This window comes from Anaerocolumna xylanovorans DSM 12503, from assembly GCF_900143645.1.
In the GTDB taxonomy this organism is placed as follows: Bacteria; Bacillota; Clostridia; order Lachnospirales; family Lachnospiraceae; genus Anaerocolumna; species Anaerocolumna xylanovorans.
In genome coordinates, this window is the sequence record NZ_FRFD01000006.1 from 57,672 (window position 1) to 173,014 (window position 115,343).

General features: G+C 40.9%; 94 protein-coding genes, 1 tRNA gene, 1 riboswitch and 1 other annotated feature (2 of these 97 cut by a window edge). Of the genes, 59 read left to right on the top strand and 36 right to left on the bottom strand.

What is annotated here, in order from left to right:
- The 3 genes from BUF11_RS10785 to BUF11_RS10795 all read left to right on the top strand — a co-directional run.
- Positions 1 to 1,805, top strand: partial view of a methyl-accepting chemotaxis protein gene (locus tag BUF11_RS10785; RefSeq protein ID WP_073588864.1) — the 3' portion only. 310 nt of this gene lie to the left of the window's left edge; only the last 1,805 of its 2,115 coding nucleotides appear in the window; the start codon falls outside the window, past its left edge; it ends in the stop codon at positions 1,803 to 1,805.
- An 82-nt stretch (positions 1,806 to 1,887) separates the two neighbouring features.
- Positions 1,888 to 2,712, top strand: a complete 825-nt coding sequence (locus BUF11_RS10790; RefSeq protein WP_084558601.1) for an acyltransferase domain-containing protein — start codon at positions 1,888 to 1,890, stop codon at positions 2,710 to 2,712.
- Between the two features lie 72 nt (positions 2,713 to 2,784).
- Positions 2,785 to 3,046: a binding site (T-box leader), on the top strand.
- Between the two features lie 71 nt (positions 3,047 to 3,117).
- Positions 3,118 to 5,487 (top strand): valine--tRNA ligase, encoded by a 2,370-nt coding sequence (locus BUF11_RS10795; protein ID WP_073588865.1) that lies wholly within the window; start codon positions 3,118 to 3,120, stop codon positions 5,485 to 5,487.
- A gap of 78 nt (positions 5,488 to 5,565) precedes the next feature.
- On the opposite strand, the gene BUF11_RS10800 is transcribed toward BUF11_RS10795, so the two are convergent.
- The 10 genes from BUF11_RS10800 to BUF11_RS10845 all read right to left on the bottom strand — a co-directional run bounded on the left by BUF11_RS10800 (position 5,566) and on the right by BUF11_RS10845 (position 16,573).
- Positions 5,566 to 7,038, bottom strand: a complete 1,473-nt coding sequence (locus BUF11_RS10800; RefSeq protein ID WP_073588866.1) for a DHA2 family efflux MFS transporter permease subunit — start codon at positions 7,036 to 7,038, stop codon at positions 5,566 to 5,568.
- A gap of 256 nt (positions 7,039 to 7,294) precedes the next feature.
- Positions 7,295 to 7,822, bottom strand: a complete 528-nt coding sequence (locus tag BUF11_RS10805; RefSeq protein WP_073588867.1) for a GNAT family N-acetyltransferase — start codon at positions 7,820 to 7,822, stop codon at positions 7,295 to 7,297.
- Positions 7,823 to 7,903: 81 nt separating this feature from the next.
- Positions 7,904 to 9,556 (bottom strand): WG repeat-containing protein, encoded by a 1,653-nt coding sequence (locus BUF11_RS10810; RefSeq protein ID WP_073588868.1) that lies wholly within the window; start codon positions 9,554 to 9,556, stop codon positions 7,904 to 7,906.
- 278 nt (positions 9,557 to 9,834) lie between these two features.
- A complete protein-coding gene (locus BUF11_RS10815) occupies positions 9,835 to 10,329 on the bottom strand; it encodes a hypothetical protein (protein WP_073588869.1) in 495 nt (164 codons plus the stop codon).
- A gap of 140 nt (positions 10,330 to 10,469) precedes the next feature.
- Positions 10,470 to 12,092 carry a tetratricopeptide repeat protein gene (locus BUF11_RS10820; RefSeq protein WP_073588870.1) on the bottom strand — a complete coding sequence of 541 codons (1,623 nt, stop codon included), beginning with the start codon at positions 12,090 to 12,092 and terminating at the stop codon, positions 10,470 to 10,472.
- A gap of 220 nt (positions 12,093 to 12,312) precedes the next feature.
- The gene (locus BUF11_RS10825; RefSeq protein WP_073588871.1) at positions 12,313 to 12,849 is read right to left on the bottom strand and encodes a flavin reductase family protein; all 537 of its coding nucleotides are present in this window, start codon (positions 12,847 to 12,849) and stop codon (positions 12,313 to 12,315) included.
- Positions 12,850 to 12,973: 124 nt separating this feature from the next.
- Positions 12,974 to 13,792 (bottom strand): ABC transporter permease, encoded by an 819-nt coding sequence (locus BUF11_RS10830; protein WP_073588872.1) that lies wholly within the window; start codon positions 13,790 to 13,792, stop codon positions 12,974 to 12,976.
- Positions 13,789 to 14,736 carry an ABC transporter ATP-binding protein gene (locus BUF11_RS10835; RefSeq protein ID WP_073588873.1) on the bottom strand — a complete coding sequence of 316 codons (948 nt, stop codon included), beginning with the start codon at positions 14,734 to 14,736 and terminating at the stop codon, positions 13,789 to 13,791. Before BUF11_RS10835 ends, BUF11_RS10830 begins: the two co-directional genes overlap by 4 nt.
- Positions 14,737 to 14,847: 111 nt before the next feature.
- Positions 14,848 to 15,906, bottom strand: a complete 1,059-nt coding sequence (locus BUF11_RS10840) for a HAMP domain-containing sensor histidine kinase (RefSeq protein ID WP_073588874.1) — start codon at positions 15,904 to 15,906, stop codon at positions 14,848 to 14,850.
- The gene (locus BUF11_RS10845) at positions 15,893 to 16,573 is read right to left on the bottom strand and encodes a response regulator transcription factor (RefSeq protein ID WP_073588875.1); all 681 of its coding nucleotides are present in this window, start codon (positions 16,571 to 16,573) and stop codon (positions 15,893 to 15,895) included. Before BUF11_RS10845 ends, BUF11_RS10840 begins: the two co-directional genes overlap by 14 nt.
- 474 nt (positions 16,574 to 17,047) lie before the next feature.
- Here BUF11_RS10845 and BUF11_RS10850 point away from each other — a divergent pair, with 474 nt between their 5' ends.
- Together BUF11_RS10850 and BUF11_RS10855 are read left to right on the top strand one after the other, a co-directional pair.
- Positions 17,048 to 17,245, top strand: coding sequence for a hypothetical protein (locus BUF11_RS10850; RefSeq protein ID WP_073588876.1), 198 nt, complete (start codon positions 17,048 to 17,050; stop codon positions 17,243 to 17,245).
- Positions 17,246 to 17,346: 101 nt separating this feature from the next.
- Complete coding sequence (locus BUF11_RS10855) at positions 17,347 to 18,585, top strand: Ig-like domain-containing protein (RefSeq protein WP_073588877.1); 1,239 nt, start codon at positions 17,347 to 17,349, stop codon at positions 18,583 to 18,585.
- Between the two features lie 232 nt (positions 18,586 to 18,817).
- Here the strand turns inward: BUF11_RS10855 and BUF11_RS10860 are convergent.
- Positions 18,818 to 18,888 (bottom strand) — tRNA-Gly (locus BUF11_RS10860).
- Between the two features lie 217 nt (positions 18,889 to 19,105).
- On the opposite strand from BUF11_RS10860, the gene BUF11_RS10865 reads away from it, so the two are divergent.
- Positions 19,106 to 19,690, top strand: coding sequence for an ECF transporter S component (locus BUF11_RS10865; RefSeq protein ID WP_073588878.1), 585 nt, complete (start codon positions 19,106 to 19,108; stop codon positions 19,688 to 19,690).
- 115 nt (positions 19,691 to 19,805) lie between these two features.
- On the opposite strand, the gene BUF11_RS10870 is transcribed toward BUF11_RS10865, so the two are convergent.
- The 3 genes from BUF11_RS10870 to BUF11_RS10880 form a co-directional block, all read right to left on the bottom strand.
- The gene (locus BUF11_RS10870; protein ID WP_073588879.1) at positions 19,806 to 21,065 is read right to left on the bottom strand and encodes an MFS transporter; all 1,260 of its coding nucleotides are present in this window, start codon (positions 21,063 to 21,065) and stop codon (positions 19,806 to 19,808) included.
- Positions 21,066 to 21,167: 102 nt separating this feature from the next.
- Positions 21,168 to 21,653 (bottom strand): methylated-DNA--[protein]-cysteine S-methyltransferase, encoded by a 486-nt coding sequence (locus BUF11_RS10875; protein ID WP_073588880.1) that lies wholly within the window; start codon positions 21,651 to 21,653, stop codon positions 21,168 to 21,170.
- 34 nt (positions 21,654 to 21,687) lie between these two features.
- Positions 21,688 to 22,518 carry a Cof-type HAD-IIB family hydrolase gene (locus BUF11_RS10880; RefSeq protein WP_073588881.1) on the bottom strand — a complete coding sequence of 277 codons (831 nt, stop codon included), beginning with the start codon at positions 22,516 to 22,518 and terminating at the stop codon, positions 21,688 to 21,690.
- A gap of 246 nt (positions 22,519 to 22,764) precedes the next feature.
- Between BUF11_RS10880 and BUF11_RS10885 the strand changes: the two genes are divergently transcribed.
- The 5 genes from BUF11_RS10885 to BUF11_RS10905 are packed head-to-tail and all read left to right on the top strand — an operon-like array spanning position 22,765 to position 26,443.
- Positions 22,765 to 23,280 carry an STM3941 family protein gene (locus BUF11_RS10885; protein WP_073588882.1) on the top strand — a complete coding sequence of 172 codons (516 nt, stop codon included), beginning with the start codon at positions 22,765 to 22,767 and terminating at the stop codon, positions 23,278 to 23,280.
- 34 nt (positions 23,281 to 23,314) lie between these two features.
- Positions 23,315 to 23,965: an HAD family hydrolase gene (locus tag BUF11_RS10890; RefSeq protein ID WP_073589088.1), complete on the top strand. Its 651-nt coding sequence runs from the start codon at positions 23,315 to 23,317 to the stop codon at positions 23,963 to 23,965.
- A gap of 40 nt (positions 23,966 to 24,005) precedes the next feature.
- Complete coding sequence (locus tag BUF11_RS10895; protein WP_073589089.1) at positions 24,006 to 24,761, top strand: exodeoxyribonuclease III; 756 nt, start codon at positions 24,006 to 24,008, stop codon at positions 24,759 to 24,761.
- Between the two features lie 57 nt (positions 24,762 to 24,818).
- Positions 24,819 to 25,391 carry a cyclase family protein gene (locus BUF11_RS10900; RefSeq protein ID WP_073588883.1) on the top strand — a complete coding sequence of 191 codons (573 nt, stop codon included), beginning with the start codon at positions 24,819 to 24,821 and terminating at the stop codon, positions 25,389 to 25,391.
- Between the two features lie 23 nt (positions 25,392 to 25,414).
- Positions 25,415 to 26,443, top strand: coding sequence for a M42 family metallopeptidase (locus BUF11_RS10905; RefSeq protein WP_073588884.1), 1,029 nt, complete (start codon positions 25,415 to 25,417; stop codon positions 26,441 to 26,443).
- Between the two features lie 4 nt (positions 26,444 to 26,447).
- On the opposite strand, the gene BUF11_RS10910 is transcribed toward BUF11_RS10905, so the two are convergent.
- Both BUF11_RS10910 and BUF11_RS10915 read right to left on the bottom strand, forming a co-directional pair.
- Positions 26,448 to 28,163: a S8 family peptidase gene (locus BUF11_RS10910; protein WP_073588885.1), complete on the bottom strand. Its 1,716-nt coding sequence runs from the start codon at positions 28,161 to 28,163 to the stop codon at positions 26,448 to 26,450.
- A gap of 72 nt (positions 28,164 to 28,235) precedes the next feature.
- A complete protein-coding gene (locus BUF11_RS10915; protein WP_073588886.1) occupies positions 28,236 to 29,093 on the bottom strand; it encodes a YitT family protein in 858 nt (285 codons plus the stop codon).
- A gap of 147 nt (positions 29,094 to 29,240) precedes the next feature.
- Between BUF11_RS10915 and BUF11_RS10920 the strand changes: the two genes are divergently transcribed.
- The 10 genes from BUF11_RS10920 to BUF11_RS10965 all read left to right on the top strand — a co-directional run bounded on the left by BUF11_RS10920 (position 29,241) and on the right by BUF11_RS10965 (position 41,786).
- A complete protein-coding gene (locus tag BUF11_RS10920; RefSeq protein WP_073588887.1) occupies positions 29,241 to 29,924 on the top strand; it encodes a response regulator transcription factor in 684 nt (227 codons plus the stop codon).
- 99 nt (positions 29,925 to 30,023) lie between these two features.
- Positions 30,024 to 30,950, top strand: a complete 927-nt coding sequence (locus BUF11_RS10925; protein WP_073589090.1) for an ABC transporter ATP-binding protein — start codon at positions 30,024 to 30,026, stop codon at positions 30,948 to 30,950.
- Entirely contained in the window at positions 30,943 to 31,740 is a 798-nt protein-coding gene (locus BUF11_RS10930) for an ABC transporter permease (protein ID WP_073588888.1), read from the top strand. Before BUF11_RS10925 ends, BUF11_RS10930 begins: the two co-directional genes overlap by 8 nt.
- Before the next feature lie 20 nt (positions 31,741 to 31,760).
- Positions 31,761 to 32,663 carry a sensor histidine kinase gene (locus BUF11_RS10935; RefSeq protein WP_073588889.1) on the top strand — a complete coding sequence of 301 codons (903 nt, stop codon included), beginning with the start codon at positions 31,761 to 31,763 and terminating at the stop codon, positions 32,661 to 32,663.
- 96 nt (positions 32,664 to 32,759) lie between these two features.
- Complete coding sequence (gene clpB / locus BUF11_RS10940; protein ID WP_073588890.1) at positions 32,760 to 35,348, top strand: ATP-dependent chaperone ClpB; 2,589 nt, start codon at positions 32,760 to 32,762, stop codon at positions 35,346 to 35,348.
- A 104-nt stretch (positions 35,349 to 35,452) separates the two neighbouring features.
- The gene (locus BUF11_RS10945) at positions 35,453 to 36,433 is read left to right on the top strand and encodes a DHH family phosphoesterase (protein ID WP_073588891.1); all 981 of its coding nucleotides are present in this window, start codon (positions 35,453 to 35,455) and stop codon (positions 36,431 to 36,433) included.
- Positions 36,434 to 36,746: 313 nt separating this feature from the next.
- Positions 36,747 to 38,339 (top strand): DEAD/DEAH box helicase, encoded by a 1,593-nt coding sequence (locus BUF11_RS10950; protein ID WP_073588892.1) that lies wholly within the window; start codon positions 36,747 to 36,749, stop codon positions 38,337 to 38,339.
- A gap of 196 nt (positions 38,340 to 38,535) precedes the next feature.
- On the top strand, positions 38,536 to 39,708 hold the full coding sequence (locus tag BUF11_RS10955) for an AGE family epimerase/isomerase (RefSeq protein WP_073588893.1): 1,173 nt from the start codon (positions 38,536 to 38,538) through the stop codon (positions 39,706 to 39,708).
- A 94-nt stretch (positions 39,709 to 39,802) separates the two neighbouring features.
- Positions 39,803 to 40,969 carry a glycoside hydrolase family 130 protein gene (locus BUF11_RS10960; protein WP_175562052.1) on the top strand — a complete coding sequence of 389 codons (1,167 nt, stop codon included), beginning with the start codon at positions 39,803 to 39,805 and terminating at the stop codon, positions 40,967 to 40,969.
- A 118-nt stretch (positions 40,970 to 41,087) separates the two neighbouring features.
- The gene (locus tag BUF11_RS10965; protein ID WP_073588895.1) at positions 41,088 to 41,786 is read left to right on the top strand and encodes a helix-turn-helix domain-containing protein; all 699 of its coding nucleotides are present in this window, start codon (positions 41,088 to 41,090) and stop codon (positions 41,784 to 41,786) included.
- A gap of 133 nt (positions 41,787 to 41,919) precedes the next feature.
- On the opposite strand, the gene BUF11_RS10970 is transcribed toward BUF11_RS10965, so the two are convergent.
- From BUF11_RS10970 to trhA, 3 genes are all read right to left on the bottom strand, one after another.
- Entirely contained in the window at positions 41,920 to 42,465 is a 546-nt protein-coding gene (locus BUF11_RS10970; RefSeq protein ID WP_073588896.1) for an NADH peroxidase, read from the bottom strand.
- A gap of 198 nt (positions 42,466 to 42,663) precedes the next feature.
- The gene (locus BUF11_RS10975; RefSeq protein ID WP_073588897.1) at positions 42,664 to 43,059 is read right to left on the bottom strand and encodes a Fur family transcriptional regulator; all 396 of its coding nucleotides are present in this window, start codon (positions 43,057 to 43,059) and stop codon (positions 42,664 to 42,666) included.
- A gap of 63 nt (positions 43,060 to 43,122) precedes the next feature.
- Positions 43,123 to 43,794 carry a PAQR family membrane homeostasis protein TrhA gene (gene trhA, locus BUF11_RS10980; RefSeq protein WP_073588898.1) on the bottom strand — a complete coding sequence of 224 codons (672 nt, stop codon included), beginning with the start codon at positions 43,792 to 43,794 and terminating at the stop codon, positions 43,123 to 43,125.
- Positions 43,795 to 43,946: 152 nt separating this feature from the next.
- On the opposite strand from trhA, the gene BUF11_RS10985 reads away from it, so the two are divergent.
- A complete protein-coding gene (locus tag BUF11_RS10985) occupies positions 43,947 to 44,153 on the top strand; it encodes a DUF951 domain-containing protein (protein ID WP_073588899.1) in 207 nt (68 codons plus the stop codon).
- An 89-nt stretch (positions 44,154 to 44,242) separates the two neighbouring features.
- Here BUF11_RS10985 and BUF11_RS10990 read toward each other — a convergent pair whose 3' ends face one another.
- Complete coding sequence (locus tag BUF11_RS10990) at positions 44,243 to 45,121, bottom strand: ROK family protein (RefSeq protein ID WP_073588900.1); 879 nt, start codon at positions 45,119 to 45,121, stop codon at positions 44,243 to 44,245.
- A gap of 141 nt (positions 45,122 to 45,262) precedes the next feature.
- Positions 45,263 to 47,254, bottom strand: a complete 1,992-nt coding sequence (locus BUF11_RS10995) for a methyl-accepting chemotaxis protein (RefSeq protein ID WP_073588901.1) — start codon at positions 47,252 to 47,254, stop codon at positions 45,263 to 45,265.
- A 211-nt stretch (positions 47,255 to 47,465) separates the two neighbouring features.
- Here BUF11_RS10995 and BUF11_RS11000 point away from each other — a divergent pair, with 211 nt between their 5' ends.
- The 7 genes from BUF11_RS11000 to BUF11_RS11030 all read left to right on the top strand — a co-directional run bounded on the left by BUF11_RS11000 (position 47,466) and on the right by BUF11_RS11030 (position 53,730).
- A complete protein-coding gene (locus tag BUF11_RS11000; protein WP_073589091.1) occupies positions 47,466 to 48,518 on the top strand; it encodes an NAD(P)H-dependent flavin oxidoreductase in 1,053 nt (350 codons plus the stop codon).
- A 169-nt stretch (positions 48,519 to 48,687) separates the two neighbouring features.
- Complete coding sequence (locus BUF11_RS11005; protein WP_073588902.1) at positions 48,688 to 50,220, top strand: hypothetical protein; 1,533 nt, start codon at positions 48,688 to 48,690, stop codon at positions 50,218 to 50,220.
- 213 nt (positions 50,221 to 50,433) lie between these two features.
- Complete coding sequence (gene rpsF / locus BUF11_RS11010) at positions 50,434 to 50,721, top strand: 30S ribosomal protein S6 (RefSeq protein WP_073588903.1); 288 nt, start codon at positions 50,434 to 50,436, stop codon at positions 50,719 to 50,721.
- Positions 50,722 to 50,742: 21 nt separating this feature from the next.
- On the top strand, positions 50,743 to 51,180 hold the full coding sequence (locus BUF11_RS11015) for a single-stranded DNA-binding protein (RefSeq protein ID WP_073588904.1): 438 nt from the start codon (positions 50,743 to 50,745) through the stop codon (positions 51,178 to 51,180).
- Positions 51,181 to 51,234: 54 nt separating this feature from the next.
- Positions 51,235 to 51,522, top strand: a complete 288-nt coding sequence (gene rpsR / locus BUF11_RS11020; RefSeq protein WP_073588905.1) for a 30S ribosomal protein S18 — start codon at positions 51,235 to 51,237, stop codon at positions 51,520 to 51,522.
- A gap of 182 nt (positions 51,523 to 51,704) precedes the next feature.
- A complete protein-coding gene (locus BUF11_RS11025; protein WP_073588906.1) occupies positions 51,705 to 52,451 on the top strand; it encodes a copper homeostasis protein CutC in 747 nt (248 codons plus the stop codon).
- A 37-nt stretch (positions 52,452 to 52,488) separates the two neighbouring features.
- Positions 52,489 to 53,730: a M28 family metallopeptidase gene (locus BUF11_RS11030; protein WP_073588907.1), complete on the top strand. Its 1,242-nt coding sequence runs from the start codon at positions 52,489 to 52,491 to the stop codon at positions 53,728 to 53,730.
- Positions 53,731 to 53,827: 97 nt separating this feature from the next.
- On the opposite strand, the gene BUF11_RS11035 is transcribed toward BUF11_RS11030, so the two are convergent.
- Both BUF11_RS11035 and BUF11_RS11040 read right to left on the bottom strand, forming a co-directional pair.
- Positions 53,828 to 54,859: a LacI family DNA-binding transcriptional regulator gene (locus BUF11_RS11035; RefSeq protein ID WP_073588908.1), complete on the bottom strand. Its 1,032-nt coding sequence runs from the start codon at positions 54,857 to 54,859 to the stop codon at positions 53,828 to 53,830.
- A 146-nt stretch (positions 54,860 to 55,005) separates the two neighbouring features.
- Positions 55,006 to 56,064 carry a carbohydrate-binding family 9-like protein gene (locus BUF11_RS11040; RefSeq protein ID WP_073588909.1) on the bottom strand — a complete coding sequence of 353 codons (1,059 nt, stop codon included), beginning with the start codon at positions 56,062 to 56,064 and terminating at the stop codon, positions 55,006 to 55,008.
- Between the two features lie 741 nt (positions 56,065 to 56,805).
- Between BUF11_RS11040 and BUF11_RS11045 the strand changes: the two genes are divergently transcribed.
- The 8 genes from BUF11_RS11045 (at position 56,806) to BUF11_RS11080 (ending at position 70,218) form a co-directional block, all read left to right on the top strand.
- A complete protein-coding gene (locus tag BUF11_RS11045) occupies positions 56,806 to 57,735 on the top strand; it encodes an ABC transporter permease (RefSeq protein ID WP_073588910.1) in 930 nt (309 codons plus the stop codon).
- Positions 57,736 to 57,748: 13 nt separating this feature from the next.
- Entirely contained in the window at positions 57,749 to 58,684 is a 936-nt protein-coding gene (locus BUF11_RS11050) for a carbohydrate ABC transporter permease (RefSeq protein WP_073588911.1), read from the top strand.
- Between the two features lie 84 nt (positions 58,685 to 58,768).
- Positions 58,769 to 60,403: an extracellular solute-binding protein gene (locus tag BUF11_RS11055; protein ID WP_073588912.1), complete on the top strand. Its 1,635-nt coding sequence runs from the start codon at positions 58,769 to 58,771 to the stop codon at positions 60,401 to 60,403.
- A 135-nt stretch (positions 60,404 to 60,538) separates the two neighbouring features.
- Positions 60,539 to 61,828, top strand: a complete 1,290-nt coding sequence (locus BUF11_RS11060) for an alpha-L-fucosidase (RefSeq protein WP_073588913.1) — start codon at positions 60,539 to 60,541, stop codon at positions 61,826 to 61,828.
- Positions 61,829 to 61,899: 71 nt separating this feature from the next.
- Positions 61,900 to 63,351, top strand: coding sequence for an alpha-L-fucosidase (locus BUF11_RS11065; RefSeq protein WP_242952361.1), 1,452 nt, complete (start codon positions 61,900 to 61,902; stop codon positions 63,349 to 63,351).
- A gap of 50 nt (positions 63,352 to 63,401) precedes the next feature.
- On the top strand, positions 63,402 to 65,945 hold the full coding sequence (locus tag BUF11_RS11070) for a transglutaminase domain-containing protein (protein WP_073588914.1): 2,544 nt from the start codon (positions 63,402 to 63,404) through the stop codon (positions 65,943 to 65,945).
- 22 nt (positions 65,946 to 65,967) lie between these two features.
- Positions 65,968 to 66,957 (top strand): glycoside hydrolase family 130 protein, encoded by a 990-nt coding sequence (locus BUF11_RS11075; protein ID WP_073588915.1) that lies wholly within the window; start codon positions 65,968 to 65,970, stop codon positions 66,955 to 66,957.
- A gap of 153 nt (positions 66,958 to 67,110) precedes the next feature.
- Entirely contained in the window at positions 67,111 to 70,218 is a 3,108-nt protein-coding gene (locus BUF11_RS11080; RefSeq protein WP_073588916.1) for an alpha-mannosidase, read from the top strand.
- Positions 70,219 to 70,365: 147 nt separating this feature from the next.
- On the opposite strand, the gene BUF11_RS11085 is transcribed toward BUF11_RS11080, so the two are convergent.
- The gene (locus BUF11_RS11085; protein ID WP_073588917.1) at positions 70,366 to 71,415 is read right to left on the bottom strand and encodes a LacI family DNA-binding transcriptional regulator; all 1,050 of its coding nucleotides are present in this window, start codon (positions 71,413 to 71,415) and stop codon (positions 70,366 to 70,368) included.
- Between the two features lie 411 nt (positions 71,416 to 71,826).
- Here BUF11_RS11085 and BUF11_RS11090 point away from each other — a divergent pair, with 411 nt between their 5' ends.
- From BUF11_RS11090 to BUF11_RS11100, 3 genes are all read left to right on the top strand, one after another.
- Positions 71,827 to 74,142 (top strand): glycoside hydrolase family 3 N-terminal domain-containing protein, encoded by a 2,316-nt coding sequence (locus tag BUF11_RS11090; protein WP_073588918.1) that lies wholly within the window; start codon positions 71,827 to 71,829, stop codon positions 74,140 to 74,142.
- Between the two features lie 43 nt (positions 74,143 to 74,185).
- Complete coding sequence (locus BUF11_RS11095) at positions 74,186 to 76,006, top strand: glycoside hydrolase family 20 zincin-like fold domain-containing protein (RefSeq protein ID WP_073588919.1); 1,821 nt, start codon at positions 74,186 to 74,188, stop codon at positions 76,004 to 76,006.
- Between the two features lie 80 nt (positions 76,007 to 76,086).
- A complete protein-coding gene (locus tag BUF11_RS11100; RefSeq protein ID WP_073588920.1) occupies positions 76,087 to 77,142 on the top strand; it encodes a glycoside hydrolase family 18 protein in 1,056 nt (351 codons plus the stop codon).
- 75 nt (positions 77,143 to 77,217) lie between these two features.
- Here the strand turns inward: BUF11_RS11100 and BUF11_RS11105 are convergent, their stop codons facing one another.
- Positions 77,218 to 79,932: a tetratricopeptide repeat protein gene (locus tag BUF11_RS11105; RefSeq protein ID WP_073588921.1), complete on the bottom strand. Its 2,715-nt coding sequence runs from the start codon at positions 79,930 to 79,932 to the stop codon at positions 77,218 to 77,220.
- 200 nt (positions 79,933 to 80,132) lie between these two features.
- On the opposite strand from BUF11_RS11105, the gene BUF11_RS11110 reads away from it, so the two are divergent.
- The 3 genes from BUF11_RS11110 to BUF11_RS11120 all read left to right on the top strand — a co-directional run bounded on the left by BUF11_RS11110 (position 80,133) and on the right by BUF11_RS11120 (position 84,514).
- Positions 80,133 to 83,246, top strand: a complete 3,114-nt coding sequence (locus BUF11_RS11110; RefSeq protein WP_073588922.1) for a hypothetical protein — start codon at positions 80,133 to 80,135, stop codon at positions 83,244 to 83,246.
- Positions 83,247 to 83,497: 251 nt separating this feature from the next.
- Positions 83,498 to 84,301: a potassium channel family protein gene (locus BUF11_RS11115; RefSeq protein ID WP_175562040.1), complete on the top strand. Its 804-nt coding sequence runs from the start codon at positions 83,498 to 83,500 to the stop codon at positions 84,299 to 84,301.
- 30 nt (positions 84,302 to 84,331) lie between these two features.
- A complete protein-coding gene (locus tag BUF11_RS11120) occupies positions 84,332 to 84,514 on the top strand; it encodes an NUDIX hydrolase (protein ID WP_073588923.1) in 183 nt (60 codons plus the stop codon).
- A gap of 73 nt (positions 84,515 to 84,587) precedes the next feature.
- On the opposite strand, the gene BUF11_RS11125 is transcribed toward BUF11_RS11120, so the two are convergent.
- The 7 genes from BUF11_RS11125 to BUF11_RS11155 form a co-directional block, all read right to left on the bottom strand.
- Positions 84,588 to 86,885, bottom strand: a complete 2,298-nt coding sequence (locus BUF11_RS11125; RefSeq protein WP_073588924.1) for a glycoside hydrolase family 65 protein — start codon at positions 86,883 to 86,885, stop codon at positions 84,588 to 84,590.
- The gene (gene pgmB, locus BUF11_RS11130) at positions 86,869 to 87,546 is read right to left on the bottom strand and encodes a beta-phosphoglucomutase (protein WP_073588925.1); all 678 of its coding nucleotides are present in this window, start codon (positions 87,544 to 87,546) and stop codon (positions 86,869 to 86,871) included. The genes BUF11_RS11125 and pgmB (BUF11_RS11130) overlap by 17 nt, the downstream gene beginning before the upstream one ends.
- A 7-nt stretch (positions 87,547 to 87,553) precedes the next feature.
- Entirely contained in the window at positions 87,554 to 88,393 is an 840-nt protein-coding gene (locus BUF11_RS11135; RefSeq protein ID WP_073588926.1) for a carbohydrate ABC transporter permease, read from the bottom strand.
- Positions 88,394 to 88,409: 16 nt separating this feature from the next.
- Entirely contained in the window at positions 88,410 to 89,291 is an 882-nt protein-coding gene (locus tag BUF11_RS11140; RefSeq protein ID WP_073588927.1) for a carbohydrate ABC transporter permease, read from the bottom strand.
- Between the two features lie 147 nt (positions 89,292 to 89,438).
- On the bottom strand, positions 89,439 to 90,776 hold the full coding sequence (locus tag BUF11_RS11145) for an extracellular solute-binding protein (protein WP_073588928.1): 1,338 nt from the start codon (positions 90,774 to 90,776) through the stop codon (positions 89,439 to 89,441).
- The gene (locus tag BUF11_RS11150; RefSeq protein WP_073588929.1) at positions 90,773 to 92,545 is read right to left on the bottom strand and encodes a glycoside hydrolase family 13 protein; all 1,773 of its coding nucleotides are present in this window, start codon (positions 92,543 to 92,545) and stop codon (positions 90,773 to 90,775) included. The genes BUF11_RS11145 and BUF11_RS11150 overlap by 4 nt, the downstream gene beginning before the upstream one ends.
- Entirely contained in the window at positions 92,520 to 93,572 is a 1,053-nt protein-coding gene (locus tag BUF11_RS11155; protein WP_073588930.1) for a LacI family DNA-binding transcriptional regulator, read from the bottom strand. Before BUF11_RS11155 ends, BUF11_RS11150 begins: the two co-directional genes overlap by 26 nt.
- A 289-nt stretch (positions 93,573 to 93,861) precedes the next feature.
- On the opposite strand from BUF11_RS11155, the gene BUF11_RS11160 reads away from it, so the two are divergent.
- From BUF11_RS11160 to gdhA, 5 genes are all read left to right on the top strand, one after another.
- Positions 93,862 to 95,247 (top strand): extracellular solute-binding protein, encoded by a 1,386-nt coding sequence (locus tag BUF11_RS11160; protein ID WP_073588931.1) that lies wholly within the window; start codon positions 93,862 to 93,864, stop codon positions 95,245 to 95,247.
- An 87-nt stretch (positions 95,248 to 95,334) separates the two neighbouring features.
- Positions 95,335 to 96,213: a phosphate ABC transporter permease subunit PstC gene (gene pstC / locus BUF11_RS11165; protein ID WP_073588932.1), complete on the top strand. Its 879-nt coding sequence runs from the start codon at positions 95,335 to 95,337 to the stop codon at positions 96,211 to 96,213.
- On the top strand, positions 96,206 to 97,087 hold the full coding sequence (gene pstA, locus BUF11_RS11170; RefSeq protein WP_073588933.1) for a phosphate ABC transporter permease PstA: 882 nt from the start codon (positions 96,206 to 96,208) through the stop codon (positions 97,085 to 97,087). The genes pstC and pstA overlap by 8 nt, the downstream gene beginning before the upstream one ends.
- The gene (pstB, locus tag BUF11_RS11175; RefSeq protein ID WP_073588934.1) at positions 97,087 to 97,836 is read left to right on the top strand and encodes a phosphate ABC transporter ATP-binding protein PstB; all 750 of its coding nucleotides are present in this window, start codon (positions 97,087 to 97,089) and stop codon (positions 97,834 to 97,836) included. Before pstA ends, pstB begins: the two co-directional genes overlap by 1 nt.
- Before the next feature lie 277 nt (positions 97,837 to 98,113).
- The gene (gene gdhA, locus BUF11_RS11180) at positions 98,114 to 99,448 is read left to right on the top strand and encodes an NADP-specific glutamate dehydrogenase (protein ID WP_073588935.1); all 1,335 of its coding nucleotides are present in this window, start codon (positions 98,114 to 98,116) and stop codon (positions 99,446 to 99,448) included.
- Positions 99,449 to 99,665: 217 nt separating this feature from the next.
- Here gdhA and BUF11_RS11185 read toward each other — a convergent pair whose 3' ends face one another.
- Positions 99,666 to 99,998, bottom strand: a complete 333-nt coding sequence (locus tag BUF11_RS11185) for a HEAT repeat domain-containing protein (RefSeq protein ID WP_073588936.1) — start codon at positions 99,996 to 99,998, stop codon at positions 99,666 to 99,668.
- A 426-nt stretch (positions 99,999 to 100,424) separates the two neighbouring features.
- A riboswitch (cyclic di-GMP riboswitch) is annotated at positions 100,425 to 100,532 on the top strand.
- Positions 100,533 to 100,776: 244 nt separating this feature from the next.
- On the opposite strand from BUF11_RS11185, the gene BUF11_RS11190 reads away from it, so the two are divergent.
- Entirely contained in the window at positions 100,777 to 101,163 is a 387-nt protein-coding gene (locus tag BUF11_RS11190) for a SpoIIAA family protein (RefSeq protein WP_073588937.1), read from the top strand.
- 9 nt (positions 101,164 to 101,172) lie between these two features.
- Here the strand turns inward: BUF11_RS11190 and BUF11_RS11195 are convergent, their stop codons facing one another.
- Both BUF11_RS11195 and BUF11_RS11200 read right to left on the bottom strand, forming a co-directional pair.
- On the bottom strand, positions 101,173 to 102,045 hold the full coding sequence (locus tag BUF11_RS11195; protein WP_073588938.1) for an RsiV family protein: 873 nt from the start codon (positions 102,043 to 102,045) through the stop codon (positions 101,173 to 101,175).
- Positions 102,042 to 102,545, bottom strand: a complete 504-nt coding sequence (locus BUF11_RS11200) for a sigma-70 family RNA polymerase sigma factor (RefSeq protein ID WP_084558605.1) — start codon at positions 102,543 to 102,545, stop codon at positions 102,042 to 102,044. Before BUF11_RS11200 ends, BUF11_RS11195 begins: the two co-directional genes overlap by 4 nt.
- 208 nt (positions 102,546 to 102,753) lie before the next feature.
- Between BUF11_RS11200 and ahpC the strand changes: the two genes are divergently transcribed.
- From ahpC to pgmB (BUF11_RS11240), 8 genes are all read left to right on the top strand, one after another.
- Positions 102,754 to 103,317 (top strand): alkyl hydroperoxide reductase subunit C, encoded by a 564-nt coding sequence (ahpC, locus tag BUF11_RS11205; RefSeq protein ID WP_073588939.1) that lies wholly within the window; start codon positions 102,754 to 102,756, stop codon positions 103,315 to 103,317.
- A gap of 12 nt (positions 103,318 to 103,329) precedes the next feature.
- A complete protein-coding gene (gene ahpF / locus BUF11_RS11210; RefSeq protein ID WP_207665481.1) occupies positions 103,330 to 104,856 on the top strand; it encodes an alkyl hydroperoxide reductase subunit F in 1,527 nt (508 codons plus the stop codon).
- 214 nt (positions 104,857 to 105,070) lie between these two features.
- Positions 105,071 to 106,045 (top strand): LacI family DNA-binding transcriptional regulator, encoded by a 975-nt coding sequence (locus BUF11_RS11215; protein ID WP_073588941.1) that lies wholly within the window; start codon positions 105,071 to 105,073, stop codon positions 106,043 to 106,045.
- Positions 106,046 to 106,282: 237 nt separating this feature from the next.
- The gene (locus BUF11_RS11220) at positions 106,283 to 107,602 is read left to right on the top strand and encodes a sugar ABC transporter substrate-binding protein (protein ID WP_073588942.1); all 1,320 of its coding nucleotides are present in this window, start codon (positions 106,283 to 106,285) and stop codon (positions 107,600 to 107,602) included.
- Between the two features lie 102 nt (positions 107,603 to 107,704).
- Positions 107,705 to 108,580 (top strand): carbohydrate ABC transporter permease, encoded by an 876-nt coding sequence (locus BUF11_RS11225; protein WP_073588943.1) that lies wholly within the window; start codon positions 107,705 to 107,707, stop codon positions 108,578 to 108,580.
- Positions 108,580 to 109,419 carry a carbohydrate ABC transporter permease gene (locus BUF11_RS11230; protein WP_073588944.1) on the top strand — a complete coding sequence of 280 codons (840 nt, stop codon included), beginning with the start codon at positions 108,580 to 108,582 and terminating at the stop codon, positions 109,417 to 109,419. The genes BUF11_RS11225 and BUF11_RS11230 overlap by 1 nt, the downstream gene beginning before the upstream one ends.
- A gap of 27 nt (positions 109,420 to 109,446) precedes the next feature.
- Positions 109,447 to 111,765, top strand: a complete 2,319-nt coding sequence (locus tag BUF11_RS11235; protein WP_073588945.1) for a glycoside hydrolase family 65 protein — start codon at positions 109,447 to 109,449, stop codon at positions 111,763 to 111,765.
- Between the two features lie 25 nt (positions 111,766 to 111,790).
- A complete protein-coding gene (gene pgmB / locus BUF11_RS11240) occupies positions 111,791 to 112,441 on the top strand; it encodes a beta-phosphoglucomutase (protein WP_073588946.1) in 651 nt (216 codons plus the stop codon).
- Between the two features lie 117 nt (positions 112,442 to 112,558).
- Here the strand turns inward: pgmB (BUF11_RS11240) and BUF11_RS11245 are convergent, their stop codons facing one another.
- Positions 112,559 to 113,575 carry a LacI family DNA-binding transcriptional regulator gene (locus tag BUF11_RS11245; protein ID WP_073588947.1) on the bottom strand — a complete coding sequence of 339 codons (1,017 nt, stop codon included), beginning with the start codon at positions 113,573 to 113,575 and terminating at the stop codon, positions 112,559 to 112,561.
- A 329-nt stretch (positions 113,576 to 113,904) separates the two neighbouring features.
- On the opposite strand from BUF11_RS11245, the gene BUF11_RS11250 reads away from it, so the two are divergent.
- Together BUF11_RS11250 and BUF11_RS11255 are read left to right on the top strand one after the other, a co-directional pair.
- Positions 113,905 to 114,891: a DUF1861 family protein gene (locus BUF11_RS11250; RefSeq protein WP_073588948.1), complete on the top strand. Its 987-nt coding sequence runs from the start codon at positions 113,905 to 113,907 to the stop codon at positions 114,889 to 114,891.
- Positions 114,888 to 115,343 carry the 5' portion of an ABC transporter permease gene (locus tag BUF11_RS11255; protein ID WP_073588949.1) on the top strand. Its footprint extends 501 nt past the window's final position, so the window shows 456 of its 957 coding nt (coding positions 1-456); the start codon lies at positions 114,888 to 114,890; its stop codon lies beyond the right edge, outside the window. The genes BUF11_RS11250 and BUF11_RS11255 overlap by 4 nt, the downstream gene beginning before the upstream one ends.

Below are 115,343 nucleotides of genomic sequence, written 5' to 3' on the forward strand. Positions count from 1 at the left end.
TCAATACTCTTTCCCAGACCATTAAATCCATGGCAGGTGCAAATAAAGATATTCTTGGCTTGTACATAAATTTTGAGGAATCCTTCACCGGAGGTTATTATGATGTAGCCTACAGCCGGGACATAGAAACACAGGCAGTAGAGATGAGTACTAATGAATATGGAATTAATGATTATGTTGAAACCAATGAAGATATGAAGTGGTATTATGAACCCGTAAAAGCCGGAAAAGGTATGTGGATTGACCCTTATACGGACTCTTATTCCTTACAGCATATGATATCCTATACAATGCCCATATATCTTGATAAACAATTAGTCGGGGTTGCCGGTATTGATATTGCTTTTGATGATCTGCAGTCCATTATCCTCGGAACAGATGTTTATGATACAGGATATTCCTTTTTGCTAAACAGCTCCCACAACTATATTGTAGATCCTAAGCAAGAGTCTGGAACCGCCTTTAATGCAGTAGTATATGGAACGGGCACTTCTGCGGTACAGGAGGCAGATAAAAAGGGACTTTTCTCTGAAAAGATTCTTTTTAATGGAAAGCAATCCTGGGCTGGCTTTTATAAGCTGGATAACGGGATGATTCTTGGTGTATCTGCTCCGGAAAAAGAGGTGTTGGCGAATTTATATAATGTTGCGGCTACCATTGGGATTGTCGCACTGATCGCAATTATTCTCGCAGGCATTGCGGGCTATTTCTTAAGTAAAAGGATTGCTGACAGGGTTTCGGCAGTATCAAAAGTACTAAGGCATATAGCGCAGTTGGATTTGTCTGCGGAGATACCTGCAAAATTATTGAAATCCGAGGATGAGGTCGGTGAGCTTACCAGATCCGCAGATGTTACACAGAAGTTTTTGAGGGGAATTGTTAAAAGAATTCTCAATGAGACCGGCATCGTGGATGAGACAGCCGAGAGTACGGAACGGGATATGATCGGCTTAAACAATGAGATTGAAAGCATATCTGCCACCACAGAGGAGCTATCTGCCGGTATGGAAGAAACAGCTGCCATTACCCAGAATATGCTGGATTCTACCGGTGATGTTATGCGTTCAACAGAGACCATGGCCGAGAAAGCGAAGGATGGTGCCACGAAAGCAGAGGAAATCAGCACCAGGGCAACAAAGTTAAAGGAAGATGCCAAGGAATCCTATCAGAAAGCAAAGCTTACCAGTTCAGAGGTAAATGGTGCCATGCAGCAGGCAATAGAACAGTCAAAGGCAGTAGAGAAGATACATGCGTTAGCAAATGCTGTACTGGAGATATCGTCTCAGACCAATCTATTGTCACTTAATGCAGCAATCGAAGCAGCCAGAGCAGGTGAAGCCGGACGTGGCTTTGCGGTAGTAGCTTCCGAAATAAAAAACCTGGCCGCTGACACTGAGCGGATTGTAACAGAGATACAAAGCTATACTTCATTGACGGTCGCTTCAGTAGAGGATCTTATTAAGGCTGCTGAGAGAATCCTTGCATTTCTTCATACACAGGTTATCCCGGACTACAATTTGATGGTTACAACGGGTGAACAATATTATGAAGATGCCGGATATATAAATAATATGGTAAATGAGTTCAGGTCTATTTCCGAAGAGCTTACGGATACGATGCATAATTCTGTAAATGCATTAAAAGAGATAGCCGGAGCGAACAATGAATCAGCGAAGGGAACCTTAAATATAGCTGAAAGTATAGGTTCTGCCGCTGTCAGCGCCAGTGATGTGTTAAAGCTATCCTCTGAAACGAAGGAAAGTTCCAGAAAGTTAAAGCAAATTGTTGATAAGTTCCAAATGTAACAGCTCTGTAATCTGGATGGTTGCAGTACTTTTAAGGACATGCTATACTTAATAGTACAATAATGGAAACAGGAGACAGAGTATGATTTTATTAAAAGATATATGTGACGGTATTAAGATGCCGGAGGAAGTTACAAACATCGTATTGGAGCTTGAGAAAGAGCTGGATATGAAAGCCCTTGAGCCTTCCGTCTGCAAACTTTACCGCCGTTCTTTATGGCAGGAAGGCTTAGGAGAACTGCGGAAGGTCTTTGGTGAGGATAAGAATAATTATAAAATGCTTACCTGCATGCTTGTTATGGGTCTTGATACTTATAAAAAATATAAAGAGAAGGGCATCAGCGATAAGGTTTTTTATGATACCTTTGCCTGCTTTTCCAGATTTGTAAAAGAGCATATGGCAAGCTACGGTTCCTATGGCTTTGACAGAGAGTGGTGGACACCAAGACAGCTCTCCATGGAGGAATTCCGTCTTGGCGAATTGGAATTTGAAGTGGAGAAGTGGGAAGGTGAGGACGTAATCAGTGTGCATATTCCTTCCGATGCCTCAATCACAAGAGAGAATTGTGTGGCTTCTTATACCTGGTCAAAGGAATTCTTTAAAGAATACTATCCTGGTTTTGCTTATAAATATTATATCTGTGACTCCTGGATGCTATCCCCAGGCTTAAAAGATGTATTACCGGCTGATTCCAGAATCCTAAGCTTCCAGAAGGACTTTACCATTACGGAATGGGATAAGGAGAATCCCTCCTATCTGGAATGGGTATATAAGAATTCGAATCTGACATTGGAGGAATTGCCGGAGAATACCTCTTTACAGAGAAATATTAAAAAACACTTAAAAGAAGGCGGAAAAATCGGAACTGCCTTTGGATATATCAAAGCGGATACAGAGATAAAATAAATGTTGTAAAAAATGATTATTTACCCTTGACACCCCGATATAAAATGTTAAAATGATATCCAACAAACACAGACAAAAGCGTTGACGAGGAGGAGTACATGTTATTCCGGATGAACAGAGAGAAGATGGCTGGTGAAAATCTTCGTGATGGGAGCATGGAAGTAGCCTTTGAGCTTTGGACCGAACAAAGATAATATCTTTTAAGTAGACTCCAACGGAAGTTTCCACCGTTATCAGGGAAAGCGATATCGGAATTTATGTATTCCCGTATTGTATTAAGTGCAGAATTCTATTCTGAAATTAGGTGGTACCACGGACACGTTTCGCCCTAAGCAATTTACTGATCAAGTTGCTTAGGGCGTTTTTTGTCTGTTTTGTAAGTGATATTACAGGAGGTATCCGAGAATGGATAAGAAGTATGATTTTACGGAAGCAGAAAAGAAAATGCAGGAGTTGTGGGAAAAGGAGGGAATATATACCTATCAGAACGGAAGGGATAAGAAAGTATTTTCCATAGATACACCGCCGCCTACAGTAAGCGGCAGCCTTCACATCGGTCATGTATTTTCCTACACCCAGGCAGAAATTATTGCCCGGTACAAAAGGATGCAGGGCTTTGATGTATTCTATCCCTTTGGCTTTGACGATAATGGACTTCCTACGGAACGGCTGGTAGAAAGAGAAGGAAATATCAGGGCAGGGGAAGTAAACCCTGGTGAATTCTATAAGAAGTGCCTGGATACGGTAAAGAATTATGAAGAGGAATTTATAGACATGTGGAAAAGCCTGGGCTTTAGCGTGGACTGGAACCTTACCTATCAGACTATATCAGAAAAGTCCAGAAGAATATCCCAGCGCTCCTTTTTGGAGCTTGCAAAGAAAGGAAAAGCTTACCGGAAGGAGTCACCGGTACTCTGGTGTACGGAATGCCGGACCTCCATTGCCCAGGCAGAGTTAGATTCAAAAGATACGGAGTCGGTATTTTACTATCTCTCCTTTGGGGCAGAGCCTGTTCCTCTTATTATTGCTACCACCAGGCCGGAGCTTCTGTACGGCTGTGTATGCATCTTTGTAAACCCATCGGATGAAAGGTACCGGGATTATATCGGACTTAGCGTAAAGGTACCCCTGTATGACTTTGAGATTCCTGTTATGGCGGATGAAGGAGTATCAATGGAGAAAGGAACCGGAGCGGTAATGTGTGCGACCTTTGGTGATGCCACGGATGTGGAATGGTATCAGAAATATCAGCTTCCCTATAAAAAGGTTGTTACAGAGGAAGGAAGAATAAGTGCAGATGTTCCTTTTATCGGAGGAATGGGAATTAAGGGGGCAAGGAAAGAGATTATAATGAGGCTAAAAGAAAAGGGCCTGGTAATAAAAGAAGAACCAATTATCCATACCGTTGGAATCCATGAGCGGTGCAAAACAGAAATCGAGATTGTGCCTTCAGCCCAATGGTATATTGATATCACCACAGAAAAGGAAAAGTTTTTAAAGGCAGCCGATGAAATAAATTGGTATCCCCAGTATATGAAGAACCGCTACCGGATATGGGTAGAGAATTTAAAATGGGATTGGTGCATTTCAAGACAGAGATATTTTGGTGTACCTTTTCCCGTATGGTACTGTAAGAAATGCCATAAGCCCATACTGGCAGAGGAGTGGCAGCTGCCGGTCAATCCACTGGAGGATAAACCGCCTCATCCCTGTGACTGCGGCTGCGGGGATTTCAGTGAAGTCATTCCGGAAACAGCAGTATTTGATACCTGGGCTACCTCTTCTGTTACGCCTTTTATCAATTCAGGCTTTGGGGAGAGGGAAGATACTCACAGCGAAATCTTCCCCATGGGTATGCGAAGCCAGGCACATGAGATTATCAGAACCTGGGCTTTTTACACCATTGTAAAAAGCATTTACCATACCGGGCAAATACCCTGGAAGGATATTATGGTAAGCGGCTTCGTTCTGGCAAAGCCCGGTGAAAAGCTTAGTAAATCCCAGAATAACGCGTCTCTTTCACCGGCCTTTTTAATCCGGAAACATTCGGCAGATGCCATCCGCTACTGGGCAGCCAATGCAAAGCTGGGTACGGACACCTTTTTTACGGAGGAGGAGCTAAAGATATCCAAACGCTTTCTTACCAAGCTCTATAATGCGGCTAATTTCTGTATCATGCATTTGGAGGATTACAAGAAAGAAGGAACTGCTTTCCTGCCTGTTGACAGGTGGATTCTGCAGAGAGTGAGTGAAGCTGCAAGGCAGGCGCAGGAGCTTCTGGAACACTATGAGATAGGGCAGGCAAGGCATGTAATAGACGAACTCTTCTGGAGGGATTTTTGCGATGATTATATTGAGATTGTAAAGGAGCGCCTATACCAGCCGCAAAAGCATGGAGAGAGGGAGCGGCAATCCGGCCAGTATGCGCTCTATCACAGCCTCCTTGGCATATTAAAGCTTTATGCCATTTATACACCGCATATGACGGAATATATCTATCAGCAGTTCTTTTGTTCCTTTGAGCCGGAGATGTCTCTTCATCAGACTTTATGGAATACAGAAGCAGAGGATAGGGATATCCTGGAATTCGGACAGCGCCTCCAGACGGTAATTGGAGAAGTAAGAAGGAGAAAGGCAGAAAAGCAGCTTTCCATGAAGGAGGAGGTTGAGGAGCTGATCATTACTGCTCCTCCCCATATGGCAAGGTATTTTGAAAGCTCCGAAAAGGATATAAAGGCCTGTACCGGAGCTAAGAAAATTATTGTAAGAAGCTGATAGAGTCTTAAAAAATCAGAGGCTGTTTCGTTCAGGGCATAATATTTACCAGGTCACGAAACAGCCTTCTAGAAAATATCAGATAGTTTCTTCCTGTATATCTAACCCTTCCGTCTTCTTTGAATCATCAGGGCAGGAAGGCAGAGCGTTATGCTTTCGCATCACTGTGAGAGATAAGCAGAATCCGGTCAGTATAAATAAGAGCATAACAAACAGTGCGGATGTAAAGCCTGTTGCCGCTGCAGTTTCTGCTAAAATTCCTTTTTTCAAGGCATTTGCCTGGGAGGTAGACATAATGCTTAGAAACAGGGAAGAGCCTATTGCTGCTGCAATCTGCTGGAGAGTATTTAAGATTGCCACACCGTGAGGATAAGAGGTCTTTTGCAGGTTACTAAGGGCATTGGTCTGGGAGGGGGAGAGGGTGCTGCCAATTCCGATGCAGACGGCAATATAAAGGAGGATAATCATAATGAGTGCAGTCCCAGCCGTTACTCTCGATAAAAAGAAAAGGGCTGTAAGAATAATGAAAAAACCTGCGGGTATCAGATTTTTAGCTCCGATTTTATCATACAGCCGCCCGCTTAGAAGAGACATACCGCCATTTATCAAGGTTGCAGGGAGAATAGCAAGAGCGGATAGGAAAACAGTTGTTTTCAATGCTCCCTGCAGATACATGGGAAGCATGATATTCATAGTGAATACTGTCATCATGGATATCATGACAAGGACTGCCCCTATGGAAAAGGCGGAATTTTTAAAGGTACGGATTTCAAGCATGGGTTCTTTTAAGGTCAACTGACGCTTTCCAAACAGAAGAAGTGCCAGAATACCTGCAAGAAAGGCAGAAACAGCCACTGTAAGATTTTCCTTACTGCTAAAGGCATTTAATCCGTATATAATGCCGCCGACACCAATGGTTGAAAGCAGGATGGAGAGGATATCAATCCTTGGCTTTGTCAGAGTTGTTACGTCTGCCAGATAAACAAGGCCAAGCACCATTAGAAGAAGGATTATGGGAATCAGCATAAGGAATAGAACATGCCAGTGAAAATAGTTTAATACCAAGCCTGAAACGGTAGGTCCCAGTGCCGGACCCAGTTGAATGGCGCAGGAGCATATGCCCATAGCAGTGCCGTGTTTTTTTCGGGGTGTAATCAGCAGAACAATTGTCATCATAATGGACACCATCATACCGGTGCCAAAGGCCTGAATCATTCTGGAAAACAGCAGCAGGAGGAAGGAATCAGAGCAGGCTGCCAGAGTAGTTCCCATGAGGAGTACAGCCATGGCGCCAAGATAAAGCTTCTTGATTTCAAAGGTCTGGATCAGGAAGGCTGTAATGGGAACCATGACAGCTACAATAATCATATATGCCGTTACAATCCATTGTATGGTACCCCCTGTGACATGCATCTCCTCCATTAAGGTATTTAAAGATACATTTAGAATCGTTTCGTTGAATAGTCCCACAAAGGCACTAAATACCAGGATACTTTGTATCGCTGCAGGATTTAGCTGCTTGCTGGGAGCCTTAGCTTTTTTACTGGTCATATGGCTTCATATTCTCCTTGTCATAAATTTGCGCAAAAAAAACGAGCGGGTTTGAGATAACTGGACTTACGTTATCAAACCGCTCGTTATGTTTTTCATTTTACAATATATTAGAGAAATTTTGCAAGTACTTTTTATATTTTTTAGATGGCAGGAAACAATGTCCTTTATTGGTTTCTTAAATCTATTTCTTTGTCATTCATAATGTTAATTACGATTGTAATAAACAGAGCTATGAATATAGCTATAACAAAGTTTACAATAGGCACTCTAACTGGCAGTCATACGGCTCCTTTTCCACATGGCATTGGTTGTATTCGAAAGCTTCAACGCAGCCCATTGCACGATAGAATGCCTGGCTTTCTACCGCAGAATGAGCCGAGATATATAATTTTTTCGCGCCATGTTCCTTTGCCCAAACCTTTGCCAGTTGAAATAATTCCTTCCCAATCCCTCTTCCGCGCATATCTTCAGAAATGTGGATGCTGGATAAGTCAAGGTATTCTTTGTTTTTTCCAAATAAAGCAGGCTCTACAGAAACAAAGCCTTTTAACGTTCCGTCTGAAAATGCTCCCAATACAAAACCGCCTGTAGTTATGGTATTTTTTAAACAGGCAATCAATTCATTATATTCGTCTTCCGTCCAGTCATCCGTAAAGGGAGCATCTTTAATACACCACTTACCATCAATTTTACGCCAGCATTGGGTTACAGACTGACGGCGTATGAAATGTGAAAAAAGTTCTCTATCAATTTCATTTGCTTTTAATTCTATGTATTTCATATTAATCCCCTTCGTGAATATCAAAATGTAAACATTTTATATACAATTATATTATTTTAAAATAAAGAACCTTTCAGGAACTTATTGATGGAAGGATTTCCAGAAAGCACCGTCCTTATCAATCAAATTCGTGATATCGGAAAATGGAATTTCAAATTGCGGAAAGCCTGCGGCATAGGGAGCAATGGCACCGGAATCAAAATAAACCGTTAGTGTATCATTACTAAGGTCAAAGAACTGGCTCTCTGTAACATAGGTGCTGTCAGAGGTAAAATAGAAACTGCCATCTGCCGTCTCCTGTGCTTTCATTTTTTTACGCACAATATTATCCAGAGCCTTGACATAATTACTGTCCTTCTTGAAGAGGTCCTTAAACTGATAGAATGTGCCGGTTTTGGTGTCTATAAAGTAGTAAAGGCGGATGGGGGTACCATGAGCGGCTCCAAAGGGAAAGTCATATCCGGTCCTGCAGATGACTAAGAGGTCCTTGAGCTGATCTACTGAGAAGTTGTCATCAACCATCAGTGCATCCTTTTCCGTAAGCTTCATCCGGTCAGCAGTAAACAGGCCTTCCAGCTTATCGTTAATTTTCTTTTGAGTACTTAAGTCACTTAAGCCTTCCAGTTTTGGATAATAGATTGCGACATATTTGTTCGGTTTAACCTTTACGGAGTGGACGGTGATGCCGGAAGAAAGTGCCGTTGCCTCCGCACCTTTCCAAATAAGGGTTCCGTCCATCTTAAGATAGTAAAGAGTATTATCAATATTTGCCTGAACTACATTACCCAGAACAGTCAGCGTTCCGCGGCCTTCCTGTTTTGGAAAGGAGGAGACTTTATTTCCCTTTGTATCGATCAGATAGGTGTATTTACTGTCAGTGCAGGAAGCATATTGATTCGTATAAACACTAAGATCGTAATATTTATAGGAGGTCAGCTGTTTTCCGTTCTTATCAAAGAGGGCAGAGGGCATAACACCGGTAAGATAACCTTCCCCGTCAGGAAGCTTCTTTTTGACGCCGAATAACCCATTTCCAAGGTATGTAGCATCACTGTAACTTGCTTTTAGTATGGTCTTTCCGTTAAGATCCTTGACACCCTCAAGAAAAGTCTTGGAATCGGTATAAGTAATATAACCATCACCGGTTACACCATAATAATTTTTGATATTTAAGGGATAGGTTTTTAGAATCTTCCCTTCGCTGTTGATGCGGTAGAATTTACCTGATTTTGATACGATTGCGGTATGATCCTTACCAAAGTCGCTGGCAAAATTATAGCTGGCTTTAATGACAATCTTACCCTTGTTATTGATATATCCGTTTTTGTAGGTCTTGGTATCGGTGAAAGAAGCCAGACCATTATGAAAATCATTGACATAATTCGAGGTTTTTAAGATGACTTTTCCCTTTGTGTTGATTGCAAGATAGGTTCCATCCTGATATACAACGGCCAGACCATCCGAGAAATTTCCTGCCCAGGTATAGGAAGGTTTTATCACGATAGAGCCTGTCTGGTCAACAAAGCCATAAAGGTCGTTGCCATTTGTTATGGCATGCATTGGATACAGATTGGAGTTTTTCTCCGATAAAGTGTTATTTGCGGCGGCGAGAGAGCTCTCCGGATTAGCGGTGGATGCATTCGCTTCTTTTATACTGCCTGTATTGCAAAATACAACAGACAAACATACAATTCCTAATAAGGCGGCCTTTCTAAGGCCAATTTCCAATTTCACTTTTATTTCCTCCCAATTCACTTTTTCTTATCTTATGAAGATCTTCCCTGTTAACAAGTCTATTATATCTCTTCTGCAAAGAAATGCACGTTACGTTTGTATGAAAGTTATTAAATGTTGTTTACGGAAAATGAACAAAAAAGGGTCTGTCTGCAGAGGGATTTTTAAGAAGAAATATAGAAAGCCTTTGTTTTGGTGGACTTGCTGTGTTTGATTTTGTAATGTATTTATTAAGTGGTTCCCGTAAGGAGTATAAAAGTGCAATACGGTGCGGGGAGTCATTTTATTCGAGTGGCATACAGTTCGGCATTGATATGCCAGATTCCGTCTTTTTCCACATGTACGTTTTGCCAATGAAAGGATATATCCGTAATTTCTGAAAAAACCCATTTTTCATTTTGATTGTTAATATTGGTAAGGACAATCTTCTCTCCCTCCCGCCTGGCTTCAAGGCGGGTAATATACCCTGTACATCCGTAAGAGACATCCCATCTTGTTGTCCGGGGATTATAAATTCGAAGTGTAGTGCCATATTCACCATCCGGTTGTGGATTTGCTTCTCTCGTAAATCTGGAAGGACAGATAAAAACATCCTGAATTGCCCGACCTTCCAGTACCCGGGAAAATATCCATTCTCCCTGTACTTTTCTCTTTTGATTGTTATCAACCCATTCAAAATCCCATTCACCTATCAGCATACCAAAAAGATCGTCCTCTGCTGGAATGTCTTCATTTCTATTATTGCTTATTAATGCATTCGTAAAACCGCTCATTTTTTCCTCCGTTCTATTGCTTATATATAAGTATATTATAGTCCGGTACTGCGACAGCTATATGTCATGATTTAATAAAAGTCACGGCAGTTTAAATTAGTTCTTAGCAACACAAGCTTGGGGAACTTGGGCTTTATCATTTACAGCTCTTCAATCAGGCTTTTTAACTGTTTGCTCTCTTCAAAGCCAGGGTCTGAAAGAAGTGACTTTTCAATGTACTCCATGGCTTTCTTAAACTCTTGCAGATTGTAGTGACATAGCGCTATTTCATAATTTACCCCGGCATCTTCGCCGTAAAATTCCAAGGAAGATTTAAAAAGCCTGATAGCATCCTCATCATAGCCAAAATAGGCTAATAAGGAACCTAAACAATAAAGTAAATTTCCCTCTTCCCCGATAGGGAAATAATACTCCCATACCTTATATATTACGGAAATCAGCTCTTCCGCCGGAAAATCCTCCTCGTCAGCTATTCTTTCAAGCAACGTATTATAGAATTCAATAAAGGTTCTTGCATCCCAAACAGTATATCTTAGAAAGGTCAGCAATTCTTTGGTGGTGAGAGACTTATGAAGAGGTACAACTGCCTTTTTTATGGTGTAAAAATCATCAGGACCTATGCTTTCGATAATCTCGCGAAAGGCCATTTCAGTTTCTGAAAATTCATGTGAATGCTGACTTAGCAAAAACAAAGAAGTAGTTACATTTTCATGTTCATATATACTGTGAATTGCTTTTCCACCAAGGCTCTTAAAATATAATTCCAGAGCGTGAAAATTAACCGTCAGGGATATGGAGCCATGCTTTGATAAATAAGGATGATAATTTTTGTGCATTGACTCTGCATTTCGATATCCTTTATCGGAGGAAATCAGAACGATATCATCGCCAAACAGGTTTTTTAGTCTATTGATACACTGCAAAGCAATTACCGGCAGGGAAAAGGCGGTATCCTCCAAACAATCTTTGTAGTATAGGAGAATATCATTCATAGTATTGTCTTCGTAATAACGGCTGTCCTGTAGTGGTCTGTCTGTATAGTAATAATCCAAGCCTGCCAGAATGGATTTATCCTCTGAATCAGGCTGTCCGCTTCCAGAAGTAACCGTAATCAGGCCTTCAAAAAGCGTTCCTTTGTTTACATAGAAGGTATCTTGCGGAAGAGTGTCAAAAGTATAATTGGCGAATAAAATCAGAGGGTTTCTAAGGTTGCCGGCCCTTAGAACTTCACCGCTGTTTCTTAGCTGTAACTCTTCATCCTTTGTCATGTCAAAGGATGCACAGTCAAGTACCCCATTTTCAAAATAAGGCCTAAGATAACTATGGTTTAGCCAGTATTCTACGTTTCTTTCGGCAAGATCTGTTATGATATATTTGAACCTTAACCCCTTTAGGGATGAATTTTCAAGCATATATAGAAATCTCTTAAGAAAGGTATAGGTAAACCGGCCGACTCCGGCGGCAAGCTCCATTATATAGATGGTAGTACTTTTATCAAAATCTGCATTGGCAGAGATATCTCTGCAATAACCAAATACGGTTTTGGCATACAGGTTTGCAATGTAAGGGTTTGTAGTTATATATTGAGGTACAATTCCTTTACTCCAGGCTTTTGGACCTTGGCTTGCATAGAAGTCGGTCTGAAGCTTCCATACGAGGGATTGGGATAGAGGTTTTTGGCTTTCCAGTATGTTTGCAGAATTCTCTGAAGTTTCTGGTTTTCTGCCTCTTTTTATCATATATTTTCTTGCCTTTTCTGCCAAGATAATTCCCCTTTCAGTATCAGATATTGCTTCCCGGATAAAACATGCAGGAGAGCAGACAGATAGCATAACACGTGCTATTGCAGTAGCATTATACAACAGTCATAAGGAAAAAACCATCATAGAAATAAAAGTGAGCATAAAAATAGGGCTGTTTGATTTTAGACAGCCCTGCATACTGCAAAAAGGATTCTCTTAACGGTACATAAACACAAATTATTTATTCGATGATATAGGCACTGACAATCTCTCCGCAAAAAATGGTATGATAATCCTTGTTGGCACCATGGTAGAAGCTGTCAACCTCCTGGGGATAAAAAGCCTTTCTGTTTTCTTCTGTGATCTTTTCCTCATCCTGTTTTTGTTTGTATACTACCTTGCACTCAAGTGTCAGTGGTAATTCCTTAATAGCGGGAACGGACACTTTATCAGGTGTTTCCAGTGTCAGATTAAGTTCTTTGATTTTATCAGTGTCACGGCCGGATTTTGTTCCGCAAAAACCTAATATCTTTTTGTCAAAGGCTCCATATGGTATATTTATTGTGAATTCAGAATTTTCTTCAAGCTGATGTTTTGTAAAGCGGTTTTCTCTGACAAAAACGGTAAATATCGGTTTTGACCATTCAATTCCCAGTGTACCCCAGGAAATAGTCATAGAATTCACTTTATCATCTGTTTTTGTAGTCAGTAAAACACCTGTTTCCACCGCTTTCATAATTTCACTGGCATAATCGAATACTTTAATTTCCTTCTTCATAGTACTGTCCTCCTTGAAATTTCGCTACCTATATGATAAGTTAATGAAAATTTAACAACAAGTATGCACTTTTTAGTAAGATACTATCCAAAAGGAAAGTATTAATTTGTAATTATTATATTGACTATCGGTTTTTCTCGCTCCGTGCAAAGAAGAAGGTGCCGATAACCAGAAAAACAATCGTAAGAGAAATAATTATAAACAGACTAACCAAAGGGTTGAACAACACTACATTAGCATATTCTGAAGTTCCGGAATAAACCACGGCGCGGGTAAGATCAAGGCAATAGGTCATTGGCATTATGCGGGATAATAAATATAAAATACCTGAGGAATTATTTATTGGAATAATTGCACCTGAAAGAAACATTTGCGGCATCGTGATAAGCATAACTGCCATGTTTGCCATTTTGTTGCTTTTTATAAGTCCAATGACTATCATGGCCAATGCACCAGCAGATAAACACATTAGCGGAGCTAACAAAAATATTAATAAATATTGCCCGATTGTCAGGGAAATACCCATAAAGAGCCCTATTATTATTGTTCCCAGCATTCCAACAATTGCACCAAAAGAGGAGCCAAGAATCTTTCCTATAACAATAGAATAGCGGGATATGGGTGAAATCATCATTTCCTGGGTGAAATCGGTCACATGGTCTTCAACTAAGGATGAAACACCAGAAGCTGTCGTCATAAACAACATATTAACAAGCATACCAATTAACATGTATTGATTATAATCAAAACCAAGCCCTCCGGCCATGTTCTGAGAAAGGCTCCCCCCAAGCATGCCCATCATAATTAATGGCATACCAAGGCTCATAATAAGCATACCCGGTGATTTGAAAAACAAGGTGATATCACGTGCCAATATTGTGATTACTACGTTCACTTCTCTTAAAGGTTTTGGAACCGGCTTTTTTAATGTTATTTCATTCATACTGTTTCTCCTCCTGTTCTTAATAAATATTCTATATAAGCATCTTCAAGTGTTGGTTCCTGCATTTTAAGAAGTGTTAGTTTTGTTTTTAATTTTGCTATAATCTCTTGTGCCGTTATATCCTGATAAGGTACTATGACATGATCTTCGACGCGATGATTCATTCCCATAGCAGTTAATTCATTTGTAAGAGCCAAGCGGTTATCAGAATCTAAAATAACCTCTTGTTTCAGTAAGTTTTGCTTCATTAAATCAGGAGTCCCATTGAAGGCTATTAGTCCTTGATTAATAATGCAAACTCTGTCCACATGCTCAGCTTCATCAATATAGTGGGTCGTTAAAAATACGGTAGTTCCATTCTCACGTCTGACAGTATTAAGATAGTCCCATAACCCGCGTCTGCTTACGGCATCTAAGCCCTGTGTCGGTTCGTCAAGAAACAAAATTTTGGGTGTATGGATCAGGCTGCGGATAATTTCAAATTTACGCTGCATTCCACCTGAAAGCTTTTTAATGGGCTTGAATAAAGCATCTTGTATGCCAATGATTTCGGCAAGCTCTAAAACTCGCTTGCGATATTCTTTTGGCATCATTTTAAAAGTTGGGCGATAGGTATACATGCCATATAGACAGGCATGAAACCGGATGTTTTCTTCTGCTGAAAGTTGTGGGTCAAGGCTCGGCTGCTGAAAAATAATACCCACGTTCTCTCGCACATGCTTAGCTTCCTTATCAATATCTGAACCGGCGATAGTCACATTCCCGGATGTTTTGGACAGTGTGGTGGTCAGTATTGAAATTGTGGTTGTTTTACCTGCACCGTTTGGCCCCAGGAAAGCAAAAAATTCACCTTCTTTTACATCAAAGTTGATTCCCTTAACGGATGGTGTTTTGGCTCTATCGTATTGTTTTACTAAATTTTCTACATGAATCATTTTTTCCATACTTATTTTCTCCTTTAACAAATTAACCTCTGTTTAATCAACAACCATATCATATAGCTGTTAATTAAACAGAGGTTAAACACAAGTTAAACGGAATGTAAACACAGTGAATTATTTGGGTAACTTTATACTAAATATAGTTCCGGCCCCGACTTCGCTTTCAACATGGATTGTTCCTTTATGAAGCTCTACAATCTTTTTTACAAGGGATAAGCCAAGACCGTTTCCGCCCAAATTTCGGTCCCGGGCTTTATCAACCTTATAGAAACGCTCAAAGATATGGAGTTTATCTTCGTCTGAAATTCCAATTCCATTATCAGCAATACGACAGACCACCTCGTAATCTCCATTGGAGGTTGTAATAGTAATAGTGCCTCCATTGGGAGTAAACTTTATAGCATTGTGAAGTAAATTTATCCATACCTGTGCCATTAAATTTTTATCTCCAAACACATAGACTGCCTCAAGTTCTAATGAGATGTCCAGGTTCTTTTCAGACCATTGCGGTTCGAGCATTAAGAGAGAGTTTTGTATTTGCTTGTCCAGCCTAAACTTAGAAAAGGAGAGCGGTGTTGCATTTGCGTCCAGGGAAGACAATTTAAGCAAATTGTCACTTAGCTTTGAAAGGCGTTTACTTTCAGCCTCTATTATGTCGATATAATGCACCCTCTCTTCGGCGATGATAGAGTTATTGCGAAGCAATTCAGCGAACCCGGAGATCGATGTGAGAGGTGATTGTATTTCATGAGAAACATTGGCAATAAAGTCTTGCCGCAAATTTTCCATTGTTCCAAGTCCATGAGCCATTTTATTGATAGTTTCGGCAAGCTCTGAAAAGGGGTCATGCTTTTCTACTTTCATTACTACGGAAAAATCACCTTGAGTAATCCGCTTCATGGCATCGAGAGCTTCTTCTATTATTTGATCACGTCCAAAGTGTTTGAATTTTTTGCTGTTGGCATCAACAATAATTTTTACACCGGCTGCAAAAATGTACAGACCTAAGATACCAGTTAGAATATAAGTCCATGGTTTGGCTGGTGTTCCGGTATACCTATAGATAAAGTTTGTTAACAGATAAGAAAGCCAAAAACAAAAACTGAATGCAATCATAGAAATAAGTATGCTGCCAGCAATACGAAATCCTTGGTTCTTTTTATGTTGGCTCATGGAGCACCTCCAAGCGATAACCTAATCCCCTAATGGTCGATATCTTAAATTTGTATTTTTCACTGGGAAATCGTTCACGCAGGCGGTTAATATGAACATCCAGTGTCCGCTCGTTACCTTCAAAATCATAACCCCAAATGTCTTCAATAAGCTGGTCTCTTGTAAGTGTTTTTCCAGCCATAGACCCAAGCTTATACAAAAGTTCAAACTCTTTCATAGGGATGTCACTCTGCTCTCCGTTACAGGTTATCGCGTGGCTGGATTTATCAAGGATAAGAGTACCAATTTCTACAACGTAAACTATTTTGTAGCGTCTTAGTAATGCCTTAACACGTACAATAAGTTCAATTCCCTCAAATGGTTTTGTTAAATAATCATCTGCCCCCGATTCAAAGCCCTTCACTTTTTGACTTAAATCCCCTTTAGCGGTAAGCATCAAAATCGGTAAATCCTGATAATATTTACGGGCAAGGCGGCAAAATTCATAGCCATCCATTTCAGGCATCATTATATCAAGTACACATAAGTCTATTTTGTTTTCTTTCAACTGTTGCAGCGCATCACGTCCATTGCTGGCTTCATAAATGGTATAGTCTTCATTTCTAAGCAATGTTCTCTCAAGTTCCCGAATATACGGGTCATCATCTATAATCATTATATTGGTCATAAAAAGCCGCCTTCCTTTATTCAATTGTAAAATATAAATGTAAACGCAAGTTAAACGAAAGGTATGGAGATGTGATATACGAATATGGAATTAAAATATGTCCGCTTTTATTGTATGCTATAACATAATTTATTTTTTGGCAATTATAACCCTGCGATAAAATCCCCTATTATGTATTGTAAATCGACCCAATAAATGGTATTATTAAACCCAAAAAACGCATTTTAGTAGCTTAATAAAGTTAATGAATGGAGAGGCTGGGACATACGCTGTAAAAGTTACTGATAAGGCCGGCAATATAGCCGAAATGAGTTTTGCCATTAAGTAATGCTAATACCAGCCGTAGTTTAAGCACATTATACATTTCAGAAAGGAACCTATCATGAGGGGAACTCCATCCAAATGCAGATATTATGGTTAAATTTGGGAAGGAAGTTTCATTATAGCTAAATAAAATAAGTGGAGGTATAGTAGATGGCAAAGAAACCTTATTGTGTTCATCAGGATGTAATCAGACCTGACTTGAACTATCGTGAACATATGGCGTATGCAACATTAAAAGAGGCAAGGGCTGCTTGTAAAGGTATTCCCCATGTAAGTATTTATAAATACACATTTGATCAATATGGTAATGTAACTTCATGTAAATCATGTAGAGTAGGAGTCCATTGAAAAACTCTCTTTAATTACACTTGTTGGTAGTTGTCATAGTGACAAGCTGTTTCACTTTGTTGTTCGGCATTTATTAAATATTTTTTGGAGGCGTAATTATTATGAAGAAGAAAGTTTTATCAATAGTAGTGGCACTATGTATGGTTTTGGGGATTGCTCCAACGTTTACTTTGCCGGCAAAAGCGGCGACAGGTGACTTTAACATTCAGGATGGTGTTTTAGTTTATTACGGTGACGAATTTGGAAGCCCAGGGCCGGAAAACGTCATCATACCAAACGGGGTAACCGAAATTGGAAAAGGTGCATTCTATAGTCACTATGAGATAACATCGGTATCCATCCCTAACAGCGTAAAAAAAATAGACGAAGAAGCTTTTTGGGGATGTTCTTCATTAGATAGTGTTGTAGTTCCCAGTTCAGTAACTTCCATTGGTAAGTATGCGCTCGGTTATGAGCGTGACGGACAATTTCATTCACCTATGAAAGAATTTGTGATTAAAGGTACAGCTGGTTCACAAGCACAAATTTATGCAAACAAAAACGATTTCAAATTTGTTGCATTACCTAATTCAAAGACTGCTGCCAAACCACATCCATACGCTACAGCATTAAGTGACTATTTCAAGGATGCGAAAGGTTTCACCGCCGCTTACCTGTCCGATATAAATGGTGATGGTATCAAAGAAATGGTCGCCGAAAAAGGACGTGAAGACGGAGCCAAAACCTGTCGGTTCTTTTACTTTTACAAGGAAAAACTTCGTACATATGACAAAACATATGCACAGGGAAATATGTTTTTTTCATCAAATAACAATTTGATAGATTACAGTTATGATATGACAAAAGAGTATCATATCCTAAAAATTAAAAACGGAAAAGTGATGGAATCATCTTATTTTTTAAAGGATTATAATAACGACCCTGAGAATCCTGACTATTATCAGAACAAGAAAAAAATCTCCAAGTCGGTATATGATTCGCTAGTCAAAAAATATGGTTTATCCGACAAAAATCTTTTTATAGCTGGTACCGACCGGATTAACAGACCTGACCAAACAGCACAAATCCTTGCTATGACTACTACTGTTAAAGTAACTGGAATTACTCTAAACAATACTTCACTCTCCTTAGCCAAAGGAAAAACATACGTTTTAAAGGCAACGACAGCCCCTGCAAATGCTACGGCAAAGACCGTGACTTGGAAATCATCCAACACAAAGGTTGCAGCCGTAGACAAAAATGGTAAAGTAAAAGCCATTGGCAAAGGAACAGCAACTATTTCAGCCACGGCAACTGACGGTAGCAAATTAAAAAAAACTTGCATTATAATTGTTAAATAATACAGACCGGTTTTTACCAATCAATGATTATGACATTAACCTGTTAAATACCGTAGAATCAATCAATGAAAATCATAGCTATAAAGATGCCGGGTTTATCTTCTGCGATAAGGATGGGCGTACACATACGTGTGAGATTGATTAATGATGTACTCAATCGTACTCAAAAAATGAAGAAGGCCTGTATTCATGTAGACCGCATGAATACAGGCAAAAGTAATAAAAATAGTTAAGCGGATAACGGGAATCGAACCCGCGTCTCAAGCTTGGGAAGCTCGCATTCTGCCAGTGAACCATATCCGCATATGGTTGGAACGTACTACTATTATAAATCCACATAAAGGAATTTTCAACTTAAAAATATAAATAAATTACTTGACAGGAATTTCTTCTTGACATCATCCCCGTAATACTATACACTAACAGCAATTACAGGTGACAAGACAACTGGCTTGATAGCATGCTGATAAATAAGAACCTGTACGTGTTTCACAAAATAAATGAAACGGGGGAATCAAATATGAACACAAAGAATTCCGTACAAACTATGACAATTGCTGCTTTGCTTTCAGCCATTGCAATTCTGATACCGATGTTTGCACCGAAATTTGTACTGGAGCCGGCATCCTATACATTGGCAAGCCATGTGCCTATTTTCATTGCAATGTTCATCTCACCTTATATAGCAGTTGCAGTAGCCATCATTACTACTATCGGGTTTTTAATGGCGGGAATCTTTCCGATAGTTGTTGTACTAAGGGCATTATCCCATGTTGTATTTGCAATTGTTGGAGCCATTATACTTAAGAAGAATAAAAACCTTTTAAATACAGTGGCGGGATTCACTTTATTCGGTCTGCTTACAGCAGCTATCCATGCTGTTTGTGAGGTTGCAGTGGTTACATTCTTTTACTGGGGAAATAATTTGACTGATTTATATTATAACAAAGGATATCTTTTTACTGTAATCCTGTTAGTAGGCGTTGGAACCATCGTTCATAGTATGATTGATTTTACGATTGCTTATTTTATATGGAAGCCGCTTCAGAAGATTGTTACAGTCCCGGTAAGTGTAAGAATCTCAAAAAGCGAGGCAAGGTTTTAGAATTAAGGCGTTTGTTTTCATAAAAAACCATGTATACAGGAAAATCTGTGGTGCATGGTTTTTCTTTTATATTATTCTAATAAATCGCGGAATTAATTCATGGAATATAATGCAGTTATCCATCAAGACAGCTGTCCTGTTTTACAACCGCTTCGCTCTCCTTGGCAGGTTCCCTGACACTAAAGCATATCAGTATGAATCCAATGGCAGTCACCACCGTCCCGACAAGTAACATCTTCTCCACCCCGTAAGTGTCAAGAAGCCTTCCCCCTGTTAAGTTAGCCAGGGTTCCGGCAATACCGATATTGGCAACTCCCAGCATGGACTGTCCTTTTACGCGGTTTTCTTTTTCAATCAGATCATTTACATAGTAAATAGAGGCCGGAGTAAACAAAGCAAATGAAAGCAGCTGTAAAGACATGGATACATGCACCAGAGCTACATTTGCGGCCATCATGGTAAGCAGGGATTTTACTGTAAAGAAGAGGGCAGATATTTTTATCAGGGTGCTTCCCTTTACCTTTCTTACTATCAGGATAAACAGTGCCATTGTAGGAAGCTCCAGAGTGGCTGCAATGGAGAGGGATAACCCCATATCGGAGCTGCCTCCGCCTACATTTTCCATAATGTTTATCAGAAAGGTATTGATAAGTATGTGGGAGTAGAACAGCATGGCAATTCCCAAAAGCATAACCATAAATGCCTTGTGGCTTACAAAGAAAGCTAAAAGGCTGCTGGATTCTTTTTCCGTCTCTTTTCCAGACGGCTCTGTTATTCCAAAGAGAACTTTTTGCTCCTTGGAAAAGGCAGGAAGTTTTTCCTCAAACAGGCAGGTCGAGAAGATTACAAAGAGGTAACAAAGTAAAAATACAGGAAGTATGACATCTGCCCCAAAGGTATCTACGAAAAAGCCAAGAGCAAGGGACATAACTGCAAAGGCGATAGAGCCGATGCCTCTGCCCAGGCCGTAATTCATAGGAACACCCTGATTCATATATTCCATGGCAAGGGAATTGAACAGGGGATTTAAGGTGTATTCAATGGCATTTATCAGGATATAGATTACGGTGATAAACAGGAAGGAATTCGGAAGAAGATAAAGGAGCAGTCCCAGCCCCAATACCATAAACATAAGAGTCAGCATCATATAGCGTAAGGTAATCTTCTTTGATTTATCAGCAAAGGAAGCAACCAGGGGCTGAAACAGCATGGACAGGATTGCTGCAAAGGATAGGATAAAACCTATCTGGGTATTTTCAAAATGTTTTGCGTGAAGATATACAGCGGCAAAACTGTTTATTGCACATTGACTGATCCAGTAGCTGGACTGGATAAAGCCGAATTTAAGTGTAAGCCTTTTGGCTATTGTTTCCATAGTAACCTCATGTTGCATAAGGCTGATGCAGTATTGTCGTGCTGCAATTCTCAAATCTTATGTAAGTATTCATTGTATTTTTAAGATTGATGTATAAAAGTATTAATGTGCTTTGCCGGGAATAAAGGAAGCCCCCTCAAGTGTTAACAGCGTTTCTTTTAAAGGTAATCCGCCGCCGTAACCTACGAGCCTGCCGTCCGCTCCAATGACGCGATGGCAGGGAATGATAATTACAATGGGATTGCGGTTATTTGCCATACCGACGGCGCGGCAGGCTTTAGGATTACCTGCCCTTGTGGCAAGCTCCTTGTAACTGATTGTCTGGCCATAAGGTATCGTAAGAAGGGCAGACCATACCTTCTGTTGAAATGCAGTTCCTTTTGGTGCAAGAGGCAGTGAAAAGCTTGTACGCTTCCCCTCCAGATAGGAGATTATCTGGGATTGTGCCTCCTCTAAAACAGGCGTGATACTTCCGCTTAAGGAAATGGAAGTATTATCTCCTGCAAAGGAAAGCTCCGTAATGGCTCCGTCTGTTTCTTCTATAAAAAGTTTTCCGATGGAAGTATCTATAATAATCGAATTAACCATAACCCTCCCCATGCCTATACCCTTCAAGTTTGTGCTACTTTTCAGATTGATTTTTCAGCCAATTGGCAACGCCATTTTCCATATTGCTTTCAATCACATAATCGGCAGCAGCCTTTACCTCATCCTTTGCATTGGCTACAGCCAAGGAAACATCACTGGCTTTAAACATGGGAAGATCATTTAGATTGTCGCCAAAGCAGACAACCTTTTCATAGCCTAAGTTTTCTCTTAAGGTCTTAACGGCGTTATATTTGGTGCCATAACCGGAAAAGACTTCAAGGAACCACAGTTCTTCCTCACAGTAGTTATCGCGGTAAAATGCCGTAGCAATACCTGGGGTGTCTTTATATATTTCGTAGGCGGGCAGCAGGGCTTCCTTCCTGTCAAGCATGGCGTAGTAAATAATATTCGACCTGTCAATGGTTAATAAATCGTCTGTCTGAATAAAGGTTTTTCCAAAATTCACAGTACGCTCCGTATAATAATCTGTCATGCCCTGATTTATCAGGCGCTCATAATAAGTGCTTAAAGCATTTTCCTTAATTTCGTACAAAAAGCCGGTAAGGTGAAATCTTTTAGCAGTATCAAGAATAAAAGCAGCTGTTTCCGGAGAAAGGTACCAGGTGTTTAAATACTGCTTTTTTTCCATATCATAGAGAATAACCCCATTCATCAGAACAACTGGGACATTCAGATGCAGGGAAGATAGTATTTTGGTTACGGTTGCCGCAGTTCTGGCGGTAGCGACGCTAAAATGTCCGCCCTTTTTAATGAATTCATTAATTGTTTCTATTGTATACGGGGATAATTCTGCCTGGTTATTTAACAGAGTCCCGTCCAAATCAGAAATATACAAGGTTTTCATACATGTGCTCTTTTCTTGCAGTATTGACTTTTAGACTGCTTAAGTTGTATTAATAAAGCTGTATTTAAGTATACTAGAGCCGCAGACAAACGTCAAATTATTTTCAGATCAGGTAACAGGCTGCATTTGCCGAAACCGTTAAAGATATAACAAATTTCACCATGTTCACTTGCTTTTTTAATGTGTACCATATAAAATGGAAGAAAGTATGGAAAAGATGCGTAAGGACACGCGGATGGGAGAAACGTGGAGAAGATTATTATTGAAGAAAAACAAACGAAAGCGGTACGATGCTTTATGCGTTCTTTCGCCCTTCTTTTTCTTGCCGTTACCCTATGGGTGACAGGTCTTAGGGAAAGGTATATGTTTCTTGTATTGGCGGGAATTATAGCAACAGTCATATTTAGTATAAGCTGCATTATGAATCTTTCGAAAGCATCACAGAAAAAACCTTTGATTACGATAACCTTTGACGGTATTATAGACGGTTCCTCAAAAAATTCTATCGGTATGTTATCTTACCAGGATATTGAACGCTTCTGCATCGTGAAGGAAGATGATGCCATTGGAATTATACCAAGGGATGAGGAGAGTTTCATAAAGAAGCTCTCACCCATAAAGCAGCAAAAAGCACTTGATAATAAGAATTACGAAAAGCCGGTATTTTTACTTTACGTAGGAAATGCAAGAGATATGTCCCTGGAAGATATCTATACTCTCTTAAAAAAACGGCTGGATGATTACCGCAGTCTGTATGACTGATTACATGATGGAGAAGAATAGAAAGGCAGGCTGCATGATAAAGAAATATATGTTATTTGATTTAGACGGAACTCTTACAGATTCCAAGGAAGGGATTACAAAATCTTTGCAGTATGCCCTTCGCTATGTGGGAATCGAGGTAGAGAATCTTGATGTTTTAGACAGACATATCGGTCCGCCTTTAGTAGACGGGCTAAGAGAAATCTGGGGCTTAGAAGAAGAACAGGTGCAGGAGGCTGTAACACGGTACCGGGAATATTTTAAGGATAAAGGAATCTTTTTAAATGCTAAATATAAAGGAATTGATTCTCTTTTGGAGGCTCTTGTAAAGGCAGATAAAACGCTTATTCTTGCAACCTCCAAGCCGGAAGAGTTCGCAAGGAAAATACTGGCGCATTTTGACCTTGACCGGTATTTTGAAGATATCTGCGGTGCAACGATGGATGATACCAGGAGAAAAAAGACTGATATCATTGCCTATGCACTGATGAAAAATGGCATAAGGGACAAAGAACAGGTGGTAATGATAGGGGACAGGTTTCATGACATAATTGGAGCAAAGGAAAACGGCATAAGCTCCATAGGAGTGCTGTACGGTTACGGCAGTAAGGAAGAACTTACAGAGGCCGGCGCAGATGCCATTGCCGGGGACCTTGCGGAATTAAAAGAGATACTGATAGGATAACTTTATAGAGGCGCAAATGCAGCGCAGGAAAGAGGTGGCTATGAGATTTATATCATGGAATGTAAACGGATTAAGAGCTTGTTTGAATAAAGGTTTTGAAGAATTTTTCAAAGAACAGGAGGCGGATTTCTTCTGTCTTCAGGAAACGAAAATGCAAAAGGAGCAATGGGAGCATTCCTTTGAGGGCTATTATGAGTATTGGAACAGCGCGGTTAAGAAAGGCTATTCCGGAACGGCTGTTTTTACGAAAAAGGAACCTCTTTCAGTGACCTATGACTTAGGCATTGAAAAGCATGACCAGGAAGGACGCGTTATCACCCTGGAATATGATAATTTCTATCTGGTGAATGTTTATACGCCCAATTCCAAAAGAGAGCTGGCAAGACTTGATTACCGCATGGAGTGGGAAGAGGATTTTAGACTATACCTAAAGGAGCTGGATAAGAAGAAACCGGTGATTCTTTGCGGAGATTTGAATGTTGCCCATAAGGAGATAGATTTAAAGAATCCAAAGACAAATACTATGAATGCAGGCTTTACCAAGGAAGAAAGGGAGAAGATGACAAAGCTTTTGGAAGAAGGTTTTGTGGATTCTTTCCGTTATCTTTACCCGGATGATGTGGAGCGTTATACCTGGTGGTCTTACATGTTCCACGCAAGGGAGAAGAATGCAGGCTGGCGTATTGACTATTTTATTGTATCAGAAGCATTGAAGGATAAGATCAAAGACAGCATTATCCATAAGGATGTTTTAGGCAGTGACCACTGCCCTGTTGAGCTTGATATTGAATTATAAAAAGGAAATTGCAAAGCTAAGTAAGTGCAATAAATACTGGGAGGAATAAGAGTAAAAATGAAAATATATGATATAACCCAGGAAGTATTTACAAGTGTAGTGTATCCGGGAGATGTAGCGCCTTCCTATGTCAGAAATGTTTCCATGGACAAGGGGGACGTGTGTAATGTTACGGTAGTTACCATGTGTGCCCATAACGGCACTCATATGGATGCGCCCTTTCATTTCGTAAAAGACGGAAAGGCCATAGAGGAGCTTAATCTCTATCATTGTATCGGAAACTGCACGCTAAAGGAATTTGATAAACAGCCCACGGCAGAGGAATTAAGGCAAGTTTTAAATGAGAGCCAGAAAAAGGTAATATTAAAAGGACCTGTCGTTATTACAATGGAACTCGCCAGGTGCATTCTTGCATATAACCTGGAACTTATCGGAGTCGAAAGCCAGAGTGTTGCACCGATAGAAGCACCTATGGAGGTGCATGTTGAGCTTCTGAAAAACGAAGTGGTTTTGCTGGAGGGGCTGAAGTTAGACCAGGTAGAGGAAGGCGAATACTTTTTAATTGCCGCACCGGTAAAGCTTGGAGGCAGTGACGGTGCGCCGGTAAGGGCAATTTTACTGGACAGGTAAGAAAGTAAAGGGAGGATACTTGCATGGATACCATGAAATTTATAATAGATACACTAAGGGAGCTTGTAAATATACCAAGCCCGTCCGGTTACACGAAGGAAATAATGGAATATGTAAGAAAAAAGGCGGAAGGCTTTGGCTATGCCTGCGAATACAATAAAAAAGGCGGATTGATTATAGCTGTTCCGGGTAAGGAAGAAGAGACCCTGGGGCTTTCCGCTCATGTGGATACTCTGGGAGCAATGGTTCGTTCCATATCCTCAAATGGTACGCTCAAATTTACATTGGTGGGTGGTTTTACGATGCAGAGCATTGAAGGCTGTTACTGTAAGATTCATGCCAGAGAGGGAAAAACCTATACGGGAACCATACTTTGCAAGAGTCCTTCTGTCCATAGCTATGATGACGCAAGAACCTTGGAGCGCAGCGAAAGGAATATGGAAATCCGTATTGATGAACAGGTGAAGAATAAGGAAGACGTGCTTGCTCTGGGAATTAATGCAGGAGATTATATTAGCTTTGATGTCAATTTTGAGTATACAAAATCAGGCTTTATCAAATCCAGGCATTTGGATGACAAGGCCTCAGTAGCGGTGTTACTTGGACTATTAATGGATATGAAGGAAGAGAAAGTAATTCCGCAAAAAAACTTAAAGCTTGTAATCAGCAATTATGAGGAAGTCGGATTTGGTGCCAGCTGGCTTCCACAGGATATTACGGAGTTTATCGCGGTAGATATGGGTGCAATGGGTGATGACCTTAACGGAAGTGAGTATGCTGTATCCATTTGTGCCAAGGATTCTTCCGGACCCTATGATTATGAATTAACTACTAAGCTAATCAATATTGCAAAAAGGTCCGGTATTGATTATGTGGTAGATATATTCCCCCATTACGGCTCTGACGTGTCGGCAGCTTTAAAAGGCGGCAATAATATAAGGGGAGCTCTGATTGGACAAGGGGTGAATGCTTCCCACGGCATGGAGCGGACACACATTAAAGGATTAGAAAATACACTAAAGCTCTTGGAAAAGTTCATTCTTGAAAGGTAACTTTTCACTGGACGCTTATAATTGAATTGATGACTGCACCCATGCTGTTAACATCAACAATACCATATCCCCAATCCGGGTTTGGATAGCGCTCATCAGGATTACGGCTGGCACTTTGGGTAATAATTTTTTTAAGGAGAGCAGTATTCATCTCCGGAAAGTTTTCGTCTGTTACGGCCCATTCCAAAAGGAGAGCCAGAACGCCTGCTATATAGGCAGAGGAAACGCTGGTTCCAGTTACCCGGATGAATGTATTGTCAAGGTAAGGACTTAGGATATTAACCCCAGGAGCGGTGATATCGGGCTTAGGGAAATTATTAATGGTGTTTCCTCTGCTTGCATAGAAGAAGAGAATGCCATCTAACGGATTGTATGCGGTAGCGCAAATCAGCCTGTCATTGTTTCCCGGAGCAACGATTGTGGTATAATTATTTGGTTGTAAAAAGGCTGTTCCGGCTGATAAAAAGGTATGAAGCGGAAGCCAGAGGTGGAACCGCATGGGCAAATCCCCCTTGAGGCCATATACATAAAAATGCCAGTTTCCGGGGATTGGCTTACTAAACCGTATTACAATAAATTGCTCAGAGGTATAAGGCTCTTTAAGCTGACTATCAATCGTAATCTCCATATCCTGCAAGGTGTATAAGATATTATTATTAGTGGAAGGCGGGACTCTGGTAATGAATTCTTCATTTGGAGCGTATAAATCAATCCAAAACCTGTTGGGGGAAGTTCCCCAAAATTGCATAGTAAAACCATAAGTATTTTCTCCGACAGAAAGAACAACATCATCAAAGGAAGCCGGAGGCTTAATATCGTTATAGTAATGGCTTCCCCTGTTTGCTTCGTTGCCGGCAGATACGACCACAGCTCTCCCTCTTATTTCGCTGACAGAGGCCAGGTATCTGCTTAAGGCCCGGTTGCCGGTGTGATCACTTTGGCTGGAGCCGATTCCCAGGCAGATGATAAGAGGCTTATTTAGTGACTGGGCCAATTGATTGAGGTAAATGACACCGCTTATAATATCATTTTCCTGAAAGCAGACAGCGTCAGGAGGAATAGCAAAGAATTCCTTCAGGTATGCCTTGGCAGGCTTAAGTTTAACCACGGCAAAAGACACATCCCTTGCAACTCCAGCAAAGTTGTATTCTTCATTTTGTGATCCTCCCGCAACACCGGCCAGCATGGTGCCATGTCCAATCTTATCTGTACTGGGGACTATCGCCAGGGGATTTTCTGATTTTAGAGCTTCGTTAATGTTCTCGTTATTGTATTCCGTGCCATAGGAAAAACCTTTTGGATAAAGGCTGCTTTCAATATTCTGGTCCCAGATGGATACTATCCTGCTGGAACCGTCTTCTTTTCTAAAAACAGCATTTCTGTAATCAATGCCGGTATCAACAAAGCCGATAAGAACCTCTTTGCCGGTATAATTGCCATCCACATTAAAAGGAAGGGGTAAATCCCGCAGATTATAAGGATAAGGAGGTTCAGGTGTGGTTAACAGGCCAAAGCAGGCAGGGATGCTGTTATAGCCAAATCGCTGAATGCTGTCAAAAGTCATATTCTCAACCGGAATATGGACAATATAGGAACGGTCAAAGGCCAGGCTTACAGAGGCATCGGGGTAAGTCCTTATAATATCATCCTTGTCACTGTCATCGATGATAAGATCTGCATAATCTTCACTTAATATTTTAAACCGCTCAGCCTCGGTCATAGGCTACCTCTATGAATTCTTTACTTCATTTATATGACTAATAAAGCGGGAACGGAACTGAAATTTGAAAAGTTAATGAATCGGCTTCTTTTTATATTTCTTTCCGGCTAGTTCAACGCTTCCAATGGTTACAAGAGCATTGTTGTCAAAGGAATGGACAATGCTTTTAATCTTCGCAATTTCCAGACGGGATACCACGACGTAGATTACATGGGTAGATAGTCTGGAAAATCCGCCCTGACCGTTTAACAGGGTTACACCTCTTCCTAATCTGTCAATAATAGCTTGGGAAATATCTTCGTTTCTATCCGAAACAATCATAACGGCCTTGGACTCATCCACGCCTTCCACAACAATATCAATCATTTTAAAGGCTATGAAATAAGCAACGAGAGAATACATTGCCCTATCCCATCCATAGATAAATCCTGCACCGATTAAAATGAAAAAGTTAAAGAACATAACAATTTGTCCAATAGAAAAGCTGACCTTCTTGTCCAAAATAATAGCGACAATCTCCGTACCGTCCAGCGAACCGCCGGCGCGTATAATTAAACCTACGCCAGTACCGTTAATAATACCGCCAAAAATTGCAGCGAGAAATATATCATGGGTGACACCGGGAATCGGGTGAAGAATGGAAACGCCAATAGAAAGGCAGGTTACGGCAAAAGCAGTAGTGAGTACAAAGGTTTTTCCGATTTGCTTATAGCCGATGAGAAAGAAAGGGATATTTAAAGCAAGGGTAAAGATACCAAGAGGAATTCCGGAAAGATAGCTGGAAATAATAGATATACCTACTATTCCGCCGTCGATAATGTTATTTGGGATTAAGAAAATTTCCAGCCCAATGGATGAAAAGCAGGCACCGATGGTAACCATTAAAGTCCGTAAGACGATTGATAAGTAGTTGCGTTTATTTGTATTCATCAGCTATCCTCCTGTGTTATAAAATCTATTATTAATTCTAACATAGTAGAAATGGTGTGACAAGGCAAAATAGCTGCTTTTTTTAACCGGTGTAAAAGTGTTATAATGGTTAAAGAGTGAAAAATGTGAAAGTCATAAGGAGTCTTTATGTGCAAAATATTAATTATAGAGGATAACAAGGATGTCAACTTTATGCTTTACGAAACCCTGTCGGAGGCAGGATATAAGCTGTGTTCGGCATATACGGGAATAGAAGGGGTTCATAAAATTAAGAATGAGGAATGGGACCTCATCTTATTGGATATTATGCTTCCCTTTAAAAGCGGGGATGCGGTTCTTAAGGAGGTTCGGGAATTCTCGGATGTTCCCGTCATTATTATATCCGCCAAAGATATGGTCCGCACAAAGATTGACCTGCTAAAGCTTGGAGCGGATGATTATATAACAAAACCTTTTGATTTGGAAGAGGTGGCAGCCAGAGTTGAAACGCTCCTTCGAAGAGTCCGCAGACAGAAAGAAAAAGAACAGATATACACCTTCAAGGAACTTGCACTGAACGGCAATGCAAAGCGCTTCTATGTAATGGAGGAAGAAGTCGAGCTTACAGCAAAGGAATACCTCATAATGGAGCTGTTTCTGAAAAATCAGGACAAGATATTTACAAAGGCCAAACTGTATGAAACCATATGGGAAGAAGAGTACCTTGGAGATGATAATACTGTAAAAACCCATATCAGCAATTTAAGAAACAAGCTTAAAAATGCAAATTCCAGGGAAGAGTATATCGAAACGGTATGGGGACTTGGGTACCGGTTGAATAAAAGGCTGTAAGAAAGTTAATTATCGCTTTCTTAACCACAGACCACCTTTTCTTAACCTTTTCTAAACCTTTATAAGATACAATAGAGTCATGAAAGGATGGGAGCGGACATGAAAGAAAAAGAATATATTTTAAGAACAAGTAACCTCTCAAAAAGCTATCATGGCAGCAAGGTGCTGGAGGATGTGTCAATTGCCTTGGAACCCGGTAAGATATATGGGTTAATTGGCCAGAATGGAGCCGGAAAAACAACGCTGATGCGTGTTATTACCGGGCTGATTTTTCCGGAAGAAGGAAGCCTGGAACTGTTTGGACAAAGCGGCAGCGGCTTGCCGGAGGAGAGAAAGCGGATAGGTTCCATGATTGAGTATCCAAGCATTATTCCTTATATAACTGCCAGAGAGAATCTTACCTATTATAAGACTCTGCGCGGTATCCCCAGTAAGATCCTGGAGGATGAATTATTAGCACTTGTCGGGTTAAAAGATACCGGAAAGAAGCTTCCTAAGAACTTTTCCCTTGGTATGAAGCAGCGCCTTGGCATTGCCATTTCTCTAATAGGAAATCCCGAATTTCTAATTCTGGATGAGCCGGTTAATGGCCTTGATCCCTTAGGTGTCATAGAAATAAGAGAGTTAATCCTAAGATTGTGTGAGGAGCGGCATATGACGGTTCTTATCTCCAGTCATAACCTTCCGGAGCTTTACCAGATGGCTACGGATTATATCATTATCCATCGGGGAAAAATTAAGAAAGCCATTACCTTAAAGGAATTGGAAGAAAGCTGTAAGCATCATATTCTTATAGGTTGCAGGGAGACGGAGAAATTAGCAGGTGTCATAGAAATGCAGCTGCATACGGCTAACTATAAAGTTATGCCGGATAAAACATTGAAGTTATACGATTACCTGGATGACAGGGAATTCGTAGCAAAAACACTGATAGACAATGGAATCGTAACCACAAACTTTACGGTTCAGGGAGATACCCTGGAGAATTACTTTATATCTGTGATTGGAGGAGAGCAGGATGTTTAATATGATCTGTGCGGATATTTATAAAATGGTCAAATCAAGCGCTGTCAAAATATTATTCGCCATAACAGCCATATCCTCCGTTATAATGGCAGTATTGGGACATTTCATAGCGGAAGGCAGAATAAATGCCAGTTTTGGCGGAATTGCTTTTCTTTTTTCTGATATAAATGTAATAAGTATTCTTGGCGGAGCAATGGCAGGCATTTTTATCTGCGGCGATTTTGAAAATAAAACAATCCATGAAGCAATTGCCTCCGGCTGCAGCAGGGGAAAGGTTGTAATAAGCAAAGCTGCCGTATTTTTTTGCGGCGTAGCCCTTCTATTGCTTCCTTATGCTGCTGTAACCGGAATTGCGGTAGGTTTAGGTTCGAACTACAGTACCGGGAAAGCTTCGCTGGGCTTTTTATATCTGCTCACAGAAGAATCCGGCGTTTCTCTTAATGGAGCGGACATGCAAAAGCTTATAGTAATAATGGCGGCACTGGTTATTGTGATAGCAGCGCAGCTAAGTGTTTGTATACCGCTGGCATTTTCACTAAAGAGGCCGGTTCTTGTTATTGGAATTTATTATGCGGTCTCAATACTAAGTGCACAGCTGCTGGGATTTGCAAAGAGTTCCGAAGTCTTTGACAAAATATATTCCTTCACTCCGTTTGGAGGCAGGTATTTGTTTATGACATTGGAGACGGGAGCCTGGGATATCGGTAAGTCCATTGCCGTCAGCTTCTTTTTTACCGTTCTTGTACTTGGAATTACTTGCGGTATATTCAGAAAAGCGGAAATTAAGTAAAGAAAAAAGGTGGTGAAAGGTTGAATATCCTTGCCGGGGTGCTTCTTATAATTATTATTTTACTGATTCTATATATCGTTCTTTTAAGATACCAATTTAAAAGTATCAACCGGCAGCTTTACAGGCGGCTGACAAAGCATACCAGGCAGCCGGTCAGTGTGGAATTCATCAATCACCAGCTGGATGAATTGGTGATTAATATCAACAACTGCTTAAAGGCGGAGGAGAACCTCCGTCTTACCTGCATTCGGGAAGAAAAAAAGTTCAAAGAATTAATAGCAGATATCTCCCATGATTTGAGAACGCCCTTGACTGCCATTAAAGGCTATCTGCAAATGCTCGATAATAGTGAACTGACAAAGGAACAGCAGATGAAACTGGATGTAGCAGCCAAATATACCAGGGAATTAGAGCAGCTGATTGCTCATTTTTTTGAATATTCCTATCTCATTACCACAGAGACAGAGCTTAAACCGGAAAAAATAAACTTGACGAATCTGGTGACAGAGTGCCTGGCAGAAGAAATCCCATCCCTTGAGGAGCAGAATTTACCCCTTTGTTTTGACGAACCGAAGACTATATTTGTTTTGGGAGACAGGGAAAGCATTCTTAGGATTATTCAGAATCTGATACGCAATTGTAAGCAGCATGCCAGGGAGGGGATAGATGTGAAGCTTTTTACAGAGAATGAACAGGCGGTACTGACTTTTCAGAACTTTGTAAGCGAGAATTCCGAACTTGATGCAGAAAAGATATTTGACCGGTTTTATACAGGTGATAAGGCAAGGAGCAGTTCCACAGGACTGGGGCTGTCCATTGTAAAGATTCTTACGGAGCAGATGGGAGGCAGTGTCAGTGCAGCCTTAGAAAAGGGAGTGCTTCGACTTCAGGTGAAATTTCCGTTGTTTTGTGAAGAGCTTTAAAAATTTATTTAAACCTACTTGCAATTTACAATTATAAATGTTATAGTAGTTATAGAACAAACAAAATGATAAAATAACTTTAAAGGGGGTTATTACATGAACATTAGCAGATTTACTCAAAATTCCGTTCAAGTGGTGCAAAACTGCGAAAAGCTTGCCATGGATTTCGGACATCAGGAAATAGACGAAGAACACCTGCTCTACAGCCTTCTTACCATAGAGGACAGTCTTGTATTAAAGCTTCTTAAGAAGATGGAGATAGTAGGGGAAGTTTTTACCGCCCAGGTAGAGGGACTTCTTAATAAGAGGCCCAAGGTATCCGGAGGGCAGATTTATATCAGTAATGATTTGAATAAGGTATTAATCTATGCCGAGGATGAAGCAAAGAAGATGGGAGATGAATATGTCTCCGTAGAGCATCTTTTCTTAAGTCTCCTAAAGCAGCCAAACAAGGTGTTAAAGGAACTGTTTAAAACCTTTGGAATTACAAGGGAAGATTTTTTAAAGGCTCTCCAGTCTGTAAGGGGCAATCAGAAGGTAACTTCCGATAATCCGGAAGCAACCTATGATACCTTGGAAAAGTACGGCTCTGACTTAGTGGAAAGAGCGAAAGAACAGAAACTGGATCCGGTTATCGGAAGGGATGCGGAAATCCGTAATCTCATCCGTATCCTGTCCCGTAAGACGAAAAACAATCCGGTGCTTATTGGCGAACCCGGTGTCGGGAAAACTGCCGTGGTAGAAGGTCTTGCCCAGAGAATTGTAAGAGGGGATGTGCCGGAAGCGCTAAAGAACAAAAAGGTATTTGCCCTTGATATGGGAGCATTAGTTGCCGGAGCAAAATACAGGGGTGAATTTGAGGAAAGACTAAAGGCCGTATTGGAAGAAATCAAGAACAGTGACGGTGAAATTATTCTGTTTATTGATGAGCTTCATACCATAGTGGGAGCCGGCAAGACAGAGGGTGCCATGGATGCCGGCAATATGTTAAAGCCCATGCTTGCCAGAGGAGAACTGCACTGTATCGGAGCCACCACCTTGAATGAATACCGTATGTATATAGAGAAGGATGCTGCTCTTGAAAGGCGTTTCCAACCTGTAATGGTGGATGAACCTACGGTAGAGGATACTATTTCCATTTTAAGAGGTCTAAAGGACCGCTATGAGGTATTCCATGGGGTAAAGATTACCGACAGTGCCCTGGTTTCCGCAGCCGTTTTATCCAACCGCTATATATCCGACCGTTTCCTTCCCGATAAGGCAATCGACCTGGTGGATGAAGCCTGTGCTTTAATCAAGACGGAATTGGATTCCATGCCCACAGAGTTAGACGATATCAGCAGGCATATTATGCAGTTAGAGATTGAAGAGGCAGCTCTTAAGAAGGAGACAGACCGCTTAAGCCAGGAAAGACTTGAGAACCTAAGAAAAGAACTGGCGGAGACGAAGGAACTCTTTGCCGCAGGAAAAGCCAGATGGGATAATGAAAAGACTGCTGTGGAAAGGGTGCAGAAGTTAAGAGAAGAATTGGAAAGCCTTAATAATGAAATAGAAATAGCAGAAAGAAACTATGACTTAAATAAAGCCGCCGAATTAAAATACGGCAGGCTTCCTGCCATAACAAAACAATTGGCAGAGGAAGAGGAAAAAGTCAGGAAGGAAGAGCATACTCTGGTTCATGAGAATGTCAGTGAAGAGGAAATCGCAAAAATCGTATCCCGCTGGACAGGTATTCCTGTTGTCAAATTAACGGAAAGCGAGAGGGCAAAGACTCTTCATCTGGATGCAGAGCTTCATAAGAGGGTAATGGGACAGGACGAAGGAGTAAGGCTGGTATCCGATGCCATTCTCCGTTCCAAAGCCGGAATTAAGGACCCTACAAAGCCAATCGGTTCTTTCCTTTTCCTTGGACCTACCGGTGTTGGTAAGACAGAGCTTGCCAAGGCTCTGGCAGCCGCCCTGTTTGACAATGAACAGAATATGGTGCGTATCGATATGAGCGAATATATGGAGAAGTACTCGGTCTCCCGTCTTATCGGAGCACCTCCGGGATATGTAGGATATGAGGAAGGCGGGCAGTTAACGGAAGCCGTCAGAAGAAAGCCTTATTCTGTAGTTCTCTTTGATGAGATTGAAAAAGCCCATCCGGATGTTTTTAATGTCCTGTTACAGGTGCTGGATGATGGACGTATAACGGATTCCCAGGGAAGAACGGTGGACTTTAAGAACACGATTCTTATTATGACCTCCAATATCGGCTCTGCCTATCTGTTGGATGGTATTGATGAAGCCGGAGGTATCATGGAGGGCTGCAAAGATTTGGTCATGAACGATCTAAGAAATCATTTCCGGCCGGAATTTCTTAACAGGCTGGATGAGATGATTCTGTTTAAACCATTGACACCAAGGGATATCAGAGGCATTATTGACCTTCTTATTGCAGACCTTAATAACAGGCTTTCGGACAGGGAGATTGCCATTGAACTTACAGAGACAGCCAAGGATTTTGTGGTGAAGGAAGCGTATGATCCGGTATACGGGGCAAGACCTCTTAAGCGGTATCTGCAGAAGAATGTGGAGACTTTAAGCGCCAGATTAATCCTAAGTGATGAAGTAAAAGCAGAGGATACCATTTTAATAGATGTAAAAGGCGATGCTCTGACGGGAAGTGTAAAAAGAATATAACAGGTTTTTCCGGCATGGTTTTTAGTGCAATTCTAAAACAGATAGTATATAATACCCGTAGATAGCGTCGTCAGGGGGAAGAACTGGCGGCTTGGGGGTTGAAAATGACTAATTTAGAAAAATTACTATCCGTTGTTAAAAAAAGACATGTATATATACAGACTCATAACTATCCGGATCAGGATGCCCTGGCCTCGGCATTTGGTCTTGCTGCACTTTTAAAGGATAAGGGAATTGACTCTACTATCTGCTATAGCGGGCAGATAGATAAATTAAACACCCAAAAGATGGTAGAGATAATCCCTATTCCTGTTTACAGAGGAGAAGGAATTCCGATGACAGAAGAGGATGAAATCCTTCTTGTGGATTCCCAGGAAGGGAATATTAATGTGAAGAAGCTTCCCGGAAAGATTATTGCCTGTATTGACCACCATCCAAAGCAGAAAACAGAAAGTTACCGTTTTGCGGATATCCGAAGTGACATTGGTTCCTGTTCCGCTATTATAGGAGACTATTTTCTGGAAAATGAGATTGAGCCGGAGGAAGCAGTTGCAACAGCTCTTACCTACGGAATCAAGATGGATACAGCCAATTTGACCAGAGGAGTATCCGAAACGGATATCGAAATATTCCATTACCTTTTTAACAGAGTAGAATCGGAAAAGTTAAATGAGTTGGACGGCAGCTCTTTAAGGAAAGAAGACTTAAATGCCTATAAGGAGGCTATAACCAATTTAAAAATCTATGGCAGGCTTGGGATTGTTAAGATAGGGGATGATTATTCCGAAGCCATACTTGGCAGCATCTCGGATTTTTTATTGACTCTTTCCGAGCTGGATATAACAGTTGTTTATGCTTACAGAGTAGGCGGACTTAAGTTTTCCGTCCGCAGCCAGACACCGTTAGTAGATGCAGGTAAAGCTATTAAGTCAGCACTTCGGGGAGTAGGCGACGGAGGCGGGCATGCAGTAATGGCAGCCGGCTTTATACCGGAGCTTCACGGAGAAACTGTAATTGCCGATATGTCTTCTCTGGTGGAGCAAAGACTGATTCTGTATGTACAGAAAAAATTAATTGACATATAAAAACTACCGTGGTATAATACCTACGGTACATTTATCTGGATTAAGCATCTGGAGCAAAGGAATGATTACGGAATATAGCTAATATGTGAAATAAAAGCTCTCTGTCCTAAAAGACCAAGAGCTTTTTTTATGGGTTTGAGCTCCTTTTATTAATGAATATCTTTTTGCAGATGCTTATAGCGGTATTAACATTTCATGGGGACTAAGACTGGTAATTGGCGGAATACTACTTATAAACAGCTTTTAGGAGAAATAACAGCCGCAGCAGGATAAGGACTGAAAGAATTCAAGATAAGAAAGGGTAATTATATTTATGCAGACAGTTAAATTTGAAGAACTAGGAATCAGCGAACCGATATTAAAGGCAATTGTAGAGATGGGGTTTGAAGAAGCATCCCCTATCCAGGCCAATGCCATACCGGTTATGCTGGAAGGAAAAGACATTGTGGGTCAGGCACAGACAGGAACCGGTAAGACAGCAGCCTTTGGTATCCCGTTATTAGAGGCCATTGACCCCAAAGATAAACATTTACAGGCAGTAGTTTTAAGCCCTACCAGAGAGCTTGCCATTCAGATAGCAGAAGAGATCAGAAAGCTTGCTACCTTTATGCATGGAGTCAAGGTTCTGCCGATATACGGAGGGCAGGACATTACAAAACAGATTCGTTCCTTAAAGGCCGGTACCCAGATTGTTATCGGAACACCGGGCCGTGTCATGGATCATATGAGAAGAAAGACCGTTAAATTTGATGAAGTAAAGCTTGTGGTGCTGGATGAAGCAGACGAAATGCTTAACATGGGCTTCCGTGAGGATATCGAAACAATCCTTAAAGATGTTCCGGAGGAACGACAGACCGTATTATTCTCCGCAACTATGCCTAAGCCTATTATGGACATTGCAAAGACCTATCAGAAGGATGCCCAGATTATCAAGGTGGTTAAGAAGGAACTTACCGTTCCGAAGATTGAACAGTATTATTATGAAGTAAAGCCCAAGAATAAGGATGAAGTACTTTGCAGACTAATTGATATGTATGATCCTAAGCTTTCACTGGTATTTTGCAATACGAAAAAGCAGGTGGATGAACTGGTATCGGTGCTCCAGGGGAGAGGGTATTTTGCAGAAGGTCTCCATGGTGATTTAAAGCAGCAGCAGCGTGACCGTGTAATGCACAGCTTCCGCAGCGGAAAGACAGAGATTCTGGTAGCAACCGATGTAGCAGCCAGAGGAATTGATGTAGATGATGTAGAGGCTGTATTTAATTATGATGTGCCGCAGGATGACGAATATTATGTACACCGTATCGGAAGGACCGGAAGAGCGGGAAGAACCGGAAGGGCCTTTACCCTTATAGTAGGAAAGGAAGTCTATAAGCTTAAAGATATTCAAAGATATTGCAAGACGAAGATATTGGCTCAACCCATTCCGTCTATTAATGATGTTACGGCGGTAAAGGCAGAAAAGATTCTGGACCGCGTCCAAAATATCATTGCAGAAGAAGATTTAGCTAAGATGATAGAAGTCATTGAAGAAAGAGTCAATACAGAGGATTGCACAGCTCTTGACATTGCAGCGGCTTTCTTAAAGCTCTCAATGGGAGATGAAAGCGAGCAGATAGATGAAAAGGCAGCCTTCGAAGATTACGGAGATACCGGAGCAGAAGCGGGCATGGTCAGACTCTTTATCAATATCGGAAAGAAGCAGAATACAAGGCCGGGGGATATCTTAGGTGCGATTGCCGGAGAGACCGGAATGCCTGGCAAATTAATCGGTTCCATCGATATGTATGATAAGTACACTTTTGTTGAGGTACCCAGAGAATATGCACCGGATGTTATTCAGGTAATGAAGGATGCAAAGATTAAGGGTAAGAGCATTAACATCGAACCTGCCAACAAAAAATAATATAGAAGCATAATGATAGATGAATATGAATAAAGGCTGTCCCAATACGGGACAGCCTTTATTTTTGCATAATATATGAAAAGTAAATGCATTAATTATAGTGCGTAAAATGAAAGAATATGACTTGTAATTGCTTTATATTATGCTATAATTAGCTTAGAAATTTCATGCAAAAACAAGAAAGGATGGAAAATACATGTTTATAAACGAAGTGAAGGAAAATCTTACAAAGCAGATTATTCCCTTCTGGAAAGGCCTGAAGGATGAAACCTGCGGTGGATTTTACGGATTTTATGATTTTGACTTAAAGTTGCACAAGAATGCAATAAAAGGAGTAATCCTAAACAGCAGAATACTGTGGTTCTTTACGAATGCTTATATAACCATAGAGGATAAAGAATGCCTGGAATATGCACACCATGCATATGATTTTTTGAAAGATCATTGTCTTGACAAAGAATATGGCGGTGTTTACTGGTCCTTAACCTATGACGGAAAACCGGAGGATACCATTAAACATACCTATAATCAGGCTTTTGCCATCTATGCCTTGTCTTCTTATTACGGTGCCACAGGGGATAAGGAAGCGTTGAATATTGCCTATGGGATATACAACCTCATTGAAACAAAATGCAGGGATTCTATAGGATATCTGGAGGCCTTTGACAGAGCCTTCAAGCCCGTAGAGAATGAGAAATTGTCAGAAAACGGGCTTATGGCAAGTAAGACCATGAATACCCTGCTTCATGTATTTGAAGCCTACACAGAGCTTTACCGTGTGGATCGCAATGAGGAAGTGGGAAATAATCTAAGATGGATAATGGATCAGTTTGCAGATGTTCTCTATAACAAGGATAGAAGAATCCTGGAAGTATTCTTTGATGAGAATATGAAGACACTTTCCGACTTAAATTCTTACGGGCATGATATTGAAGCCTCCTGGCTTATTGACAGAGGCTGTGAAGTTTTAGGAGATGGGAATTATAGCGAGAAGATGTTTACAGTTACGGAGAATTTGAGGCAGCACATATTAGAGGCAGGATATGACGGAGTTTCTTTAAATAATGAATGCTTTAAAGGAGAAGTGGATACCACCAAGGTGTGGTGGGTAGAAGCGGAGGCGCTTCTTGGTTTCCTAAACGGCTATCAGCTTAATAAAGAAAGAGCAGAGTATCTGAAAGCGGCAAAAAGTCTGTGGAGTTTTATGAAGGAATATATAATTGACAAAAGAGAAGGCTCTGAGTGGTTCTATGATTTGAACAAGGAGGGGCAGCCGGTCAGCAAAAAAGAGATTGCAGGTCCCTGGAAATGCCCTTACCATAATGGAAGAATGTGCTTTGAGGTTATAAAACGGGGTATAGACTGGTAGGAGAGTAGAACTAACGACAGGAAAATAGGAGATTAAGAACAGGAAAATAGGCGCTTAAGGCAAGGAAAATAAAAGTAAGAAGAAAGGCAGGCATATTATGCATCCGAATTATTATGTACAATTAGAAAAATATGAGAGGCTTGTTGCCGGAAAGAATGAAATCAGTCCTATTTACAACGGTATTTACGACAGGTACGTTAATCCGGTACTGACGAACGAACATATTCCGCTGTTTTGGAAATATGACTTAAATGAGAAGACCAACCCATACTTTATGGAACGACTTGGGGTAAATGCAGTATTTAATTCCGGTGCCATTGAGTTAAACGGCAAGTATTATCTGGTAGCCAGAATTGAGGGAAATGACAGGAAGTCTTTCTTTGGAGTTGCGGAGAGTGACAGCCCGGTAGATGGTTTTCGGTTCTGGGATTACCCGGTAGTTCTTCCCGATACCTGCAAGGAAGAAACCAATGTATATGATATGAGACTTACCAGGCATGAAGACGGTTACGTTTACGGCGTATTCTGCTCGGAGAGCAAGGACACAGCCAGTTCTGATTTGTCCGCAGCAAAGGCAGAGGCCGGAATTGTACGTACCAAGGATTTAAAGACCTGGGAAAGACTTGATAATCTAAAGACTTTAAGATCTCCCCAGCAAAGAAACGTAGTACTTCATCCGGAGTTTATCAATGGTAAATATGCTTTTTATACCAGACCCATGGATGACTTTATCAATACAGGCGACCGCGGCGGTATCGGTTTTGGATACTGCGAGGATATCACTCATGCAGTTATTGACAAAGAAATTATCACAAGCCAGAGAAAGTACCATACTATTACGGAAGCCAAGAACGGAGCAGGGGCTGTTCCGATTAAGACGGAAAAGGGCTGGATACATATAGCCCACGGGGTCCGTAATACGGCAGCAGGACTTCGCTATGTAATTTATGTATTTGCAACGGATTTAAAAGATCCCTCCAAGGTGATTGCAGAACCCTCCGGCTTCTTTATCGCTCCTCTTGGAGAAGAAAGAGTTGGGGATGTTTCCAATGTGGCGTTTACAAATGGTGCTATTGCTAAGGATAACGGAGAAGTCTATATTTATTATGCTTCTTCGGATACAAGGCTTCACGTCGCCTCTACAACCATTGATAAGCTTTTGGATTATACCTTTAACACACCTATCGATCCTTTGCGTTCTGTGGATTGTGTAAAGCAAAGAAACGAGCTTATTGCAAAGAATCTGGAATATTTAAAATAAAAGAATACCTTCACAGGAACATACGCAACTGACAGTTGACAAAAGGTAAGGAGTGGTTTATTGATATTCTGTGATATTTCTATTATGATATAAGTATTAACCGGAAGGAGAATCATAAATGAAATTTGCAGACAAACTGGAAAGACTCCGAAAAACAAGAGGGCTGTCACAGGAAAATATTGCAGAAAAGTGTCATGTCAGCAGACAGGCAGTATCCAAATGGGAATCCGGTAATTCTTTACCGGATATTGATAACCTTATAATTATAGGTCGGCTTTTTGGAGTAAGCCTGGATTATTTAGTTAATGATAAAATAGAAGAAGTAATACCATTAGCTGCTGTATCCTATTCTGATAATGCAGAAGATGGGCTGCTAAGTACAGTTGTTGGAAAGTGGTGCATCATTCAATTTAATTTTGCGGAGTATTCATTATTCGGGGATGGATGGAAGATGAAGATTCTTGGATATGACGATAAATTTTTTTATGGAAAAAGGATACATCATAGAAAAGCTAAATGGTGTATTATAAAAAGAAAGGCTATTAAATCTTATGATTTGATTCAAATTTCTGCGAATAAGGAATCTGCGTATAATATAGAAGAGTCAGATTTAGACTTTAATTTTATTTTAGAAAAACTCTATGGTAAAAAATGCATTTTTGGAAAGGAGTGCGACTGGTTAACAAGAATATTTATAGGCGGAGATGAAATAAAGGGTATAATTCAAAGCTATGATTGTGGAATTTTAAACATAAAAGCCGGCAATAAGACCCGTGTTGCCGATATAACAGAAATGGTTTACTTAAGTGAGTTATAAATAACAGGGTAAAGAGAAACTTTAAAAAGAAACAGGCTCCAGGGAGAGGAGTCTGTTTCTTTAGGGGAACAATATATGAGGGAAAGTATATTTGGCGTGGGTGTGCCAGATATACCCTTGCTATAAGCAAAAGTTATTTACCAAAATATCTGTTAAGCAGACCTTCAAATGCCTTACCGTGTCTTGCTTCATCTCTTGCCATTTCATGAACGGTATCATGGATGGCATCTAAATTAGCAGCCTTTGCACGTTTAGCAAGGTCAGCCTTTCCTGCGGTAGCGCCATTTTCGGCAGCAACTCTAAGCTCAAGATTCTTCTTGGTGCTGGAGGTCAGCACTTCTCCTAAAAGTTCTGCGAATTTAGCGGCATGCTCTGCTTCTTCAAAAGCAGCCTTTTCATAATATAAACCAATTTCAGGATATCCTTCTCTATGTGCTACTCTTGCCATTGCTAAGTACATGCCTACTTCACAGCATTCTCCGTTGAAGTTATCTCTTAAATCCTTTAAGATATCTTCGCTTACACCCTGTGCAATGCCTACTACATGCTCTGCAGCCCAAGTAAAATCTTCACTTTGTTCTGCAAATTTGGAAGAGGGTGCCTTACAAACGGGACATTGCTCCGGTGCAGAATCTCCTTCATGAACATAACCACATACCTGACAGACAAATTTTTTCATTTCAATAATCTCCTTTGATATAATTAATATTAGTAACTGTTATTGATATTATAATATACTATTGATTATTGTTTGTCAATAGCTTTTAATAAAATTATATTTTTAATTTGGATTTTATCTGCCAGTCCATTGACAAACAATCGTATAGAAAAGCTCCGGTACCAGGTTTACTGGAACCGGAGCAGGATTTATTCTTTCTTAATTTTTATCTAAACATTTACTGCAAATACCATAGAAATAGGTACTGCTGGATTCGATACTGCCGTTAAAGTTCTCTTTGGCAGAGTTCATAAATTGTTCTTCTGCTTCGCTTGGAAGGGTAATATCCTCCACAGCTGAACATTGTCGGCATACAAAGTGATAATGAGGTAAGACATTGCCGTCAAAGCGGTCACTGCCGTCGCCATAAGATATCTTAATAATGGAACCCTGATCCAGCAGGAAATTCAAGTTACGGTAGACTGTTCCCAGGCTGATATTCGGATAAACTTTTCTGATATGGTCATATACCATATCTGCGGTAGGATGATCCTTTGTGGTGGCAAGATATTCTTTAATAGATTCTCTTTGCCGGCTAAACTTCGTCGTAGTCATAGCTCACCTCCAATAACAATAATTATTACTAAGATTAACATAGGTAAGCTATTCTGTCAAGATTTAAAATCTGCCACCGGCAAGAAACTTATACATTAGAATGAAGTGGCATACGGTACCGCCGATGCAAAACAGGTGAAATATCTCATGGGAGCCGAAATTTTTATGACGGCTGTTGAATATGGGAAGCTTTAGGGCATAAATGATACCGCCCACTGTGTAAATGATACCGCCGGCTAACAGCCAGTTAAAGCCTTCTATCGGCAGGGTATTTAGTATCGGTGAAAATGCCATTACACAGCTCCAACCCATAGCAATATAGATTACGGAAGAAACCCATCTCGGACAGTATACCCAAAATGCTTTTAAAAGGATTCCAAGGATAGCCATACTCCATATCAGGATTAAAAGTCTGGTTCCGACCGGTCCTTTTAATGGAATCAGACAAATTGGTGTATAGGTTCCGGCAATCAGTATAAAAATCATCATATGATCGAATTTCTTTAGTATTCTGTTCACCTTGTCAGATAAATCAAAGGTATGATATACTGTGCTTGCGGTATAAAGCAATATCATGCTAAGGACAAAGATAGCAAGTGCTATAATAACGGTTTTGTCAGGAGCCTTTGAGGCTTTGTACAATAAGGGAAAGGCAGAGAAGACAGCCATAAGCATGCCGATAAAATGAGTGATTGCACTTCCGGGGTCTTTTGGGTGTTTAATAAATTGAGCCATATTAATCATTCCTTTCATATCGTGATATAAATAAATGCGTTACGTAGTTTTAAATACTACGTGTTGAGTTAACTATACTATATCACGTAGTTAGAAAAAATCAAGGGGTTTTTCTGAATTTTTTTATTTTTTAAGAAAGGTTGGAAGTTTGGATGGATATTAAAGTAGGAGATGTAGTAAAACTTAAAAAGCAGCATCCTTGCGGAAGCTATTTATGGGAAGTACTGCGTATTGGGATGGATTTTCGTTTGAAATGCGAAGGGTGCGGACATCAGATAATGATTCCCAGAAAACAGGTGGAAAAAAATTTAAGACAATTAATCCGAAAGGATGATGAGAATAAAGAAATTCAAAATTAAGCACAAGGGGCTGTCGTAAAATACGAAATAGATACCATCTATTTCGTATTTTACGACAGCCCCTTACTTTAAATATAAAATTATAGAGTTTATTTGTTTTCTTCTAATTCCATAAGAGCCAGTTTAAGACAGCCCATAATACCCTGGTTGTCATTTAAAGAGGCGGGAACGATATAGCTGTCAAGATCCTCCAGAAGAGGTGTTTTCAAATAGCCGTTTAAAAGGACTTTTACCTGCTCTCTTATCATGGGAAAGAGCTGTTCCTGATGCATGACACCGCCGCCCAATACGATTCTGTGAGGGGAGAGGGTCAGAATATAGCCTACCAGTGCCTGGGCAATATAATAGGCCTCGATTTCCCAAGCTTTGTGTTCAGAACCCAGTTCATAGGCTTTCTTTCCCCAGCGCTTTTCAATGGAAGGGCCGGATGCCAGGCCTTCCAGACAGTGGGAGTGGTAAGGGCATATGCCTTCAAAGGTATCTTCCGGATGGCGGCTTAACAGAACATGTCCGGCTTCCGGATGAAGCATACCATGAAGCAGCTTGCCGTTTTGGTATACACCTACACCTACACCTGTACCGATGGTAATATAAATGCTGCTGCCAAGCCCTTTTGTACTTCCCCAGGTGGCTTCACCCAAAGCGGAACCATTTACATCCGTATCAAAGCCCACCGGAATGCCAAGGTGCTTTTGCAGAGTACCGACAATGTCGCAGTTTACCCATGCTAATTTAGGGGTTGAAGTTATGTAGCCATAGGTTTTAGAGGCTCTGTCAAGATCAATAGGTCCAAAGGAGCCGATACCAAGGGATTTTATCTCCTTATCTTTAAAATAGTCTATGATTTTAGGCAGCGTAATTTCAGGGGTTTCTGTTGGAATAGAAGTCTGTTCAAGTATTTCTCCGTTTTCGTTGCCGATGGCAAGAACCATCTTTGTGCCGCCGGCTTCTAATGCACCTAATAACATTGTAATGTCCTCCATAAATGTATTCATAAGTTCTATTTTAACTGAACTTCCGGAAAAAATACAGTGCTAATTTGATATTTGTTATAAAAGATTGGATGGTTCCGGTACGTTTTCACTTTGTGCCGTTTTTCTGCAGCAAAATTAGAACTGAAAGTTAACAATATGGTCATTTAAGGCCTCAGCCATAGCGGACAGGTCCGCTGCAGCTTTTGCTGTCATTTCTACAGAGGCTAACTGTTCCTCACTGGAAGCAGATATTTCTTCGGAGCCGGCGGCGGATTCCTCGGCGACGGCTGCCATATCCTGAGTCTGGGTTCTGATTTCCTTGGAAGTGCTGTCAATAGAAGAGAGCATGTCGGCAGTTTCCTTTGTCTTTTTTGCAATCGTTTCGGCATAGGTGCTGATGTTTTCAAAAGCGGCCTTTGTGGTATTTACAGAAAGCTTTTGTTCTTCTGCCATCCTGTTGGTATATTCCATGTTTTTACCGGCTTCGTCTGCCAGGGAAACGGTCTTGCCGACAATAACGGTAATCTGTGAAAGGGAAGAGGCGGTTTCTTCTGCCAGCTTTCTGATTTCTTCTGCTACTACGGAAAAGCCCTTACCGGCTTCACCTGCTCTGGCAGCTTCAATGGCGGCATTCAGTGCAAGAAGATTTGTCTGGGAAGCAATAGAGGAGATAACACTGCTGATATTGGTGACTTGTTTGATCATTTGTATCAGTTCCTGGAGGGATGAGTTAACCTTTGCTGTGGTGGAGATGCTTTCGTCCACATTCTGTTCCGTAAGCAAAAGGGCTGACTGGCCTTTCTCAACTGCTTCAAGAGATGCTGCAGCCTGGAGACTGTTATCGGATATGATTTCTGTGACATTTCCAATTCTCTCCGTCACCTGTTCAATGAGAAGGCTTTCATTGCTTATAGTTTCGGAAAGACCTCCGTTTCCGATTGCTATTTCAGATATAGCAACAGCTACCTGATTAATTGTTCTGGTATTTTCTTCTGCCGAAACAAACAGGTCCTTTGAATTCTTGGTAATATTTTGCGAAATTTCAGCCATTTCTTCAATCATGGTCCTCAAAGAATTCCTCATATCTGAAATAGAGCGTGCAATAACGCCCATTTCATCCGTTCTGTTAACCAGGCGGGATGAGGCAGCATCTTCTGAAAGATTAAAGCGGGCAATTCTATTAATCAGTTCTACTGCTTTATGAATCGGATTTGTGATATTAACTGCAAATAAATAGGCAATAATGGTCACACCCAAAGTCAGCAGAAAGAGGAGAACAATTGAAGTAGTGAGGGAAGAGGTGCGGTAGCGTTCTATATCCGATATATCCTGACTTATGGATATGATACCCTCAACAGATGTTCCAAGGGTATCATAGAGCGGATAGTACAAAATCATCTCGCCGGCATCCGTTTTTAACTGTACTTTCTGACCTTGTTTTACCCTTTCGTAAATAGAAGAATCTGATAGTTCCTTTCCGATGTTGGATTTCTCCTTATCAGAGGAAGTCTTGACAAGGACGTTGCCGTTATAAAGAGAGATATTGCCGTTGATAGAGGCTTGGATATCCGTAAGTATGGTATCGTCGAATCCTATCTGTAGAGTGCCTATGACTGTATTATTTGCCTTGATGGGGAGAAAGGCACGGATGGCAAGTCCGCTTTTACCAAATTCTAATCCTCTTACTTCCTGCCCGGAAAGAGCAGCTTTGATTGATACATTATCAGCCTTGCTGTCGCCGTACTCATCCTTGTTATGGGCTCTCACAAAGACAGTACCCGTATCGTCCCCCAATTCAAAAACGGTAACATGGGCATCCTGGCTTAAGTTTTCGTAAATAGGGAGAGCAACCTTTAATAACTTATCCCGGTCTTTTTCACGAAAGGCTTCTATCATATCGCTGTTTTGCAGGTAGCGTTTTGCTAAAGAGAGTGCATCGGATGATTTTTGTTCCAGAAAGTAATTAACCATGGAAGCAGAATCGTTAAGCCGCTTATTGGTCATGCGGTCCAATTCCCTGACTGACATCTGGTACATAAAGATAAGAGCGGTTATAAACGGGATAAGAGAAAGGGATAAAAATAATAGTATAAGTTTTGATTTAATGGAGAACTTTACTTTAACCATATGGCTACCTCCGGGTTTAAGGATTTGATTATAATTTGTCGAATATACTCAAGTTATAGCAGAGACTTGTTAAGGCAATGTAAAGTCCGTGTAAAATAAGACACGGGCAGGAAATCCTTCGTTTCTTGCAAGATATCGAAGAATCCGGTGTATGAGTAAAGGAATTCAGAAATCTGCAGGGGTATATTTGCGGGAAGGAAAGAGGGATAAGATGCATCAGCCATTAAAAATAGGAGAATTAACAGCAAAATTGCCAATCATCCAGGGCGGAATGGGAGTAGGAATCAGCCTTAGCAATCTGGCAGGAACGGTTGCAGCCAGAGGAGGGATTGGAGTGATTTCTACGGCACAGATTGGGTTTACGGAAGAAGAATATGACAAAAATCCATTGGAAACAAACTTAAAGATGATAGGCGAACATATAAAGAGAGCAAGAAAAATAGCGCAGGGAGGAATTTTAGGAGTTAATATAATGGTGGCAACTAAAAATTACGAGCTTTATGTGAAAGAGGCCGTAAAGAATGGTATTGATGCCATTATATCCGGGGCAGGGCTGCCCATAGAGCTTCCTTCTTTGGTAAAAGGTACAAAGACAAAGCTGATACCCATTATATCCTCCCTGAAAGGAGCAAGGGTGCTGCTAAAGATGTGGGATAGGAAAGAAAATATAGCACCGGATGCTATATTGGTAGAGGGGCCCAAAGCAGGGGGACACTTGGGATTTACGCTGGAAGAGATAAAAAACTATGAAGAAAAGGCCTATCAGGAAGAAATCAAAGAAATTGTAAGTCTGGCAAAAGAATATGGAGAAAAGTATCAAAAGGATATACCGGTTGTTACGGCAGGCGGTATACAGAATAAAGATGAAATGAAGGAATATTTTTCAATTGGGGTAAGCGGTATACAGGTAGCCACGAAATTTGTAACAACAGAGGAGTGTGATGCCCATATCCGCTACAAGGAAGCTTATATAGACTGTAAAAAGGAAGACATTGTAATTGTAAAAAGCCCCGTAGGAATGCCGGGAAGGGCGATTAAAAATGATTTTATAGAAAGAACCTTTCTTGGGAAGATACCCATAAAGAGATGCCATAATTGCATCAAAACCTGCGATCCGAAAGAAACGCCTTATTGTATAACGGACGCTTTAGTAAATGCAGCCAGAGGAAAGCTTAAGGACGCTCTTATCTTTTGCGGTGCCAATGCTTATCTGGAAGACCGAATACGAACGGTTGATGATGTGTTAGCGGATTATTTTGGGTAAGTACAGAAATTAAGAAACAAAGGAAACAGGTGAGATAACCGTATATCTTGCCTGTTTCTTTTTATTAAAAGGGGATTAAAAAATATTGAATCCATTGATGCCTTAAGAAATGTTTGGTATAATTTGCATGTCGCCTGAGAAAATGGGCGAATAATAGGGAGGAAAATCAATGAAAAGAGTATTTAAAAAATTATTGACCTGTGCAGTAATACTCACAGCAGTATTTTCACTGTTACAAATCAGAGCGATGGCAAGTCCAAAGGTTTATTCTACGACTATCTATCTGGATAAGCCTCATAATTATGAAGTATTTGATTTAGACATGCCTAAGGACGGAAAAATCAAAATAAACGCTAAAATTAGAGATACAGGTACTATACCTGGAATTTTAACCGTTTCAATTCAAAAGAATTATAAGGAAGGTTCACCAAAGGTAAAGGAAATTACAGGAATTACGGCTGCAACTCCGGTTACTGATTTAGAGGTGGAATTAAGTAAGGGAGAATATTGTATCAGCTATAAATTAAGCAATGCGACAGGTGACCTTACAGATACCGAAATATTCTTAAGCTGTACAGCAGAAATACTTTCCACATCCGTTACGAATATATCTGAATTGAAAGTAAACAGTATCAATTCTTTTGATCAAATTACAGATAAGGGATATGAGGAATTAAAGTTTGGGGACGGGAAAAATGATAATAATATTGTTATTCCTTTTACCGTAAAAAACGGAGGCGGTTTATATATTTCTATGGCGCCTGGTAAAGAGCGCTTCGAAGATATAATAGGCGCTGTCTATAAGGATAAAGAATGCACAAAGGCTGTCGGGAAAAGCTTCCGTCTGGAAAGTGTAGTTGAACCTGAGAGTTTTTTAAGGAATTTGCCGGACAGCGGAACCTATTATGTGAAGTTTACGCTTGATAATATAGATTATGAGCCTGCGGGAGAGACAAAATTTCTTGTAAAACTCTACGAGATAAACGGAGCCGACAGAGCCATTACTTTTGGCAAGCCTACGCTTGCTTATCAGGATAAGGCCGGTAAAAAGATCAATTATAAAATAACCGTAAAAACAACGGGCTATCTGGTTGTAGATGTGAACCCTGCGGATACTTCTACAGGCGGAAAAGCATCTTTTCGTCTGTTGGATAAGAATAAAAAAGCAATTACCAAAAGCAGCACGGTGTACAATGCTCAAGAGGATGACAGCACTGAATACGGACCTGTAGAAAAGTATTATACGGTACCGGCAGGAACTTATTATATACAGGTCACTGCTTCAGATAGTATTTACGAATTAGTTGGTTCCCTGGAAAAGTGTAAAACAAACGCAGGACCAAGTAAAGCCAAGGCAAAGAGCCTAAAAGTTATGAAAACCTTTGCTAATGGGTACTTTACGACTGCAGATAGTACGGCAGAAGTTGACTGGTATAAGTTTACGGCCAATTCAAATCAGTTTATACAAGTATATATGAGATATGTTTTGGATGGAAAGTTTGACTATGAGGTTCTGAATTCAAAGGGTAAAGTTTTGTACAAGTTAAGCAAGGGATTTACCAGCAAAGAAGGAGCTTATCAGGTTGCATATTCAAATTACTTCGATAAAGGAACTTATTATATAAAAATATATAAATCAGGAACTGCAAGTTCGGTTTCTTATACACTTCAGCTTTTAGATTATGAATATTTGAAAAATTAGCAGTAAATAGTTTATATGGATGTTTAGAGATTTTAGTATAAAAAAAATCTTGCCAAGCTTCACAAAATGTGATAAAATATATATTCGTGATATGTTATACATTATTTTCCTTGTTCTTTCCATACAAAAGGATTCTATGAATCCTGTTTTGTCAAATGCCGCAGCGGCAATTTGCGAGAAAGGGCCAGAGACCAGAAGGAGGTGCAGACAACTATGAACCAATACGAATTAGCCTTAGTTGTAAATGCAAAAATCGAAGATGAAGCAAGAAACGCAACAGTGGAAGCCGTAAAAGAACTTATTACAAGATTCAGCGGCAACATCACTAACGTTGATGAATGGGGTAGGAAGAAATTAGCTTACGAAGTTCAGAAGATGAAAGAAGGCTTCTATTATTTTATCCAATTCGATGCTGATTCAACATGCCCAGGCGAAGTTGAAGAGCGTATTCGCATTATGGAAAATGTAATCAGATTCTTATGCATTAGACGGGACGCATAGTAAAAGGAGGTATTCCTTAATATGAATAAAGTCATTTTAATGGGTCGTCTTACGAGAGACCCGGAAGTTCGGTACTCCCAGGGAGAGAACTCCACAGCAGTCGCTAGATTTACCTTGGCGGTAGACCGCAGATTTAAAAGACAGGGAGAGGGAGAGGCAGATTTTATCAATTGCGTAAGCTTTGGAAAAACTGCTGAATTCGCAGAGAAGTATTTTAAACAGGGAACCAAGATTGCTGTTACTGGAAGAATCCAGACAGGCAGTTACACCAATAAAGACGGGCAGAAAGTATATACAACAGATGTTGTAGTTGATGAACAGGAATTTGCAGAAAGCAAAGGTTCATCCGGTACCGAATCCGGTTATCAGCAGACGCAGAGACCAACACCCAGCCAGGCAATTGGAGACGGATTTATGAATATTCCGGATGGACTGGACGAGGAGCTGCCATTTAGTTAAAGCATAAAGAATAAAAAGAATAATCAGTTATTCATTGGATAAGGAGGTCAAGTCATGGCATATAATAAAAATGACAGAAACAGCAATAGAGATGATAAAGGCGATTCCCCTATGAGAAGAAGAAACACCCGCAGAAGAAAAAAGGTTTGTGCATTCTGTGCGGACAAAAATCATACAGGAATTGATTATAAGGATGTAAATAAATTAAAGAGATATGTATCTGAAAGAGGTAAGATTCTTCCCAGAAGAATTACAGGAAACTGTGCAAAGCATCAGAGAGCTCTTACAGTAGCTATCAAGAGAGCAAGACATATCGCTTTAATGCCTTACACACTGGATTAATAAAAGTATAAAGCCGTTACATGACTTAGGTTGTGTAGCGGCTTTTTTTAACAGAAATGCTTAAGAGTGAAATAATCCTTTGTAAAAATGGTCAGATAAGATACAATATAAGAGAACTTTAAACCGCAAACTGGGTTTAAGGACCTTTTGATCAAAGGCTTAAAAAGTGGAGATGTGCAAAGATGAAAGACTTTATATTGGAAGTATGCGCAGATTCGGTGGAATCTGTTCTGGCAGGTGAGCGCGGCGGTGCTACAAGAATTGAACTGTGCGGAAACCTTGTAATTGGGGGAACAACTCCCAGTCCCAAATTGTTTGAGGAGATTCGAAAGCATAGCCATATCCGGATGCATGTACTAATCCGTCCGAGGTTTGGAGATTTCTGCTATACCGCTTATGAATATTCTATGATAAAGGAAGAGGTTAAGATGTTTCGGGAACTGGGAGCCGAAGGAGTTGTGATTGGCATTCTGAAGCCGGAGGGTACTTTAAATATGGAGGCGATGCATGGCCTGATGGAAGAGGCCGCAGGAATGTCTGTTACACTGCACCGGGCATTTGATATGAGCGCAGATCCTTATGAGACGATGGAACAGGCTATAAGCCTGGGAATAGATACGATTCTTACTTCGGGGCAGAAAAATGTATGTACGGAAGGAATTCCGCTTCTGAAATGTCTGAAGGAAAAGAGCGGGGGGCGAATCTGCATCCAAGCGGGAGGCGGTGTAAATGCCGGTGTAATACCCATGGTGTATCAGTCTTCTGGCGTGACGGCTTATCACATGTCAGGAAAGGCAGCTTTGGACAGCGCCATGCGTTACCGGAAAGAGGAAGTGAATATGGGGCTGCCTTCTCTTAGCGAATATACAATTTATCGTACCAGGGAGGAAAATATTCGGCAGGCAAGACAGGTACTGGAGGAAATGTAAAAGTTTGCTGCCTTTAAGAATTGTGAGGAGGTCGAAAATGGATAGAAATAAAATCAGCGGGCAGAGACAGTATGAGTTTGTAGAAAGGTTTAATTATATCCGCGAAGCGGGTACTTTAGAAGAGCGGAGGGCGGCGGAGGAAATCCTGGAAGATGTTAAGAAGCTGGGACTGACCGGACGCTTGGAGGAGTTTGAATTCACTGCATATGAGATTGCGGAAGAATGTCTGGTGGTTACGGAACCATATGAAAAGGAATATCGCGTAACCGGCTATAAGAGATGCGGGGATACTCCGAAAGATGGGGTAGAGGCGCCATTTCTTTATATCGAGAACGGAGATGAAATCAGCCTTTCCTTTGCAAAGGGAAAGATTGTAATGGTAAACGGTCCGGTAAAAAAAGAAATGTATCAAAATCTTGTGAGGGCACAGGCAGCGGGGTTTGTGACGATGTCGGGTATCCCCATTGATGCAGGAGAAGATTTAGAACCCGCCGGGTATACGTTAAGAGGTGTGGAGAAAACTCCTATTCAGGGGGTGAATCTGCATTATAAGGATGCGGTGGAGCTGGTCGAAAGAGGAGCCTCCCGGGTGAAATTGACCCTGCGGCAGAAAAAAGTGACACGCGTTTCCCGGAATATTGCGGCCAGAATAGAAGGAAGTGATAAGGCGGAGGAAATGCTGACGCTAAGTGCCCACTATGATTCCGTTCCCCAGGGTCCGGGCGCTTATGATAATATGGCAGGTGCTGCTATTATCATGGAACTTGCCAGATACTTTACAGAGAATCGTCCGCGGCGAACCATGGAATTTATCTGGTTCGGTGCGGAGGAAACAGGGCTTTGCGGAAGTCTGGCCTATGTAAAAGAGCATGAAGCGGAACTTTCCGGGCATCGGTTTAACATGAATGTGGATCTGGCCGGGCAGTTAATCGGCGGAACGGTTATTGGCGTGGCAGCAGACGCCGCTGTTTGTCAGATGCTTGCTTTTGTGGTACACGAAGCAGGAATGGGCGTTTCTTTCATCAATGGTATATGGGGCAGTGATTCCAATACCTTTGCATGGAAGGGAATTCCTGCCATGACGCTCAACCGGGATGGATTCGGAATGCATACCCGCTATGATACGATTGATTTAATTTCTCCCTGGTCTTTGAAGAGGAGTGCCTTCGTACTTGGGTGTATTGCCGAAGGTCTGGCACAGGCTGAGGTGATGCCGTTTAAAAGAGAGGTTCCGGAGGAATTTAAGAAAAAACTGGATACATATTTTGCAGAAGCATAGAAATAGAATGAAAAGGCTGCCACGAAAGTATATGAACTTTTGTGGCAGCCTTTTTCCTTTGATCGAATAACAGGGATGTCTGCAGAGATATCCCAGGCTAAATTTCAGAATCCCCGGTAGAGCCGCGGAAAATAACCTTGGAGGTTACATAGATGACTTCGTATGGAACGCTGGGGTATTTAATTCGGTAAAGAATCTGCAATGCCAGGCGAAAGCCGATATTTTGATTGAATACCTGTACCGTGGTCAGACTTTCTGCCAGAGGATTTTCTGTGTTCGCGTCAAAACCGGAGAGAGCGACCTCCTCGGGTATCCGGATTCCGCGTTTTAACAGTAATTGCATCAAAATGCAGGCTACATAGTCGTTGGCACAGACAAAAGCATCCGGCATAAAGGGAAGTGTATCCAGAAAGGCTCCAATCTCTTCTTTATATGTATCAATGCCTATGGGGCTTGTCAGATTCAATTCCGGATTAACGGACAGACCATGCTGAAACAAGGCTTTGGAAAAACCCTCAAAACGTTCATGGTTTGATTTGGCGTAGTTGATATCGCCGATAAAACCAAAAGATCTCCGGCCTTTTTCAATTAAATGTTCCGTAATCGTAGAAATACTGGTACGGTTTTCTGTCAAAACCAGGTCACCGTTCAGCTCTGACGGAGGAACGGCAGTGGAGGTATCTAAAAATACTTTGGGAACAGGAGAGGCTGCCAGCAGGCGGAGCAGCTGTTCGTTGTATACGTTCATAATAATGATGCCGTGGGTACTGCCGTTGGTGAGGGAGGCAGGAAGCGTGTAATTTCCGCTGACGGAGGAAGGCAGATAAGTATATACCAGATTGACATTGTGAAGAGAAAGCTCCTTGGCAATCTGGTGAATGATGGTCATCCAGAAAATGGAAGTCTCCGGGCGGCATACGGCAACGGCGATATTTGTAGGAGACTCGGATGCGGAAGGTTGAGAAGGGCTAAAGTTTTCCGGAAATTTATAATTCATTTCCTGTGCTTTAGAGATGATTTTATTCCTAAGGTCTTCAGAAACACCTTCTTGGCCGCTGAATACCTTCCAGACTGTGGTACGGGAGACACCGAGAGAATTTGCAATTTTTTGTAGAGTAATCTTTTTCATTATTACACCAATCTGCACGCTGCGGTGCGCATATGTAGTTAAATCATGGAAAAATCCCTGGCTGTACTGAATGGGGATTTTACTCGTTGCCGTTATTATACCAGTTCATACAATTATTTTCAAATGCAAAATGAACAAAATGAACATTATCTTATTTCTGATTTTCCGTTGGAGTAAATCAGAATTTCCTTTTTTTCATCGGAAGACGGGCAGGAGATTTCAAATGTGTGAGAGGTTGTCTCGATGCGGTAGGGCAGTGGTTTTACCCTGCGGTTAACATTGCCTGGAGCGTACTTTTCGAGAGTATCCGTTAACTCCTCTAAATGATTGCTGTAATGTCCATTCAAGTCCAGAAAAATTTGTTGGGCATAATAAAGCTTTCGCAGTTCCCATTTACGGTATTCATCTTCCGGGATGACGAAGGAAGGGTTTTCTTTCGCAGCGCCGGTGAAGAATACGAAGGCCCACAATTCGGGATAGTGGATATTGACAACTCCGGTTGGTGCCCACACCCAGTTATCTTCCGGAAGGAATTGACCTGTAGAAGGATCTGTTCGTTTCTGGTATCTGCCCCCTTTGACATCGGTTTTCCATTGAACACGGGAAAAATTCATCCGGTAATATTCGCCCTCTCTGGGGGCTTGTTTCTGGGGCAGACATTCTGTGATGGAAGCAAAAGGGATGACTACCTCTACGGACCAACTCCGGTTGGAGGCGGATGGCTCGTTGACAGTGCCGTCAACGTATACAGCTGTACGTAATCCGTGGATATCGTAACCGTTAAGACCTCTGCCGTTATCCCGGTATGCTGCGGGCAGAAATAAATCCCACAGGGTATTCAGAACGTTCATTTCAAATTCATAATACTGCTGGGTATCGGAATCCGGATCAATAAAGATTTCAAAATCGTTGTCCTGAAAGATTATATCATCGCGTTTGGTGACATAGCCCCAGATTTCATTGCCGTCAAGCAGAGCGCCAACATATAAGTTTTCATCGTCCCAGAGCATCTTAGCCCGGGTTGGAAAACGCGGGCTTGGTATATGTTCTCCTTCAATGTCCAAAAACGCGCCGGTAAAAGGTGCATCTTCCCAAAAGGGCTTGTCAAGTCTTCCGTCCAAAAGAAAAGGTTTTGTGGCCCGGCGGCAATGGTAAACAGGGGGATTAAAATCTACTGCGGGGATTGGAATTCTTATAGGATTCATATCATGCCTCATTTCTGCGTGGAATTTGAAGTTTATGGAACCGTTTTGTTCCATAACAGGGCTGTGTACCGCACGTCACAGATCCTGATATAGTTTGATTATAGCATTAGGTGTACTTTTTTACAATAAAAATTTAACAATTGTGAACAAAATTCCTATAAATTGTGGACGATTTAATGAATCAAATATATGAAAATAAAAGAAAATAAGTGCGGCAGTTTAAATATTAGTTTTTGAGATAAAGCGTATTTTTGCTGATTTATAATCAAAAAACAGCCGGAAATATTATTTTAGTGTTGCAAAACGGTGAAACATTAAAAGGAGAATAAGTTAACAAAGTATATTGACAAAAATGCGAACGGATGTTAAAATCTAAAAAAATTATCAAATGGTTAACAACATGAAGAGGTACGATGGCGTAAGAAAGAGAGCTATCTGTGCCTTTTTTTTGCTGATTTATAATTAAAAAATGGCCAAAAGCAATATTTTGATGATGTAAAATTGTGAAATACTAAAAAAAGAGAACAATTTTATAAAACATATTGACAGAAATGTGAACAGATGTTAAAATTTAACCATCAAAAACACGAGGAAGCAATAAAAAACAGTAAGATATTTATGAATAATATACAAATTATTTTTAAATATGAAAAAATATGTTAAAAGTGTTCAAAATGTCAAAAAATGAAAAATAAAAGACGAGTAAAAACATCACTAGGAAGAATTGCGGAGGAGAGAAACATGAATTCGAAAACAAAAAAGAAGAAAGGCCATATATTACGGGTACTGAAAAGAGATATGTCACTCTGGATGTTTTGCATTCCGGGCATTGTACTGACATTCATCTTCAGCTACGTTCCTATGTATGGAATCCAGCTTGCGTTCAGAAGGTATAACGGCAGAGCGGGTATATGGGGCAGCCCGTGGGTGGGACTATACTACTTCAAGAGATTCTTTGAGTCTCCCTACTTTGATTCAACAATCAGGAATACTTTGATTTTGAGTCTCTACGGACTAATCGTGTCGTTTCCGATTCCGATTATCCTGGCATTGATGCTGAATTCTTTCAGGCATAAAAGATATCGTAAAGTAGTCCAGACTGTTACCTATGCGCCGAATTTTATCTCTACGGTTGTTATGTGCGGTATGATTATCCTGTTTTTGTCACCTTCCGTAGGTGTTATCAATAATATTATGCACTTCCTTGGCCTGGATCCCCTTAATTTTATGGCAAAGAAAGAATATTGGAGGCACATATATGTGTGGACCGGTGTTTGGCAAAGTACCGGATGGAGTTCTGTTATTTACTTTGCGGCTTTGTCCGGCATCAGTCCGGAACTGCATGAGGCGGGCCGCTGTGACGGTGCGACTAAGCTCCAGCTGATACGGCACATAGATCTTCCTTCCATTTTACCTACGGCAACCATCCTGCTGATTATGAGCTGCGGAAGTATTCTTTCTGTCGGATTTGAAAAAGCCTATCTGCTGCAAAATAACCTGAACCTGACGGTATCTGAAATTATTTCAACCTATGTATATAAGGTGGGTCTGATTAACAACGACATATCGTATTCGACGGCAATTGGTCTCTTCAATACATTAATTAACCTGGTTATGCTTATAGCTGTAAATAAAGCGGCTGATAAACTTTCAGGCAACAGCTTATGGTAGGAGGAAAGAAAAAATGAAGAAAGAAAAGTCGATACAATCTTTCAGAAAAAAGAAAACAAAGCGCTGCAAGGAAGATGTAGTTTTTGATACAGTAACGTTCCTTGTTCTGACAGCTATTTTGATTATTGTAGCATATCCCTTGTACTGGGTTGTTATTTCATCCATTAGTAAACCCAGTGCTGTGTCCAGCGGTGATGTTTTATGGAAACCGATTGGATTTACGTTGAAGGGTTATGTGGAAGTATTTAAGAACAGCGCAGTTATGAGAGGTTTTTTGAACTCCGTTATTTATACTGTTTGCGGAGTAGCCGTTAACCTGGCTGTAACCCTTCCTACGGCCTATGCCCTGTCCAGAAGTGTATTTGGCGGAAAGAAACCAATTACAATATTTTATATGATAACCATGTTTTTCGGCGGTGGTCTGATTCCTACCTATCTGGTAGTCAAGAACTTACATATGTTAAATAGCATGTGGGCACTTATTCTTCCGGGCTGTTTAAGTGTATATAACATGATTGTGGCCAGAACCTTTTTCAAGTCGAATATTTCAGAAGAACTGTATGAAGCAGCCGAGATTGACGGCTGTTCCCAGGGGAAGTTTTTCTTTAAAATTGCACTTCCGCTGTCAAAGGCCATCATTGCCATTCTTGTGCTGTACTATGGTGTAGGACATTGGAACGCTTACTTCTCGGCGCTGGTATATATCTCTGATAAGGATCATTATCCGCTGCAGCTTGTATTGCGTAATATCCTGATTACGAATGAGACAGCACTGTCGCAGACGGCAACTACAAAGGCTGCCAGAGAAGCGCTTCGTGAAAAGCAGCAGTTGATTGATGTTATGAAATATTCCCTGATTATTATCAGCAGCATTCCGGTGTTGGTTATGTATCCCTTTATCCAGAAGCATTTTGTAAAGGGAGTAATGATTGGCTCTGTTAAAGGCTAGAAGGAACTGCGAAAGGAACCGTTTATTTGCCGGCGGTTTTATAAACTCCGGTGTATAAATAAATAGAAAGAGGAGGAAATTATTATGAAAAGAAAAGCGATTGCACTTTTACTGGCTATGGCCATGTGCACAACAACTCTTGCAGGATGCAGCAGCAAGGGAAACAATGGGGCAGACAACAGCAAAACATCGACACCCGCAGCTTCGTCGGACACAATCGATGAGAACGGAAAGGTAAACAGCCTGATGTATAAAGAGGGACTTCCCCTTGTAGATGAAGGCGCTTACGGCTTCTCCATCTTTGTGGATGATTCCAGCGAAACGGGAAAATTCTACATGATGGATGAACTTAAGAAACAAACCAATGTGGATGTAACCTTAAAACTTTTCCCTTATGAAACTGCCAAGGAGAGACTGAACCTGGATTTGAACTCCGGTGATTATGCAGACGTAATCGGAGGATGGACCTTAAGTGACAGCATGGTTCTGACCTATGGGGTAAAGCAGGGAATATTCATTCCGCTGGAAGATTATTTTGAGAAATACTGCCCTAATATTTCCGCTATTTTGGATTTACCGGGTGTAAGAGAACAAATGACGGCTCCTGATGGGCATATCTACACAATTCCCTATGTAACAGGTGACACTACCGTAGGATATTCACCTTATATCAACGGCAAATGGCTGGAAAATGTCGGAATGGAAATGCCTAAAACCACAGATGAGTTCGAAGCGGTACTGAAGGCCTTTAAAGAAAAGGATGCCAACGGAAATGGCGATTCGAACGATGAAATTCCGTTTTCTACCGATCCCAATAACAAACATATCGAAGCGATGGCCGGATGGTTTGGCATGCCTATGGACAAAACCGGCGTTGCGATACAAGGAGATAAAGTGGTTTACGGTGGTGCCAGTGATGCGTACAGAAAGTTTTTAAGTTGGTTTAACGGCCTTTACAAAGAGGGACTGATAGACAATGAGCTCTTCACACAGGACAGCTCCACCTGGGAAGGCAAAGGAAATAAAGACCTGTACGGTGTATCCATTGCTTACGGAAGTAATGAGTTCTCCGGCATTGTGCAGACTACAGAAAAAAGCGAATACGATGTTCTGCCTGTGCTGAATACAGATAAGGGCGGCATATGGCTAAGAGATACCAATGGTTTCAGTGTATTTAGAACTCAGGCAGTTATTACAGATAAGGCAAAGAATCCGGAAGTAATCTGCCGTTGGTTTGACAATGAATTCTCATTGGAAAATGGTATCGGATGCAACAGAGGTCCTGTAGGTGTAGTTACATTTAAAGAAGGTGACGGATACCGTGCTATTGATACAACTACTCTGCCGGCAGAGCAGCAGGAAGAGGTAAGCTGGAGCAACCTGTGGCCTCAGGCTCTTCCGAAATATTTACCCGCAGGATATAAGTTTATTGAAGACAGTCCTCTGTATGATGAGAAAAAGGCAATGGAGAAAGTCTATGAATCCAATCTGACAAAAGAGATAATTCCCTCTAATTGGATTGCTCTTGATGACATTGACAGGTATTCGGATATCAGCACCGCTCTGACTGATTACTTCAATCAACAACAGGCACTGTTTGTAACAGGAGAGCAGGATGTAAATGATGATGCACAGTGGAAAGCATATGTAGACGGTCTTAAAGCTTTAGGATTGGAAGACTGGGTTAAAATGCGAGGCATCGATACAATAGCAGAATAACAGGCAGTATCGCAAGCACGCTTGCGATATGCATGGGGATTAGGCTGACGTTTAAGCAGTACCGGAGAAAAGCATATTACAGTTCTGTATAGTAATATGCTTTTCTTACTTTCGGATAAGAGGGAGGTTTTTTCTATGATGCAGGAATGGTTCAGGCAGGCAAAGCTGGGTATTTTTATTCATTATGGTATCTACGCAGTGGGAGATGTGTCAGAATCCTGGTCTTTCCATAACGGCAATATCTCTTATGAGGATTATATGAAGCAGTGTGAAGGCTTTACAGCTTCCCGTTATAATCCCCGGGTGTGGGCTGAAATTTTTAAAAAAGCAGGAGCACAGTACGTAGTTATGACTTCAAAGCACCATGACGGTGTGGCTCTGTTTGACACAAAATACAGTGAATTGAGTGTGGTAAAGAAGACACCGGCTGCCAGGGATCTGGTAAAGGAATATATTGATGCGATGAGTGAAGCCGGACTGAAAGTGGGCATTTATTATTCCCTGATTGACTGGTCGGATTCCCGTTATCGGAGTATCTATCCGGAAGGGGCGAAAAAAGAGGAATGCCTTAAGGATATTTATGGTTCACCGGCAGGCGGTGAAGAAGATTACGGGAAATGGGAGGAATTTCTGGAATTTAACCAAAATCAGTTAAGAGAACTGATGACCGGCTATAAGACCGTAGACCTTCTGTGGTTCGACGGAGACTGGGAAAGAAGTGCTGCTCAATGGAAGATGCCTGAATTCCGTGAATATCTTCATACGTTGAATCCCAATGTGGTTTTAAATTCCCGGATGCAGGGATACGGCGATTACCAGACACCGGAACAGGGAATCCCCCTTTACGGACCGGAAGGGGAATGGGAGTTCTGCACCACAATTAATGATTCCTGGGGCTACCGCCTTTCTGACAACGATTACAAGACCAGCGGGCAGATTGTGCGGATGTTCTGTGACTGTATCACACTGGGAGGCAGGATGCTGTTGGATGTAGGCCCAAAAGAGGACGGTACTCTGGACGACCGTCAGGAAAAAGTGCTCATGGACCTGGGGAATTGGATTCATGACCATGAGGAAGCGGTATATGGAACGGGCAAGGGTTTAAGTTACCGGCAGTTTCTGGGAGGCAGCACCTTATCTGCGGATAGTAAAACAATCTATTTGTTTGTATACGATAGGCCGGTGGAAGCGCTGTGTGTGAAAGGAATTAAAACACAGGTTAAAAGGATCACGGTGCTTCACAGTCAGGAGGAAGTGAAATTCACCTATACGGGAGCATTACCCTGGAGCGGCATTCCGGGTACTCTTTGGATTTGGGCAGGAGGCATACAGACACATCCTTTTGCTACCGTACTGAAGGTGGAACTGGAAGGCGAGATTACCTACAATCTGGGTCATGGGGAAGTTGTGACTAATAACGATTAACCAGCCAAAAGGCTTTAAAATACAGTAATTGTAAAAGCACAAATACAAAAAGGAAGGACCGGGTGGCGGATATGGAAAATGATATAACTGCTGATTTCGTGAAAATGGACGAGACAGAGAAAATAACAGCAGAAAATGAAGGGTCACAGCTCAAAGAAGGGGAAACGGAAGAAAAGATACAGCAGGGCGTACATAATTACAGTGCCGCTGATGAATATGTGTGGCCCACAGATACAAAGGTTCTTCAAAAACTGGAATGGTTCCAGGATCAGAAGCTGGCCCTGATGATGCACTGGGGTCCTTATTCCCAGCTTGGAATTGTGGAATCCTGGGCACTTTCGGATGCAGATGCGGAATGGTCCAGAACGGGAATTGACTGGGAGGTCAGCGGGTCAGAATTCAAAGAACAGTATTTTGGGCTGAACAAAACCTTTAATCCTATCCGCTTTGAACCGGAAAAATGGGCGGATATTGCAGCAGAGGCAGGAATCCGCTATCTGGTATTCACCACGAAGCACCATGACGGCTTTTGTATGTGGGATACCAGATATTCCGACTATAAAATTACAGGGGAAGACTGCCCCTACCATACAAATCAATATGCGGACATATGCGGACATTTATTTGAGGCCTTCCGGAAGAAGGGAATCGGTATAGCTGCCTATTTCTCCAAAGCAGACTGGCATATTGACAGTTACTGGGCAAAAGGTTATCCGAGAGGGGACTATATGTGGAGAGGCCCTTCTTATGTACCGGCAGAGCACCGGGAGGAATGGGAAAAATTTGTCCGGTTTACCGGGAATCAGATTAAAGAACTGGCAGCCAATTACGGAAAGCTGGATATCATGTGGTTTGATGCCGGCTGGGTGTGTGAGCAGACAGGACAGGATATCCGCCTTGGTGAAATAATTGATGAAATCAGGACATGGCAGCCCGGAATGCTGTGCGCTGACAGAACCATTGGCGGTCCTTATGAAAATTATATTACGCCGGAACAGTGTGTGCCGGAAAAACCTCTGGGGGTGCCGTGGGAAAGCTGCATTACTCTGGGTACCTCATTTTCTTTTGCCTATGAAGACACCTATAAATCTCCCAGAGAGGTAATCCATCTATTAACGGATATCGTAGCAAAGGGTGGGAATCTGGCAATTAATGTAGGACCCCAGCCTGACGGACGGCTTCCGAAGGGGGCAGTGGCTGCCTTAAAGGGAATGGGAGCATGGCTGAAAGTGTTTGGTGAGGCTATCTATGGTACAAGAGTCTGCGCACCCTATAAGAAAGAAAATATCGCCTTTACCAGAAAAGGGGAAACCGTATATGCTCTGGAAATGTTTGCAGAAGAAGAAGCTGCCGTTCCGGGTGAGGTGTGGATTCCCTATGAAGGAAAAGTAAAAAATGTGACCATGCTGGATACGGCCGAGAGGGTTTTATTTACCTGCAGTACGGGCGGCATTACGGTGAAAGCACCTTGCTGTGACAAAACGGCAGCGCCCATTGCCAGAGTATATAAACTGGAAGTGTAAACAGGGACTTCGGAGGAGTATAAACAGATAGAAGGAAGGCAGGATGGAAAATGTTTTCGACACATTTGCAGGAATATGCTTTGGACAAATATCAGGGAAGAAAAAAGTATTATAGTTGCCTATGGGAGGAAATAGAAGAGGCGTTAAAAGGCTGCACGGAAGAAGAGGCAATTTTGATGCGTTTTCTTTATGGAACAATGCCTGTGCGTGATGCGGGAGAATATGACTTTCAGGTTTTCTTAAGCTATGTACAGCATGCTCTCTGGCTTCGCAGGAATATGAAATGGTGCGGGGAACTGACAGAGGATATCTTTATTCACCATGTGTTGTATTACCGCATTAATTCTGAAGATATCAGTGACTGCCGGAAATTCTTTTATGAGCAGCTAAAAGACAGGATACAGGGAATGAGCCTGGAAGAAGCCGTAATTGAAATTAATTACTGGTGTGCGGAAAATGCCGTGTATGAATCAACGGACGAACGCACCGCTTCTCCTATGACAGTGTTCCGGTGCGGAAAGGGCCGCTGTGGGGAAGAATCAACATTTGCAGTTACGGCATACCGAAGTGTGGGAATTCCGGCCCGTCAGGTCTACACGCCGAGATGGGCTCACTGTGATGATAATCATGCCTGGGTGGAAATTTACCTTCATGGAAAATGGTATTTCATTGGAGCCTGCGAGCCGGAGGAGGGATTGAATAGAGGATGGTTTACTGTGCCCGCCAACCGTGCAATCTTGATTCACAGCCGCACATTTTCTGATTTTATGATTAACTCTTCAGAAGAATGTATCGGAAAAGAAAATCTTCTGACCTATTACAATAATACGCCTTTTTATGCCAAAACGAGAGAACTTACCGTGACGGTAAAAGATCAGAAGGGACAACCGGTTAAGGATGCCTTTGCCGCTGTGGAGATCCTTAATATGGCGGAATATTTTCCCGCCGTTACTTTGGTGACGGACAGTAAGGGAGAAGCGCATGTCTCTGTTGGACTTGGCGACGTCCGGGTAAGAGCCTGGAAGGGAGATACCTTTGGGGAAAAGAAAGTTTCCTTAAAAGTAACTGCGAAAGCGGAGCTGTCACTTGAGTGCAGTGCGGGGAAACCGGATTGGGTAACGGATGAATGGGAACAGGCAGGATTTTCCGCGCCCGAAGAGTGCCCGATGCACCTGGGGAGGGAAACCCAGGAACAAAAAGAACGGAAGGCAAGACGTCTGAAAGAAGCCAATCAGATTCGGGAACAGCGTTTTGTGGCCTGCTATGATGAAAAGCTGGCGTCTGTATATACAGAGGAAGCGGGGATGTTTCGTACCGCAGGCGAAAATGCCGCGGAAATACGTGCTTTTTTGACAAAGGATGAAAATCCCGGCAGAAGACGAATGCTCCACAGTCTGGCAGTAAAAGACTATAAAGATTTGAAAGCCAGCATTCTGGAAGATCATCTGGGTTGTGAACAGGGCAGTTTAAACGAGGAAACCTATGAGAAGTACCTGCTTTGCCCAAGAATATCCAAAGAAGAACTGACTCCTTACCGGAGCTTTATCCGTGCGTATTTTAAAGAGAACGAGAAAGAACGTTTTGGGAAAAATCCGGAGCAGATTTGGAAATATATCAAAGATACCATACATTATGACACAGAAGTTGATTACAGTACAATCTGCGCTACTCCCATCGGGTGCCTGAAGATGAAACAGGGAAATTCCCTGGCACAGAAAATCCTGTTTGCGGCAATCTGCCGGAGCTTAAACATTCCGGCCAGACTGAACTCCGTTACGCTGGCGCCGGAATATCTGAAAGAGGGCGTCTTTACCATACCCGAAGGCTTTGCAGAAGGACAAAAAGCGAAAGATATTGCAAAAGAGGATGCGGCATCCCTGATTTTGAAAGTGAAGGACAAAAGCAAATGGAATTATTTCCAAACCTGGACCATTGGTAAGCTTGAGGGCGTACATTTTGATACACTGAATTACGAAGGAGTTTCTTTTGAAGATAATGCCCTGGAGCTTGTACTGGAGCCTGGAGTTTACCGCCTTATTACTTCAATGCGCATGCCTAATGGTGACCAGCATACATCCCAGAGGGTATTCTGTCTTGAACACGGGGAACAAAAGTCCATAGAAATGACACTTTGGGAAAGCGAAGCAAAAGATATGCTGGTGAATTACAGCCTGAACGATTTTCCGGTACAGGACAATACAGGAAAAGAATATATGGTTTCTGAACTTGTGACAGAGAATGCTGTGATTCTGGCGTTCCTTGGGGTGGGTGAAGAGCCTACCGAGCATGTATTAAATGAATTGCTGGCGTCTGCATCTCATTGGAAGGAAACCGCTGCCAGAATGGTCATGGTCCTCCGGGAGCCGGGAGAACTAAAAAATGCGACCCTGCGCAGGGTTTTAGAGAGTCTCTCCGGAGTTGAACTTTTTTTTGACGAACAGAGAAGCTGCGAAAGAGCGGCCGCTAAGATGCATGTGGATGCAGACAAACTTCCTGTCCTTATTCTGATACAAAAAGAACTGGTCGGCATTTATGCCTGTGCGGGATATAATGTCGGCAGTGTGGAGCTTATGTTGAAACTTCTGGAACAATAACAAATTACAAGGAGGAAAACAAATGAGTAAAATTATTGGAAATTCCCTGCCGTCCATCCCCTGGCAGGATAAACCGGAGGGATATAAAAAGCCGGTTTGGCGCTATCAAAATAATCCGATTATAAAAAGAGATGCCATACCAAGTTCCAACAGTATCTTCAACAGTGCCGTAATCCCCTATAAAGAAGGTTTCGCAGGGGTGTTCCGCTGTGACAGCAGAGCGGTGAGCATGGATATCTTCGCGGGGTTCAGTGAAGACGGCATCCGCTGGAATATTAATGAAGAACCCATCACTTTTCTGGGAGAAGACCCGGAAATATTAAAAAGAGAATACCGCTATGACCCAAGGGTGTGCTTTATTGAAGACAGGTATTATATTACCTGGTGCAACGGCTATCATGGACCCACCATCGGCGTAGGCTATACTTTTGATTTTAAAACCTTTTATCAGCTGGAAAATGCATTCCTGCCCTATAACCGCAACGGTGTCCTGTTTCCGAGAAAAATAGGCGGAAAGTACGCAATGCTTAGCAGGCCCAGCGATACGGGACATACTCCTTTCGGTGATATATTCTATAGTCAGAGCAGTGACTTGGAATACTGGGGACATCACAGGCATGTTATGTCCTCCTTTAAAGGAGATGATTCCGCATGGCAATGGACTAAGATCGGGCCTGGTCCCATTCCCATAGAGACGGATGAAGGCTGGCTGCTGATTTATCACGGTGTTATCAATACCTGCAACGGTTTTGTATATCGTGTGGGTTCTGCCATACTGGACCTTGAAGAGCCCTGGAAAGTAAAATACCGCTCCAAGTATTATATTCTGGGGCCGGAAGAATACTATGAGTGTGTGGGCGATGTGCCAAATGTAGTGTTCCCCTGTGCTGCCTTAACTGATAAAGATACCGGAAGAATTGCCCTTTATTACGGCTGTGCCGATACGGTAACAAGTCTGGCCTTTACTACGGTGGACGAATTAATCCAATTTACGAAAGAACATACATTATAACACCCATGTATGCCGCATGAAATGAAAAGTGTGAAATGTTTTTTATTTCACACAAATCCCCGTGCGTATCGCAAGCTTGCCAGCAGATTGCTCGCAATCATCTGTGATATTGCTTAAATAGAAATTGCCGGAGAGGCTTGGAGGAAGGCTGTTATGCGTTATTTAGATAAAAGAGTAAGAGTCATCTGCGATGAACTGAAGAAACTGTCTGTCGTAAAAACAGTGCCGGTGGAAAACTGGTTTTATAAGAAAGGAAATTATATTCATCCTGAGGATGCCTGGAACGCATCCCCGGAATGGGAGACTTTTGACAGCAAAACCATGCACTGGTACGGCCCTGATGAACATTATTGGTTCCGCAGCAGTTTTACGGTACCGGAAAGTCTCCAGGGAAAAGGCATATGGCTGAATGTTAAAACACAGGTTGAGGAATGGGATGACGGAAAGAACCCTCAATTTCTGCTGTTTGTAGATGGAACCTCGACCCAGGGACTCGATATGAACCACCGTCAGGTATTTTTGACAAAAGAGGCTGTAAAAGGGAATACTTACCTTTTGGAACTGCAATCCTATACGGGAACCCTGCATTCGGAATTCAATCTGATCGTAGAGGTTCAGGAAATCGATCCGAAAATCCAAAAGCTCTATTATGATATCAATGTGCCCTTAAGTGCCTTTAACCGTATGGAGAAAGACGACAAGGTACGGATGGATATTGAAAGAGTATTGAATGAAACGGTTAATTTACTGGATCTTCGGACTCCCTATTCCGGGGAATTCTATGATTCCCTGGAAGCGGCTGAAAGCTATATTGCAAAAGCTTTATATGAGGACATGGCAGGATTTCAAGATGTTATTGCCACCTGCATCGGACATACCCATATTGATGTGGCCTGGTGGTGGACGGTAGAGCAGACCAGAGAAAAAGTGGGGAGAAGCTTTGCCACCGTATTGAAACTGATGGAAGAATATCCGAATTATAAATTCATGTCCAGCCAGCCCCAGTTATATTATTTTCTGAAAGAACGTTATCCGGAACTGTATGCAAGACTGAAGGAGAGAGTAAAGGAAGGACGCTGGGAGCCTGAAGGCGGCATGTGGGTAGAGGCAGACTGTAATCTTACCTCCGGGGAATCCCTGGTTCGGCAGTTTCTCCACGGAAAGAAGTTTTTTAAGGAGGAATTCGGAGTGGATAACCGGATACTCTGGCTTCCGGATGTATTCGGTTATTCCGGTGCACTGCCCCAGATAATGAAAAAATGCGGTATCGATTACTTCATGACGACAAAGCTTGCCTGGAACCAATTCAATAAGATTCCTTTTGATACCTTTGAATGGAAAGGAATCGACGGTACCAGGGTCCTGACTCATTTGATTACCACACTGGGGGTGGGACAAAGCAGTGAAGAATTCTTTACTACCTATAACGGAATGCTGCATCCCGATGCCATCATGGGGGGCTGGATGCGTTACCAGAATAAGGATATCAATGAAGATATTCTGATTTCCTATGGATATGGCGACGGTGGCGGCGGTCCTACCAGAGAAATGCTGGAGACCTCTTTGCGTATGGAAAAGGGAGTGAAGGGGATTCCGAAGGTGCGTCAGGAATTTGCAGGAACCTATTTTAAGGAACTGGAAGAGAGGGTGAAAGGAAATAAACGCCTTCCTCTTTGGGAAGGGGAACTGTATTTTGAATATCACCGGGGAACCTATACTTCCATGGCAAGAAATAAACGATCCAATCGTAAGAGTGAGCTGATGCTTATGGATCTGGAGCTGCTGTCCCTGCTGGCTAAGGAAAAATGTGCCTATCCGGCGGGAGAACTGGACCATATGTGGAAGACTGTTCTTATAAATCAGTTCCATGACATCCTTCCCGGTTCCTCCATTAAGCAGGTTTATGAAGTAACCAGACAGGAATATGCCGAATTGAAGGAAAAGGGAGAAGCCCTTATCGGGGAACGCCTAAGGGCATTAACCGGTGAGGATAAGAAGGGCTGCATCACTGTTTATAATACCCTGGGATTTGAAAGGGACGATGTGATTAATCTGGGGAACTTTGAAGGAGCGGCTTTAATGGATGAAACCGGAACCAGATATCCGGTTCAGAAAACACCGGAGGGAGCAGTTGCTTTTGTAAAAAACCTGCCTTCCAAGGGGTGGAAAACCTTTCAGCCGGACAGTGAGAAAGAGGACATTGCCCTTCCTTTTCACCTGGAGGAGAATTGCCTGGAAACACCTTACTACCGGATATGCTTCAATGAAAAAGGTCTGATTGTTTCCCTTTTCGATAAGGAAAATGACAGAGAAGTAATACAGCAGGGTAAAGAGGCAAATTTATTCTGCATGTATGAGGATAAGCCCATCTATTATGATAATTGGGATATCGATATCTATCATACAGAAAAAAGCTGGGAGGTAACCGATATTACCAGGCTGGAATGGGTTCAGTTAGGAGAGGTGTGCGCTGTACTGGAAATCGACCGGAAGATCAGCAATTCCCTGATTAAGCAGCAAATCCGCTTCTATGCACAGAGCAGGAGGATTGATTTCTCCACCTATGTGGACTGGAAGGAACACCAGCATTTGTTAAAGGTCCACTTTCCGGTGGATATTCATACGGATGAGGCGGCCTTTGACATTCAGTTCGGCAATGTAACAAGGAAAGTCCATTCCAATACCAGCTGGGATGAAGCAAGATTTGAAAGCTGCGGACAGAAATGGATGGATTTATCGGAAGGCCATTATGGTGTCAGTTTGTTAAATGACTGCAAATACGGTCATTCCGTAAAGGAAGGCAATATGGCACTTACCTTGATTAAATCAGGAATTGAACCGAATCCCACCACAGACCAGGAAGAACATTTCTTCACCTATGCCATTTATCCTCACGCAGAAACCTGGCGTAACAGTGAAACGGTACAGGAAGCCTATAAATTAAACCAGCCGGCCTATGCAGTATCCGGCGGGGTACCGGCAAGCGGGTATTCCCTTGCATCTGTGGATAAAAAGAATGTTATGCTGGAGACTGTAAAAGAGGCGGAAGACGGTAACGGTATGATACTCCGTATGTATGAGTTTGAGAATGCTGCGGTGAGGGCATTAGTCAGGCTGGATCTTGGGGGAAGAAAATTCAGGGTTTCAGAGTGCAATCTGCTGGAAGAGAGTATTTCAGAGACAGAGGTGCAGGCGGATGGTTTTTCAGTCCGCATTAAGCCTTATGAGATAAAGACATACCGCGTTCAGATAGAGCAGTAAAATGTTGTGTATGGCCGTAACCTTATGATATATCCGGCAGGTACGAAAGTTTGGGAATATGACAGAGAGAAAGACGGGCTGATGGATTAATGCCAGCAGTCCGTCTTTTGCAGTTTTTATTATAGGAAGATCAGCTGATGGGCTATCTTATTTTACCGGTTCAAAGTTTGTAGAATCTCCATAAGAAATATCAAAGGTAAGATAAATTAGCTCAACGGGTGAATCAGGGTCGTTAATCCGGTAGAGGAGCTGCTTTACCAGCCGTTTTCCCAATGCTCTGGTATCCACCTGCACCGTTGTAAGATAATTGACAAGCTCGCTGTACTCGGTATTTCCGTCATAACCGGAAACAGCTACGTCTTTTGGCACATCAAGGTTATGCTCCTTTAAGTACCGGATTACAAGGTTGGCCAGGAAATCACTGGCACAGACAAAAGCTTCCGGCATCTTATCCAGGCCATCCAGGAACTGGCTGATTTCCTCGGCATAGGTATAGATTCCGATGCTGCCGGTAAGGCATTTACCGGGGTCAGAGAACAGGTTATGGTTAGCCATAGCCTGCTTATAACCCAGGTACCGGTCGTTATTGGTTCTGGCATAATCCGTAGCACCGATAAATCCGATATCGGTTCTTCCTTTTCGGATAATGGAATCGGTTATTTTTCGGACGCTTTTACAGCCTTCCAGCAGGACCAGGTCACCGGTCAGAATGTCATCTGGAATGGAAGTGACAGTATCCAGGAATACTTTTGGGATTCGCAGTTCATTTAACATCTCAAGAAGAGGTGCATCGTAGATATTAAGTATAATCATTCCCTGTATGGTTTTGTTGGTCAGAACAGGGGGCAAAGTGTAGGAGTCCGTATGTCCTAAAGGAGCATAGATATACATCAGATTAATATTGCTTTCGGCCAGTTCTTTTGCAATATAATGAATGATATTCATCCAGAAAATAGAAGAATCAGGGCGGGATACGACAACTGCCACGGTTATTGGTGTTTCTGTTTCCGGGATTTCGTTTGAAGCTTCCGTTATCAGAGGCTGTCCAAGCTTTGGGTAACCCATTTCCTGCGCTTTTGAAATAACCTGTTTGCGAAGGGTATCCGAAACTCCAGGATACTCATTAAAAACCTTCCAAACCGAAACTCTGGATACGTCAAGAGCATCAGCGATATCTTGCATTGTAACTTTTCCCATGATTCCCTCCATATTGACATGTATAATCTCGGAAGGAAAACAGCACACCTATTTTCCTTTAATTCCTTTCATTATAGCATAAGTTGAAAACGGATACAAATATAATTTGTTAAAAATGTTAACTTAGGTTTGAATATCTGTTCTTAATAGGATAATATAATTGTGATTAAAGTGTCAAAAGGTGCGCAGTACTGATTTTGATGTAAGATATCGGTATGTAAGTGGACTTACGACAGCAATATCTTGTAACAGAATTGCATTTTCGGTGCTTTTGATACCTTAATTAATTATAAAAATTTAATAAAAACGAGGAATTATGTTGTAAAAATGATTAAAAAATGTTAACATTTATTAAAACATTAAGTTGACAAATTTACAATAGTTAAAGGTCGTAAAGAGAGGTTGGGCGTCATGCACTCAGCAGAAGAAAGAGCAAAAGAACTACTGGCTAAGATGACACTGCAGGAAAAGATAGGGCAAGTGAACCAGAGGCTGTACGGTTTTGGAATTTATCAAAGGATTTCACGGAATGGACAGGAAGATGATATTATCCTGTCAGAGGAATTCAAACAGGAGGTCAGGAGGTACAGCGGTCTTGGTGTACTTTATGGTTTATACCGGGCAGACCCCTGGTCCGGCAAAAACTTTGATAACGGTCTCACAGGAAACTATGCAGCCAAAGTATATAATATGGTACAAAGATATGTAATAGAGCATTCCAGATTGGGAATCCCCATGATGCTAAGTTCTGAGTGTCCTCATGGACACCAGGCACTGGATGGATATCTTCTGCCGGTGAATCTGGCGGTAGGAGCATCTTTCCATCCGGCGCTGCTGGAAAGAGCCTACCGGGTCTGCGGCAGGCAGATGAAAGAAATGAAAGTGGATATGGCACTGATTTCTACTCTGGATATCCTGCGGGATCCAAGATGGGGAAGAAGTGAAGAATGCTACGGCGAAGACCCCTATCTTGCTTCGGAGTTTGCAAAAGCAGCAGTAAAAGGTGTGCAGAAAGAAGGAGTGGCCGCAGTAGTGAAACATTTCTGTGCCCAGGGAGAAGGAACCGGAGGGATTAATGCCAGCGCTGCAAGAATCGGGGAAAGAGAGCTTCGGGAAATCCATCTGCCGGTGATGAAGGCCTGTGCCCGGGTTTGTGCAAAAGGAGTGATGGCGGCTTATAATGAAATAGACGGGATTCCCTGCCATGCCAATAAGAAGCTTTTAACAGACATATTAAGAGGCGAGATGGGTTTTCAGGGAATTGTGATGGCGGATGGAGTTGCCATAGACCAGCTGGATGTCATGACGGGAGACAATGTGCTTTCGGGAGCCCTGGCTTTGAGGGCCGGTGTGGATATCGGTTTATGGGATCAGGCTTTTGGAAAGCTCGGGGAAGCTATAGAGAAAGATGTCACGCTTAAGGAGGAACTTGACCGGGCTGTTTTACGGGTGCTTACCATGAAGTATGAAAGAGGGCTGTTTGATAATCCCTATATGGAAGAAAGCGGTCAGAGTTCAGTTTATGGTTATGAGAAGAATACGGAGAGCCTGGACTTAGCCAGAGAATCCCTTATCCTGCTGGAAAACAGAAAGGATATCCTTCCTCTTTCCCTTGACCGGCTTCAATCCGTTGCAGTGATCGGACCTAACAGTGATGCATTATATAACCAGTTGGGTGACTATACGCCGCCCGTAAGGGAAGAAGAGGGAGTAACGGTACTGGAGGGAATAAGACAGGCGGTCAGAGATTATGAAGGACAGACCGGACGGAAAATCAGGATAAACCATGTAAAGGGCTGCGGTCTTCTTAATACCTCCGAAGACGATATTGAAGGGGCAGTACGGGCAGCAAAAGAGTCGGATGCGGTAATTCTGGTACTCGGAGGTTCCTCCAGCCGGTTTGGAGAGGTGGTCTTTGATTCTAACGGTGCGGCCATATACAGCGGAAGGGAAGATATGGACTGCGGAGAGGGTATGGATGTGTCCAGCCTTAAGCTTCCCGGCCTTCAGGACCGGCTGGCCAGGGAAGTATTGTCTGCGGGGGTTCCGGTCATTGCCGTTTGTATACAGGGAAGGCCCTATGCAATAACAGAACTTTCCCGGAAAGCAGATGGACTTCTTTGCTGCTTTTACCCGGGAATGAAAGGAGGACAGGCAGTTGCGGAAACTATCTTTGGGAAGATTTCCCCTTCCGGCTGTCTTCCGGTATCCATTCCGAGACATTCAGGACAGCTTCCGGTTTATTATAACTACAAATCTTCTTACCGTGCCATGAGTTATCAGGATTTAGAAAGTACACCCCTTTATACTTTTGGTTACGGAAAAAGCTATACCTGTTTTTCTTTCGGAGGTACCCGGATGGAAATCCCGGCAGATGGGGAAGAGGCAGGAGAAATTGCAGTTATAACAGCAGAAAAGTTAAAGACTTCAGGAATCCGGCTGCATTTTACAGTTACCAATAACGGGAAAATGGATGGTTTTTGTGTACCGCAGCTTTATATCCGTCAGAAACGTTCGGGCACCATCCGAAGAGTTAAGGAATTAAAGGATTTCTGTAAGGTATGGATTCCTATGGGTGAGACAAGGGAATGTATGTTAGCTTTGGATGAAGAAAAGCTTTCCATTTGGAATGAGAAGATGGAATTTGGGGTCGAACCCGGTACCTTCCATTTGCTTTTACAAGATGGGGAAGGGATTATATGGGAAGGCGACCTGGATATCATATAGAATAATGAATGCGCAAAGGTATAGCGCAGGAACGGAGAAAATCATGTATATTTTACCGGTACCCAGGCAATGGGAAGAAAAAGAAGGTTTATTTTTACTGGATTACCGTTGCAGAATTGCGGTGGAAGCTACGGTTACGGAACATATTTATTATTATGCAAAACTTTTGCAGGAGGATCTGGAAAAACAATTGGGCTATGCCCCTGCCATAAGCAGGGGAGAAAGTTCTGCAGGTGATATCCTGCTGGGAATTAACTCTTCCCTCTTAGAAGAAGAATATCATCTGAATATCTGTAGAGAGGGCATTTACCTGGTGTCCGGAAGTGAAAAGGGGCTTTTATACGGCATACAGACCCTGCGCCAGATGGTTTCCCAGGCGGGAGCCCTGCTTCCCTGCTGTGAAATTAAGGATTATCCGGGCATAACCAACCGGGGATATTATTTTGATGTTACCAGAGGGCGGATTCCTACCATGGAAAGCCTTAAGGCCCTGGCAGACAAATTGAGCTATTACAAAATGAACCAGCTGCAATTGTACATCGAACACAGTTACCTTTTCCGGAATCAGAGTGAGGTCTGGAGGGATGATACGCCTCTGACAGCCGAGGATATTCTGGAACTGGATGCTTATTGCCGGCGTCTGAATATTGAGCTGGTGCCTTCTGTGTCCACTTTTGGGCATCTTTACAAGGTATTAAAAACGAAAACCTATGGAGTCTACTGTGAAGCTCCCGAACAGACAAAAGAAGAATTCTCTTTCCATGACAGAATGCATCATCATACGCTGGATGTATCCAATGAAGGGAGTATTGAGTTTGCAAAGAAACAAATAGAAGAGTTTCTGCCTTTATTTACATCAGAACATTTTAATATCTGCGCAGATGAAACCTTTGACCTTGGCAAGGGAAAGAGCAGGGAACTGGCTGAAAATAAGGGGATTCAGAGGCTGTATCTGGAATTTGTAAAAGAGTTATGTGAATTTGTAATAGAAAAAGGGAAACGTCCTATGTTCTGGGGAGATATTATCGCAGGTTTTCCGGAAGCTATCCGTGAACTTCCCAAAGAGGTAATCTGTCTGAACTGGGGGTATGCGCCGGAGCAGAGGGAGGATGAAACAAAAGTCCTTTTTGATGCGGGAGCAGTGCAATACGTATGCCCGGGCGTGGGAGGCTGGAACCAGTTCATCAACCTGATAGAAAGCTCCTACAAGAATATAACAAGAATGTGTTCCTATGCCCATAAATATCAGGCTCTGGGTGTTCTGAATACGGACTGGGGTGATTTTGGACATATCAACCATCCGGAATTTTCAACAACAGGGCTTATATACGGAGCCGCTTTTTCCTGGAACCGGGAGCAGCTGGAATTTTTGGATATCAACAGACAGATATCCTGCATAGAGTACGGTGACAGCAGCGGGAAGTTTGTGGACAGGATTGCTGTATCTGCCCCGAAGTCCGTATTTGACTGGTGGCATGTAGTGATGTACAAGGAATACGGGAATACGGAGTTTGCCACAGAGGAAACTGTAACAAAAGCTTCCGCCGCCAATGAAGAACTGAGTAATTTAAAAAGAAAACTGTATGCGGGACTTACTTCCATGAAACCGGAGAAGAGAGGATTGATAAAGGCTTACCTGGTAGCAGTGGATGGAATGATACTCTTTAATAATATTGGGGCTTCCATTGCTCACGGGAAATACAAAGTAGCAGGGGAAGCAAAGAAAGGGCTTGCAGCAGAGCTGGAATACTGGTTCTATGATTACAAGGAAGTCTGGAGGACGGTCAGCAGAGAATCAGAACTTTACCGAGTACAGGAAATTGTCATATGGTATGCGGATTTACTAAGGACTCTGGACTGTTAGCGTAGACGGTCAAAGTAAATTGTTAATCTATTCAGGCAAGATAGGAAGACGGGAAACCGGGGAGGAAAAGGAAACGGATAATGGGTAAGTTAATCGGATATGTCGGTACCAGGGATTTAAAAGAGGTGACCGTGGAAGATATGAATAATCTGGATGTGATCAATATAGCTTTTGGACACATCCGGAAAGGCCGGGCGGAATGGAACCATCCGGAATGCAAAGCTGTTTTATCACGGATAAAATCCCAGAATCCGGATATTAAAATTCTTTTGTCTATAGGAGGCTGGAGTGCCGCAGGTTTTTCGGAAGCTGCTATGACAGAAGGAAACAGAAAGCGGCTGGCTGCCTCGGCAGTAGACATTATAAGAGAATACGATTTGGATGGAATTGATATTGATTGGGAATATCCCTGCTTTCGTGTTGCAGGAATCGACGGAAGTGAAAAAGACAGAGAAAACTTCACTTTTTTGATGGAAACCTTAAGAAGGACTTTGGATGTAGCAGAGGAAAAATCCTATTTGTTAACCATTGCAGCAGGAGGAGACGATTATTTTACCTCCTGTACCGAGATGAATAAAGTACAAAAGTTTCTGGATTATGTCCAGCTGATGACTTATGACTTAAAGGGAGGCTTTCAGACCTTTACCGGACACCATACCAGCCTGTATTCCAACAAAAGGGATTTGTTTCCGGCCAGTACGGATAAAGCAGTGGAATGCTTTATCCGGGCCGGAGTACCCAAGGAGAAACTGGTAATCGGTGCCGCCTTTTATTCCAGGGAATGGAGGGATGTACCGGATGTAGAACACGGACTGCACCAAATGGCGGGAACGACAGGAGGGTACGGTCCGGCCTATCATATCCTTATACAGGACTATATTAATAAAAACGGATATGTCCGGTATTGGGACGATGAGGCAAAAGCACCTTATTTATTTAACGGAGAAACCTTCATAAGCTATGATGATAAGGAATCCTTAAAAAGAAAAGCAGAATATGTAAAGCAGAAAGATTTGTTCGGGATGATGTACTGGGAATACGCCTGTGATAAGAGCCATACACTCACCGGATGGCTGCGGAAACAACTGGATTTAGCAGAGGCAGACAGGAAAAACTGTGAAATTCAGTGTATGTAAAGTTGTATAACTATATCGTGCGCTGGCTCCATTTTCGACCCGCATTCGGGTTAAAATAGAGCCAGCGCACATTGTTCATAACTTGAAAGGACCGTTACGAAATGAATAATCATGAAGTTGTATGTCCAGTATCTTTTGATTGGGGCTTACAGTTACATTATATCCGGCCTTTTCCATATACCTTTGTGCCTCCTTTGCATTTCCGTATCGTGCATAAGCAAGGCCTAATTCAGAATAAAAAGTTTTCGTAAAATCTGTTTCAGGTAAGCTTTTGCTTTCTATAATGGCTCTACCGGCTTCAAGATATTTTATGGAAAAATAATATTTTCCCATATCAATATAAAGGTTTCCTATATTGTAGTAAAGGATAGCGATATTAAAATGTTTATTGTCCAGTTCTTTCAGATATATCTTTTCGGCTTTGTGATAATATTCCTCTGATAATCCGTATTTCTTTAAACTGTGATAAATTTCGCCGATACCAACATAAGATATACCAACATCAACGGACTCTGCCCCATATATGGTTGAGAAAATTTCTAAAGATTCCTGCTTTAGTTTTAAGGCTCTACTGAGATATTTATCATTTCCGGACTGCCTTCCATACACAACTGAGAGATTGTCTAAAAATTTGCTGCGGATATTTCGCGCTAACTGATCATCTGCCAGAAGGACGTCATATAATTCGTCTGCGATAATAAGTGCCTCATTCTCACCTTGCTGAGACAGGGAATAAGCCAAGATGATTTTTAGAAATAAAGTGTTTGTAAATGAGGATGATTCAGGAATTTCCTTTAACAAGCGATTTAACTTAACAGAAGCCATTTTAAAATTGGAAATAAATAAGTACTGTTGAATTATAAAAAGCTTTGCCATAAACAGAGTTTCGTAGTCATCATGCAGCAGGCTCAAAGCTTCCTTAGCATAATCAATTGCAGACATAAAGTCAGAATCTGTAGAAGATATTTGCGCACACAGTAATTTGATTTTTCCGAGAGTGGTATTGCCTTTATTACCTGCAAGAGCTTCCAGCATATTAATATAGGTTCTAGCATCTGCCAAAAGATATAGATCTGAATAGGTGTGGGCAATATCGAACATCAGATCGTATAAATCTTCTTTGTATTCCTGATTGATTTTGCGACAGATAGAATCTGCATATATCATCGTGGATGATAAGCTGCCTTTATTGATCCGATATTTATCTTCCTCAAGTTCTCTGTGAATCGCGATAATCAGATTACTATGAGCGTCTGCTAAGATAGGTTTTCTTGCATACAGGGTATCTGAAATAATTGGATGCATATAGTAACCGGTTTTCTTACGTTCAAGCCAGCCCTTACGATATAACATGGTGAACAAGAGGTTGGAGGTGCATTTTGCATCTTCTCCTAATAGCTTTAAACATAAATCACCTTCGATGGGCTGATTGGGCAGTAAAGCAAAAGCCTCCAGCACATTTATCTCTTGAGTATTTAAATTTGCCATTGCAAACAGCTTTTCGTATTCCATTTGCATATTGGCATATTCAAAGCCGGAGCAATAATCCATGTTGAATTTGTTTTTGATTAATTGCTCCTCTAACTGCTCAAGAGTCCAGTTATTATCACTGGCAATTGAGGCTAGTAAGCCAATTGTTTTTGTATGCTTTTTGGCATAATTGAAAATAATTCTGTCAAATACATCATTATTTGTAATGACACCTGTAAATTTAGATATAAATAACTGCCGACAGTTATTGTCGCTTAGAGGTTCGATTTCCAGGACCTTAAATTTGTCAAGAGTGCGAAACCTTGAAGTTATGACAACTTTACCATGGAATGAGTACAGTTTATTAAGTGAATTGTCCTTTGTTAGTGTATTATTTATATTGTCAATAAATAATATACAGTTGTTTTTATCCCCAAGCTCATAAAGGCGCATCCAAGCTGTGCGGAGATCTTCATCATAATTACCGGTTTTCTTAATAAGCATTGATTGATATACGGTAAAATCCATGGAATCCTGGTAAATCATGAATCCCAGTTTATAAGGGCTATCTTTGCTGTTACTTATACTGACATAATCAAGATAGATACTTTTAAGAGTCTCAGATTTCCCGATACCGCCTATACCTGATAGCATAAGATATGAGGAGCTGTTCAGGATAGTTCTGATGGTGTCTTTTTCCATGGCGCGATCAATATAATCCTGATCCAGAGCCGTATTTACCGATAAAGTATATATGCTGCTCTCTTTTGTATGAAGGAGTGTTTTTTCAAGGCTTTCAATTCTTGTTTCATGATCTTTGAGGGTACAGTCCATATCATCCAGAATCTGAAATTGAATATAAGTGCTCAATTCTTTAAATCCTGATAATTGTAGTTTGAATTCATTTATAAATATAGATAGGAATTGATTCAAATCAAATGCATTAAGGTACAACTGTTCATTTGTTTCTTCCTTCATTAGAGCATCTTTCAGCCACTTTTCCATACTTACATAGGTGAAGCCCTGCTTCCATTCATATTCAATTCGAGGTTCGAGTAATATAAGAAGCCTATTAACAGAATCATAGTTGATTCTGTTAGAGCAGCCTTTAAAGGTCTTGTGAATCACTTCCAATAATTGTAAATTAATCTCCTTTGTTAAATCGGATTTTATCCAGCCTAAACCATAGATGCATTTCTGCATGACTGACGGTACTTTTGCAAGCAGTTGAATTCCGATGTTCCCGGAAAATAAACCGGCAATATCCAGGACCTTCTCAGTTGCATTCATAACATCGTTTAAGACTTTATTTTGGGGCATTTTACTTCTCTCCCTTTATGTTGTTATATGACAAAATATGATAGTAAAAGTATAACATTATTGCTAAATAATGTCACTATCACTTGTTTATAATTTATTCTAACGGAGTATTTACTAATATTGTATAAATTGAATTTAAATGGTAATATATGTATGGCGCTTGTTTTGGATTTTATTATTAGAGTTTGAGGAGATGTGCTATGTCATTTAATTCTATAGTGGATATAATTAATGATCTTGTATTTAATATTTTAGAAGAAAAATGTTTGAAAATTTATAAACAGAATGAACTCAAAAATTTAATAAAAAAATTCATGGAACAAGAATATGAAGCTAAGTTTGCTCATTTATCGATGGAGGAAGAAATTGATTTCGGAGGAATTTGTGAATATATTAGGTGCAATTTCTTGGAAGATATGAAAGAGTATTTATTTGGTATTGATAATAAAAGGAGAGAGAGCTGTTATAGTACTATTATTAATAAATCACTATATTATGGAAAATCCAATTCTAAAAATGAAAAAATGATAAAAAATTTTATTAATAATATAATAGATGTAATCAATAAGTTTATATATGAAAATTTAGATGAAAAGGATATCTTTTTAGCCAATAGAATTACTGATAATATAAGAGATAGTTTGATAAATGAAGTTAGTAAATTAAAAAAGGAATTGTCAGATCAGCAGGCTTCTGGTAACAACAATACTTTAGTATATAAAAGCAAAGATTATTTTGCAAAATGGAGCAAAGATTCAGAAACTTTGGCTGGTGAGATTTTGAGTCTATATCTAAATAATGAAACGGGGAAGATTCCAACCCGATTACAAAATAATTGGGATTGCTTTATTAAATTGGACAATTGGAATGTAGGTATACTGTCTAATTTGAATAGAATGATAGAAAATATTACATTACTGATTACGGATAAGACAATTAGTAATCATTTCTACAAAGATATGAAATCCTTACAGGAATATAAAAGAGAATTAAAGGATTTTGTTCATTATATAAATGAGGACAATCCATTTCCTTCTTCCATTTCCTATAAATTAAACATATTACTCAAGAAAGTTAAGAAAGAGATTTGTGAATTAAATTGTTATAAAACCAATAGTAATTTATTTAAATCTCTAAATGATATAATAAAATATATGGAGAGTAAATTGCTAAGTAGGACTTATGGAAAATGTTTTTGTCTGGTAGGCAGATTAGGGGCAGGTAAGACGCATTTTGTATTTAACGTTATTAAAAATTATAACAAATGTTTTTTTGTTTATATAAATTTTCAGGATTACCAGAAAAGCAGTCTTGAAGATTTAGTATTGGCCGAATTAAATATGAATAAATGCGATAATTTAACTATAAGGAGAACAAATAGTTTCTTAAAAGAAAGTAATTTAAGGCTAATTATAGTTATTGAGAATATCCAGGGTAACAATTTTAATATGGAAAAATTAAAAAATGATATATATGAGCTTTCAAAATATGAAATGATTTACTGGCTGTTAACTATCAGAGAAACAAATTTAAATGATTTAAATTCATATTATGATATTAATACATTTTTAAATCAATACGGAGTAACGGAACTTGATTTTATAGAAAACAATAACATGGAAGATTTAAGCAGATTTCATTTTGGAAAATGGTTAAGTATCGACAGCTGTAATATTGAATCCCAAACTTGGTTAAATATATTATTTTCGGAAAACAACAATGTTAATGCTATAGAACAAAGAATAGTTAATAGTTTAGGTATACTAGAACCTCTAATTATTTGGATTATTAAAAAATTAAATATAACAAATTTACTAGACACAATTGATTTGGTTTACGAAGATTATGCCAGGTTGTTTTTAAGCAATAGGATGTTTGATTTGACGGAAATAAGTAAAAGCTGTAATTATCCTTTTGAATACGAAAATATAAATGATATGGTAATCTTTATCTCTGATTTTGTTACCGAAACACAAAATACATTATTCAGCGAAAAGGATTTGAAGATTTTTGCCGAGCAAAGGGAGTTTTTTTATAAAAACAATTTATTTGAATTACTTAATATTCTGTATAAAGGCTGTATGCTGCAAAAAAATAATGAGCTAAATAGTATTCTGATTTTTAAAAGCACAAAGTATAAACTGGATTACATCGTAATTTGGGCTTATATTTGTTCTTTGGCTTTAATTAATGAAAGCGATAACTCCGCAGTAAATGTAACGAGTGAAATTGAAACTATAAAAAAGTGTAATCCTGATTTCTATAATTATATTGTTCAGTTTACGTATATACTAAGCGTTGATACAATAATACATAAAAATCTGGATGAATTAATCAATGATCCGTTATTATGGATTTCTTTTACTAAAACAAAGGAGAAATATTGTATATACTTGTTTCAGCAAATAAATCACTATAGTATAAAAAGCTCAACTTTCTTTTACATATTATATTTTATAAAACAAAAGGATTATTTATTTTCTTTAGCAGATATAATGAAGATATTCCAGGATAATTATTCTATAATCAAAAATGAAAAACTAGCGAATTATATGGTGAATATTATCGGTAATAAATTACAAAAAATACAAACGAGAGGAGAAATAATCAATAGCTTGGAATTTTTTGTGGGGTGTGAGGTTGTTGATGACTTACAAACAAGCGATTATACCCACAAACCATCACTTACAAATGAAATAGCCAAAATCCTGGCTATAAGGCTTTTTAGCCTGGTTAATGGTGATGAACCGGTAATAAAGCTGCTGTCAGAAGTAAGGCAATATTGTGATGACAATTCTGAAAAAATTTTAAAGGATTCGGAGTATCATAGTGCAGATGATGAGATTTTTCCATTTATATTTTTTGAGTTTTTCTATTGCCATTTATGTAAAATCCTATTAAGAAATGGAGATACGGACAGGAATTATAATATTATAAAAAACTCTTGGCTGAATTACAAAGGCAGAGATGAGAACGCAATATATTATATGTGGATGAGACAATCGCAAAATCTTGAAATAGGCAGGTATTATAGGGATATAAAAAAACATTCCATAAATAATGGAACATTGGATAATGTTATAAAATTGTTAAATGCATTGATGGATTCATCCAATGAGGATGAATTATGTGATTGTTATTATATAATAAAACATACTATAAAATATGAAGACAGATACCATAAAAGGCTAGATAAAATTTTTAACCCCTTTTTAAAATCTTTATTATCTAAAAAATGTAATAAACTTAAATCTTTATTGATTAATGATGAGGGATTTATAAAGAAGCAAGGATTTTGTATTACAGAGAAATAGTTGTAAAGGTAAGAGGCAGTAGGAGCCGCTTGGGAAGAAGCTTTGGAGGGAGAAAGAAATGACAAAGAACAGCCGTGATTGTGGATAGTTCCCGCGGGAAAATTTTCGAATGTGGATAAAGTATCTGCACATGGAGAGGAATCCCTTGACAGTGGCAAATTTGGATTTATAATATAGGCATGAGTTTCGTTAAGACAAGTAAATACGGTACTTAACGGGATATCACCACTTTATTGTAAGGGGGAATGCCTTTGGAGAAAAAGGGTAGTGTGGGTGAACAGGCAGTAATTAAAAATCCACCGATAAAACCTGTAAGTAAGAATAAGAAAAAGAATAAAAAGAAGAGAAGAGTAATTTATGAATATTTTATCTGTGTCCTTGCATTAATTGGAACCGGACTTGCAGTTATTGATATAACAAGAGGAATGACTTATTGGCAGCACTGGCTTGACTGGGCGATTTTAGGTATTTTAACGGCTGATTATTTTGTACGGCTGTTTTTTGCCAAAGATAAAAAAGTATTTTTCCGTGAGAATATATTTCATTTAATTGCAATTATTCCTTTTCATTCAGCCTTTCGGATATTCCGTGCCGCTTCTTTAGCGAAGCTGCTAAGCCTTAGTATCGTGGGAGCATTTCCCCGTAAGGCTTTCCGGAAGATAAAGATTTTTATTAATACCAATGGACTTAAGAATGTGATTATACTTACCGCTTTGGCTATTTTTCTTGGTGCCGTCGGTATCATGTACACTGAAAAGATGACCTTTGAGGATGGGTTATGGTGGGCTTTCGTGACAGCGACTACCGTGGGATACGGAGACTTATCTCCATCTACTGATCTGGGCAGGATTATTGCAGCGGTACTGATGATATTCGGTATCGGTTTGATTGGTTCCATTACCAGTACAATAACCAGTTACTTTTTAAAGGCGAACAATAAAGGGGTCAAAGAAGAAACCCTGGAGATGATAAAGGACAGAATTAATAATGTGGCGAACCTTTCTGACGAGGAAATTGATTCCATCTGCAAGATACTGAAGACACTGAATAAATAATTTTGAAACATGTTCTAAGTAGCAGAGAGCATGGGAAGCGGAATTATTACCTCTTCCGACGAAGGGGACGTCTATTGGGTCAAGCTGGAGGAGTTAAAAGATAAGAAGCTGGCGGATGGAATGGATAGAATGCTACGGGTATTTTTAGAAGAGGATATCAGTGAGCAGTACTGGTATAAGGTTGATGGACTTTGGAAGGATGAATTAAAATAAAGGCAAACTGCACCTTTTTCTGTGCTCAACGCACAGGGTACAGTTTACCTTCTGTAGTACAGATATAAGATCATTATATCTGAATTGCTTTTTCACTATCTATGGTATAATCCGTTCCATTAACCGATAAGGTGATTTTCTGCCCATTCTCATTTTTAATGATTACAGCATCTTTTGTAATTGTTGCCTTTATCAGGTTTCCTCTGAATTTAATCCGGAAGGAAAAGGATTTCCAGTTGTCTGGTATGACAGGATGAAAGCACAGTTTTTCTTCCACCACTCTCATTCCGCCAAAGCCTTCCACTACAGACATCCATGTGCCTGCCATACTTGTTATATGGCAGCCGTCTTCCGTATCATTATTATAATTATCCAGATCCAGTCTGGCAGTTTTCAGATACATTCCATATGCCTTTTCCTTATCCTTTAGCTTTGCTGCCAGGATTGCATGAATACAGGGAGAAAGAGAGGATTCGTGAACGGTTCTGGGTTCATAGAAATTAAAATTCCTTCTGATTGTATCCAGATCATATTTATCCTGTAAGAAATATAGTCCCTGCAGAACGTCTGCCTGCTTAATAAAGCAGGAGCGCAGGATTCTGTCCCATGACCAATGTTGGTTTAAGGGAAGATTTTGCTTATCCAGGTCCCGTACCAGGCATTGTTCCTTATCCAAATATCCATCCTGCTGCAGAAAAATATCCCTTTCTTCATCCACCGGATAGTACATATGCTTTATGATATCCATCCATTTGACCAATTCGGTTTCCTTTAAGCTTAACTTATCTTCCAGACTTTTATAAGCCGGATAAGAATCCGCTTTCATCCGGTTAATTACTTCCAGGGTGTATTCCAGGGTCCAGGAAGCTATGCGGTTGGTATACCAGTTGTTATTTACATTATTCTCGTATTCGTTAGGCCCTGTAACCCCTAAGATTACATAGCTGTTCCTGGCCTTTGAAAAATTAACTCGTTCCTCCCAGAACCTTGAAAGCTCTATGAGAACCTCCAAACCATACTCCTTAAGGTAATCCCTATCCCCTGTATAATTCACATAATTATACACCGCATAGGCAATTGCCCCGTTCCGGTGAATCTCCTCGAAGGTAATTTCCCATTCATTATGGCATTCTTCACCGTTCATTGTGACCATAGGGTATAATGCCCCCTTTGGGAATCCCAGCTTGGCTGCATTTTCCTTGGCCTTCTCTAAATGCTTATAGCGGTAAATTAAAAGATTTCTGGGTATTTTCTGATCTGCCGTGCTTAAATAGAAGGGCAGGCAATAGGCTTCCGTATCCCAGTAGGTGCTCCCGCCATACTTTTCTCCTGTAAAACCTTTGGGGCCGATATTCAGCCTTTCATCTTCTCCGGTGTAGGTCTGGTTCAACTGGAATATGTTAAACCGTATGGCCTGCTGCGCTGACATATCTCCTTCAATGGCAATATCACTTTCGTTCCATTTCTTACTCCAGGCGGCAGAATGTTCCCGAAGCATTGCATCAAAGCCTTTTTGGTATACTTCCTCCAAACGGGACTTACCATAGGGTATAAGTTCATCTTCGGTCTTATCTCTTGAGGTGACATTGATAACGTATTTATATAATACGGTCTCCTCTGACTGCTTTAAGGTGAGTCTTAAGTTACAGCCTACGTATTTCTCTTTTTCAATCAGCTCTGCCGTATGCTGGGATTTTTCTCCTCCCTGGAGGAGGTCATATTTCATCAGAGAGCATAACCGGAAATTAAGCTTCTTTGTTTTCAAAGTCAGGACTGCGCCTTCTGCACTGTTTTCTTTATGTACCTCTGTCCAGAATTTTTCGTCATAATTGGAATCCGTATTTTTAACATCTCCGTCAAGATAGGGAGTAATGATGCATTCACCGTCAAAATTAAGGGGAGTGATGGAATACCGGATGAGCCCGGCTTCCTTTACAGTCATACTTACGAATCTTTTCGCATCTATCCGGATTTCCTTTTGACCAGGCAGTCTTGCAATCAAAGTTCTGTGAAGGAATCCTTCCTTCATATTCAATACACGGCGGAATTCCTTTACTTGGCATTTGGCTAAATCCAGGCTTTCTCCATCAATAACTATGTTAATGCCAATCCAGTTCGTAGCGTTCAGTACCTTTGCAAAATATTCCGGATAACCATTCTTCCACCAGCCGACTTTGGTTTTGTCCGTATAATAAACACCGGCCATATAACTGCCCTGGAGGGAATCTCCGCTGTATGCTTCCTCAAAGTTGGCCCTTTGGCCCATATGTCCGTTGCCAATACTGAAAATGCTTTCCGAAAGTCTTTGGTCTTCCGGATGAAAGCCCTCCTCAATAATATTCCATTCGTCTGTTTTAATGTATTGTTTCATGTGAGGTCCCCTTGGTATGAAATAAATTATTTAATTTATCAATTGAGATATCTTTTAGTGTAGGAACTACGATATCTGCCTGATGCAGCCAGGCGGGGTTTCCTATCCCTACACTGTGCATTCCTGCATTTACCGCTGCTTCTATGCCGGCCCCAGCATCTTCAAAGACAATACACTCCTCCGGTTTTACTAAAAGACTTCCGGCTGCCAGAAGAAAAACCTGAGGGTCCGGTTTTGCCTTGGTTATCTTATTGCCGTCCACAATGATATCGAATTGATGAAGCAGGCCCGTGTTCTTTAGAATGGTCTCTGCGTTTTTACTGGCAGAGCCCAAAGCAATTCTAATGCCGTTACTTTTAAGATCCTGCAAAAGCCTTAAGGCTCCCGGAAGGATTTCCCTGTCTGTCATTTCCTCTATATATTCACAATACCAATGGTTCTTCTTATCTGCCAGCTCTAGCTTTGTATCTTCATCAAAGGATAAGCCGCCTTCCTTAAGAAGTATCTCCAGGGAATGCATTCTGCTTACTCCCTTAAGCTTTTCGTTCTGTACTTCCGTAAAGTCAAATCCAAGTTCCAGAGCCAGCCTTTTCCAGGCCATATAATGGTAGGTGGCGGTATCCACCAATACGCCGTCCAAATCAAAAATACACGCTTTTATAAATAATTCACCCCTTTACTCCGCCGGTCGTAATACCGGTTACAAAATATTTCTGGAAAGAAATAAATACAATCAAAATCGGGATAAGGCTTAAAGACGATAAAGCAAAAACGTATCCCCACTGGGTAAACTGATGCTGCCCAAAGAAACCGGAAATCGCAATCGGCAGCGTACGTTTCATATTATCGTTAATGACCGTATTGGCCCAGGGGAATTCTTCCCATGCAGTTAAAAAATTAAAAATGGAAATGGAAGCAATTCCGGGCTTAGCTAACGGAAGAATGATTTTAATAAACACAGTCAGGATACTTCCTCCATCCATATGCACCGCTTCATCAAATTCCCTGGGGATATTCTCGACAAAGCCTTTGATCATAAAGGTTGAGTAAGGAATTACCCAAGCTACATAGAAAGGAATCAGTCCGGGCAGCTTATTAATCACATTCAATTTAACAGCAAGTTCATATTGAGGTACGATTAAGGTCATTCCGGGAACGATCATCGTCAGGATAATGAATGAGAACAGGATATTCCTCCCAAAGAACCGAAACCTGCCGATACAAAAGCCCAAGGCGGAAGATACTATGGCGGCAATGGCCACCGTCAAAGTAGAAACCAGGACGCTGTTTAAAAAATTAACGTAAAATTTGCCCTGATTTATAATATAAACATAGTTTTCCAGCGTAATAGATTTCAAAGTGGGGAAAAACTTTGGCGGGTATTCATATAGTGCTCCATTTGGCTTTAGGGAGGTACTGATCAAATATATCATAGGTATTGTAAATAGAACCGCAAATACGATCAGAATGATATACAGGACTATTTGTATTGCAGTATTTTTTTTCATTTGACTTTCACCTCCGTCAATCTTTGCTTTTCATCAGCCTGAACTGCACTACCGCAAGCAAGGCTAAGACAAATGCCGTAATAAAGGAGAGAGCGGCAGAGTAGCCGAAATCCCCTGTACTAAAGGCCTTGTAATACATCCAGGACAGTATGGTATCTGTCTTGTGGCTTGGAGCTCCGCCGGTTATCATCTTGATTGAAGTATACACATTAAATCCGCCGATTGTTAACATTACCAAAGCGAACAGGATGGTTCCCTTAATACTTGGGATAGTAATTTTAAAGAATCGGGTCAACGAACCTGCTCCGTCAATGGAAGCGGCTTCATAAAGATCCAGAGAAACTGTTTGAAGGGCGGCTAAGAATACAACCATGTTCCAGCCGATTCCTTTCCAGGATCCCAGTATCATAGCCACACCAAGACCGCTCCATCTGGAATCAAGCCAGCGGATATTATGGTCAATCAGGTGCAGGATATCTTTCAGAAAATAATTAAAGAATCCTTCCGTATTGAAGATATATTTAAAAACCAAAGATGCAATTACCCAGGATGTAATAACGGGCAGGTAATATAATACACGAAAGCCCACTTTAAAATGGGTTACATTGTGTATTAAAAGGGCAGCCATCAAGCCGAGAAACATCTGGGCCGGAACGGTAACAAGAGTATATACCAATGTATTAACGAAGGCTGTTTGAAAATAGCTGTCCGTTAAGACTGCTTTGTAATTGTCCAGTCCGGCAAAGGACTGGTTTAAGATGGAATTAAAATCCCAATCAAAAAAGCTGATAATAAGCAGCTTAATAATCGGATAAATGGTAAAGAGCCCAAAAATCAGCAACCCGGGCAACAGTAGAATTGTAATATGCAATTTATTTTTTAAGGTTTTATATTTCATAAGCTGCCTCCATAAGCCGCCAACATTATCTTGATTAATATAACCGGATTTGTTATACTATAATATATTTTGGAATTGTTTATATCGTGGACAAAACAGATGGCGGTCATGCTGCCTCATCCGTTTTGTCCACATAGTTTCTGCTTTTTATTTACCTGCTAATAAGCCATCCACCTTCACAGCCAGTGCATCCATTGCTTCCTGGGCAGTTTTTTCACCATTTACAACGGATGTTACTGCTGCCGATAATTCCGTGTCAATTTCAGACCAGCATGATACGGTGGGTCTTGACTTGGCGGTTTTTATCGCTTCAAGGAACGGTGCAAAATCTGAATTTTTCACCGTATCGCTTTCCAATGCGGTTTTATTTACCGGTATTTGACCGCACTTTGCCATTTCGGTCTGTGCGAATTCACCGGTCATAAACTTAGCAAAATTCCAGGCAGCTTCTTTTGCAGCGTCATCACCTGATGTGTTAAATAAAGAGATGTCTTCGCCTCCCAGTACGGAGACGGAACCTCCATCACCAGCAGGCATAGAGGCAGTTGCATATTCAAAATCCGGATAAGAGCCTGCCATTTCAGCTATTTTCCAGGGACCTTCCAATATCATGCGAAAGCGCCCTGTTCCGAATCCATCCGTCATGGGAATATCTCCGCTGTTCCATCCGGTAATTGCCTTTTCTTTATACAGATCGGCAAACATTTGAACTGCTGCTACTGTTTTTGCACTGTTAATATAACCGCTGGCTTTGGTTTGTTCAGGATTCAGCAAATCACCGCCATAACTCCAGATGAAAGGGCACAGGTTCCATCCAGCCAAAGCGGGTTCATCGTAACCCCATATCTGCTGGCTGTTTTCATTGGTACCGGATAATTTCTTAGCATCATTTATGAATTCTTCCATGGTCGTGGGCGGGTTTAATCCTGCATCTTTGAAGGCCTTTACATTATAAAATAATATTTTCGTATTGGTATTAAGTGCAAGGCCATAATAATGGTCGCCTATCTTTGCAGTGCTCATTGCACTGTCAAGTAATGTTTGAGATACACTGCCAAATTCAGGTATTTTTTCATCAAGGGATGTCAGGATGCCTGCTGCCTGAAATTCAGGAATCCATGCGGCATCTAATCTGGCTACGTCAGGCAGTTGATCGGACTGCGCACTGACCAGAATTTTGTCATGCAGATCTGCCCACTCGTGGGATACTGCATTAACTTTAACACCGGGATTTTCTTCCTGGAATTTTGGTATCAATACATTCATCAGGGTGCTGTTCTCAGCGGATTGCGCACTGTAATGATGCCAGAAGTTAATAGTGACCTCTTCTGTTTTGGGTACGTCAGTAACCGTATCCCCTTTTGTTGCTGTTTCCCCGCTATTGCTGGGTTCAGATTCTACTGGTGATTTACTACAAGCTGTGAGAGCTGCCAGGCACATAACGGCTGATAGTAGGATTGCCAGTATTTTTTTTGTCTTGTTCATAGTTCTACCTCCTCAAATTTTATTATCTTAACGGAATAAGGCTCCAGCTTAAATGGTATGCTGACCCCATTTTCCGAAAAGTTCCTGCAGTTTTGTTCACCCAGGGGAATGATTTCTTTTAATTTTACCCCGTTGCCGGCTAATAAGCTGATCTCTGCCGGTTTTCCTGAATTGTTTATTATGACTTTAATATGTACACCTTCATGGCTGCGTTCAAAGCCGTATACATTATTCTCATTATCTGTAAGGATGGTCCTAAAATCACCATAGCGGACAGACGGTTCCTGATGGCGGATTTCAGACAGGCGCCGGTACCATGCCATCAAATCCTGATCCTGTTTTGTCTCCTCCCAGGGCATCGTTCTTCTGCAATCCGGATCATTGTCACCGGTCAATCCTGCTTCATCTCCATAATAGACTGCGGGGGCACCTGGCAATAAGAACTGAAGGGCTGCCGCCAGTTTTAATTTGTTCTTGTCCTCTCTGCAGGAGTGCAGAAATCTTGGTGTATCGTGGGAATCAAGCAGATTATACATTGCATGATTGAATTCTTCATAGTATCCTGCCAGCATATGATTCAGCCTTTCGTCAAGCTGCACTGGATTTATCTTTTCATAGGCGATAAAATCCAGCATGGCATCACGGAATATATAATTCATAACGCTGTCCATCTGGTCGCCTGAAAGCATTTTTCTTCCAAAGCCCCAGGTTTCTCCCAGTAGTATAATATCAGGATATTTTTCCTTAAGGTATCTTCTTGCGGCTCTCCAGACATGGGGATCAACTTCATCTGCTACATCCAGCCTCCATCCGTCAATGCCTGCATAATTAATCCAGAATTCCATCACATCAAGTATAAAGCGGCATACCTCTGTGTTGGAGGTGCATAGCTTAGGCATCCATTTATAAGCACCTACGCACTCATAATCCCTGTGTGTGGTTTCTGCCGGGAAACGCGTAATATGAAACCAGTCCTTATATTTGGAATTCTCCTGATGTTTCATCACATCCAGAAAGGGTTCAAAGGAAGTTCCGCAGTGGTTAAATACACCATCTAGGATTATTTTCATCCCCCGGGCATGGCATCCATCCACCAGCTCCTTTAAATCTTCATTTGTGCCGAAGCTTTCGTCTACCTGATAATAATCCGTGGTCGCATACTTATGATTAAAATCCCCCTTAAAAACCGGATTCAGGTAAATACAGTCCGCGCCCAAAAGTTTAATATAATCCAGTTTCTGAATGATACCTCTTAGGTCACCTCCCATATAATTTTCTCTGGTCGGTTTCTCTCCCCAGTTTACACAATCTATGGGATCATTGGAATAATCACCGTTTCTAAAGCGCTCCGGAAAGATCTGATAATAAACCTGCCCTTTGGACCATTCGGGGATTTGTATGACATCACCGGGATTGGCATATAGATATTCGAAATAACCATCTGCCGGATAGGTTTTCGTAAAGTCATACTCAGTATAATAATAGTGCTCTCCCTCATTATTGATTAACTCGAAAAAATATTTTGTGTATCTCGCTATCTTGGAAAATTCAACCTCGGTGTAATAATAATCCAGCATGTTATCCTGATATTTAAGTTCCATTTTACTGCTCTTACGTTTACCGATATCATTTTCTGTTCTGGCCCAATAGATTAGTCTGCATTCTTTAAAGCTGTCTTTGGCTGTTTCCAGTCTCAATACCAGTTTGTTCCTTGCTTTGACATAGACATAATCCAGGGTGTTCTTATGAAGCACCACCGTTTTTATCATTGTTTTTTCTGTCTCCTTTCATAGATGATTCCCTTACAATGATATTTGTCGGAATGTACATATGATTTGTATCCTTTGAATTATCCTGGATTTTACGAAGCAGCTGTTTTGCCACCTGTATTCCCATCCCGTAGGTATCAACATCAACTGCCGTCAGGGGGGGATCAGTATACTCCGCAACAGGATAATTATCAAAGGTGACAATTCCGATATCATCAGGAATCCTGTAATTTATATTCTTTAATGTTTTTAAAACATTAAATGCTATGATATTGTTTCCGCATAAAAAAGCATCCGGATGGCTGTTACCTGACATCAGTTCTTCAATACGTTTATTATCGGCGGTTATATCCTGTCCATACTGAAGGATTAAATCCTGATTAATTTGAATGTTATGCTTTTTCAGGCAGGCTAGATATCCTGCCAATCGCTTTTGGGTAAATACCGTATTTGCCTTTTCCGTAACCAGTGCGATTTTTGAATATCCGCTTTGGATCAGGTGTTCCACAGCCATATGGCTCCCCAGTTCATTATCCACATCGATCCATGTGGCATCTGTTTTATATTTTTTCGGCTCACCCATAACAATAAAGGGAAATCCTGCCTGGTTCAATTCCATAATTAACTCCGGGCGCACGATGGAAGAGGGCATAATGAGTCCGTCAACCTTTTTCTCAAGCATAAGGTTTTCCACCGTGGATTTGCCTTCCTTTTTTCTGTCATTTGTTATCATAAGGCTGTAGCCATACTCCTGGATAACCTTTTCTATAGCAAAAACACTTCGGTTAAAAAATGCATTGGCAAAGGTGTTTTCATCTCTTGCATCAATAATCAGGCCAATGCAATAAGTCAATCCGTTGGCAAAATTCCTTGCCAGGCTATTGGGATGATAGTCGAGCTCTTCCATTGCCTCCTGTATTTTTCTGGTTGTAGTGTCAGATATTCTGGTATTGCCGTTCAATGCTCTGGATACAGTGGATGGTGATACCCCCACTTTCCTGGCAATATCTTTAATTGTTACTGTCATAGTAATCCTCCATGCATATCGCAGGCAAACCTGCGATACTGCCCAATCTGCGGTTGGATATTTGTTAATTATAAGATTTATTTTTAATGCTGCCTTTCAGTGTTGTGCAACCGTTTGCACAAGTTAATTATAAAGCCTCAGTCAGAAAAAGTCAATACGGATATTTAACACATCTTTTACATTAATATTCCCAGAATTTACATTTGATGGTATTTGTCTTTACGTAAGAAGATTATAGTATGTTTGCAATGAAATATACCAATAAAAAAACAAGGTAAGGAGAAACACTATGAAAAAGTTTGTATCAGTAGTTTTATCTTTAGTATTAGCTCTTTCAGTATTTTATTATCCTCCCACTACAGTATCAGCAGCATCAACTGCCAGTGGAACTGTCGTATTTTCCGGCTCGACTTCCGTTAATCCGCTTATTCAGGCTCTTGGAGAAGCCTTTATGAAAAAAAATCCAGGCATTAAAATCGTAGAACAGAATGTTACCGGTTCAGGTGCCGGTATTACCGACGCAAAGGATGCGAAGAGCACAGTTGATTTCGGTATGTCCAGCAGAGATTTGACCAGTGATGAGGCAACTGCATTAAATAAAATTCAGATATGCTTAGATGGACTTGCTGTTGTAGTTAACAAGAAAAATCCCATTAACGAAATTTCTCCTTCGTTATTATATAGAATCTATTCGAGAGATTCTTCTGCTTTAACCTGGAATCAGGCAGGCGGTTCTTATAAGACAAGTGTTAAGATTGCTCCTTTCGGACGTGAGGCAGGTTCCGGTACAAGAAGCTGTTTCGAAGATTTCTTCAAGGTTGATTATGGCAAAGCGCTTCCAAACAGTTACGATGTGAAGTTGGATGGTTCCCTTGCAAGTACAGGTGTTATGCAGACTTCCGTTCAGAACAATACCGGCGCTATTGGTTATATGTCTCTTGGTGATATGGATGAAACAAAAGTAAAAGCCGTATTGGTTGAAGGTATTGCGCCTTCCAAGTATACAGTAGCAGACGGTACCTATCCAATTAAGAGACCTTTCTTACTTGTTTATAATAAAAATAAGACTATTACACCCGCAGCACAGGCTTTCTTAGATTTCATTTCCAGTGCAGACGGACAGAACATCATCGACAAAATGGGATTTGTTAAGAATAACCTTGTAAAAGTAAAGGCAAAAAGTATCACATTAGGCAGCGCTGCCCTTAATGTAAAGCCCGGTTCCAGCGTGAATTTAACAGCAGCTGTTACACCTGCTGACACAGACAATAAGAAAGTTGCATATTCTTCTTCTAACACGGCTGTTGCTACTGTTTCTTCCACCGGTGTTGTAAAGGGCATTAAGACCGGAACTGCTGCGATTACAGTTAAGACAACCGATGGAACAAACATCAGTAAGACCTGCCTTGTTACGGTAGAGAATCCTGTCACAAGTGTTAAGCTGAACAAGACTACAGCAGATGTTAAGGTTGGGAAAACAGTTGCTTTAAAGACAACGATCAATCCTTCCGCGGCATCGAACAAAACGGTTATCTGGAGTTCTTCCAACCCTTCCGTAGCCACTGTTTCTTTATCCGGTGTTGTTATCGGTAAAAAAGCTGGTAAAGCTAAGATTACAGTTACAACAGTCAGCGGAAAAAAGACGGCAGTATGTGAAGTTACCGTAACCAAATAACTTTATAAATATTCTGCAAATCTTAATAGACAAAACTGACATTGTCACTGCATTTTCGCAGTGGCAATATCAGTTTAGAGGAGAAGGATGAAGACACAAAAAGTTTATTTATATAACAGTATTTTTAAAGCAATTGTCTTTTTCTTTGCTTTAGTTACTGTTTTATCGGTTATTTTAATTGGAGTATTTATGATAGTAAACGGAGGACCCAGTATTGCCAAAGTAGGCCTTAAAGATTTTTTGCTCGGGAAGGTCTGGAATTCGGCAAATGAACCTCCTCAATATGGAATATTGGCATTTATAGTATCCTCTTTTTATTCTACCTTCTTTACAGTTCTCATAGCTGTCCCTATCTCCATCCTGGTAGCCCTGGCAATCGGACAGTTGATGCCAAAGGGGCTTGGAACTGTTATCAGGGCGATTATCAGCCTGCTTGCAGGAATTCCTTCCGTTATTTATGGATTCCTTGGAATTATTTTTATTGTCCCGCTGGTACAGAAGGTGTTTAATCTTTCATCAGGCTTAACCATGTTTTCTTCTGTTATTGTCCTGATTGTTATGACCCTTCCGACAATTATCAGCGTAAGTGAGACCAGCATCAATGCCGTAGACAAGGGCTATATGGATGCTGCCTTTGCCTTAGGTGTGCGGAAAGAATATGCATTATTTACCATCGTTTTGCCCGCTGCAAAATCAGGAATTATGGCTGCGGTCCTGCTTGGCGTAGGCAGGGCAATCGGTGAAACAATGGCAGTTATGATGGTAGCCGGCAACATTCCCCAGATGCCTTCCATGTTAAAACCCGTCCGTTTCCTGACAACTGCAATCGTAACGGAAATGTCCTATGCCACAGAACAAACCAGAGGTGTATTAATCGGAATCGGCCTGGTCCTTTTTGTGTTTATTTTTATTATCAATTCTATTTTCCATTTCTTTATAAAAAAGGCGGGTGCTGTAAATGGCTAATACTACATATGAAAAACGGATAAGGCCTGGAGTTATAGCAGTGCGGGCTTTGATATATACAGTAACTGCGGCTGTAGTTGCTTTAGTTGTTGCAATTATTGCATTTTTAATTGTAAAGGGGCTTCCCTATATTAACTGGGAGTTTCTATCAAAGGCACCTTCCCGTCTGGATGAGACTTATGGAATTGCGCCTATGATTATAAATACTTTGTATATTGTGTTGCTCTCTCTTATTGTTTCTATCCCTCTTGGTATCGGAACGGCCCTTTACCTTGCCGAATACTCCAAACCCGGTAAGGTTATATCTGCCATCCGGTTTGCCATTGAAATCCTTGCAGGCATTCCGTCCATTGTATACGGCTTATTTGGACTGGCGTTTTTTATCAATGCATTAAAGGCCGGAAGCAGCGGCGGTTCTATGATTGCAGGTGCCCTTACCTGTACTTTAATTGTTCTTCCGACAATGATCCGTACCACAGAAGAAGCCCTGCTGCAGGTAAATCCTTCTTACCGTGAAGCGGCATTTTCCTTAGGTGCTTCCAAGCTTCATATTATCCGTACGGTTTTACTTCCCTGTGCTCTTCCGGGTATTGTTGTTGCCATTATTTTAAGCATCGGGCGTATCGTCAGTGAATCAGCAGCACTTCTCTATACGGCAGGTGTGGATTATACCATGCCGGCAAATCTTGTAAAGCATGTAGCAGAGCCGGGTGCGGGTCTCACGGTACAGCTTTACTTATATGCAACAGAAGGAGGTTCTCCTGACTGGGTGCCATATGCCATGGCGGCCGTATTAATGATACTGGTATTTATCATTAACCTATCGGCCAATATTATTGCAGGTTTATTCAAAAAGAAAGTGAGCATTAACTAATGGGTATTATTACAACGAAGGATTTAAACCTCTATTATGGAGATAAACAGGCTATTAACAGCATCAATATGGATATTGAGAAAAATCGGATTACGGCATTAATCGGACCTTCCGGCTGCGGAAAGACTACCTTTTTAAAGACCTTGAACCGGATGAATGATACAATACCAAACTGTAAAATTACAGGAGAAGTAATCTTTGACGGTATAAATATTTATGACAATAAAATTGACCCTATGTTAGTCCGTAAAAAGATGGGCATGGTATTTCAAAAACCAAATCCATTCCCTATGAGTATTTACGATAACATTGCCTATGCACCGAAATATCATGGGAAAAAGAAGCGCGAGCTGGATGAAATCGTAGAAAAGAGCTTAAAGGCGGCGGCTCTTTGGGAGGAAGTGAAGGACCGTTTAAAAAAGAGCGCCCTGTCACTTTCCGGCGGGCAGCAGCAGCGTCTTTGCATTGCCAGAACCATTGCGCTTAATCCGGAAGTAATCCTGATGGATGAGGCCACCAGTGCCCTGGATCCTATTTCTACTTACAAAATTGAAGATTTAATGGGAGAACTGAAAAAAACCTATACGGTTGTTATTGTTACGCATAACATGCAGCAGGCCTCCCGTATTGCAGATAGAACAGCCTTCTTTTTGCTGGGTGATTTGGTTGAGTATGATACCACGGAAAACATTTTTGTAAATCCCAGGAATCAAAAAACGCTGGATTATGTAAGCGGGCATTTTGGATGACAGTAGCGCCAGACTCTTTCTTGCTGTATAAAAAATAACGAAAAAAACGCAAAATTTGTAAAGGAATGAATTGAAATAATTTACATAGTAATGTATGATTATGTATGAGCGAGGCCAGAGGGCAACCGTGTTTTTAGGTTACCCTTTTAATTTGTGCGATTATATGTAATCCGGCATCACAGCTTAGGTTGTATGAAAATACTGCAGAGAGGGCCACAATTATTCATACAGACTTTTACGTGGCGATACCGCAAAGGGGCGGTAAAAGAGGGAAAGCATGGATTATATAAGTGAAGTAATAGAAATGGTAATTCGTAAAAATCCTTCCGAATATGAATTTCATCAGGCAGTAAAAGAAGTACTGGAATCACTGCGTCCTGTTGTTGAAGCAAACGAGGAGAAATTCCGAAGGGAAGCATTATTGGAAAGGCTGGTTGAACCGGACCGCCAGATTCTCTTTAAGGTGCCCTGGGTAGATGACAAGGGAAATGTGCAGGTAAATACCGGTTATCGTATACAGTTTAATAATGCTATTGGACCGTATAAGGGCGGCTTAAGGCTGCATCCTTCTGTGAACAAAGGAATCATTAAGTTCCTTGGTTTTGAACAGATATTTAAGAATTCCCTGACGGGGCTTCCCATAGGCGGAGGCAAGGGCGGATCGGATTTTGATCCCAAGGGAAAGTCAGACCGTGAGGTATTGGCTTTTTGTAAAAGTTTTATGACAGAGTTATGTAAATACATCGGTGCCGACACGGATGTACCTGCCGGAGATATTGGAACAGGTGCAAGAGAGATCGGCTATCTGTATGGGCAGTACAAGAAGATAAAAGGAACCTGCGAGGGTGTACTTACCGGAAAGGGGCTGACCTATGGCGGTTCCCTTGTCAGAACGGAAGCTACCGGCTTTGGACTTGTATACCTAACGGAAGAAATGCTGAAAGCTCATGGACATTCCATAGCAGGGAAAACAGTTGCCGTATCCGGTGCAGGAAATGTAGCCATCTATGCGGCAGCAAAAGCAATGGAACTGGGGGCTAAGGTAGTAACCGTAAGTGATTCCAATGGATGGATCTATGATAAAGCAGGAATCGATGTAAAAGCCCTAAAAGAAATCAAAGAAGTAAGAAGGGAAAGGCTGACGGAATACCTTAAGTTCCGCCCGGAAGCAGAATACCATGAAGGACAGGGTGTTTGGCAGGTAAAATGTGATATTGCTCTTCCCTGTGCCACCCAGAATGAATTGCTGTTAGAGGATGCAAAGGCCTTAGCAGAAAACGGCTGTATTGCAGTAGCAGAAGGGGCTAATATGCCTACGGATCTTGAGGCAACGAAATATTTACAGGATAAAGGAATCCTATTCGCTCCCGGTAAGGCAGCTAATGCAGGAGGCGTTGCAACTTCCGCGCTGGAGATGTCACAAAACAGTGAAAGGCTTAGCTGGACCTTTGAAGAGGTTGATGAGAAGTTAAAGGGAATTATGAAGAATATCTTTTTCAATATGTCAGATGCCGCCAAAGAGTACGGGGCAGAAGGAAACTATGTACTTGGGGCTAATATAGCCGGTTTTTTAAAGGTTGCTGATGCTATGATGGCACAGGGAATCTGGTAGTAAAAGGAGAATTGCATTCTGTGATGATGAGAAAACCCAATCGATAGTTCTTTGGGAATTGACGGATAAATGGGAGAAAATTTCAGGAAATAAAGCAGGAATCCGATAAAAGGAAATACCCTCTGGCAGCAATCAAATTCTTGCTAGCTGCCAGAGGGTATTTATCATATCTGCATACAAAAGCTCCTGCTATGGCACTTAAGCTTCCCTGTCTGTTCTATTTTGTTTTAAATTCCCGCAATGCCTTTGAAGCTACTTCCTTTACGCCCTCGTCCGTTTCCTTGGATAAAAGAAGCTGCAAAAAGCTTCTGGCCTGTTCTGTTCCAGAGTTGCCAAAGGCAACGATTGCTGCTTTTCTGATTTCCGGATTTTCATGATCTATCAGCTTGCTTAGCAGATTAAAAGCCATTTCATCCCGAATGATGCCAAGGCCTGCTATTGCTGCTTTAACAACTTCTATATCCTTATCGTGAAGGAATTGTTCAACCTTTTCTGTCTTTCTCTTTTCCGTCAGCTTCTGGATCTTCTCAATTACTTTTTCTTCACTCATAATGTTGCTCCTTCTTTCTTATAGTTTGTAATCTTACAAAATATAAATATTAAGCAGCTATCTCTAAAAACTCCATCCTGCTGTTTGCATTTAAAAAAGATGAGCATTGATACCTGTAACCGCTTAATGCTGTAAGGTCGCAATTTAACTATAGTCCTATTTCCTCCACAGTGCAAGCAAACAGCTAATTATTTTTTAATTCTTCGTTATAGTTTGGCCTAATGGCTGAATTGCATCCATTCACCGTGTTATTTATGACTTTCTTGTTTACTTTTGTATTGGCTTGTGATATTATGGTATTAATTGGTGCAGTATTATTTGACTGTTGAGCAAATTTCTATATAATTAGTATTATTTGAAACTAATAACTTCATAATATGAAGTTTCGTTACCTAATACATTGGAAACGTATTTTTGATAAAAGTTAACTGAAAAAGGCAAACTTACTGAAAGGTAAGGACGCAAAGCCACGAGTCTAAGGTATAGTGTGAAAAATAAAAAGCATTTTTTACTTTCTATTTGGGCAGTATCGCAAGTAAACTTGCGATATGCATAGGGATAGTGTGAAAAATGCGATGTATTTTTCGCTTTCTATTCAGGCAGTTTCGCAAGTAAACTTGCGAAATGCATGGGGTATACTATGGCAGTCGGGCCGCTGTAGTTATTGTAGCCATCTGCAGCCTGACTGCATTTGGTTTTTTTTATGTTATAAAATCGGTTTTATATGAAAAAAATACAATCAAAGATAGTTTGAATTTAACTTAGGAGGAAATATATTATGATGATCTCACATCCAAAGGGGACATATACTATTAATTATAATGCAAAGGAAAGAATGGTATATGTAACCCCTATCGGCCTTTGGACAAATGAGGATTTTGAAGAATACCATAATCAGTTTATGGAAATAATCGGACCCATCATCTGCAAGGAACCCTGGGTAATCATTTATGATATCCGGAAATATCAGTTTTACGAGCCGGGAAACCTGTCGGAGGAACATCTGGATTGGCAGGCGGAGAATAATCTAAAGTACAGGGCAATTATTACGGACAGCGACCAAGCTAAAAAATGTTTAGGCGGCATTTCCTCTTCTAAGGTTCCACAGCAGATTTTTATAAATGAAGATGAAGCAATAGCCTGGCTAAAGTCAAAGGGTTTTTAGTTTGAAAGGTTATTTCTTAATGATTTCAAATTCCTGGATTCCCATACTTCCCGGAGCAACTTCATATTTATCAAATACGATAACAGGATTTTTTTTCTCATTGATATAAAATTTAGTATGTGAGTCAATGGAAGTAAAGCCCCCCTCTTCGGTTGTGAAATACATATTATCCGGATTCTCTGCTAATCGTTGTTTCATCTGTTCCTTAATGCTTTGGTTGGCAATTTCAATATAATCAGGGCCTAAGAGATCCCTTAAAGTAACCTCTGTATCATTCTTTAAATCAATATTAAAGAAAGTATTGAAGTCATAAGCACTTACCCAGGATTCCGCACCGTACAGGACAAAAGAAACCAGATCTGTATCCTGATATTTGATATCATAATCTACTTTTATTTTGATATTTTTCTTGGAGAATTCCTCTTCTGTGCCTCCGGTTTCTAAGAAGGCATCCTTGTATTCCTGCACCCTTTCAGCAGCTTCCTTTGTGTAAGTCTTTGATTTTTCTTCAATGAGTTTATTGATCTGTTCAGCAACAGAAGCCTCGGACGCTACCTCTGGCAGAGTTACTTTTATGGTTTTATCCTTATCTGTCTCTTCGTAGGAACGAAGGGTCAGAACTTTTGCGACCTGGCCTATAACCGGAAGCCTCTTAGCATTCTCGGCAAATACAGCGTTTGTGTTCAGAGCTGTAATAAAGAGGGCAATACAGGCAGCGGCAGCAGTTATGCAAATCTTAAGACGGGAATGAACAGCTTTTTTAACAGTCCCTGTATTCTGGTTTGATTCTGATTTTTTCAGTTCTTTGTTAATGCGTTCATTTAATTCTGCAGGGACTTTGATATTCTGATAGATTTTCTTTGCCATATCCAATTCTTTCATAGTAATTCTTCTCCTTTCATGGCCTTCTGTAACTTCTTAATACCGGCATAAAGCCGCGTTTTTACAGTGTTTAGATTAACATTGGTTATCTCTGATATTTCCTTTAAAGTCATATCTTCATAATAATGCAGTATGATAATGGTTTTGAATTTATCTGGCAGCCGGTTTACTTTTTCGTATAAATTAAGTCCCGCTTCGAATTCTTTTTGATAATAAAAATCTTTCTGCACCAGTTTTTCTTCCAAGGGAAGATCTCTCTGGTATTTCTTCCTGTATGCGATGCATTCGTTTGCTAAAACTCTGTAAAACCAAGTTTTTAAGAACTCTGGATTTCGGATGGACTGGTAATTCTCCAGGGCTTTGCAGACGGAATTCTGAACTGCATCAAGTGCTGCTTCCCTGTTGCCAAGATAGCTGTATGCCAGGCGGTAGAAGCTGTTCTGACTGCCGGTTATGTATTCTGTTAATTGTGCGTAGACACTTTCTCCCAAAACTTTCACCTTCTCTCCTTACGGTATATCAGCTTTCAAAACTGATACCTTTTATAGATTAGATATTTTAACCCATAGAAAAGTTTTAATTAATAAAATAAAAAATTAAAATTATCCTTGACATTTTTGGAAAATCAAGTTATTATAATAACAGTAATCATTACTAATTTAAAACAATCAAATAAAAATATAATAAAAAAACAGGAGGTATATTATTATGTCATTAATCGGAACAGAAGTAAAACCATTTAAGGCACAGGCATACCGTGACGGAAAGTTTGTAGAAGTAACAGAGGCAGATTTTAAAGGAAAGTGGAGCATTGTTTGCTTCTATCCTGCAGACTTTACCTTTGTGTGCCCCACAGAGCTAGAGGATCTGCAGAGCAATTATGATACTTTTAAGAATCTTGGAGCAGAAGTTTATTCCGTATCCACCGATACCCATTTTACCCATAAGGCATGGCATGACACATCAGAGGCTATCCGTAAGATAACTTATACTATGATCGGGGATCCTTCCCATACCATTGCCAGAAATTTTGACGTACTGATTGAAGAAGATGGGCTTGCAGACCGCGGAACCTTCTTAATTGATCCTGATGGCATTATTAAGACCGTGGAGATTAATGCAGGCAATATCGGACGTAATGCGGACACCCTGGTTGATAAGCTTAAGGCAGCACAGTATGTAAGGAATAATCCCGGTGAGGTGTGCCCTGCGAAGTGGAAAGAAGGAGGAGCAACATTAAAACCCAGCCTTGACCTTGTAGGAAAGATTTAAGGGGGGAACATAGTGCTCGAAAAAGAAATCAAAAGTCAACTGGCAGAATATTTAAAACTGCTGGAAAGTGATATACAGATTAAAGTTAGTGCCGGTACTGACAGCATATCGGGAGACTTGGCAGGTTTTATAGAAGAGGTAAGCACTCTGTCGGAGAAAATCACCGTAGAGAAAGAGAGTTTACCCAGAACGCCAAGTTTTCAGATATGTAAAAAGGATGAGAAAAAAGGCATAACCTTTGCCGGTATTCCCCTGGGCCATGAGTTTAATTCCTTTGTACTGGCGCTTTTACAGGTCAGCGGAAGACCTCCTAAGATAGAAGAAAGGGTGAAGGAAGAGATTGAAGCCCTAAAGGGAGAGTTCCACTTTGAGACCTATGTCAGCTTAAGCTGCCACAATTGCCCGGAGGTCGTACAGGCATTGAATGTTATAAGTGTATTAAATCCGGGTATTACCCACACTATGATTGATGGGGCTGTCTTTAAAAAAGAGGTAGAGGATAAGAATATTCTGGCGGTGCCCGCAGTTTATCTTAACGGTGAATTCTTTGGCGGCGGAAGAATGGAACTGGAGGAAATTCTCTTAAAGCTTGGCGCTTCTCTGGATACATCAAAGATAAGTGAAAGAGAGCCTTTTGATGTTCTTATAGTGGGCGGAGGTCCTGCCGGTGCCAGTGCTGCTATTTATGCGGCACGTAAAGGCATCCGTACCGGAATCGTGGCAGAGCGCTTCGGCGGTCAGGTACTTGATACTTTAGGTATTGAGAACCTTATCGGCACGAAATATACGGAAGGGCCAAAGCTTGCCCAGAGTCTGGAAGAGCATGTAAAGAATTATGATGTGGATATTATAAAAGGCCAGAGGGCAAAGAATCTTACAAAGAAGGAACTTATTGAAGTAGAGCTGGAAAATGGAGCGGTTCTTAAAAGCAAGGCTGTAATTCTTAGTACCGGTGCCAGATGGCGGAAGGTGAATGTACCCGGAGAAGAAGAATTTAAAAATAAAGGAGTAGCTTACTGCCCTCACTGTGACGGACCCTTATTCAAGGGGAAAAGGGTAGCTGTAATCGGCGGAGGCAATTCCGGCATTGAGGCTGCTATTGACCTGGCAGGAGTGGCAGAGCATGTTACGGTGCTTGAGTTCCTGACAGAGTTAAAGGCGGATGCCGTTCTTCAAGAGCATCTCTACAGCCTGCCAAATGTTACGGTTTATAAAAATGTACAGACAAAGGAAATAACCGGATCCGGCAAGGTCAATGGAATTACCTTTTCTGACCGTGAAACGGGAGAAGAAAAACATCTTGAACTGGAAGGTGTATTTGTCCAGATTGGTCTGGCTGCCAATACCGACTGGCTGGGTGATACAGTTAACCGTAACCGTTTGGGTGAGATAATTGTTGATAATCGTAATAACACGAATGTTTCAGGGATTTTTGCCGCAGGGGATTGCATCGACAGTCCTTATAAACAGATAATCATATCAATGGGTTCCGGAGCAAATGCTGCATTAAGTGCTTTTGACTATTTGATAAGAAACTAAAATAAGAGCTTTGTCTTCTGATATTATCAGGGACTGCTGTACGATTACAGAAATTGTACAGCAGTCCCTGATTTGTTTGCAGTAAAATTAATATAATATCAGACAAGTAAAAAATACAATATTTTTATAAAAATAATTGTAAAATTTACTGATATATAGTAAAATATTTTATAAGAACAGAGGGATGGCATTCATCTCACGAAGGAGATGGCATATGACAGGAATAAAGGAAATTGCAAAGCAGGCCGGGGTTTCGGTATCAACCGTGTCTAATGTTTTGAATAATAAGAAGAATGTGGGAGAAGAAACCAGAGAAAGAATACTTAAAATCTGTGAAGAACTTTCTTATTACCCCAATATGGCAGGAAGGGGTCTTAAGTCCGGCAAACCCAATACAATTCTCTTTAATTTCAGTGACTTTGACAGGAGCTTTTATTTAAAGATTATCAATGGCATCAGTGATTATGTGAATGATAATGACTTCGACCTGATTATCTGTACGGATAAATCCTGCGAGAAGTATATGAATAACAGTCTTACCAGCGGCAGTATCATATTGGATAAGAAGATGCAGGATGAGGTCTTAAACCGCATTGCAGGCGAGAATTACCCTATTGTGGTGCTGGACAGAATTATGAAAAATCCCTGGATTAAGAGTGTGGTGGTCAATAATTATGAACCTATGTACCAACTGATACAGGGTGTTATAGACAGAGGATACCGCAGTTTCGGCTTCGTTGGCGGCCCGGAGGAGACTGCGGATAATAAGGAGCGCTACAGGGCATTCCGGGATGCTCTTAAGGCAAATAACATAGAGTTCCAGCAGAAGAGCTATTTTGCCGGTAATTACCGTGAAAAGAGCGGTTATACCGCTGCGAAGATATTAATGTTAAGCAGGGAGCTTCCGGATTGCCTTGTTTGTGCAAATGATAATATGGCAATCGGGGCAATGAAGGCTTTTCGGGATAATGGACTTAGGGTGCCAAAAGACATAGCTGTTACAGGTTTTGATAATTGCGATCTGGCGGAAGCTATGGGACTTACTACGGTATCTATCCCTAATTACGAACGCGGCTATATTGCTGCCAGATATTTAATTGAGAACATACGCGGACAGAAGAATGTTGAGACCTTTAAGATAGAGGCAAGGATTATTTTCAGGGAGAGCGCAGGTATTAAAAAGGATTAATTTTACCTGAAATCAGTAAAATGCAAGTAAAATAGCATATAATTTTAGTAAAGTCGTGTGATAATCAACAAAAGTTGATACTTTCACATGACTTTTTCACTTTAAAACATATACAAATGTTACAAAGATAATGCTTGATAAAAGAATATAAATCAACAATATTGACAAAGTGGTGAATTGATATTATTATTTAAGTACAACGTTTTACTAATATTTTCATTTTAAGGAGAGGGTTCTATGAAATTAAGAAAAATGTCAAGTGTTTTACTGGCGGCCGTCATGATATTAAGCATGGTATTAACAGGCTGCGGTACGAAAAAGGAAACAAGCAATGCTGGTACGAACAATGCAGGAACAAACAATGCAGGAACAAGTAGTCCGGAAGCTGGTAAGGATACAGGTTCCTCCGAGCAGACAAAGGCTGCAGACAAGATTATTATTTTCCAGTCCAAGGTTGAAATAGGTGACCAACTGGAGGAGTGTGCTAAGGCATATACCGATGAGACTGGCGTTGAGGTTGAAGTATGGGGAACCACAGGTGATGATTACCTGCAGCAGCTTAAAGTAAAACTTGCTAACAATCAGGGACCTACTATTTTCTCTCTGGCTCCCGGTTCAGAATCGGAAGACCTTAAGGCTTATCTTGCTGATTTAAGTGATTTATCCTTTGTCGGTGATATAGCTGATAACATGGCAAATGAAATTGACGGTAAGGTGGTTGGTATTCCGTACACGATGGAAGGCTTTGGAGTTGTTTATAATAAGAGCCTTATCGATGCTTCTAAGATTACCGATTATAATTCTTTTGCAAAGATGTTAAAAGACCAGAAAGCGGCAGGCATCAACGGCTTTAGCTTATCACAGGAAAGTTATTTCCTTATCGGACATATTTTGAATACTCCTTTTGCCTTACAGGCAGACCCGGAAGGATACATAAAGAAACTGACTGCGGGAGAAGTGAAAATGCAGGATACTCCTGAATTTGTAGAGTTTGGGAAGTTCATGGAAGCAATCAGAGAAAATACGGGTAACCCTCTGGAAGTTAATTATGATACTGAAACCGGTGATTTTGCTACCGGAAAGACCGCATCCATTCATCAGGGCAACTGGTGCTATGGTATGTTTAAAGATTATGATGTGAAATTCGATATGGGCATTATGCCTCTTCCTATCGGCGGAAACGATAAAATTGCTGTCAGCGTACCCAGCTGCTGGTATATAAATTCACAGGTTTCAGCTGGCGAAATCCAGGCAGGCAAGGACTTCCTTAACTGGTTATATACAAGCGATACCGGGAAGAAATACCTGATGGAGAAGTTTGGCTTTATCCCGGTATTAAAATCAATGACGAGTGCACAGCTTGATCCTTTGTCACAGGCAGTTGCAGACTACGCAGCAGAAGGGAAGACAATTTCCTGGCCTATGAGCAAATGGCCGGCAGGTATTGTTGATGTCTATCTGGTACCTGTAGCGCAGGCGTTCTTTACAACAGATATGACAGGAACAGAATTGCTTGAGAAATTGACCGACGCTTTCGTTAAGGCAGGACAGCAATAAGCAGAAATTGGATACTTAAACCGGATAGAGAAATTTAGCGGGCAGATTATTGCTGGATTTCTCTATCCTTGTCATTTTATAATTTGATGAAGGAGCGTTTCTATGAAAAAAAGAAGGGATAAAGCCTGGTATGCTTTGTTTGTTTTTCCTTTAGTATTTATCTTTACAACGGTCGTAGTAATACCTTTTATAATAGGCATCGGGTATTCCTTCATATCTTGGGACGGAATGCCTTTAAATGAAAAGAAATTCGTAGGCTTTGACAATTACATAAGATTGTTTGCGGACGAAAGGTTTCTTACTTCTGCGGTGCACACGGTCTTATTTACCATATGTTCTGTATTGCTGATTAATTTACTGGGGCTGATATTTGCACTTGCTGTAACGGGAAAGCTTAAGGTAAAGAATGCAGCAAGGACAATGTTATTTATGCCCTATCTGATTGGCGGTTTAATCCTCGGATATATCTGGAAGTTCATATTTACGGATGTATTCAAATCCATCGGTCAGCTGACGGGATGGACCAAGGTGTTTTTTAGCTGGCTTTTAGACCCTGAATTTGCACTTGCTGCCATGATGATTGTTGCTACCTGGCAGATGGCAGGGTATATCATGATTATTTATATTAACGGTATCCAGGCTATGCCGGAGGATGTATTGGAGGCGGCAAAGGTTGATGGTGCCGGCTTCTGGCAAACCCTTTTCCGTATCAAATTTCCGCTTATCATGCCCTCTTTTACCATATGCCTGTTTTTGACCCTGTCCAATTGCTTTAAAATCTTCGACGTTAACTTTTCACTCACCGGAGGGGGACCCAGCAATGCAACGGAAATGATGGCTATGAACATATATAATGAGATATTTTCACTGAATAATTACGGATACGGCCAGGCAAAGGCTATTATCTTTTTTGCTGCGGTAGCTGTTATTACCCTGGTTCAGGTTTCCATTACTAAGAAGAAGGAGGTAGAGATGTAATGAAGAAATTCGGTAAAATCCTGATAGAATTTCTGGTAGTCGCTCTTTGCCTTGTGTACCTTTTTCCGATTTATATTGTTCTGGTTAATTCCTTTAAGAACCGGGCGGAGCTTTATGAGAACATGCTGGCACTTCCAAACAGCTTTTCTTTTGAATATTTTGCAAAGGCGATGGAGAAGATGAGTTTCCTTAGGGCCTTTGGAAACTCATTGATAATAACAGTGGTATCCATTGCTGTTATTATCGTTCTGGCTTCCATGACTGCCTGGATGTTTGTGCGTACGGATGACAGATTAAGCAGAATCCTGTTTATGGTATTTGTTGCAACCATGATTATTCCTTTTCAGACCATTATGATGCCTATGATGCAGGTTATGGGATGGGCGAGGGATAACCTGCATATTCCTATGTTGAATAGTCTGGGAGGTCTGATCTATATGAACATAGGCTTTGGAACCAGCATGGCAGTGTTTTTATATCATGGGTTTGTCAAATCCATTCCGGTATCCCTGGAGGAAGCGGCAACCATTGATGGCTGCAATAAGTTTAAAGTGTTCTGGAAGATTGTATTCCCGATGCTAAAACCAACTACCGCAACGGTTATGATTTTGGATGTTATCTGGATATGGAATGACTATCTGCTTCCTTCTCTGGTGTTGTCCAGTAAATCCCTGCGTACAATACCGCTGTCCACAGCATCCTTCTTCGGACAGTTTACTATTGAATGGAATCTGGCCATGGCGGGACTGATGTTGACAATAACACCGGTTATCATATTCTATTTATCAGCCCAGAAGTACATTGTAAAGGGTGTTGCAGCCGGTGCGGTAAAGCTATAGGAAAAAGTGCTAGTTATGGAGGAAAGAATGGGATTGCAGTATAAAGTCTATGAGATAGATGACAACAGTAAAGAGAATAATGACCTTATGGTAAATGAAACAGTCTTCCATAATGCCAACGGATACATCGGAATCCGTTCGAATTATGAAGAAGGGTACCCGGGAGGGTATGATACCATCAGAGGTTCCTATATTAACGGTTTTTATGATATTGCAGATATGAAGCAGGCAGAGAAGCTCTGCGGTCTGGTGGAAGATAAGCAGGCCATGTTAAATGTGGCGGACACCCAGACGGTGTTTTTGGATATTGACGGAGAAATCTTCAGTCTGTTTGAGGGGGAGGTTCTAAGGAGCAAACGTTTTCTGGACATGGAAGCGGGGGTTACGGGGAGAGCAATTCTCTGGCGTTCTCCTGCCGGAAAAGAAGCAGAGATAGTGATTAAACGTATGGCTTCTTTTTGCCAGCTGACACTCTTTGCAATGGAATATAGTGTAAAAGCGGTTAATTTTAACGGCAGTATAGGTTTTAGCTCCTATCATATGGGAGAGGTAACGAATTACAGCAATGCAAATGACCCCAGAGTGGCCCAGGAGAGCAAAAGATACCTCTTGCCTATGACAGCCTGCCTGGAGGAAGGTATCTCTTATCTGACCTCGATGACCTCAAAGTCCGGTCTGACTGTCTGCACAGGTGTGGCTCATATTCTTGCGAAAGAAGGGATGAAGGGCAGTGAGGTGTCTGGTGCGGATGAAAACGTTCTTCTTAAGAAGGGAGAGCATAGTGCCTGTTACAAGGGGAAGATTCCTGTAAAGGAACAGGAAACAGTTACCCTGACCAAATATACCGTTTTCTGTGACTCCATCAGACATGAGGACTGCGGTAAAGCGGCAAGACAAGAGATGGAAAAGGCGCTTTCTATTCCTTTGTCTGCGCATTATGAAGCCCAGAGGGAATACTTAAAGGAGTTCTGGAATAACTGCTTTCTTGAAATCAAGGGGGATGATGCCCTGACAGAAGCGGTCAATTACAATATGTATCAGCTGATACAATCCGTAGGAAAGGATGAGTTCTGTAATATTGCTGCAAAGGGTTTAAGCGGCGAAGGCTATGAGGGGCATTATTTCTGGGATACCGAAATGTACATCCAGCCGTTCTTTAATTTGACAGAGCCTTCCATAACAAAGAATCTTATCAATTTCCGCTACAGCACATTGGAAAAGGCGAGGGAAAATGCATATATATTAGGTCATAAAAAAGGGGTGTTATACCCATGGCGTACCATTATGGGAGTAGAATGTTCCGGCTATTTTCCATCTGGGACGGCTGCCTATCATATTAACGGGGATATTGCCTATTCAATCATTTCTTATTATCTGGCAACCAAAGATATGGAGTTTGTAGCCGATAAGGGTGCTGAAATAATATTTGAAACAGCAAGACTATGGCTGGATGTGGGAAATTATTATCAGGGAAGCTTTCGGATAAATGAAGTGACCGGGCCGGATGAATACACCTGTATGGTGAATAACAACTATTTCACCAATGCAGCCGCCCAGTATAATCTGAATTGGGCGGTAAAGTTCTATGGATTATTAAAGGAGGCAGGAAAGCTCCAGAGGGTAGCGGATAAAATCGGTTTGACTGATTCGGAGGTAGAGGAGTTTAAACGGGCGGCAGAAAGCATGTATCTGCCGTATGATGAGACTCTTGGAATCAATCCCCAGGATGATTCTTTTCTCCAAAAGAAGGTGTGGGACATACCCGGTACACCGGCAGAAGAATTCCCTTTATTATTGCATTACCATCCCCTGCATTTATACCGTTATCAGGTATGCAAACAGGCGGATACGGTACTGGCGCACTTTATCTTTGAGGATGCCCAGTCCCTTGAAACAATCCGAAAATCCTTTGAGTATTACGAGAAGGTCACTACCCACGATTCTTCCCTGTCTACCTGTATTTTCAGCATTGTTGCATCGAAGCTTGGTTTGGTGGAGAAAGCCTATGAATATTTTGGCGATTCTGCCAAGCTGGATTTGTTCAACACCCATAAGAATACCAGGGATGGAATCCATACCGCCAATATGGGCGGCACCTTTATGGCAATCGTATATGGATTTGCAGGCTTAAGGATTAAAGAAAGCGGTATCTGCTTTGCTCCGGTGCTTCCGAAGTGCTGGGAAGAATATTGCTTCCGGATAAATTATGAGGACAGCAGGATTAAGGTGGAAGTAGGTGCAGAGGAAAGTATCTTCACCTTAATCAGCGGAACGGCAAAACAGATTCATGTGTATCAGGATATATATGAACTAAGTGGCAGAATTGCCGTTAAACACAAATCTTAACATGGAATAAGGAATGGTGGAGTAGATGAAATATAAAGCAGTAATTTTTGACCTTGACGGAGTTATCTGCCATACTGACCGGTATCATTACCTTGCCTGGAAGCAGCTGGCGGATAAAATAGGGATATATTTTGATGAAAGTATCAATAACAGATTGCGGGGGGTCAGCCGTATGGAAAGCCTCGAAATTATTCTGGAACAATGGAAAGGGACCTCTTTTACAGAGGAGGAAAAAATAGGGCTTGCGGAAGAAAAAAATGCAATCTATAAGGAACTCCTTAAGCAGATGACAGAAAAGGATTTAAGTATTGAAGTGAAAGATACGTTGGAGCGGCTTAGGAAGAGCGGGATATTGCTTAGCATCGGTTCTTCCAGTAAAAATGCAGGCTTCATATTGGAAAGAATAGGACTTACAGGCTTCTTTGATGCAATTTCGGATGGCAATAACATTACAAAATCAAAGCCGGATCCGGAAGTGTTTCTCCTGGCGGCGCAGTATCTTAAGACAGAGCCCGGGGACTGCCTTGTAGTAGAAGATGCCAGGGCGGGTATTGATGCTGCCGCCGCAGCAGGAATGGGCAGTGCGGCCATAGGGGATGCCCTTGGGTATAGTTTGGCGGATTATAATCTGAAGGAGTTTAAAGAGCTGATAGAGATTTGCGGTGTGGTATCGTAAAAGACGTATTTAAAATTAAAAAATAAGAGGGAGAGCAGGATGTGCATTCCCTCTGATATCGTATAAGTGTTGATATAAGCTTAAAAGCAAGCTTTGTATCAACACTTATTTTTGTTTCTATATGATTTTCTTAATATTGGCTACGGAACTTCTTTCTACAATATTACAGGGTATATAAATGCGCTGCTTGGAGAGAGAGTTATCTTTAATGCGGCTTCGCAATTGGCTGTATGAATTCTTTGCAATAGTCTTAGTGCTGATATCAACGGTAGTTAACGGAGGATTTGAATTCTCTGCCAGATTGGTATTGTCGAAACAGGCAACAGAAATATCCGCGGGAACTTTAAGGCCTTCCATGTTAATCCTTTGAATCAGAAAATAAGCAGCTCTGTCACAGTGGCAAACAAAGGCGGTGGGTAATGTTTTTGGCAATGGAGTCTCTAAAGTGTAAACTCCGGTAGTCAGGTTGTTGTTTACCAGGTGCCAGTCGGGATTATAGGGCAGATTATGGGCAGCCAAAGCCTTTTGATAACCATAAAAACGGTCCGAGATACTGGAAGTCTGACTGGGATTGCCTACAAATCCAATATCGGTATGACCCTTTTCGATAAGATAGTTGGTTATGGTAAAGCCGTTAAAAAAGTTATCGGCTATAATGCAGTCATAGTTAAAAGATGGTTTGTAGAAATCGATTAAAAGGACCGGCAGTCCGAGATCACCTATACCATGGATATAATCATCTGTCATTTCTCCGGCTATAAAAATACCATCGCAGCTGCCGGAATTGAGTGTAGCCGGCAGGGTGCAATTACTTTCGTCGGAATTGTTGATTACATATAAAGTAAGTGCAAGTCCATCGTTGTGACAAAAATTATTCAAATAGTAAAAAATTGATGTATAAAATCCTTCGTTTTCGAGAAAAAAACGCTTAGGTACAACAAATGCCAGATTGTTGTTAAGCGCCAGATTTTTACCGGAAACTTTATAATAACCTAATTCTTGTGCAGCCCGTAGTATCTTCTCCTTGAGATCGTCACTAACATATTGCTGATTGTTCAGTGCCTTATATACAGTGACTTTGGAGATGTTCAGGTAATCGGCTATGGTCTGCATGGATACTTTTTTGTTGCTCATATATTCCCCTTCTATCGGTAAAAACATTATTTGTATGTATATTTATATGGCTTATTATACAGGCTGATTAACGCAAATGCAACAGCTAGTTTTTGTTAGTTAACAAAAAATATGAAATTAAGTGGCATACTTTATTCTGACTAAAATTTATTATACATTATAACTAATACAAAAAAATATATTGACATTAATATGTGAGTTATATATAATGAAATCAAAAATAACGTTAGTCAATAGTAGGTAACAAAACAGGAAACAAATAAAGAACAAACAAGAAAATAAGAATATAAAAGCTGTACAAAAGTCATTGTACTAAAAGGAGAGACTGTATGAATCAAGATCAGAACATAATACCGGTCAGTGCCAAAGTATTGTATGAGAATTTTAAAAGCCAAGACAGCAAAATATGCGGAACTATTCACAGCTTTCGGGATATGGGAGAACTGGATATATATAATCCTTCAGTTCCTTTTGACTTAAATGGTGTTACATATATTGCCGGGCGTGTTGAAAGCAGAGAAAGAGAACACTCAAAGGTTATGTTTTTTAGAAAAGAAGAAACTGGTTGGATTTTATGCAGGGAGGCGATAGTTCTTGAGCTTCAGGATCCTTTTGTTACCATTATAGACAATGAACTGATACTTGGAGGAGTCCGGGTAGACTGGGATGAGGCCACCGGATGTGCAAAGGCATGGTACACGGATTTTTACAGAGGCACAAATCTTAACAATTTGACCTTGTTTGCTTCTGGGCCAAGACATATGAAGGATATCCGGCTGGTTCAGCTGCAGGATAAACGAATTGGGATATTCAGCCGTCCTCAGGGACAGAAAATGCTTGAGGAATATGGCTGCATTGCAAAGATTGGATTTACAGTGGTGGATTCTTTGAAGGATGTAACCGCAAAGAATATCGAAAATGCGCCTTTTTTGGAGGGACTCTTTCTTCCGGACGAATGGGGAGGCTGTAACCAAATACATCTTTTAAAGAATGGTAATCTGGGAGTAATAGGTCATATAGCATATGGAGAAAATATTGGAGATGAAAAATACCTGCATTACTATGGTATGGCTTTTGTTTTGAATCCCCATACCGGAGAAAGAAGTACTCCCAAGGTAATAATTACAAGAGATTGTTTTCCGGAAGGGCCGGCAAAGGCACCAAGGCTGAAGGACATCACTTTTACGGCGGGAATACAGCGCCGGGATGATAAAAAAGCGGTTATTTACACGGGGCTTAGCGATGCACAGATTGGCAGTGCAGTCATAAATGATCCCTTTGCAATATGGGAGAACGGAATGGAGAATTTAAAATGAAGATGTTAAAACAGCGAAAAACAGCCAGAAAAACAAATTCTGTAATCTTTGAGTTATTAAAAAATAAGGGTTTATACTTTATGGTTCTGCCAGGTGTTATTTATTTTTTTATCTTTAATTATCTTCCTCTGGTTGGTGTTTATTATGCATTTGTAGATTATAAACCTATGGCGGGCTGGTTTGGTCTAAAGAGTAAATTTGTCGGATTTGAGAATTTTAAGTATTTTTTCGCTTCCGGAAGCTGGATAAAGATAACGGTTAATACTCTGTTCCTTAATATGCTGTTTATCACAACGGGTTTAATCGCACAGTTATTAATGGCAGTATTGATTAATGAAATTTCGCGTAAATGGTACAAGAAAGTTACCCAGACCTTTATGTTTCTTCCGAATTTCCTGTCTTGGGCGGTTGTTTCGGTCTTCGCTCTGGCATTATTCGGAACCGATGACGGA

Excerpts from the sequence above, each read along its gene's own strand:
- BUF11_RS10790 (WP_084558601.1), top strand. The coding sequence starts at position 1,888 with ATGATTTTATTAAAAGATATATGTGACGGTATTAAGATGCCGGAGGAA.
- BUF11_RS10795 (WP_073588865.1), top strand. The coding sequence starts at position 3,118 with ATGGATAAGAAGTATGATTTTACGGAAGCAGAAAAGAAAATGCAGGAG.
- BUF11_RS10800 (WP_073588866.1), bottom strand. The coding sequence starts at position 7,038 with ATGACCAGTAAAAAAGCTAAGGCTCCCAGCAAGCAGCTAAATCCTGCA.
- BUF11_RS10805 (WP_073588867.1), bottom strand. The coding sequence starts at position 7,822 with ATGAAATACATAGAATTAAAAGCAAATGAAATTGATAGAGAACTTTTT.
- BUF11_RS10815 (WP_073588869.1), bottom strand. The coding sequence starts at position 10,329 with ATGAGCGGTTTTACGAATGCATTAATAAGCAATAATAGAAATGAAGAC.
- BUF11_RS10825 (WP_073588871.1), bottom strand. The coding sequence starts at position 12,849 with ATGAAGAAGGAAATTAAAGTATTCGATTATGCCAGTGAAATTATGAAA.
- BUF11_RS10830 (WP_073588872.1), bottom strand. The coding sequence starts at position 13,792 with ATGAATGAAATAACATTAAAAAAGCCGGTTCCAAAACCTTTAAGAGAA.
- BUF11_RS10835 (WP_073588873.1), bottom strand. The coding sequence starts at position 14,736 with ATGGAAAAAATGATTCATGTAGAAAATTTAGTAAAACAATACGATAGA.
- BUF11_RS10840 (WP_073588874.1), bottom strand. The coding sequence starts at position 15,906 with ATGAGCCAACATAAAAAGAACCAAGGATTTCGTATTGCTGGCAGCATA.
- BUF11_RS10845 (WP_073588875.1), bottom strand. The coding sequence starts at position 16,573 with ATGACCAATATAATGATTATAGATGATGACCCGTATATTCGGGAACTT.
- BUF11_RS10850 (WP_073588876.1), top strand. The coding sequence starts at position 17,048 with ATGGCAAAGAAACCTTATTGTGTTCATCAGGATGTAATCAGACCTGAC.
- BUF11_RS10855 (WP_073588877.1), top strand. The coding sequence starts at position 17,347 with ATGAAGAAGAAAGTTTTATCAATAGTAGTGGCACTATGTATGGTTTTG.
- BUF11_RS10865 (WP_073588878.1), top strand. The coding sequence starts at position 19,106 with ATGAACACAAAGAATTCCGTACAAACTATGACAATTGCTGCTTTGCTT.
- BUF11_RS10870 (WP_073588879.1), bottom strand. The coding sequence starts at position 21,065 with ATGGAAACAATAGCCAAAAGGCTTACACTTAAATTCGGCTTTATCCAG.
- BUF11_RS10875 (WP_073588880.1), bottom strand. The coding sequence starts at position 21,653 with ATGGTTAATTCGATTATTATAGATACTTCCATCGGAAAACTTTTTATA.
- BUF11_RS10880 (WP_073588881.1), bottom strand. The coding sequence starts at position 22,518 with ATGAAAACCTTGTATATTTCTGATTTGGACGGGACTCTGTTAAATAAC.
- BUF11_RS10890 (WP_073589088.1), top strand. The coding sequence starts at position 23,315 with ATGATAAAGAAATATATGTTATTTGATTTAGACGGAACTCTTACAGAT.
- BUF11_RS10895 (WP_073589089.1), top strand. The coding sequence starts at position 24,006 with ATGAGATTTATATCATGGAATGTAAACGGATTAAGAGCTTGTTTGAAT.
- BUF11_RS10900 (WP_073588883.1), top strand. The coding sequence starts at position 24,819 with ATGAAAATATATGATATAACCCAGGAAGTATTTACAAGTGTAGTGTAT.
- BUF11_RS10905 (WP_073588884.1), top strand. The coding sequence starts at position 25,415 with ATGGATACCATGAAATTTATAATAGATACACTAAGGGAGCTTGTAAAT.
- BUF11_RS10910 (WP_073588885.1), bottom strand. The coding sequence starts at position 28,163 with ATGACCGAGGCTGAGCGGTTTAAAATATTAAGTGAAGATTATGCAGAT.
- BUF11_RS10915 (WP_073588886.1), bottom strand. The coding sequence starts at position 29,093 with ATGAATACAAATAAACGCAACTACTTATCAATCGTCTTACGGACTTTA.
- BUF11_RS10920 (WP_073588887.1), top strand. The coding sequence starts at position 29,241 with ATGTGCAAAATATTAATTATAGAGGATAACAAGGATGTCAACTTTATG.
- BUF11_RS10925 (WP_073589090.1), top strand. The coding sequence starts at position 30,024 with ATGAAAGAAAAAGAATATATTTTAAGAACAAGTAACCTCTCAAAAAGC.
- BUF11_RS10930 (WP_073588888.1), top strand. The coding sequence starts at position 30,943 with ATGTTTAATATGATCTGTGCGGATATTTATAAAATGGTCAAATCAAGC.
- clpB (WP_073588890.1), top strand. The coding sequence starts at position 32,760 with ATGAACATTAGCAGATTTACTCAAAATTCCGTTCAAGTGGTGCAAAAC.
- BUF11_RS10945 (WP_073588891.1), top strand. The coding sequence starts at position 35,453 with ATGACTAATTTAGAAAAATTACTATCCGTTGTTAAAAAAAGACATGTA.
- BUF11_RS10950 (WP_073588892.1), top strand. The coding sequence starts at position 36,747 with ATGCAGACAGTTAAATTTGAAGAACTAGGAATCAGCGAACCGATATTA.
- BUF11_RS10955 (WP_073588893.1), top strand. The coding sequence starts at position 38,536 with ATGTTTATAAACGAAGTGAAGGAAAATCTTACAAAGCAGATTATTCCC.
- BUF11_RS10965 (WP_073588895.1), top strand. The coding sequence starts at position 41,088 with ATGAAATTTGCAGACAAACTGGAAAGACTCCGAAAAACAAGAGGGCTG.
- BUF11_RS10970 (WP_073588896.1), bottom strand. The coding sequence starts at position 42,465 with ATGAAAAAATTTGTCTGTCAGGTATGTGGTTATGTTCATGAAGGAGAT.
- BUF11_RS10975 (WP_073588897.1), bottom strand. The coding sequence starts at position 43,059 with ATGACTACGACGAAGTTTAGCCGGCAAAGAGAATCTATTAAAGAATAT.
- trhA (WP_073588898.1), bottom strand. The coding sequence starts at position 43,794 with ATGGCTCAATTTATTAAACACCCAAAAGACCCCGGAAGTGCAATCACT.
- BUF11_RS10985 (WP_073588899.1), top strand. The coding sequence starts at position 43,947 with ATGGATATTAAAGTAGGAGATGTAGTAAAACTTAAAAAGCAGCATCCT.
- BUF11_RS10990 (WP_073588900.1), bottom strand. The coding sequence starts at position 45,121 with ATGTTATTAGGTGCATTAGAAGCCGGCGGCACAAAGATGGTTCTTGCC.
- BUF11_RS10995 (WP_073588901.1), bottom strand. The coding sequence starts at position 47,254 with ATGGTTAAAGTAAAGTTCTCCATTAAATCAAAACTTATACTATTATTT.
- BUF11_RS11000 (WP_073589091.1), top strand. The coding sequence starts at position 47,466 with ATGCATCAGCCATTAAAAATAGGAGAATTAACAGCAAAATTGCCAATC.
- BUF11_RS11005 (WP_073588902.1), top strand. The coding sequence starts at position 48,688 with ATGAAAAGAGTATTTAAAAAATTATTGACCTGTGCAGTAATACTCACA.
- rpsF (WP_073588903.1), top strand. The coding sequence starts at position 50,434 with ATGAACCAATACGAATTAGCCTTAGTTGTAAATGCAAAAATCGAAGAT.
- BUF11_RS11015 (WP_073588904.1), top strand. The coding sequence starts at position 50,743 with ATGAATAAAGTCATTTTAATGGGTCGTCTTACGAGAGACCCGGAAGTT.
- rpsR (WP_073588905.1), top strand. The coding sequence starts at position 51,235 with ATGGCATATAATAAAAATGACAGAAACAGCAATAGAGATGATAAAGGC.
- BUF11_RS11025 (WP_073588906.1), top strand. The coding sequence starts at position 51,705 with ATGAAAGACTTTATATTGGAAGTATGCGCAGATTCGGTGGAATCTGTT.
- BUF11_RS11030 (WP_073588907.1), top strand. The coding sequence starts at position 52,489 with ATGGATAGAAATAAAATCAGCGGGCAGAGACAGTATGAGTTTGTAGAA.
- BUF11_RS11035 (WP_073588908.1), bottom strand. The coding sequence starts at position 54,859 with ATGAAAAAGATTACTCTACAAAAAATTGCAAATTCTCTCGGTGTCTCC.
- BUF11_RS11040 (WP_073588909.1), bottom strand. The coding sequence starts at position 56,064 with ATGAATCCTATAAGAATTCCAATCCCCGCAGTAGATTTTAATCCCCCT.
- BUF11_RS11045 (WP_073588910.1), top strand. The coding sequence starts at position 56,806 with ATGAATTCGAAAACAAAAAAGAAGAAAGGCCATATATTACGGGTACTG.
- BUF11_RS11050 (WP_073588911.1), top strand. The coding sequence starts at position 57,749 with ATGAAGAAAGAAAAGTCGATACAATCTTTCAGAAAAAAGAAAACAAAG.
- BUF11_RS11055 (WP_073588912.1), top strand. The coding sequence starts at position 58,769 with ATGAAAAGAAAAGCGATTGCACTTTTACTGGCTATGGCCATGTGCACA.
- BUF11_RS11060 (WP_073588913.1), top strand. The coding sequence starts at position 60,539 with ATGATGCAGGAATGGTTCAGGCAGGCAAAGCTGGGTATTTTTATTCAT.
- BUF11_RS11065 (WP_242952361.1), top strand. The coding sequence starts at position 61,900 with ATGGAAAATGATATAACTGCTGATTTCGTGAAAATGGACGAGACAGAG.
- BUF11_RS11070 (WP_073588914.1), top strand. The coding sequence starts at position 63,402 with ATGTTTTCGACACATTTGCAGGAATATGCTTTGGACAAATATCAGGGA.
- BUF11_RS11075 (WP_073588915.1), top strand. The coding sequence starts at position 65,968 with ATGAGTAAAATTATTGGAAATTCCCTGCCGTCCATCCCCTGGCAGGAT.
- BUF11_RS11080 (WP_073588916.1), top strand. The coding sequence starts at position 67,111 with ATGCGTTATTTAGATAAAAGAGTAAGAGTCATCTGCGATGAACTGAAG.
- BUF11_RS11085 (WP_073588917.1), bottom strand. The coding sequence starts at position 71,415 with ATGGGAAAAGTTACAATGCAAGATATCGCTGATGCTCTTGACGTATCC.
- BUF11_RS11090 (WP_073588918.1), top strand. The coding sequence starts at position 71,827 with ATGCACTCAGCAGAAGAAAGAGCAAAAGAACTACTGGCTAAGATGACA.
- BUF11_RS11095 (WP_073588919.1), top strand. The coding sequence starts at position 74,186 with ATGTATATTTTACCGGTACCCAGGCAATGGGAAGAAAAAGAAGGTTTA.
- BUF11_RS11100 (WP_073588920.1), top strand. The coding sequence starts at position 76,087 with ATGGGTAAGTTAATCGGATATGTCGGTACCAGGGATTTAAAAGAGGTG.
- BUF11_RS11105 (WP_073588921.1), bottom strand. The coding sequence starts at position 79,932 with ATGCCCCAAAATAAAGTCTTAAACGATGTTATGAATGCAACTGAGAAG.
- BUF11_RS11110 (WP_073588922.1), top strand. The coding sequence starts at position 80,133 with ATGTCATTTAATTCTATAGTGGATATAATTAATGATCTTGTATTTAAT.
- BUF11_RS11120 (WP_073588923.1), top strand. The coding sequence starts at position 84,332 with ATGGGAAGCGGAATTATTACCTCTTCCGACGAAGGGGACGTCTATTGG.
- BUF11_RS11125 (WP_073588924.1), bottom strand. The coding sequence starts at position 86,885 with ATGAAACAATACATTAAAACAGACGAATGGAATATTATTGAGGAGGGC.
- BUF11_RS11135 (WP_073588926.1), bottom strand. The coding sequence starts at position 88,393 with ATGAAAAAAAATACTGCAATACAAATAGTCCTGTATATCATTCTGATC.
- BUF11_RS11140 (WP_073588927.1), bottom strand. The coding sequence starts at position 89,291 with ATGAAATATAAAACCTTAAAAAATAAATTGCATATTACAATTCTACTG.
- BUF11_RS11145 (WP_073588928.1), bottom strand. The coding sequence starts at position 90,776 with ATGAACAAGACAAAAAAAATACTGGCAATCCTACTATCAGCCGTTATG.
- BUF11_RS11150 (WP_073588929.1), bottom strand. The coding sequence starts at position 92,545 with ATGATAAAAACGGTGGTGCTTCATAAGAACACCCTGGATTATGTCTAT.
- BUF11_RS11155 (WP_073588930.1), bottom strand. The coding sequence starts at position 93,572 with ATGACAGTAACAATTAAAGATATTGCCAGGAAAGTGGGGGTATCACCA.
- BUF11_RS11160 (WP_073588931.1), top strand. The coding sequence starts at position 93,862 with ATGAAAAAGTTTGTATCAGTAGTTTTATCTTTAGTATTAGCTCTTTCA.
- pstC (WP_073588932.1), top strand. The coding sequence starts at position 95,335 with ATGAAGACACAAAAAGTTTATTTATATAACAGTATTTTTAAAGCAATT.
- pstA (WP_073588933.1), top strand. The coding sequence starts at position 96,206 with ATGGCTAATACTACATATGAAAAACGGATAAGGCCTGGAGTTATAGCA.
- pstB (WP_073588934.1), top strand. The coding sequence starts at position 97,087 with ATGGGTATTATTACAACGAAGGATTTAAACCTCTATTATGGAGATAAA.
- gdhA (WP_073588935.1), top strand. The coding sequence starts at position 98,114 with ATGGATTATATAAGTGAAGTAATAGAAATGGTAATTCGTAAAAATCCT.
- BUF11_RS11185 (WP_073588936.1), bottom strand. The coding sequence starts at position 99,998 with ATGAGTGAAGAAAAAGTAATTGAGAAGATCCAGAAGCTGACGGAAAAG.
- BUF11_RS11190 (WP_073588937.1), top strand. The coding sequence starts at position 100,777 with ATGATGATCTCACATCCAAAGGGGACATATACTATTAATTATAATGCA.
- BUF11_RS11195 (WP_073588938.1), bottom strand. The coding sequence starts at position 102,045 with ATGAAAGAATTGGATATGGCAAAGAAAATCTATCAGAATATCAAAGTC.
- ahpC (WP_073588939.1), top strand. The coding sequence starts at position 102,754 with ATGTCATTAATCGGAACAGAAGTAAAACCATTTAAGGCACAGGCATAC.
- BUF11_RS11215 (WP_073588941.1), top strand. The coding sequence starts at position 105,071 with ATGACAGGAATAAAGGAAATTGCAAAGCAGGCCGGGGTTTCGGTATCA.
- BUF11_RS11220 (WP_073588942.1), top strand. The coding sequence starts at position 106,283 with ATGAAATTAAGAAAAATGTCAAGTGTTTTACTGGCGGCCGTCATGATA.
- BUF11_RS11225 (WP_073588943.1), top strand. The coding sequence starts at position 107,705 with ATGAAAAAAAGAAGGGATAAAGCCTGGTATGCTTTGTTTGTTTTTCCT.
- BUF11_RS11230 (WP_073588944.1), top strand. The coding sequence starts at position 108,580 with ATGAAGAAATTCGGTAAAATCCTGATAGAATTTCTGGTAGTCGCTCTT.
- BUF11_RS11235 (WP_073588945.1), top strand. The coding sequence starts at position 109,447 with ATGGGATTGCAGTATAAAGTCTATGAGATAGATGACAACAGTAAAGAG.
- pgmB (WP_073588946.1), top strand. The coding sequence starts at position 111,791 with ATGAAATATAAAGCAGTAATTTTTGACCTTGACGGAGTTATCTGCCAT.
- BUF11_RS11245 (WP_073588947.1), bottom strand. The coding sequence starts at position 113,575 with ATGAGCAACAAAAAAGTATCCATGCAGACCATAGCCGATTACCTGAAC.
- BUF11_RS11250 (WP_073588948.1), top strand. The coding sequence starts at position 113,905 with ATGAATCAAGATCAGAACATAATACCGGTCAGTGCCAAAGTATTGTAT.